Annotated in this window: 106 protein-coding genes, 1 tRNA gene and 8 pseudogenes (2 of these 115 cut by a window edge); 49 read left to right on the forward strand and 66 right to left on the reverse strand. The window is 41.5% G+C overall.

The genetic code is table 11. The features are described 5' to 3' along the window. The 3 genes in view from DXZ23_RS02465 to DXZ23_RS02475 are tightly spaced (at most 58 nt apart) and all read left to right on the forward strand, a layout consistent with a single transcriptional unit that may run on beyond the window. On the forward strand, positions 1 to 91 hold the 3' end of the coding sequence (locus DXZ23_RS02465; RefSeq protein ID WP_017806697.1) for a GntT/GntP/DsdX family permease. It extends 1,376 nt beyond the left edge of the window; the window shows 91 of its 1,467 coding nt (coding positions 1,377-1,467); the start codon falls outside the window, past its left edge; the stop codon is at positions 89 to 91. A gap of 58 nt (positions 92 to 149) precedes the next feature. Further along, positions 150 to 1,505 carry a carboxylesterase family protein gene (locus DXZ23_RS02470; protein WP_017806696.1) on the forward strand — a complete coding sequence of 452 codons (1,356 nt, stop codon included), beginning with the start codon at positions 150 to 152 and terminating at the stop codon, positions 1,503 to 1,505. Next, positions 1,502 to 3,301 carry an alpha/beta hydrolase gene (locus tag DXZ23_RS02475; RefSeq protein ID WP_017806695.1) on the forward strand — a complete coding sequence of 600 codons (1,800 nt, stop codon included), beginning with the start codon at positions 1,502 to 1,504 and terminating at the stop codon, positions 3,299 to 3,301. Before DXZ23_RS02470 ends, DXZ23_RS02475 begins: the two co-directional genes overlap by 4 nt. Positions 3,302 to 3,430: 129 nt before the next feature. Here DXZ23_RS02475 and lysA read toward each other — a convergent pair whose 3' ends face one another. Further along, positions 3,431 to 4,681: a diaminopimelate decarboxylase gene (lysA, locus tag DXZ23_RS02480; RefSeq protein ID WP_017806694.1), complete on the reverse strand. Its 1,251-nt coding sequence runs from the start codon at positions 4,679 to 4,681 to the stop codon at positions 3,431 to 3,433. Positions 4,682 to 4,691: 10 nt separating this feature from the next. Further along, a complete protein-coding gene (gene lptM, locus DXZ23_RS15785; protein ID WP_017806693.1) occupies positions 4,692 to 4,808 on the reverse strand; it encodes an LPS translocon maturation chaperone LptM in 117 nt (38 codons plus the stop codon). A 147-nt stretch (positions 4,809 to 4,955) separates the two neighbouring features. On the opposite strand from lptM, the gene cyaY reads away from it, so the two are divergent. The 3 genes and pseudogenes from cyaY (at position 4,956) to DXZ23_RS02500 (ending at position 8,176) form a co-directional block, all read left to right on the forward strand. After that, on the forward strand, positions 4,956 to 5,264 hold the full coding sequence (cyaY, locus tag DXZ23_RS02490; protein ID WP_017806692.1) for an iron donor protein CyaY: 309 nt from the start codon (positions 4,956 to 4,958) through the stop codon (positions 5,262 to 5,264). A gap of 61 nt (positions 5,265 to 5,325) precedes the next feature. Then, positions 5,326 to 7,170 carry a DNA helicase RecQ gene (gene recQ, locus DXZ23_RS02495; RefSeq protein WP_017806691.1) on the forward strand — a complete coding sequence of 615 codons (1,845 nt, stop codon included), beginning with the start codon at positions 5,326 to 5,328 and terminating at the stop codon, positions 7,168 to 7,170. A gap of 355 nt (positions 7,171 to 7,525) precedes the next feature. Then, positions 7,526 to 8,176, forward strand: a pseudogene (locus tag DXZ23_RS02500) (IS1595-like element ISHpa1 family transposase). Here DXZ23_RS02500 and DXZ23_RS02505 read toward each other — a convergent pair. Together DXZ23_RS02505 and DXZ23_RS02510 are read right to left on the reverse strand one after the other, a co-directional pair. After that, entirely contained in the window at positions 8,173 to 8,460 is a 288-nt protein-coding gene (locus DXZ23_RS02505; protein WP_035696005.1) for a hypothetical protein, read from the reverse strand. The pseudogene DXZ23_RS02500 and the gene DXZ23_RS02505 overlap by 4 nt on opposite strands. 47 nt (positions 8,461 to 8,507) lie before the next feature. Further along, complete coding sequence (locus DXZ23_RS02510) at positions 8,508 to 9,158, reverse strand: IS1595-like element ISHpa1 family transposase (protein WP_017806567.1); 651 nt, start codon at positions 9,156 to 9,158, stop codon at positions 8,508 to 8,510. 68 nt (positions 9,159 to 9,226) lie between these two features. Here DXZ23_RS02510 and DXZ23_RS02515 point away from each other — a divergent pair, with 68 nt between their 5' ends. The 3 genes and pseudogenes from DXZ23_RS02515 to DXZ23_RS02525 all read left to right on the forward strand — a co-directional run bounded on the left by DXZ23_RS02515 (position 9,227) and on the right by DXZ23_RS02525 (position 12,198). Further along, positions 9,227 to 9,958, forward strand: a complete 732-nt coding sequence (locus tag DXZ23_RS02515) for an ATP-binding cassette domain-containing protein (protein ID WP_017806690.1) — start codon at positions 9,227 to 9,229, stop codon at positions 9,956 to 9,958. A gap of 298 nt (positions 9,959 to 10,256) precedes the next feature. Next, entirely contained in the window at positions 10,257 to 11,435 is a 1,179-nt protein-coding gene (locus DXZ23_RS02520; protein ID WP_017806689.1) for an ATP-grasp domain-containing protein, read from the forward strand. An 8-nt stretch (positions 11,436 to 11,443) separates the two neighbouring features. Further along, positions 11,444 to 12,198, forward strand: a pseudogene (locus tag DXZ23_RS02525) (esterase family protein). Positions 12,199 to 12,249: 51 nt separating this feature from the next. On the opposite strand, the gene DXZ23_RS02530 reads toward DXZ23_RS02525, so the two are convergent. Continuing rightward, entirely contained in the window at positions 12,250 to 13,074 is an 825-nt protein-coding gene (locus tag DXZ23_RS02530; protein ID WP_017806688.1) for an alpha/beta hydrolase, read from the reverse strand. 48 nt (positions 13,075 to 13,122) lie between these two features. Then, a complete protein-coding gene (gpt, locus tag DXZ23_RS02535; RefSeq protein ID WP_017806687.1) occupies positions 13,123 to 13,587 on the reverse strand; it encodes a xanthine phosphoribosyltransferase in 465 nt (154 codons plus the stop codon). A gap of 124 nt (positions 13,588 to 13,711) precedes the next feature. Between gpt and DXZ23_RS02540 the strand changes: the two genes are divergently transcribed. Continuing rightward, entirely contained in the window at positions 13,712 to 15,166 is a 1,455-nt protein-coding gene (locus DXZ23_RS02540; RefSeq protein ID WP_017806686.1) for an aminoacyl-histidine dipeptidase, read from the forward strand. Between the two features lie 80 nt (positions 15,167 to 15,246). Here DXZ23_RS02540 and DXZ23_RS02545 read toward each other — a convergent pair whose 3' ends face one another. Both DXZ23_RS02545 and DXZ23_RS02550 read right to left on the reverse strand, forming a co-directional pair. Next, positions 15,247 to 17,871, reverse strand: coding sequence for a restriction endonuclease (locus tag DXZ23_RS02545; protein WP_017806685.1), 2,625 nt, complete (start codon positions 17,869 to 17,871; stop codon positions 15,247 to 15,249). Positions 17,872 to 17,881: 10 nt separating this feature from the next. After that, positions 17,882 to 19,678 (reverse strand): site-specific DNA-methyltransferase, encoded by a 1,797-nt coding sequence (locus tag DXZ23_RS02550; protein WP_017806684.1) that lies wholly within the window; start codon positions 19,676 to 19,678, stop codon positions 17,882 to 17,884. A 322-nt stretch (positions 19,679 to 20,000) separates the two neighbouring features. Here DXZ23_RS02550 and DXZ23_RS02560 point away from each other — a divergent pair, with 322 nt between their 5' ends. Next, on the forward strand, positions 20,001 to 20,516 hold the full coding sequence (locus DXZ23_RS02560) for a GNAT family N-acetyltransferase (protein ID WP_017806682.1): 516 nt from the start codon (positions 20,001 to 20,003) through the stop codon (positions 20,514 to 20,516). A gap of 20 nt (positions 20,517 to 20,536) precedes the next feature. Here DXZ23_RS02560 and DXZ23_RS02565 read toward each other — a convergent pair whose 3' ends face one another. The 4 genes and pseudogenes from DXZ23_RS02565 to DXZ23_RS02580 form a co-directional block, all read right to left on the reverse strand. Beyond that, positions 20,537 to 21,124, reverse strand: coding sequence for an NAD(P)H-dependent oxidoreductase (locus DXZ23_RS02565; protein ID WP_017806681.1), 588 nt, complete (start codon positions 21,122 to 21,124; stop codon positions 20,537 to 20,539). A gap of 166 nt (positions 21,125 to 21,290) precedes the next feature. Further along, positions 21,291 to 21,941, reverse strand: a complete 651-nt coding sequence (locus tag DXZ23_RS02570) for an IS1595-like element ISHpa1 family transposase (protein ID WP_017805439.1) — start codon at positions 21,939 to 21,941, stop codon at positions 21,291 to 21,293. 57 nt (positions 21,942 to 21,998) lie between these two features. Further along, positions 21,999 to 23,528 (reverse strand): annotated as a pseudogene (gene oadA / locus DXZ23_RS02575) (sodium-extruding oxaloacetate decarboxylase subunit alpha); the annotation flags it as partial. A 23-nt stretch (positions 23,529 to 23,551) separates the two neighbouring features. Then, entirely contained in the window at positions 23,552 to 23,800 is a 249-nt protein-coding gene (locus DXZ23_RS02580; protein ID WP_017806678.1) for an oxaloacetate decarboxylase subunit gamma, read from the reverse strand. A gap of 188 nt (positions 23,801 to 23,988) precedes the next feature. Here DXZ23_RS02580 and DXZ23_RS02585 point away from each other — a divergent pair, with 188 nt between their 5' ends. After that, positions 23,989 to 25,902, forward strand: coding sequence for an ABC transporter ATP-binding protein (locus DXZ23_RS02585; RefSeq protein WP_017806676.1), 1,914 nt, complete (start codon positions 23,989 to 23,991; stop codon positions 25,900 to 25,902). Positions 25,903 to 26,238: 336 nt separating this feature from the next. Here the strand turns inward: DXZ23_RS02585 and DXZ23_RS02590 are convergent. Next, positions 26,239 to 27,578, reverse strand: a protein-coding gene (locus tag DXZ23_RS02590; RefSeq protein WP_114995397.1) for an IS3 family transposase whose coding sequence is annotated in 2 segments (ribosomal slippage) — positions 26,239 to 27,128 and positions 27,128 to 27,578 — 1,341 coding nt in all. Because the reading frame shifts where the segments join, the coding sequence is not laid out codon by codon here. A gap of 57 nt (positions 27,579 to 27,635) precedes the next feature. Between DXZ23_RS02590 and DXZ23_RS02595 the strand changes: the two are divergent. Continuing rightward, positions 27,636 to 28,883, forward strand: a pseudogene (locus DXZ23_RS02595) (phosphate acyltransferase); the annotation flags it as partial. A 61-nt stretch (positions 28,884 to 28,944) separates the two neighbouring features. Here the strand turns inward: DXZ23_RS02595 and DXZ23_RS02600 are convergent. Continuing rightward, positions 28,945 to 29,595: an IS1595-like element ISHpa1 family transposase gene (locus tag DXZ23_RS02600; RefSeq protein WP_017805439.1), complete on the reverse strand. Its 651-nt coding sequence runs from the start codon at positions 29,593 to 29,595 to the stop codon at positions 28,945 to 28,947. 127 nt (positions 29,596 to 29,722) lie between these two features. Here DXZ23_RS02600 and DXZ23_RS02605 point away from each other — a divergent pair, with 127 nt between their 5' ends. Genes DXZ23_RS02605 through DXZ23_RS02620 form a run of 4 tightly spaced genes read left to right on the forward strand, consistent with a single transcriptional unit; the run spans position 29,723 to position 32,654 of the window. Continuing rightward, positions 29,723 to 30,385 carry an amino acid ABC transporter permease gene (locus DXZ23_RS02605; RefSeq protein ID WP_017806673.1) on the forward strand — a complete coding sequence of 221 codons (663 nt, stop codon included), beginning with the start codon at positions 29,723 to 29,725 and terminating at the stop codon, positions 30,383 to 30,385. Beyond that, positions 30,385 to 31,053, forward strand: a complete 669-nt coding sequence (locus DXZ23_RS02610; RefSeq protein ID WP_017806672.1) for an amino acid ABC transporter permease — start codon at positions 30,385 to 30,387, stop codon at positions 31,051 to 31,053. Before DXZ23_RS02605 ends, DXZ23_RS02610 begins: the two co-directional genes overlap by 1 nt. A 10-nt stretch (positions 31,054 to 31,063) precedes the next feature. Next, a complete protein-coding gene (locus DXZ23_RS02615; protein WP_017806671.1) occupies positions 31,064 to 31,828 on the forward strand; it encodes an amino acid ABC transporter ATP-binding protein in 765 nt (254 codons plus the stop codon). Further along, positions 31,812 to 32,654, forward strand: coding sequence for a cysteine ABC transporter substrate-binding protein (locus DXZ23_RS02620; protein WP_017806670.1), 843 nt, complete (start codon positions 31,812 to 31,814; stop codon positions 32,652 to 32,654). The genes DXZ23_RS02615 and DXZ23_RS02620 overlap by 17 nt, the downstream gene beginning before the upstream one ends. 140 nt (positions 32,655 to 32,794) lie before the next feature. Here DXZ23_RS02620 and DXZ23_RS02625 read toward each other — a convergent pair whose 3' ends face one another. From DXZ23_RS02625 to bamJ, 5 genes are all read right to left on the reverse strand, one after another. Beyond that, complete coding sequence (locus tag DXZ23_RS02625; RefSeq protein ID WP_017806669.1) at positions 32,795 to 33,121, reverse strand: DsrH/TusB family sulfur relay protein; 327 nt, start codon at positions 33,119 to 33,121, stop codon at positions 32,795 to 32,797. Positions 33,122 to 33,154: 33 nt separating this feature from the next. Next, on the reverse strand, positions 33,155 to 33,517 hold the full coding sequence (tusC, locus tag DXZ23_RS02630) for a sulfurtransferase complex subunit TusC (RefSeq protein WP_017806668.1): 363 nt from the start codon (positions 33,515 to 33,517) through the stop codon (positions 33,155 to 33,157). After that, on the reverse strand, positions 33,514 to 33,894 hold the full coding sequence (gene tusD, locus DXZ23_RS02635; protein WP_017806667.1) for a sulfurtransferase complex subunit TusD: 381 nt from the start codon (positions 33,892 to 33,894) through the stop codon (positions 33,514 to 33,516). Before tusD ends, tusC begins: the two co-directional genes overlap by 4 nt. Continuing rightward, positions 33,894 to 34,559, reverse strand: coding sequence for a helix-turn-helix transcriptional regulator (locus DXZ23_RS02640; protein ID WP_026138567.1), 666 nt, complete (start codon positions 34,557 to 34,559; stop codon positions 33,894 to 33,896). The genes tusD and DXZ23_RS02640 overlap by 1 nt, the downstream gene beginning before the upstream one ends. A gap of 74 nt (positions 34,560 to 34,633) precedes the next feature. Then, complete coding sequence (gene bamJ / locus DXZ23_RS02645) at positions 34,634 to 35,338, reverse strand: BamJ family beta-barrel-assembly machinery protein (RefSeq protein ID WP_017806665.1); 705 nt, start codon at positions 35,336 to 35,338, stop codon at positions 34,634 to 34,636. 86 nt (positions 35,339 to 35,424) lie between these two features. On the opposite strand from bamJ, the gene DXZ23_RS02650 reads away from it, so the two are divergent. Further along, positions 35,425 to 35,640, forward strand: a complete 216-nt coding sequence (locus DXZ23_RS02650) for a SlyX family protein (protein WP_017806664.1) — start codon at positions 35,425 to 35,427, stop codon at positions 35,638 to 35,640. Positions 35,641 to 35,715: 75 nt separating this feature from the next. Here DXZ23_RS02650 and DXZ23_RS02655 read toward each other — a convergent pair whose 3' ends face one another. After that, positions 35,716 to 36,447 (reverse strand): glutathione peroxidase, encoded by a 732-nt coding sequence (locus DXZ23_RS02655; protein WP_017806663.1) that lies wholly within the window; start codon positions 36,445 to 36,447, stop codon positions 35,716 to 35,718. A gap of 131 nt (positions 36,448 to 36,578) precedes the next feature. On the opposite strand from DXZ23_RS02655, the gene oxyR reads away from it, so the two are divergent. Genes oxyR through DXZ23_RS02670 form a run of 3 tightly spaced genes read left to right on the forward strand, consistent with a single transcriptional unit; the run spans position 36,579 to position 39,134 of the window. Next, positions 36,579 to 37,481, forward strand: a complete 903-nt coding sequence (gene oxyR / locus DXZ23_RS02660; RefSeq protein WP_017806662.1) for a DNA-binding transcriptional regulator OxyR — start codon at positions 36,579 to 36,581, stop codon at positions 37,479 to 37,481. A 16-nt stretch (positions 37,482 to 37,497) separates the two neighbouring features. Next, positions 37,498 to 38,112: an HTH-type transcriptional repressor FabR gene (fabR, locus tag DXZ23_RS02665; RefSeq protein WP_017806661.1), complete on the forward strand. Its 615-nt coding sequence runs from the start codon at positions 37,498 to 37,500 to the stop codon at positions 38,110 to 38,112. Between the two features lie 38 nt (positions 38,113 to 38,150). Then, a complete protein-coding gene (locus DXZ23_RS02670; RefSeq protein ID WP_017806660.1) occupies positions 38,151 to 39,134 on the forward strand; it encodes an alpha/beta fold hydrolase in 984 nt (327 codons plus the stop codon). Here the strand turns inward: DXZ23_RS02670 and crcB are convergent. Both crcB and DXZ23_RS02680 read right to left on the reverse strand, forming a co-directional pair. Further along, positions 39,094 to 39,477 (reverse strand): fluoride efflux transporter CrcB, encoded by a 384-nt coding sequence (crcB, locus tag DXZ23_RS02675; RefSeq protein ID WP_017806659.1) that lies wholly within the window; start codon positions 39,475 to 39,477, stop codon positions 39,094 to 39,096. The two genes, DXZ23_RS02670 and crcB, sit on opposite strands and share 41 nt — an antisense overlap. Before the next feature lie 10 nt (positions 39,478 to 39,487). After that, the gene (locus DXZ23_RS02680) at positions 39,488 to 40,306 is read right to left on the reverse strand and encodes a Cof-type HAD-IIB family hydrolase (RefSeq protein WP_017806658.1); all 819 of its coding nucleotides are present in this window, start codon (positions 40,304 to 40,306) and stop codon (positions 39,488 to 39,490) included. Positions 40,307 to 40,457: 151 nt separating this feature from the next. Here DXZ23_RS02680 and DXZ23_RS15320 point away from each other — a divergent pair, with 151 nt between their 5' ends. The 6 genes from DXZ23_RS15320 to ilvA all read left to right on the forward strand — a co-directional run bounded on the left by DXZ23_RS15320 (position 40,458) and on the right by ilvA (position 46,939). Next, the gene (locus tag DXZ23_RS15320) at positions 40,458 to 40,601 is read left to right on the forward strand and encodes a hypothetical protein (RefSeq protein ID WP_172457180.1); all 144 of its coding nucleotides are present in this window, start codon (positions 40,458 to 40,460) and stop codon (positions 40,599 to 40,601) included. A 210-nt stretch (positions 40,602 to 40,811) separates the two neighbouring features. Next, positions 40,812 to 42,458 carry an acetolactate synthase 2 catalytic subunit gene (gene ilvG / locus DXZ23_RS02685; RefSeq protein ID WP_017806656.1) on the forward strand — a complete coding sequence of 549 codons (1,647 nt, stop codon included), beginning with the start codon at positions 40,812 to 40,814 and terminating at the stop codon, positions 42,456 to 42,458. Between the two features lie 22 nt (positions 42,459 to 42,480). Then, positions 42,481 to 42,699 carry an acetolactate synthase 2 small subunit gene (gene ilvM, locus DXZ23_RS02690; RefSeq protein WP_017806655.1) on the forward strand — a complete coding sequence of 73 codons (219 nt, stop codon included), beginning with the start codon at positions 42,481 to 42,483 and terminating at the stop codon, positions 42,697 to 42,699. Between the two features lie 67 nt (positions 42,700 to 42,766). Continuing rightward, positions 42,767 to 44,608: a dihydroxy-acid dehydratase gene (ilvD, locus tag DXZ23_RS02695; protein WP_017806654.1), complete on the forward strand. Its 1,842-nt coding sequence runs from the start codon at positions 42,767 to 42,769 to the stop codon at positions 44,606 to 44,608. 95 nt (positions 44,609 to 44,703) lie between these two features. After that, complete coding sequence (locus DXZ23_RS02700; protein ID WP_017806653.1) at positions 44,704 to 45,381, forward strand: DUF1345 domain-containing protein; 678 nt, start codon at positions 44,704 to 44,706, stop codon at positions 45,379 to 45,381. Between the two features lie 10 nt (positions 45,382 to 45,391). After that, a complete protein-coding gene (gene ilvA, locus DXZ23_RS02705) occupies positions 45,392 to 46,939 on the forward strand; it encodes a threonine ammonia-lyase, biosynthetic (protein ID WP_017806652.1) in 1,548 nt (515 codons plus the stop codon). Between the two features lie 120 nt (positions 46,940 to 47,059). On the opposite strand, the gene DXZ23_RS02710 is transcribed toward ilvA, so the two are convergent. After that, positions 47,060 to 47,665, reverse strand: a complete 606-nt coding sequence (locus DXZ23_RS02710; RefSeq protein ID WP_081603144.1) for an outer membrane protein — start codon at positions 47,663 to 47,665, stop codon at positions 47,060 to 47,062. Between the two features lie 15 nt (positions 47,666 to 47,680). Next, the gene (locus tag DXZ23_RS02715) at positions 47,681 to 48,160 is read right to left on the reverse strand and encodes a hypothetical protein (protein WP_017806650.1); all 480 of its coding nucleotides are present in this window, start codon (positions 48,158 to 48,160) and stop codon (positions 47,681 to 47,683) included. 88 nt (positions 48,161 to 48,248) lie between these two features. On the opposite strand from DXZ23_RS02715, the gene DXZ23_RS02720 reads away from it, so the two are divergent. Next, positions 48,249 to 48,485 (forward strand): hypothetical protein, encoded by a 237-nt coding sequence (locus DXZ23_RS02720; protein WP_021724662.1) that lies wholly within the window; start codon positions 48,249 to 48,251, stop codon positions 48,483 to 48,485. A 91-nt stretch (positions 48,486 to 48,576) separates the two neighbouring features. Here DXZ23_RS02720 and asnA read toward each other — a convergent pair whose 3' ends face one another. After that, positions 48,577 to 49,569 (reverse strand): aspartate--ammonia ligase, encoded by a 993-nt coding sequence (asnA, locus tag DXZ23_RS02725; RefSeq protein ID WP_017806648.1) that lies wholly within the window; start codon positions 49,567 to 49,569, stop codon positions 48,577 to 48,579. A 156-nt stretch (positions 49,570 to 49,725) separates the two neighbouring features. Here asnA and asnC point away from each other — a divergent pair, with 156 nt between their 5' ends. After that, complete coding sequence (gene asnC, locus DXZ23_RS02730; protein WP_017806647.1) at positions 49,726 to 50,184, forward strand: transcriptional regulator AsnC; 459 nt, start codon at positions 49,726 to 49,728, stop codon at positions 50,182 to 50,184. A 112-nt stretch (positions 50,185 to 50,296) separates the two neighbouring features. Here the strand turns inward: asnC and DXZ23_RS02735 are convergent, their stop codons facing one another. The 5 genes from DXZ23_RS02735 to DXZ23_RS02755 all read right to left on the reverse strand — a co-directional run bounded on the left by DXZ23_RS02735 (position 50,297) and on the right by DXZ23_RS02755 (position 55,572). Further along, complete coding sequence (locus DXZ23_RS02735; RefSeq protein ID WP_017806646.1) at positions 50,297 to 50,866, reverse strand: RICIN domain-containing protein; 570 nt, start codon at positions 50,864 to 50,866, stop codon at positions 50,297 to 50,299. A gap of 10 nt (positions 50,867 to 50,876) precedes the next feature. Further along, positions 50,877 to 51,704, reverse strand: coding sequence for a cytolethal distending toxin subunit B family protein (locus tag DXZ23_RS02740; protein WP_021724663.1), 828 nt, complete (start codon positions 51,702 to 51,704; stop codon positions 50,877 to 50,879). 12 nt (positions 51,705 to 51,716) lie between these two features. Then, complete coding sequence (locus DXZ23_RS02745; RefSeq protein ID WP_021724664.1) at positions 51,717 to 52,361, reverse strand: RICIN domain-containing protein; 645 nt, start codon at positions 52,359 to 52,361, stop codon at positions 51,717 to 51,719. A gap of 241 nt (positions 52,362 to 52,602) precedes the next feature. Beyond that, complete coding sequence (gene lptD, locus DXZ23_RS02750; protein ID WP_017806643.1) at positions 52,603 to 54,945, reverse strand: LPS assembly protein LptD; 2,343 nt, start codon at positions 54,943 to 54,945, stop codon at positions 52,603 to 52,605. Positions 54,946 to 55,014: 69 nt separating this feature from the next. Continuing rightward, the gene (locus DXZ23_RS02755) at positions 55,015 to 55,572 is read right to left on the reverse strand and encodes a DNA-3-methyladenine glycosylase I (RefSeq protein ID WP_017806642.1); all 558 of its coding nucleotides are present in this window, start codon (positions 55,570 to 55,572) and stop codon (positions 55,015 to 55,017) included. A gap of 167 nt (positions 55,573 to 55,739) precedes the next feature. Between DXZ23_RS02755 and tal the strand changes: the two genes are divergently transcribed. Then, positions 55,740 to 56,693, forward strand: coding sequence for a transaldolase (tal, locus tag DXZ23_RS02760; RefSeq protein WP_017806641.1), 954 nt, complete (start codon positions 55,740 to 55,742; stop codon positions 56,691 to 56,693). 170 nt (positions 56,694 to 56,863) lie between these two features. After that, positions 56,864 to 57,469 carry a YagU family protein gene (locus tag DXZ23_RS02765; protein WP_017806640.1) on the forward strand — a complete coding sequence of 202 codons (606 nt, stop codon included), beginning with the start codon at positions 56,864 to 56,866 and terminating at the stop codon, positions 57,467 to 57,469. Between the two features lie 60 nt (positions 57,470 to 57,529). Here DXZ23_RS02765 and DXZ23_RS02770 read toward each other — a convergent pair whose 3' ends face one another. Continuing rightward, the gene (locus DXZ23_RS02770; protein ID WP_017806639.1) at positions 57,530 to 57,985 is read right to left on the reverse strand and encodes an NUDIX domain-containing protein; all 456 of its coding nucleotides are present in this window, start codon (positions 57,983 to 57,985) and stop codon (positions 57,530 to 57,532) included. Continuing rightward, positions 57,978 to 58,649 carry a pseudouridine synthase gene (locus DXZ23_RS02775; RefSeq protein WP_035660081.1) on the reverse strand — a complete coding sequence of 224 codons (672 nt, stop codon included), beginning with the start codon at positions 58,647 to 58,649 and terminating at the stop codon, positions 57,978 to 57,980. Before DXZ23_RS02775 ends, DXZ23_RS02770 begins: the two co-directional genes overlap by 8 nt. 151 nt (positions 58,650 to 58,800) lie before the next feature. Between DXZ23_RS02775 and icd the strand changes: the two genes are divergently transcribed. After that, positions 58,801 to 60,054, forward strand: a complete 1,254-nt coding sequence (icd, locus tag DXZ23_RS02780; RefSeq protein WP_017806637.1) for an NADP-dependent isocitrate dehydrogenase — start codon at positions 58,801 to 58,803, stop codon at positions 60,052 to 60,054. Between the two features lie 302 nt (positions 60,055 to 60,356). On the opposite strand, the gene fis is transcribed toward icd, so the two are convergent. Both fis and dusB read right to left on the reverse strand, forming a co-directional pair. After that, positions 60,357 to 60,656: a DNA-binding transcriptional regulator Fis gene (gene fis / locus DXZ23_RS02785; protein ID WP_017806636.1), complete on the reverse strand. Its 300-nt coding sequence runs from the start codon at positions 60,654 to 60,656 to the stop codon at positions 60,357 to 60,359. Beyond that, entirely contained in the window at positions 60,637 to 61,635 is a 999-nt protein-coding gene (gene dusB / locus DXZ23_RS02790) for a tRNA dihydrouridine synthase DusB (protein ID WP_017806635.1), read from the reverse strand. The genes fis and dusB overlap by 20 nt, the downstream gene beginning before the upstream one ends. A gap of 314 nt (positions 61,636 to 61,949) precedes the next feature. On the opposite strand from dusB, the gene DXZ23_RS02795 reads away from it, so the two are divergent. The 3 genes from DXZ23_RS02795 to DXZ23_RS02805 all read left to right on the forward strand — a co-directional run bounded on the left by DXZ23_RS02795 (position 61,950) and on the right by DXZ23_RS02805 (position 67,499). Next, complete coding sequence (locus DXZ23_RS02795; protein WP_021724668.1) at positions 61,950 to 65,012, forward strand: TonB-dependent receptor domain-containing protein; 3,063 nt, start codon at positions 61,950 to 61,952, stop codon at positions 65,010 to 65,012. A gap of 62 nt (positions 65,013 to 65,074) precedes the next feature. Continuing rightward, complete coding sequence (locus DXZ23_RS02800) at positions 65,075 to 65,938, forward strand: Slam-dependent surface lipoprotein (RefSeq protein ID WP_114995399.1); 864 nt, start codon at positions 65,075 to 65,077, stop codon at positions 65,936 to 65,938. Positions 65,939 to 65,990: 52 nt separating this feature from the next. After that, on the forward strand, positions 65,991 to 67,499 hold the full coding sequence (locus DXZ23_RS02805; protein ID WP_165782210.1) for a porin family protein: 1,509 nt from the start codon (positions 65,991 to 65,993) through the stop codon (positions 67,497 to 67,499). A 3-nt stretch (positions 67,500 to 67,502) separates the two neighbouring features. On the opposite strand, the gene prmA is transcribed toward DXZ23_RS02805, so the two are convergent. From prmA to clpB, 10 genes are all read right to left on the reverse strand, one after another. Next, entirely contained in the window at positions 67,503 to 68,384 is an 882-nt protein-coding gene (gene prmA / locus DXZ23_RS02810; protein ID WP_017806630.1) for a 50S ribosomal protein L11 methyltransferase, read from the reverse strand. A gap of 167 nt (positions 68,385 to 68,551) precedes the next feature. Beyond that, a complete protein-coding gene (gene panF / locus DXZ23_RS02815; RefSeq protein WP_017806629.1) occupies positions 68,552 to 69,988 on the reverse strand; it encodes a sodium/pantothenate symporter in 1,437 nt (478 codons plus the stop codon). Next, positions 69,985 to 70,236 carry a YhdT family protein gene (locus tag DXZ23_RS02820; protein WP_017806628.1) on the reverse strand — a complete coding sequence of 84 codons (252 nt, stop codon included), beginning with the start codon at positions 70,234 to 70,236 and terminating at the stop codon, positions 69,985 to 69,987. Before DXZ23_RS02820 ends, panF begins: the two co-directional genes overlap by 4 nt. 260 nt (positions 70,237 to 70,496) lie before the next feature. After that, positions 70,497 to 71,843 carry an acetyl-CoA carboxylase biotin carboxylase subunit gene (accC, locus tag DXZ23_RS02825; RefSeq protein ID WP_017806627.1) on the reverse strand — a complete coding sequence of 449 codons (1,347 nt, stop codon included), beginning with the start codon at positions 71,841 to 71,843 and terminating at the stop codon, positions 70,497 to 70,499. Positions 71,844 to 71,901: 58 nt separating this feature from the next. Next, entirely contained in the window at positions 71,902 to 72,363 is a 462-nt protein-coding gene (accB, locus tag DXZ23_RS02830) for an acetyl-CoA carboxylase biotin carboxyl carrier protein (protein WP_017806626.1), read from the reverse strand. Between the two features lie 152 nt (positions 72,364 to 72,515). Next, positions 72,516 to 72,968 carry a type II 3-dehydroquinate dehydratase gene (aroQ, locus tag DXZ23_RS02835; RefSeq protein WP_017806625.1) on the reverse strand — a complete coding sequence of 151 codons (453 nt, stop codon included), beginning with the start codon at positions 72,966 to 72,968 and terminating at the stop codon, positions 72,516 to 72,518. An 89-nt stretch (positions 72,969 to 73,057) separates the two neighbouring features. Continuing rightward, the gene (menC, locus tag DXZ23_RS02840) at positions 73,058 to 74,050 is read right to left on the reverse strand and encodes an o-succinylbenzoate synthase (RefSeq protein WP_017806624.1); all 993 of its coding nucleotides are present in this window, start codon (positions 74,048 to 74,050) and stop codon (positions 73,058 to 73,060) included. Further along, on the reverse strand, positions 74,050 to 74,472 hold the full coding sequence (locus DXZ23_RS02845) for a hypothetical protein (RefSeq protein ID WP_017806623.1): 423 nt from the start codon (positions 74,470 to 74,472) through the stop codon (positions 74,050 to 74,052). Before DXZ23_RS02845 ends, menC begins: the two co-directional genes overlap by 1 nt. 107 nt (positions 74,473 to 74,579) lie before the next feature. Beyond that, on the reverse strand, positions 74,580 to 75,437 hold the full coding sequence (gene menB, locus DXZ23_RS02850; RefSeq protein ID WP_021724672.1) for a 1,4-dihydroxy-2-naphthoyl-CoA synthase: 858 nt from the start codon (positions 75,435 to 75,437) through the stop codon (positions 74,580 to 74,582). A 155-nt stretch (positions 75,438 to 75,592) separates the two neighbouring features. Then, on the reverse strand, positions 75,593 to 78,166 hold the full coding sequence (clpB, locus tag DXZ23_RS02855; protein WP_017806622.1) for an ATP-dependent chaperone ClpB: 2,574 nt from the start codon (positions 78,164 to 78,166) through the stop codon (positions 75,593 to 75,595). A gap of 214 nt (positions 78,167 to 78,380) precedes the next feature. On the opposite strand from clpB, the gene dapF reads away from it, so the two are divergent. Further along, positions 78,381 to 79,205 carry a diaminopimelate epimerase gene (gene dapF, locus DXZ23_RS02860; protein ID WP_017806621.1) on the forward strand — a complete coding sequence of 275 codons (825 nt, stop codon included), beginning with the start codon at positions 78,381 to 78,383 and terminating at the stop codon, positions 79,203 to 79,205. 321 nt (positions 79,206 to 79,526) lie between these two features. Here dapF and DXZ23_RS02865 read toward each other — a convergent pair. The 3 genes and pseudogenes from DXZ23_RS02865 to rne form a co-directional block, all read right to left on the reverse strand. Continuing rightward, positions 79,527 to 79,616, reverse strand: a tRNA-Ser gene (locus tag DXZ23_RS02865). Positions 79,617 to 79,789: 173 nt separating this feature from the next. After that, positions 79,790 to 80,440 (reverse strand): annotated as a pseudogene (locus DXZ23_RS02870) (IS1595-like element ISHpa1 family transposase). 58 nt (positions 80,441 to 80,498) lie between these two features. Further along, positions 80,499 to 83,309: a ribonuclease E gene (gene rne / locus DXZ23_RS02875; RefSeq protein ID WP_021724673.1), complete on the reverse strand. Its 2,811-nt coding sequence runs from the start codon at positions 83,307 to 83,309 to the stop codon at positions 80,499 to 80,501. A 453-nt stretch (positions 83,310 to 83,762) separates the two neighbouring features. Here rne and rluC point away from each other — a divergent pair, with 453 nt between their 5' ends. Together rluC and DXZ23_RS02885 are read left to right on the forward strand one after the other, a co-directional pair. Next, a complete protein-coding gene (rluC, locus tag DXZ23_RS02880) occupies positions 83,763 to 84,731 on the forward strand; it encodes a 23S rRNA pseudouridine(955/2504/2580) synthase RluC (RefSeq protein WP_017805574.1) in 969 nt (322 codons plus the stop codon). 267 nt (positions 84,732 to 84,998) lie between these two features. Then, positions 84,999 to 86,338 (forward strand): IS3 family transposase gene (locus tag DXZ23_RS02885; RefSeq protein WP_114995401.1). Its coding sequence is split into 2 segments (ribosomal slippage): positions 84,999 to 85,449 and positions 85,449 to 86,338, totalling 1,341 coding nucleotides; the frame shifts between segments, so codons are not numbered across the junction. A 56-nt stretch (positions 86,339 to 86,394) separates the two neighbouring features. Here DXZ23_RS02885 and selB read toward each other — a convergent pair. Both selB and selA read right to left on the reverse strand, forming a co-directional pair. After that, on the reverse strand, positions 86,395 to 88,254 hold the full coding sequence (gene selB, locus DXZ23_RS02890) for a selenocysteine-specific translation elongation factor (protein WP_017805571.1): 1,860 nt from the start codon (positions 88,252 to 88,254) through the stop codon (positions 86,395 to 86,397). Next, positions 88,251 to 89,636, reverse strand: coding sequence for an L-seryl-tRNA(Sec) selenium transferase (selA, locus tag DXZ23_RS02895; protein ID WP_021724677.1), 1,386 nt, complete (start codon positions 89,634 to 89,636; stop codon positions 88,251 to 88,253). Before selA ends, selB begins: the two co-directional genes overlap by 4 nt. A gap of 159 nt (positions 89,637 to 89,795) precedes the next feature. Between selA and DXZ23_RS02900 the strand changes: the two genes are divergently transcribed. Next, a complete protein-coding gene (locus DXZ23_RS02900; RefSeq protein ID WP_017805306.1) occupies positions 89,796 to 90,446 on the forward strand; it encodes an IS1595-like element ISHpa1 family transposase in 651 nt (216 codons plus the stop codon). Positions 90,447 to 90,628: 182 nt separating this feature from the next. Here DXZ23_RS02900 and DXZ23_RS02905 read toward each other — a convergent pair whose 3' ends face one another. Both DXZ23_RS02905 and DXZ23_RS02910 read right to left on the reverse strand, forming a co-directional pair. Then, positions 90,629 to 91,279 (reverse strand): IS1595-like element ISHpa1 family transposase, encoded by a 651-nt coding sequence (locus tag DXZ23_RS02905; protein WP_017805306.1) that lies wholly within the window; start codon positions 91,277 to 91,279, stop codon positions 90,629 to 90,631. A 53-nt stretch (positions 91,280 to 91,332) separates the two neighbouring features. Then, positions 91,333 to 92,036, reverse strand: a pseudogene (locus DXZ23_RS02910) (transposase); the annotation flags it as partial. Between the two features lie 57 nt (positions 92,037 to 92,093). Between DXZ23_RS02910 and DXZ23_RS02915 the strand changes: the two are divergent. Next, positions 92,094 to 92,702, forward strand: a pseudogene (locus tag DXZ23_RS02915) (Na+/H+ antiporter NhaC family protein); the annotation flags it as partial. Between the two features lie 71 nt (positions 92,703 to 92,773). On the opposite strand, the gene purB reads toward DXZ23_RS02915, so the two are convergent. Both purB and hflD read right to left on the reverse strand, forming a co-directional pair. Next, entirely contained in the window at positions 92,774 to 94,141 is a 1,368-nt protein-coding gene (gene purB / locus DXZ23_RS02920; RefSeq protein ID WP_017805565.1) for an adenylosuccinate lyase, read from the reverse strand. A gap of 12 nt (positions 94,142 to 94,153) precedes the next feature. Beyond that, the gene (gene hflD / locus DXZ23_RS02925) at positions 94,154 to 94,765 is read right to left on the reverse strand and encodes a high frequency lysogenization protein HflD (protein WP_017805564.1); all 612 of its coding nucleotides are present in this window, start codon (positions 94,763 to 94,765) and stop codon (positions 94,154 to 94,156) included. A 143-nt stretch (positions 94,766 to 94,908) separates the two neighbouring features. Between hflD and DXZ23_RS02930 the strand changes: the two genes are divergently transcribed. Continuing rightward, entirely contained in the window at positions 94,909 to 95,322 is a 414-nt protein-coding gene (locus tag DXZ23_RS02930) for a copper chaperone PCu(A)C (protein WP_017805563.1), read from the forward strand. A 38-nt stretch (positions 95,323 to 95,360) separates the two neighbouring features. On the opposite strand, the gene srlR is transcribed toward DXZ23_RS02930, so the two are convergent. The 8 genes from srlR to DXZ23_RS02970 all read right to left on the reverse strand — a co-directional run bounded on the left by srlR (position 95,361) and on the right by DXZ23_RS02970 (position 103,135). Then, positions 95,361 to 96,134 (reverse strand): glucitol operon DNA-binding transcriptional repressor SrlR, encoded by a 774-nt coding sequence (srlR, locus tag DXZ23_RS02935; protein ID WP_017805562.1) that lies wholly within the window; start codon positions 96,132 to 96,134, stop codon positions 95,361 to 95,363. Positions 96,135 to 96,154: 20 nt separating this feature from the next. Then, the gene (gutM, locus tag DXZ23_RS02940; RefSeq protein ID WP_017805561.1) at positions 96,155 to 96,517 is read right to left on the reverse strand and encodes a transcriptional regulator GutM; all 363 of its coding nucleotides are present in this window, start codon (positions 96,515 to 96,517) and stop codon (positions 96,155 to 96,157) included. A 139-nt stretch (positions 96,518 to 96,656) separates the two neighbouring features. Next, complete coding sequence (gene srlD, locus DXZ23_RS02945) at positions 96,657 to 97,439, reverse strand: sorbitol-6-phosphate dehydrogenase (protein WP_017805560.1); 783 nt, start codon at positions 97,437 to 97,439, stop codon at positions 96,657 to 96,659. An 11-nt stretch (positions 97,440 to 97,450) separates the two neighbouring features. Next, positions 97,451 to 97,816, reverse strand: coding sequence for a PTS glucitol/sorbitol transporter subunit IIA (gene srlB / locus DXZ23_RS02950; protein WP_017805559.1), 366 nt, complete (start codon positions 97,814 to 97,816; stop codon positions 97,451 to 97,453). A gap of 126 nt (positions 97,817 to 97,942) precedes the next feature. Next, a complete protein-coding gene (srlE, locus tag DXZ23_RS02955) occupies positions 97,943 to 98,923 on the reverse strand; it encodes a PTS glucitol/sorbitol transporter subunit IIB (protein ID WP_017805558.1) in 981 nt (326 codons plus the stop codon). Between the two features lie 12 nt (positions 98,924 to 98,935). Continuing rightward, positions 98,936 to 99,481: a PTS glucitol/sorbitol transporter subunit IIC gene (gene srlA, locus DXZ23_RS02960; protein WP_017805557.1), complete on the reverse strand. Its 546-nt coding sequence runs from the start codon at positions 99,479 to 99,481 to the stop codon at positions 98,936 to 98,938. A gap of 299 nt (positions 99,482 to 99,780) precedes the next feature. Continuing rightward, positions 99,781 to 101,658, reverse strand: a complete 1,878-nt coding sequence (locus DXZ23_RS02965) for a monovalent cation:proton antiporter-2 (CPA2) family protein (protein ID WP_017805556.1) — start codon at positions 101,656 to 101,658, stop codon at positions 99,781 to 99,783. A 137-nt stretch (positions 101,659 to 101,795) separates the two neighbouring features. Beyond that, positions 101,796 to 103,135, reverse strand: a protein-coding gene (locus DXZ23_RS02970; protein ID WP_114995405.1) for an IS3 family transposase whose coding sequence is annotated in 2 segments (ribosomal slippage) — positions 101,796 to 102,685 and positions 102,685 to 103,135 — 1,341 coding nt in all. Because the reading frame shifts where the segments join, the coding sequence is not laid out codon by codon here. A gap of 256 nt (positions 103,136 to 103,391) precedes the next feature. Between DXZ23_RS02970 and rsmE the strand changes: the two genes are divergently transcribed. The 3 genes from rsmE to ruvX are packed head-to-tail and all read left to right on the forward strand — an operon-like array spanning position 103,392 to position 105,124. Next, a complete protein-coding gene (gene rsmE / locus DXZ23_RS02975) occupies positions 103,392 to 104,126 on the forward strand; it encodes a 16S rRNA (uracil(1498)-N(3))-methyltransferase (protein ID WP_026138470.1) in 735 nt (244 codons plus the stop codon). Positions 104,127 to 104,153: 27 nt separating this feature from the next. Next, positions 104,154 to 104,711, forward strand: a complete 558-nt coding sequence (locus DXZ23_RS02980; RefSeq protein ID WP_017805553.1) for a YqgE/AlgH family protein — start codon at positions 104,154 to 104,156, stop codon at positions 104,709 to 104,711. Next, positions 104,711 to 105,124, forward strand: a complete 414-nt coding sequence (ruvX, locus tag DXZ23_RS02985) for a Holliday junction resolvase RuvX (protein ID WP_017805552.1) — start codon at positions 104,711 to 104,713, stop codon at positions 105,122 to 105,124. Before DXZ23_RS02980 ends, ruvX begins: the two co-directional genes overlap by 1 nt. Positions 105,125 to 105,198: 74 nt before the next feature. Here the strand turns inward: ruvX and DXZ23_RS02990 are convergent, their stop codons facing one another. Then, positions 105,199 to 106,323 carry a sugar ABC transporter permease gene (locus DXZ23_RS02990; RefSeq protein ID WP_017805551.1) on the reverse strand — a complete coding sequence of 375 codons (1,125 nt, stop codon included), beginning with the start codon at positions 106,321 to 106,323 and terminating at the stop codon, positions 105,199 to 105,201. Positions 106,324 to 106,325: 2 nt separating this feature from the next. Next, positions 106,326 to 107,840, reverse strand: a complete 1,515-nt coding sequence (gene xylG, locus DXZ23_RS02995) for a D-xylose ABC transporter ATP-binding protein (RefSeq protein WP_017805550.1) — start codon at positions 107,838 to 107,840, stop codon at positions 106,326 to 106,328. Positions 107,841 to 107,928: 88 nt separating this feature from the next. On the opposite strand from xylG, the pseudogene DXZ23_RS03000 reads away from it, so the two are divergent. Next, positions 107,929 to 109,266, forward strand: a pseudogene (locus DXZ23_RS03000) (IS3 family transposase). 53 nt (positions 109,267 to 109,319) lie between these two features. Here the strand turns inward: DXZ23_RS03000 and gmhB are convergent. Beyond that, the gene (gene gmhB, locus DXZ23_RS03005) at positions 109,320 to 109,874 is read right to left on the reverse strand and encodes a D-glycero-beta-D-manno-heptose 1,7-bisphosphate 7-phosphatase (RefSeq protein ID WP_017805549.1); all 555 of its coding nucleotides are present in this window, start codon (positions 109,872 to 109,874) and stop codon (positions 109,320 to 109,322) included. Positions 109,875 to 110,044: 170 nt separating this feature from the next. On the opposite strand from gmhB, the gene metN reads away from it, so the two are divergent. The 4 genes from metN (at position 110,045) to DXZ23_RS03025 (ending at position 113,403) form a co-directional block, all read left to right on the forward strand. Continuing rightward, positions 110,045 to 111,085 (forward strand): methionine ABC transporter ATP-binding protein MetN, encoded by a 1,041-nt coding sequence (gene metN, locus DXZ23_RS03010; protein WP_017805548.1) that lies wholly within the window; start codon positions 110,045 to 110,047, stop codon positions 111,083 to 111,085. After that, positions 111,075 to 111,764, forward strand: coding sequence for a methionine ABC transporter permease (locus tag DXZ23_RS03015; protein ID WP_017805547.1), 690 nt, complete (start codon positions 111,075 to 111,077; stop codon positions 111,762 to 111,764). The genes metN and DXZ23_RS03015 overlap by 11 nt, the downstream gene beginning before the upstream one ends. 38 nt (positions 111,765 to 111,802) lie before the next feature. After that, positions 111,803 to 112,633: a MetQ/NlpA family lipoprotein gene (locus DXZ23_RS03020; protein ID WP_017805546.1), complete on the forward strand. Its 831-nt coding sequence runs from the start codon at positions 111,803 to 111,805 to the stop codon at positions 112,631 to 112,633. Between the two features lie 143 nt (positions 112,634 to 112,776). Further along, on the forward strand, positions 112,777 to 113,403 hold the full coding sequence (locus DXZ23_RS03025) for a YchE family NAAT transporter (RefSeq protein WP_017805545.1): 627 nt from the start codon (positions 112,777 to 112,779) through the stop codon (positions 113,401 to 113,403). Positions 113,404 to 113,515: 112 nt separating this feature from the next. Here DXZ23_RS03025 and trmL read toward each other — a convergent pair whose 3' ends face one another. Then, complete coding sequence (gene trmL, locus DXZ23_RS03030; protein ID WP_017805544.1) at positions 113,516 to 113,977, reverse strand: tRNA (uridine(34)/cytosine(34)/5-carboxymethylaminomethyluridine(34)-2'-O)-methyltransferase TrmL; 462 nt, start codon at positions 113,975 to 113,977, stop codon at positions 113,516 to 113,518. A 208-nt stretch (positions 113,978 to 114,185) separates the two neighbouring features. Then, a protein-coding gene (brnQ, locus tag DXZ23_RS03035; RefSeq protein ID WP_017805543.1) for a branched-chain amino acid transport system II carrier protein crosses the window boundary here: on the reverse strand, positions 114,186 to 115,343 show its 3' portion. It continues 144 nt past the right edge of the window; 1,158 of the gene's 1,302 nt are visible here — the last part of the coding sequence; its start codon lies off the right edge, out of view; the stop codon is at positions 114,186 to 114,188.

A 115,343-nucleotide genomic window follows, 5' to 3' on the forward strand; every position in this document is an offset into this window, starting at 1 on the left:
TAATGACGGTTCGTTATTTGACTTAATTTTACCTTTAGGTGTGCTTGGCGGAATCTTACTTTATGTAAACCGACAAAATAAACAAGGTTAACCTTAAATAAATTCCGTGTGTTGTTTTCAATACACGGAACTTTTCTAATGGAGGAAATATGAAAAAGTGCGGTCTTTTATTTTGTAGTTTTTTATGCTTGCTCAATATCGCCAATGCCAATGATCAGCCCCAAGCACCAAATAGCGCCATAAAGATGACGTTAATTGGCGAAATTACCGAGCAAGGACAAAAAATTAGTGGTATTGCTTTAGAGTATGAAGACAATATTTTATCGGGAGCAAACTTACGCCAACTGTATCAAGTGCAAACTCAATTAGATCAGCAAGCACCAATTTCTCGAACTGTTTTAAACGCCTATGTGAATCATCAAGCACAAAAATCTCACCAAGCAAACGCTGGGAAATTTGTCATTATTGAATTAGATACGCAAGATAAAAACGCCATTCCTTATAATTTGCGTGAAGAAAATACGCAACCAATGACATTTAAGGCAAAAGATAAAAATGGCGAGATTATTTCAGTAGAAAAAATTCAACGTGCAAAAGTGCCTGAATATTACAATGATCGATTAATTCATCAGGTTGAACAAATGGGCTTGCTTAAATTAACAAATGGCAAAACCTTAGCTAAAACAAGTATTAAACAATCAGCCACGCAAACAACGATTCATACCCCTTACCTAGATGAATTTATTGCCAAAACGGTAAAAGGAAATCCCACTGAAAACCAATTAGCTTATCGTTTTTATCGCCCACAACTTAACGTCAATCAAACTTATCCACTCACCCTATTCTTACACGGTTCAGGGCAAGTGGGCAGCGATAATCTCGCCCATTTGCTTTCCAGCAAGGGCTCGATAGCCACCCTCGCTTATGAAGCGGGCTTTGTCATCGCACCGCAATATTCATCGGTGTTTGATCCCTTTGATCCGCAAGGGGGCATTCATTGGCAAACGGATAATCGCCTTGATCTGGTGCTAGATCTTATCGATCACCAGTTGCAAAACGAGCCACAAATCGATCGCGATCGCATTTATCTTGTCGGGCTATCGCGTGGGGCGGAGGGGGCATTAAAACTGCTACAGAAACGACCGCACTTTTTTGCTGGGGCTTTATTAATGAGTGGACGAGAAGCGAACACATTAGAATGGATAGATGGCAATGCAAATATTGCCAATCTATCAATGCTCAAAAATGAAAATATTTGGTTTTTTCATAGCAAAGAAGACAAAGTTTCCCCCGTGCGTGGCTCAAGGATTAACTACGCCATTTTGCACGACCAGCTCAATGCGAAAAACGTCCACTACACCGAATTTACCATGCAACAAGCGGGCGATAACGGCATCGTAAACGCCAACCCACACAACACTTGGGACGCAGTGTTTAACAGCCCCGAAGTCATTCAATGGCTGCTACACCAACGCCGCACCACTAACGAGGAGAAAACAAAATGAACGCAAAAACCAGTTATATCATTGCTTTGATATTTCTTGCCATTACCCTATTGGCTTCTTATGTAGGCTTTCAAATTGAGCGTGATTTTGGGCGTATTGATGTACAAACAATCACAATTCCCACAGAAGAAAAACAACCGATGGTCGCCAAACTGTACCGCCCGATTTCCGCTACCGCACAAACGCCAAAACCGGCATTATTAGCCTTACACGGTTATCAGAGTGATAAGGAAGCCACCAATACCTTCGGGGCGTTAGAGTTAGCCAAACGTGGATTTGTTGTACTCGCCATCGATCATTTTGGACACGGCTATTCCACCAAATTACCCGCTTCCAATAAAACCATTAGCGGTGCAAACAATGGTTATCAATATTTAAAAACCTTACCCTTTGTTGATAAAGATCGACTGGGTATTTTTGGACATTCGACAGGTGCATTAAATGCGATTCGTGTGGCAAAATTAAATCCTGATCATAAAGCTGTAAACGGATTAAGTAGTAATGGCGGTGATCCAGCGTTACATAATTATTTGCTTACACAAGGTTTATATGAAGAAATTGGCGGTTACCGTGAGAAAACATTTCCTGTTAAGGATTTGGTAACCAACACCGCACGCCTCAAAGCCTTTTCCTTGCCAGAAAATTCTACTTTGCAATGGGATCATACCTATGGCTCATTCGATGAGGGAACGGCAAGACGTGCGGCGTTGGTTGATGGCACACATCTTGGCGTAATGATTGCCAGCCAAAGCAATAAAGAGGCGATTTTATGGTTTCATCAGGCGTTGCAAAATGGGGTGAAAGATCAAGATTGGCTTGACCCCGATCAGCAAACCTATTGGAACAAAGAGTTCTCAGGCTTGATCGCATTATTTAGTGCTATTCTTTCTGCGCTATTTTTAATAAATGGATTATTAAAACGTCCGTATTTTTCTGCTATCACTCAGCAAATTTCTGAGAAAACTACACTATCTACTAGAAAATGGTGGATCTTTGCTGGCATTAATATTGCACTCACAATGTTACTTTATCCTATTTTTACTCAATGGGGCGGTGCCAATGAACCTATTGCTGCAACACTTGAGTTTATGCCCCTTGAAATGGGAAATGGTATTATTAGCTGGCTTTTAGTCAGTGCGGTAATAAATTTGCTCTTTTTTGTATTATGGAAAAAAGCTAATCCAACCGTTTCATTACAAGAATTTGGCGTGCTTAATCACGCAAGTATCGGTTTGAAATCATTGGTGCTACGCTCGTTATTGTTAAGCACCATTGCCGTAGGTTACCTTTATATTTTAACTTGCCTTGTACACACTTGGTTAGGCGTAGAATTGCGTTTTCTATGGCCACTTTTAAAACCACTCACCCTTGAAAGAGCGGAACTATTTATCGTTTATTGGTTACCAATTTTGCTCTTTTTCTTTGCTTTCAATGGATTAATCATTGGCGTGCAAATGAAACAACCATTACAGAAAACATTTTCTGCCACATTAATGTGTTGGTGGATAAAAACCATTATTTTTGCCGTCAGCGGTCTATTTATTTTATGGTTATTCCACTTCATTCCTGATTTTATGCAAATTGGGCCAGGGTTTGACTTGGTTGGCTTACCGCAATTCGGTGGACGTTGGATGATGATGCTCGCCGTAATCATTCCACAATTTATTGTATTCATTATTATCAACCATTGGTGTTATCTCAAAACAGGGTACATTTATCTTGGCGTGTTCTTTACTTCAATGCTAATGGCGTGGATTTTAGTTGGCGGACAAGTTATTGGGCGGTTTTTGGCGTAAAGATCAAGAGTAAAATACAAGGGGCGTATGCGACACGCCCCTGAGGTTAGATTAATAATTCCGCCTTATCAAAAATCATCTATCCAAAACCTGTTTTAAAGAATAAAAGTGCTGTGTTTTCTAATCACACTATGGCAACATTGCCTCTAGTTGCCATAATTCAGGATAGCTTTCACGGCGTTTGATGAGATGTGCTTGATCGCCGTCCACCATCACTTCAATGGCTCTTGGGCGGGAATTATAGGTGGAAGCCATACTTGCACCATAAGCCCCCGCTGAACGTTGGGCGATGAGATCCCCTTGGGCGATCGCCAGCTCACGCTGTTTGCCTAAGAAATCAGAGGTTTCGCAAATTGGGCCGACCACATCATAAACTTTTGTTTCACGCGGTAGGCTGCGATCCACTTCGATAATCTTCATATAAGCTTGATACAACGCAGGGCGAATCATATCGTTCATTCCCGTGTCCACAATGGCGAAATTGCGGCTTTTATTGCTTTTTAGGTATTCCACTTTGGTGACTAAAATTCCTGCGTTCGCGGTAATCGCACGGCCCGGTTCAAGAATAATTTCCAAGTTTGGATAATCTTTTAATTTAGCTAATAACGCTTTTGCATATTCACTTGGGTGCGGTGCATTTTCATCTTTATAGGTTACGCCTAAGCCGCCGCCTAAATCTAAATGTTTTAGTTCGATGCCATCTTGAGCAAGCTGCTGCATTAGCACGATCAAACGATCGGTGGCATCAAGGAACGGCTGAACTTCCGTGAGTTGTGAGCCGATATGGCAATCCATTCCCGTAATTTTAATGTGTGGTAGCTGGCTTGCGATGCGATAGACTTCGCGGGCTTCATCGACACTCACGCCGAATTTATTTTCTTTCAAGCCTGTGGAAATGTAAGGGTGGGTGTGTGCATCCACATCGGGGTTTACACGCAAAGAAATGGGTGCGAGTTTGTTTAAACGCCCTGCCACCTCATTAATGCGATAAAGCTCCGCAAGGCTTTCTACGTTGAAACAACGAATGCCCACGTTTAACGCACGCTCAATTTCTTGTTCCGATTTTGCTACGCCAGAAAACACCACTTTGTTCGCTTCACCGCCCGCTGCAAGGACGCGTTCTAATTCTCCTTGCGACACAATATCAAAGCCCGATCCTAGCTTCGCCATAATGTTCAAAATGGCTAAATTTGGGTTGGATTTCACCGCAAAGCAAATAAGGTGGGGGTGATCGCCTAAAGCGTTATCAAAAGCGTGCCAGTGGCGTTCAAGGGTCGCACGGGAGTAAATATAAGCGGGTGTGCCGAATTGCTGGGCGATTTCAGCCACAGGCACTTGTTCTGCCATTAATTGATCGTCTTTATACTGAAAAAAATCCATTACCAATCCTTTATTGTTGTGTTTGTGCGTTGTCTTTTTCTGGGAAATACAGCGGGCCTTTCACGCCGCAGCCCGTGGCAGCGAGGGTGATCGCCCCTAAAGTTAAACATAAAATCAGTTTTTTCATTGGTGTTTCTCTTGGTTTTTGTGCTTAGATGATAAATCTTATGTATAGTAACGATATTTAGAGAAATTTCTATTCTTTTTTGCACTTTGTATAAATAGCAAAAACTCTCTATAATTCCGCCTTACCTATTTCGCTTATGGAAAAATTATGAACGTTACAGAATTTCATCAAAATATTGAGCAAATTTGGCTCAGCATTGAAGAACAATTAGAAGAGCAAGATTGCGATGTGGATTGCGATACGCAAGGTTCGGTGTTTACTATCACCTTCCCTGATCGCAGCCAAGTGGTGGTAAACAAGCAAGAGCCATTGCTTGAACTCTGGCTTGCCAGCAAAGCAGGCGGTTTCCATTTTGCGTTCAAAGACGGGCAATGGATCGCCAATGATGGCAAATTATTTTGGCAATGTTTGGAAGAAGCCTGTCGCGTACACGGCGAGCAAGTGCATTTCGCCTAATGGCTCATTTCATCAATAAACAAAGTGCGGTGTATTTTTAACCAATTTTTCGCAAAAAATAATGGAAAAAAACACCGCACTTAAGGTTTTGAACGAGGTTTTTGGTTACCAATCTTTTCGCAATGGGCAGGAAGAAGTGATCCAAGCTGCCCTTTCACACCAAGATAGCCTCGTGATTATGGCAACGGGAAACGGCAAATCCCTGTGCTATCAAATCCCTGCACTTTGTTTTTCGGGCTTAACCCTTGTTATTTCGCCACTGATTTCGTTAATGAAAGACCAAGTGGATCAGCTCTTGGCAAATGGCATCGCGGTGGATTATCTCAATTCTACGCAGACTTTTGAGCAACAGCAAATTGTGCAAAATAAGGCGATTTCAGGGCAGCTCAAATTGCTTTATATTTCGCCTGAAAAGGCGATGACAACCAGTTTTTTCCAATTTATTTCCCATTGCCAAGTGAGCTTCATCGCCATTGATGAAGCCCATTGTATTTCCCAATGGGGACACGATTTCCGCCCTGAATACACTCAACTTGGCGGGCTGAAACGCTGTTTTCCTAATGCCCCGATAATGGCACTCACCGCCACCGCAGACAGTGCCACAAGGCAAGATATTTTGCATCATTTGCAACTGGATAATCCGCACATTTATATCGGCAGTTTTGATCGCCCCAATATTCGTTATACCCTTGTGGAAAAATTCAAGCCAATGGAACAGCTCAGCCACTTTTTGCTAGGGCAAAAGGGCAAAAGCGGAATTGTATATTGCAACAGTCGTAATAAAGTTGAACGCATCGCGGAAAGTTTGCGTAAAAAAGGCGTGGCAGCACAGGCGTATCACGCGGGAATGGAAGCGAGCCAGCGGGAGCAAGTGCAACGTGCTTTTCAGCGGGATAATGTGCAAGTGGTGGTGGCGACTATCGCTTTTGGAATGGGGATTAACAAATCCAACGTGCGATTTGTCGCCCATTTTGATTTACCGCGTAGCATTGAAGCCTATTACCAAGAAACAGGACGAGCAGGACGTGATGACTTGCCTGCCGAAGCGGTGCTGTTTTACGAACCCGCCGATTATGCGTGGCTACAAAAAATGTTGCTGGAAAAGCCAGAAAACCCGCAACGACAAATCGAACAACACAAATTAGAAGCCATTGGCGAATTTGCCGAAAGCCAAACTTGTCGCCGTTTAGTGTTGCTCAATTATTTTGGCGAACATCGTCAAACCCCTTGCGGAAACTGCGATATTTGCCTTGATCCGCCGAAAAAATATGACGGCTTAATTGACGCTCAGAAAGTGATGTCCACCATTTATCGCGTAGGGCAGTGCTTCGGCGTACATTATGTGGTCGCCGTGCTACGGGGAATGCAAAACCAAAAAATTAAAGATAATCAACACGATAAACTCAGCGTGTACGGCATCGGCAAGGATAAAAGTAAAGAATATTGGCAATCGGTGATCCGCCAGCTTATTCATCTTGGGCTAGTGCAACAAGTGATGAATCAATTTCATTCGGTATTACAACTGACAGAAAACGCACGCCCCATTTTGCGAGGCGAACAGCCGTTGCAACTCGCCACGCCAAGGGTTTCTTCTATTATCACCGCACAAAGCGCACAAAAAAGTGCGGTGCAAAATTACGACAAAGATCTCTTTGCCCGCTTGCGTTTCTTACGCAAACAAATTGCCGACAAAGAAAATATCCCCCCTTATATTGTGTTCAACGATGCTACTTTGCAAGAAATGGCACAATATCAACCCACCAGCAAGCGCGAAATGCTACAAATCAACGGCGTGGGCGCAACCAAATTAGAGCGCTTCGGACAGGCATTCCTGCATATTATCCAAGAGCATAAATCGCTCAGCGCAAAAAACAGCCAGCTGTTTAAATTATCTAACGAAAAATAACCGCACTTTGTTTTTCCCCCTGTTTTCTTCCTTAGCTCCTCTCTTTTTTGTGAACCTGATCACAAAAACGAAACGTATGTAATCAAAATGTTAAAAAATAGTTGACGCAAAAGATAGAATCAATAATTATACATAATATTAATAACAATTCTCATTTGCAGTTCTATTACAATGAAAATACTCAAACATATAAAATCTTTCTTTTTCTATATAGGAGTATATATTTTTTCTAGAATATTATCTGACATATTTAATGTAAATGTTATTTTCTTTTATGTCAGTATCTTATTTTTACTTTATTTTTGGGGCTGTCCTAGATAACAACTAAAAAATCTATTTAGGTTAGAATGAACCAATGAGAAAAAGTCGTCTAAGTCAGCACAAACAAAATAAACTCATTGAGCTATTTGTTGCAGGTGTTACTGCAAGGACAGCAGCAGAGTTAGTCAATGTAAACAAAACGACTGCCGCATATTACTTTCATCGTTTACGCCAACTCATCTATCAAAACAGCCTTCACTTAGAGATGTTTGAAGGTGAAATTGAAGCCGATGAAAGTTATTTTGGCGGTGCTCGCAAAGGCAAACGTGGTCGTGGTGCGGCAGGGAAAATTGCGGTATTCGGGCTTCTCAAGCGCAATGGCAAGGTTTATACCGTTGCGGTTCCAAATACGCAATCTGCCACCTTGTTACCCATTATTCGGGAGCAGGTAAAGCCTGATAGTATTGTTTACACCGATAATTATCGTAGTTATGACGTGCTTGATGTGAGTGAATTTAGTCATTTTCGTATCAATCACAGCACACATTTTGCTGAAAATCATAACCACATTAACGGAATTGAGAATTTTTGAAGCCAAGCAAAACGCCATTTACGCAAATTTAATGGTATCCCAAAAGCGCATTTTGAGCTTTATTTAAAGGAATGTGAATGGCGTTTTAATTACAGCAACATAAAAAGTCAAATTTCTATTTTAAAACAATTGGTTAAAGGGAGTTTAGTCTAGTTATCTAGGACAGCCCCTAAATTTTTTGTTGGATAGCTAGACTCGGGAGTATATTCATATTCGCTAGAGTATCTTATTCTTCCTTCAGTCCAACTAGGAGAGGCAGTTCTAATTGGAACAGACAATGGATATTCTATGGGAGTATTAACTATATTATCTCGAATTTCATCATATATAGGATTAACTATTTCTTTTCCTGCTACATATACTCCTATATATTTTATGGCTTGTAATGGTGAAGCTCCAGAAACTAAAGATAATTCATTGATATTTATTTCTTTCATTTTTTTCTCCTGTTTTTGTTATAAAAATAAGGGGCTGTCCTAGATAACTAGACTAAACTCCCTTTAACCAATTGTTTTAAAATAGAAATTTGACTTTTTATGTTGCTGTAATTAAAACGCCATTCACATTCCTTTAAATAAAGCTCAAAATGCGCTTTTGGGATACCATTAAATTTGCGTAAATGGCGTTTTGCTTGGCTCCAAAAATTCTCAATTCCGTTAATGTGGTTATGATTTTCAGCAAAATGTGTGCTGTGATTGATACGAAAATGACTAAATTCACTCACATCAAGCACGTCATAACTACGATAATTATCGGTGTAAACAATACTATCAGGCTTTACCTGCTCCCGAATAATGGGTAACAAGGTGGCAGATTGCGTATTTGGAACCGCAACGGTATAAACCTTGCCATTGCGCTTGAGAAGCCCGAATACCGCAATTTTCCCTGCCGCACCACAACCACGTTTGCCTTTGCGAGCACCGCCAAAATAACTTTCATCGGCTTCAATTTCACCTTCAAACATCTCTAAGTGAAGGCTGTTTTGATAGATGAGTTGGCGTAAACGATGAAAGTAATATGCGGCAGTCGTTTTGTTTACATTGACTAACTCTGCTGCTGTCCTTGCAGTAACACCTGCAACAAATAGCTCAATGAGTTTATTTTGTTTGTGCTGACTTAGACGACTTTTTCTCATTGGTTCATTCTAACCTAAATAGATTTTTTAGTTGTTATCTAGGACAGCCCCTTTTCTTTAATTTTAAAATGCTTTCTTTACACAGAGAAAGGATTGCCGATATTGCTTTAACTGAAATTGAAAATAGCATACACTCCTCACCATTTTCTTTATCAGAAGAACAAAAAGGTTTATCTATTTTAGTGAAAAATCTTACCTTTCAATATGATCAATTTACACAACCTATTCTTGATAATTTAAATTTAGAAGTTAATGCTGGAGAAAGCATAGCGATCTCTGCGAAATCAGGCGCAGGTAAAACAACCTTACTAAAATTAATGTCAGGACTCTTGAGACCAACAAAAGGAGAAATTTATATCAATAATATTGATATTAAAAACTTAGATAGTTCACATTATCGCCAACATATTGCAACGGTGTTACAAGAAGATAAGTTTTTCTCTGGCTCAATTTTAGAAAATATTGTCTGCTTTGATAATCAGTATGATAAAGAATTTGCCATTCAATGTGCAAAACAAGCGCAAATTCATAATGAAATAATGAAGATGCCAATGAATTATGAAACGTTGCTTGGAGAACTAGGCAACAACCTTTCAGGAGGGCAAAGACAAAGATTATTTATTGCGCGAGCTCTCTATAAAAGGCCTAAAATTCTTTTTATGGACGAAGCAACAAGTCATCTTGATGAAGAAAATGAAAGAAAAATTAATGATGCAATAGCTAAACTAAAAATAACTAGAGTAATAGTTGCCCATCGTCAATCTACTATTGAAAGTGCTGATCGATGTATAAATCTATAAAGCTAACCTTGATATAATTATTGTAATATGAGTTTTATAAAATCCTTAATACTAATAATTTAACCTATGATTTAATCTATGAAATATTTATAAGAAGCCTAAAAATACGATAGAGAAAATCATTGTAAACGTATTACTTATCGCAGTGATATTTACATTTATTACTCTCTGTTTATGTCTAAAAAATAAAGAATAAATAATCCAATTTATTCAAATTTATATGTTGTTGCTTTTATAACTTGATGATTTTTTGTATAATGCAATCGTTTTCGTTATTTTTTAGATTGAGGGATAGTCTATGTCAAGACCACTAAACTTTGTGATGATTTCACCCCATTTCCCGACCAATTTTGAAACCTTTGCCGTGCGTTTGCGGGAAAATGGTTTCAACACCTTAGGCATTGCCGACACGCCTTACGAGCAGTTAAGTGAGAATTTACGCAACTCGCTAACGGAATATTATCGCGTGGATAATATGGAAGATTACGATCAGGTTTATCGTGCGCTGGGCTATTTTGCGCATAAATATGGGCGTATTGATCGCATTGAATCGCACAATGAATATTGGCTTGAGCTAGATGCGAAACTTCGCACGGATTTCAATGTATTTGGTTATAAAAATGAGGATATGAAATCCATTAAAACCAAATCGCAAATGAAAGAAATTTTCCGTCAAACAGGCTTGAAAGTGGCAAAAGGGCGGGTGTTTGAAAGCGATGAAGATGCCAGAAAGTTAGCGGACGAATTGCATTATCCCGTGATTATCAAGCCCAATTCTGGCGTGGGGGCGAGCGATACCTATAAAATCAAAAATACACAAGAATTGGAAAACTTCTTCAGCCAGAAAAATCCGAATGTGGAATACATTATGGAAGAATTTATTGACGGCGATATTGTTACCTTTGACGGTTTGACCGATCGCGAGGGCAATATTGTGTTTTATTCTAGCCTTGAATATTCCGAAGCGGTGCTGGATACGGTGGAAAAAGACGGTGATATGTTCTACTACGTTCCGCGTAAAATTTCGCCAAAATTAGTGGAATTGGGCAAGCAATGCGTCAAAGCCTTTAATGTTAAAGAGCGGTTCTTTCATTTCGAGTTTTTCCGCGTGAAGAAAACCAACGAATTATTACCATTAGAAGTGAATTGTCGCCCACCCGGTGGATTAACCATTGATATGTGGAATTATGCCAATGACTTTGATGTGTTTAATGAATATGCACATATCGTCAAAGACAATCAATTCACTTCACAAATCACGCACCCTTGGAATGTGGTTTATATTTCCCGCAAAGCCAATCAGCGTTACGCTCATTCCATCGCTCAAATCTGGGAAAAATTCCCGCACAATATTATTAGCGTGCAGAAAGTGCCAGGGGTATTTGCCAAAATAATGGGCGAGGAGGGCATTTTGGCTCGCACGCCAAACATCGAGCAAATGCGTGAAATCATTCAATTTGCACATCAAAAGCAGTAGGAGGCACAATGTTTTTTGAAGCTCGTCATCACTGGAGCGGTGAATTAGGCAGAGAAATGCCCTTCAATGTGTATGGACACAGTGGCAAACCCGTGATTGTTTTTCCATCTTCGGGTGGCAATCATAATGAATATGGCAATTTTGGAATGATCGACGCTTGCCGCTCTTTTATCGAGCGGGGCTTAATCAAAGTTTACACGCCAGATTCTTTTGATAATGAATCTTGGCTTGCCACCTACAAGTCTGGGCAAAATATGGCCCAAGCACATAACGCCTATGATCGCTATATCATTAACGAACTCGTGCCGTTAATCCGCCACGAATCCCAATGGCAAGGCACAATGATCGCCACAGGTTGTAGTATGGGGGATTCCACACGATTAATTTTGCCTTACGCCACCCTGATCTTTTTGATACTGCCATTGCACTCAGCGGGGTTTATGATGCCCGTTTTTTCACAGGTGAATATCAAGGCAATGCAGAGGTGTATTTTAACTCGCCGATTGATTATTTGTGGAATCAAAACGACCCGTGGTTTTTAGACCGCTACCGCCAAAACCATTACATAGTAGCTGTAGGGCAAGGTGCGTGGGAAGAACAACACATCGCCGACACCGCACGCTTACAACAAGCCTTCCAAGCCAAAGATATTCCAGCTTGGTTTGACTTTTGGGGAACAGATGTGGATCACGATTGGCCTTGGTGGCGAATACAAATGCCTTATTTCTTAGGGAAGTTGGAAGAGCAAGGGTTGTTAAAATAGGCAAAGGGCGGATTGATGTTCCGCCTTTTATTTCTCGTTATTTATTCACAACTACTTATTCAATAACGCAAAATGCAGGAACTCGACAAAATGATCTGCCCAGTGCATTTCGTGGTGGATTTCATTTGCCATAATGCGTAGGCGAATATGATCGAGGGGTTGCCCCGTGCGTAACAAGGCTTGGTAGTAGCGTAGGGTGCAATCAATGTAGGTTTGGTTCATATTGGAAATGAATTGGGAATCCATTTCATCGCCCTCATTGGTGCCGACTTGAATAAACACACGGCTTTGCGGCTGCAAGGGGTGGCGATGAATAAAATCCATAAACGCCCCCTCACTAAACCAAGAGGCAAGGGAGAACACGCCAAAATGCCCAAAAACCTGCGGATATGCCGCCCCCATATAAGCGGTAATAATGCCACCCATTGAACTTCCCGCCAGTAGGGTATGCTCTACGTTAGGTAAAGTGCGGTAGTTTTCATCAATGAATTTTTTCACCTCGTTCACCACCCAATCCGCATATTCCGCCCCGCGTCCGCCAACGTTTCTCACTTCAGGGGAATGTCCCACTTCCGTTTTCCAAGGGGCATATTCATTTAACCGCTCTTCCCCCGCGTTATCAATGCCGACAATAATTAATTTTGGCAACTGTTGATAATGCTTAATGGTAGGGATAATTTTCCACGAATGGCCTGAATAGGATTCTTTGCTATAAAACACATTTTGCCCATCGTGCATATAAAGGACAGGGTAATGCTGCCAAGGTTCGTTGTGATAATCTTTTGGCAACAACACGCGCACACGGCGGTGGTGATGGTAATAAGGCACATAAAGAAAATGCTCTTGCATTTCCAGATAATGATTAAACACGCTCATCTTTTAACTTCTATAAAAAACGCTGGCAAGCCCAGCGTTTATCACAAATTATTTTCTCGCCAATGGTGGCACAAAGGTAATGCCCATATCCCAAGGCTGTTCAATCCAAGTATTTTGAGGAATATCAATCACATAGTCATCAACTAAATCCGCTCCCGCAGGTTTTGCGAACACGGTAATGAAGCGGGCATTTGGATAAAGCTCACGAATGGCACGTGCGGTATTTCCCGTATCCACCAAATCATCAACCACGATAAAACCCTCACCGCCATTTGGCACTTGAGCGGCGTGAATAACATTCAGTTCCCCTTGTTGATTATGATCGTAACTGGCGATACACACGGTTTCCACGTGGCGAACACTTAATTCACGTGCTAGCACGGCGGCTGGAAATAACCCACCACGGCTCACCGCAATAATGCCTTTCCATTGCGAAGCGGGAAGCAAACGCTCCGCCAATTTGCGTGCGTGCATTTGGAACATATCCCAAGTTACCACATATTTTTCACTCATAATTCACCTTAACATTAACAAAGAGGGCATAAACCGCCCGATAAATAAAAATTTTGATAGGATAACGCGAAACCGCATTTTATGCTATTATTTTGCGAAATTTTTTTATTTAGGAGACAAAACAATGTCAGAAATTCAACAACTTCAGCCACAATTATTATGGAAATGGTTCGATCAAATTTGTGCCATTCCACACCCCTCTTATCACGAAGAAGCCCTCGCCAATTTCATCGTAAATTGGGCGAAAGAAAAACAGTTTTTTGTCGAACGTGATGAAGTCGGCAATATTTTAATCCGCAAACCTGCCACGAAGGGAATGGAAAACCGCCCGTCAGTGGTGCTACAAGCTCACCTTGATATGGTACCTCAGGCAAATGAAGACACGCCACACAATTTCCAAACCGACCCAATCCAACCCTATATTGAGGGCGAATGGGTAACTGCCAAAGGCACAACCTTAGGGGCGGATAACGGTGTCGGCTTGGCTTCTGCCCTTGCCGCATTAGAAGATGAAAATCTTGCTCACCCAGAGTTAGAAGTCTTGCTCACAATGACTGAAGAGCAAGGAATGGAGGGGGCGATTGGCTTGCGTCCAAACTGGTTGAAAAGCCAGCTAATGATCAACACCGACACCGAAGAAAACGGCGAAATTTATATTGGCTGTGCGGGCGGCATCAATGCCGATTTAACCATTCCTGTACAACAAATCGCCAACCCTTACGCGAACAGCTATCAGCTCGTGTTAAAAGGCTTGCGAGGCGGACATTCAGGCGTGGATATTCATACGGGACGCGTTAATGCAATCAAAACCCTTGTGCGTTTCCTTGCTCATCTCAATCAACATTATCCGCACATCGAATTTGCCATCAGCCAAATCAATGGTGGTTCTGTTCGCAATGCCATTCCCCGTGAAGCCTTTGTTACCCTATCTATTGACGGTGATGTTGCCCCATTACAAAGTGCGGTGGAAAATTTTGAAGTTTTATTAAAAACCGAATTAGCCATTGCCGAGCCTAACCTCAGCCTATTTTTGCAACCCGTTGAAAAAACTGCACAAATTTTTGACCGCACTTCACAAAACAACGTCATCAATCTGTTAAATGCGTTGCCAAACGGCGTCATTCGTCAAAGCGATGCGGTGAAAAATGTGGTGGAAACCTCGCTTAGTTTAGGTGTGATAAACACAGAGGCAGATCAAATCAATGCCACTATTTTGATCCGCTCCCTCATTGAAAGCGGAAAATATTCGGTGCAAGAAACCCTAACTTCATTGGTAGAACTCTGCGGAGCAAGCGTCATCTTCTCAGGGGATTACCCCGGCTGGGAACCTCAACCCGACAGCCCACTACTCGCCCTCACCCACAAAATCTACGCCGATATTTTAGGCTACGAGCCTGAAATCAAAGTGATTCACGCGGGCTTGGAATGTGGTTTGTTGAAAAAAATCTATCCAAACCTAGATGTGGTTTCTATTGGACCAACCATCATCAACGCCCATTCCCCTGATGAAAAAGTGCATATCCCCGCCGTGCAAACCTACTGGGAATTATTAACGAAAATATTGGCTAACATCAAATAAAGACCAATCAAAGTGCGGTGAAAAATAAACGAATTTTTTACCGCACTTTGCTCAATGAATACCTTCTAAAAATCGCTGCGTTATGGCTTTATTCTATTGCTTTTATACACTAGTTCCGCAACATTCTTAACGACCTGATAATCTAAATCAGGTGTATCAGAATTCAGACAATGGAAATTTTTACGCGCATAGGCAATTTTCATTTGCTCGCTTTCGCGTAATTTTTCTTCTGCTACACCGCGTTGAATGCCGTTGTCTGTGTTTTTGGTTTCTGCCACAAAATAGATTTTGCTTTCACCTTTAAACACCACTGCCCAATCTGGGTTGTAATGGCCTAATGGGGTAGGGATTTTAAATTTTTCAGGCAGCTTAAAATAAAATTCCACTTCTTCGCTGGTTTCACAATCTTTAGCAAATTGATATTCGGTTTGGGAATCTAGCGGAATATAGTTTTTATAAATGGTTTTTTGTTTTTCTGCCACTTCAAAAGTGTGATCATTTTTAAAAAATTCAAAATCCTGAAATAGCGTCATTGCATAGGTTTTACCGGTGATTTTTCGGTATTCCACGCCCTCTGCCATGATTTGTTGTAACGCAAGGTTGATTTTTTCGGCAACCAAATCAATAAACTGTTGTGGATTATGGAAAACTTCGGGCAGCCTTTGCGATTGTTGCAAAATCTGGCATAAGCTTATTCGCGTTAATCCTGTTTTGTTTTGCAAGGCATTGAGCAGGTCAGGAATATGGAATGAAGCACGCACATTGGTTGCCCCTGTTGAGCGATATTGTGTGCTTATGCCTTGTTCATTGATGGTTAAATGGGCTTTTTCGTGGCGGATTTGTATCGCTTCAATAGGCGGCATTTTGCGAATTTTTTCCACCGCACTTTTAATTAACTCTTGTTGTTCAAACTTCACCCGATAAGTGGTTTGATACTGAATACGTTCCCACAGTGCTTGAAAATTGGGGTGTAGGCTAAAATCTTTGCGATATTGAACCCGTTTTTTATCTTCACGTTTTTTGATATTGCTCTTGGCAAACTGCACGCCGCATTCTTCTTCAATTTCACGCTGAAGGCTGGTGGCAAATTGTTCATAGCTTTCATTGGCAATCACGGTAAGGATATTTTGGCGGCGATCATAAATCCGTTGCCCCTGCTGATTCACAGGCAGCCTTAATCCACGCCCGATTTCTTGGCGTTTTTTTATTTCGCTGGCGGTATCGTTTAAGGTGCAAATCTGAAACACATTCGGATTGTCCCAGCCCTCTTTTAATGCGGAATGAGAAAAAATAAACCGCAACGGATTGTTTACATCCAATAGCCGTTCTTTATCTTTCATAATCAGGCGATAAGTGTCGTTATCCGCTTGTGTGCTGCCGTTGGTGTCTTTGGCATTGCCTTTTTTGTCTTGAGAAAAATAGCCATTATGCACGCCTTGCGGATCGCTGCCTGAAAGCTCGCGGTAAATGGCATCAAACCATTGGGCGAATTTACCGCCATTGCGGTAATTATCTACTTTGTCGATAAAAAACAGAGAAAGCACTTTAATGCCTTGCTCACGCAATTTTTTCTCTTTTTGCAAATGCTCGGCAATGGTGCGGCGGATTTGCATTTGCTGAATTTCGTCTTTTAATTGGGAATAATCCGTTCCTTGATAAATTTCCACGCCATTAGCAAAGGAAACCATTTTTTGTTCGGTATCCATTCCGCTCAAAATAAAGCCATTGCGGTATTGTTCATTTTGATTGGAAAGCTCGAATAAATCTTGATTGGGCTTGACGGTGATGGCTTTTTTCTTCATCGCCTTTTTGTCGTTCACCAATAATTCAATTTTGGCTGACCAGCTTTTTTTGCCCGTTTTGATTTCTTTCAGCGATAAATACACCCCATTTAAATCATTGTTTGCCAGTACGCAGTCCACCTCAATTTGCTTCACCAAGCCCAATTCGTAGGCTTGCACGGGATTGAGGCTGTAAACAGGGTTGTAGGCATTTTTATGCGTGGCGGAATAACGCAAGGTAAACAATGGGTTTAAACTTTCAATCGCTTTACGGCGGGTTTCAGTTTCCATATTTTGCGGTTCATCAATAATCACAATGGGCGATGCCGTCTGAATATATTCAATCGGGGCAATGCCACTTTCTCGAACCGTATTCATTACATTGTTTTCTTTCGCGAAAGAATCAATATTGATCACCAAAATATCAATATAGTTGCTTTGGGAAAAGTTTTTTAACGCCGTTAGATTGGAACTTTTATATTCATTGTATTGAACGCTGGGCTTATCAAAAACAAGGGAAAAATGATCTTGCGTAGCTGCCAAGGTGTGCAACACGCCCTCGCGAATGGCAACGCTTGGCACAACAATCACAAATTTTTGCCAGCCATATTGTTGGTTTAATTCAAAAATGGTGCGTAAATACACATAGGTTTTGCCCGTTCCCGTTTCCATTTCAACGGTAAAGTTTTTACCCTGCTCGGCAATCAAAGTGCGGTCGGTTTTTGCTTTATTTTGTTGCTCGTGTAAATTGTTTTGCAAAACCGCTTCATTCAACTGCAAAGGGCGATTGCACCCAATGCGTTCATCATTTGGGCTGGTCAAGCCCCAAACTTCTTCTTGTGCCTTCCCTTGCCCTTTAAATAATTGAACCACCGCTTCCACGGCTTGCAATTGATAATCTAAGGTTTCAAATTGAAGTTGCATTTTCTTCTCCTTAAATCACCCATAAAGCAATATTCGCATCGCTCATTTGCAATTCGGTATTTTTCTTGAATGCGTCATCACCGTTAAATAAACGATCCAGCATCACCACTTTTTGCGGTTGGCGTGCCATCACGTCATTGATTAATGGCTCATTGATTTCATTTAATATCAATGCCACTCGCTGATGGTTTTCTTCCACCCAACACACTTGATTTTCCCACCGCACTTTTGCCGTGAGGCTAAAGCCTAAACGCAATAATAATTCATACATCATCGCCTGCGTATCAGTGTTCTCTGCCACAGGGTCGATAAACATTTGCAATTGTTTTTCTAAATCTTGTTCTGTGGGGGATTGCCATTGTTTGAAATGGCTGCCTGAAAGTTTAAAGGCTTTAAACCCCGTATCCATTGTTTTGTCGGGATATTGCTCGGCGATTTGCTTGCCCGCACGGCGAATGCGTTCTTTGGATATTTCGGCAATAGTTTGAAAACCTGCTTTAAAGGCTTCGGATTTTTCGTCCGTTTTTTCAGGCAGCTGCACGCAAATAAAATGGCGATTGCCGCCATCTTCGGCATTGAGTTGCATTACCGCGTGAGCGGTGGTGGCAGAGCCTGCGAAGAAGTCGAGGATTAGGGTGTTTTTATCTGTTTCTGCAAAAGGAATTAGATATTTGATCAAAGAGATAGGTTTGGGGTAAGACATAATATTTTTCCCAAATAGTTTTTCAATATCTTTGGAAGCGTCTTCATTGGTACCGACTTGACATTCAGTTTTGGAGATAATATCAGATGGACGCTTAATTCTTTCTCCCTCTCTTGCATAACGAATGGCAAATTTTTTTGTCTTGATTATAAAACTTGTACCATTATTAATTTCATTATTAACAGTTTCTTGAGTCCATTTAAATTTTCCCCGTATATTAACATCAATGTTAGCCTTACCATTAGTTATAAATAAATCTTCTAATAGTTCAATACGGTCATATATTCCAGATTTAAAATATCCATCAAAGTTAAAATGCACACTATCAGAAGGGAAAATAAGTGTTCTTTCACTATTGCTTTCATTGAGTAATGGCATATCACCTCCCTCTACTACTCCTCCATTATATGTAATACCATTAATTGATTTTTCATAGCATAGAATAAATTCATATTTTCCTCTTATTTTTTTGGATAACGCAGGTGGCGTCGCAGTTTTGTTCCATTTATATATGCCTACAAAATTCTCTTCCCCAAATACTTCATCACAAAGCAATTTCAATTGGGCTTGTTCATTATCATCAATGGAAATAAAAATCACGCCGTCATCACGCAATAAGTTTCTTGCCAAATGCAAGCGAGGCAACATCATATTGAGCCAATTGCTGTGATAATGCCCGTTTTCTTTGCTGTTTTTCACAAAGGCACGCTTAAGCTTGCCCGCTTCGTCTTTATCGCCTACTTTTTCCGCATAATCGGCTTGGCTATCGGCAAAGTTATCTTTATAGATAAAATCGTTCCCCGTGTTATAAGGCGGGTCGATATAAATCATTTTCACAGAATTAAAATAGGATTTTTGCAGAATTTTGAGGACTTCTAGGTTTTCGCCCTCAATGAACACATTTTGCGATTGGGCAAAATCCACACTCTCCGCCTCGCAAGGGGTAAGCGTTTGTTGCGTTGGGGTTTGTAAAACCTGATAGGCTTCGGATTTTCCTGCCCAGTTGAGGGCATAACGATCCGGATTGGTGGCGATTTCGTTGGCAAACAGTTGTCTAAATTTTTCAAAATCGATTTGCTGTTCAGAAAAAATTTCAGGCAGCAAGGATTTGAGTTGCGAGAGCTGTTGCTCCCTTAACGAAAGATGGTCAAGCTGCTGTGCTGTGCTGTGCTGTGCTGTGCTGTGCTGTGCTGTGCTGTGCTGTGCTGTCAGGCATTATGATGTGTCCTTTTTTATGTCAACTTTTTTATCAAAAAATTTTTATTATTCTACAAGCTAGAGCATAAATTAAGAAATAAAATCATCATTTTGTCAATTTTTTACGTTGTAAAATTCCAATGATAAAAATCACCGCACTTTTGTTTCTTGCCTTGAAATCTTTTCCGCCATACAATCCGTTTTTTATCAATAATTTAGGAGAAATAAAATGACACAATCCCATTTTATTTTGCGTCAATCTCGTATCGAGGATAATCAAGAAATCGAAAATGTGATTCAAGAAGCCTTCGCTAATATGCCATTTAGTGATGGAAAAGAAGCCTTACTTGTCCGCCGTTTATATGAAAACAACGAGGTTGTACTGAGTTTAGTTGCTGAAAATGAAGGGAAAATAATCGGACATATTTTATTTAGCCCCGCCACCATTGGACAACAACCCGTGTTAGCCTTAGCTCCCCTCTCGGTATTACCTCAGTGGCAAAAACAAGGCGTGGGAAAAGCACTGATTTTAGCAGCACATCAACAGCTTAAAAACAAGGAATATGCTGCTATCGTCGTATTAGGACACCCTGAGTATTATTCTCGCTTTGGCTATCAAACGGCTTCTCATTACGGAATTACCGCTCCCTTCCCCTTGCCAGAAGGGGTATTGCGTGTTCTTCCCTTTACAGAAACCCCTCCACAAGGAGAAATAATCTATGCGAAAGCCTTTAATTTAGGCTGATAAAAAAGATTAATGCCCATTTATTCAGCTTTGCCAAAAACCTCTGTCAAATGCTGACGGTAATTCGCTAAATATTCAGGCACATTCGGTGATTTAATCACATCATTACAAATAAAGGTTGGCAATGGGGTAAAGCCGAGAAATTCGTTGGCTTTGTGAAAGTGCAGATACACGCCATCAACGCCCACGCCGTTGAAAAAATCACCCTCGCGGGTAAAGGCTTCAATTGGTGCGTTCCAAGTGAGAGAAAGCATATGTTTCCGCCCTTGCAGCAAGCCACCTGTGCCGTAGCCTTCGGTGGGATTGACGCGGTGGCGGCCGTCGCTTTGATACAGTTTGCCGTGTCCGATGGTGAACACTTCGTCCATATATTTTTTCACGATCCAAGGCTCGCCCATCCACCAACCTGGCATTTGGTAGATAACCGCGTCAGCCCAGAGGTATTTTTCAATTTCGGTTTCAATGTCGTAGCCCGCGTCAATATGGGTTTCTTGAACCTGATGCCCCAATTCACTTAACAGGGTTTTGGCTTCGTTGTGTAAGATGGCATTGAGTTCACCGTGAGAATGGCCAAATGCTTTGCCACCGTTGAGTAATAAAATGTTCATTGTTTTTCCTTTTATTTTGCTGAAATAGAAGCCACGCGATGTGGCGATATGTGAGGGATTATATGCAAAAAAATGGAAGAAAAAAACCGAGAAACAGCAAATCACTTTTGCGATTTGCGCAAAAATAATTGTTATTTAATTTTTATTTTGGGGCTGTCCTAGATAACTAGACTAAACTCCCTTTAACCAATTGTTTTAAAATAGAAATTTGACTTTTTATGTTGCTGTAATTAAAACGCCATTCACATTCCTTTAAATAAAGCTCAAAATGCGCTTTTGGGATACCATTAAATTTGCGTAAATGGCGTTTTGCTTGGCTCCAAAAATTCTCAATTCCGTTAATGTGGTTATGATTTTCAGCAAAATGTGTGCTGTGATTGATACGAAAATGACTAAATTCACTCACATCAAGCACGTCATAACTACGATAATTATCGGTGTAAACAATACTATCAGGCTTTACCTGCTCCCGAATAATGGGTAACAAGGTGGCAGATTGCGTATTTGGAACCGCAACGGTATAAACCTTGCCATTGCGCTTGAGAAGCCCGAATACCGCAATTTTCCCTGCCGCACCACGACCACGTTTGCCTTTGCGAGCACCGCCAAAATAACTTTCATCGGCTTCAATTTCACCTTCAAACATCTCTAAGTGAAGGCTGTTTTGATAGATGAGTTGGCATAAACGATGAAAGTAATATGCGGCAGTCGTTTTGTTTACATTGACTAACTCTGCTGCTGTCCTTGCAGTAACACCTGCAACAAATAGCTCAATGAGTTTATTTTGTTTGTGCTGACTTAGACGACTTTTTCTCATTGGTTCATTCTAACCTAAATAGATTTTTTAGTTGTTATCTAGGACAGCCCCTTGATCAATATCGCCGCCTTCGCTCACTTTCACCACAAAGGCTTTGCCCTCTAATTCCACCGTATAAACTGCTGCACCAGTTTTGGCTTGAGAGGAAAGAGCGGTGCTTTTTTGCGATGTTTTTTCGCTCGCACTTTCTACACTTGGAGCAGGTTCAAAGGCATCAGGGTTACCACGATTTTCAAGGAATTTCAGCCCCACTTGTGGGAACAATGCCACAATAAGCACATCGTCAATTTCATTATCAGACAGTTTGATGCTTTTCTCTTTGGCTTGCTGTTTGATTTCGGCAGTGAGTTTTTCCATTTCAGGCTCAAGGTGATCCGCAGGGCGTGAGGTGATTGGCTCTGCACCCTCTAACACGCGTGCTTGCAATTCAGCATTCACAGGGGCAGGTGTACGGCCGTATTCACCTTTTAAAATCCCTGCGGTTTCTTTGGCGATGGTTTTATAACGCTCACCCATTAATACGTTGATCACCGCTTGTGTTCCAACAATTTGCGAGGTTGGCGTTACCAATGGAATATAGCCCAAATCTTCCCGCACTTTTGGAATTTCTTGCAACACTAAATCCAATTTGTCAGAGGCATTTTGCGGTTTTAATTGGCTTTCAAGGTTAGTGAGCATTCCGCCCGGCACTTGTGCCACTAAAATACGGCTATCCACGCCTTTTAATTGGCCTTCAAATTTATGGTATTTTTTACGCACATTACGGAAATAAGCGGCAATTTTCTCTAATTTTTGAATATCTAACCCCGTGTCATATGGCGTGCCTTTTAAGGTGGCAACAAGGGCTTCCGTGGCTGGGTGTCCGTATGTGCCACTCATTGAAGAAATGGCAGTATCTACGCCGTCCACACCCGCTTCAATGGCTTTCAATAAGGCCATTTCTGCCATTCCTGTGGTGGCGTGGCAATGAAGATGAAGTTGCACATCAAAGCGTTTTTTGATTTCACTGACTAAGTGATAGGCTTCATTTGGTGTGAGAATGCCCGACATATCTTTGATCACAAGGGAATCAATACCAATTTCTAACAGTTGTTCTGTGGTATCAAGCCAAGTTTGTAAAGTATGCACGGGGCTTGTGGTATAGCTTAGTGTGCCTTGTGCGTGGCCGCCATTTTTGCGTACCGCTTTCAGTGCTTGTTGCATATTACGCGGATCGTTCATTGCGTCAAACACACGGAACACGCTCATTCCGTTATGTACAGCACGTTCCACAAAGCGATCTACCACATCATCAGCATAATGACGATAGCCTAGCAAATTTTGCCCACGCAATAACATTTGTAATGGCGTTTTTGGCATTGCTTTTTTGAGTTCACGCAAACGCACCCAAGGATCTTCCCCTAAAAAACGAATACAAGCATCAAAAGTTGCACCGCCCCAAGCTTCAAGCGACCAATAGCCGATGTCATCAAGCTCAGCAGCAATAGGTAACATATCATCAAGGCGTAAACGGGTCGCAAAAAGGGATTGGTGTGCATCACGCAACACAACATCAGTTACGGCAATTTTTTTCTTTTCAACTGTCATTGTATTTTCTCCAAATTAATCATCTAAGTTCTTTGGCGATGATGAGCAATCGCCGTCACAATAATAGGGCGTAATCTTTCTAAATCATCTGGTTGAGTGGATTGTGCTTTTATCGGTGCAGGCGGGGTGAGAACAGGCTCGGGAAAAAAGCGGTTTACCAGTTTCGACATTAATCCAATGGCAAAAATTAGGATTAACAAGAAAACCAGCACGAACCCCATTCCCGAAAACATTAGGTTAATGCCCTCTTGCATAAGTTCAACGTTTGTCATTTTTATACCTCAAAGATGTAAAACAGCGTTTCGTATCATATCCTGTTTAGGTTATAAAAAAATTGAACTAGATCACATTGTTGAAAATGGTTTTTGAAAAATTTCCAATAAAAATTTGGAATGATTGGCAATTTTTATAAAAACGTGGAAAATAACCCTTTTGTTGATCAGAGATAAACCGAAATTTAATGATTTTATTTACCAATCTTTCGCTAAAACGTGGACAAACGACCTTACTAGAAAATGCCAATGCCGCCATTAATCCGAAGCAAAAAGTGGGCTTAGTGGGCAAAAATGGCTGCGGTAAATCTTCGCTACTTGCCTTATTAAAAAAAGAAATCAGCCCCGAAAGTGGCGAAGTGAGTTACCCCACAAACTGGCAACTGGCTTGGGTGAATCAAGAGACCCCATCTCTTGCCATTTCCGCCTTGGATTATGTGATTTTAGGTGATCGCCAATATGTGGCATTACAGCAACAGTTAGAACAAGCCAATCAAAACAATGATGGCAATGCCATTGCACGCATTCACGAACAGTTGGATACCATTGATGCGTGGACGATTCAATCCCGTGCAGCGTCATTATTAAACGGCTTAGGCTTTAGCCAAGCAGAATTAAGCCAGCCCGTGAGTGCCTTTTCTGGTGGCTGGCGAATGCGGTTAAATTTAGCCCAAGCCCTATTATGCCCTTCCGATTTGCTCTTGCTTGATGAGCCAACTAACCATTTAGATTTAGATGCGGTAATTTGGTTGGAACGCTGGTTGCAACAATATCAAGGCACATTGGTACTGATTTCACATGATCGCGATTTTCTCGATCCCGTTGTGGATAAAATTCTGCATATCGAAAATCAAAAAATTAACGAATACACGGGCGATTATTCTTCTTTTGAAAAACAACGGGCGGAAAAATTAGCCCAACAAACCGCGTTATACCGCCAACAACAGCAAAAAGTGGCTCATTTGCAAAAATACATCGACCGCTTTAAAGCCAAAGCCACTAAAGCGAAACAAGCCCAAAGCCGAATGAAAGCCCTAGCCCGAATGGAGCTTATTGCCCCTGCTTATGTGGATAACCCGTTTACCTTTGAGTTTCGTGAGCCTTTGGCATTGCCTAACCCGTTGCTTTCAATGGAGAAAGTCAGTGCGGGTTATGAAAATAATGGGCAAATCACGGAAATTCTGAAACAAATCAAATTAAATCTCGTCCCTGGTTTACGCATTGGTTTGCTGGGTAAAAATGGTGCAGGGAAATCCACGCTGATCAAATTATTAGCGGGAGAAATCACCGCACTTTCTGGCAATATTCAGCTCGCAAAAGGCGTACAACTTGGTTATTTCGCACAACATCAGTTAGATACTTTACGTGCGGAAGAAAGTGCCCTTTGGCATATGCAGCAACTCGCCCCACAACAAACAGAACAGCAATTACGCGATTATCTCGGCAGCTTCGCTTTCCACGGCGATAAAGTGAACGAACAGGTCGCCCATTTCTCGGGTGGCGAAAAAGCCCGCTTAGTGATAGCGTTAATTGTTTGGCAACGCCCGAATTTACTGTTGCTCGATGAGCCAACCAACCATCTAGATTTGGATATGCGACAAGCCCTCACCGAAGCCTTAGTGGATTATCAAGGCTCGCTGGTGATTGTTTCCCACGACCGCCATTTATTACGCAACACCGTTGATGAATTTTATTTGGTTCACGATGGGCAAGTGGAAGAATTTAAAGGGGATTTAGCGGATTATCAAAAATGGCTCAACGAACAAAATAGCCAAAGCCAACCCTCTGACAAAACAGAAAATAACAAAGAAAGTAGCAGCCAAAATCGTAAAGAGCAAAAACGTAAAGAAGCGGAACTCCGCCAACAACTCGCCCCACTGCGAAAATCCCTTGCACAATGGGAAAGTAAAATGGAAACCCTCTCGCAAAAACTGGCAGACATTGAGCAACAACTCGCCAACGGTGATCTGTACCAAGCAGAAATGAAAGAAAATCTCACCGCACTTTTAAAAGACCAAGCGGAATACAAAAAACAGCTTGAAGAAGTGGAGTTGGAATGGTTCAGTGTGCAGGAAAATATGGAGAAAATAATGGGGAATTAGACAATCCTATAAATTCTTTTAAAGTTAAATTTATCGGTAAATAGACATTATAGGAAAGGCGATATTGTTGCGTTACTTTTTCAATTTGTGAGCAAGATCACAGCTGTTTTATGATTTTTATCATACCTCCTATTTGATACTGTTCTTTAAACTACAGCAAACTGTTTAAATTAAGATTAAGAAATAAGAACATAATATTAAGGTTCATTGGTGAGTGGTAACAATGGAGAAAGTGATTAATTTCTTATTTCATTTCTAAATTATCACAGGGAGGAAAATATGCAGTTTAACTGGAGCGTAGATGGCAGTATTGTGATCTGCCCCCAAAAAGTTAGACTATATTCTAATTTCATTCAAGGACTGAGTTCTGTATTCCACAGGGCTTAGTCCTTTGAGCTTCACTTGAATACGCTCATTGTTGTAGTAATGAATGTACTCGTGAATCACTTTTTCAAGCTGTTCAAAGGTTTCAAACCGCTTGCCAAAGTAACATTCCGTCTTCAATCGCCCGAAAAAGCTTTCCATCGCACCATTATCAAGGCAATTGCCTTTTCTCGACATACTTTGCGTAATACCGTGTTTTTTCAATATCTCCCGATAACCCATCATTTGATACTGCCATCCTTGGTCGGAATGCAGTATCGGTTTTTCCCCCGCTAATCGGTTCACCGCCTGGGTCAGCATTCTGGTTATCTGCTCAAAACTCGGACTTCTCGCCACATCATAAGCAATAATTTCGTTATTAAACAAGTCTTTAATCGGCGATAAATACACTTTGCCTTCCGCACATTTGAACTCGGTGATATCCGTTACCCACTTCTCATTCGGCATCGTTGCCGTAAAATCCCGTTGCAACAGATTATCGGCAATGTGTCCCACTTTGCCTTGGTAAGAACGATATTTTTTCTGCTTACTTTTTCCTTTTAACCCCAAACGTTGCATTATCGCTTGCCCCCTTTTGTGGTTGATAATCAAGTATTTCCTTAATTCCAAGGTAATTCGACGATAACCATAATTTTCGTCATTTTTGCGATAAATTTCCTCTATTTTCTGTGAAATCGCTACATTTTTATCCGACTTTGGCTTGAGATGATAAAAGAACGAACTGCGTGCCAATCCGATTAGCCTGAGTAACAATTCCAACGGGAAACGCGAGCGTAAGGCATTTACGATGACGGCTTTTTCTGCATTTTTTGTTGGTTGAGTTCCTGCAACTTTTTTAGCATTGCATTCTCCGCTTCTAATTCCAAAATTCGGTAACGCAAGCGTTCTTCTTCTGTTTTGGGCGTTGGTGGCATTTTAGGTGAGTTGAGTTTCATACTTGGACGACCTTTAGGTTTGAGTAATAACCCATCTATACCTTGTTTTTCAAAGCGTTGCAACCATTGACTAATTATCCCTGAACTGGGGATATCAAAGCGAAAGCAGGCGGCTTCAGCGGAGCACTGGCCTTTTTTGATAGCTTGAATAACCTTTAATTTAAACTCAACAGAATAACATCGTTTTTTACCTAACACAGCTAATCCATTGATTCCATTATGATTAAATTTCGCAATCCAACGTGCTAACGTGCTTTGGGGAAGCTGAAAATACTGGCGAGTAAGCGAACGGTTTTTTCCATTTTGATGATAAAAGTCGAGCACTTGTTGTTTGAAACGTTGAGTATATTTAGTCATAAAAAATCTGCACCTTAATCAGTTGGTTGTTTAGTCCAACTTTTGGGGTGCAGATCAGAAATGAAATTAGCTGCGGTGTATGCCATTGCGGATCTTGCCTTGGCAGAGCAAAGCGAAGTGGTTACTTCCGCCTATGGTGGTGCAGAAGTGTCTTTTGGTCCAGATTATCTCATTCCAAAACCGTTTGATCCTCGTTTAATCGTAAAAATTGCCCCAGCGGTCGCGAAAGCTGCGATGGATAGCGGTGTGGCAACCCGCCCGATTGAAGATTTTGATGCCTATTTAGAGAAATTGACACAGTTCGTTTACAAAACCAATCTCTTTATGAAACCTGTATTCGCCCAAGCGAAACAAGATAAAAAACGCGTTTTACTCACTGACGGGGAAGAAACTCGCGTATTGCACGCGGTGCAAGAAATCGCCACTTTGGGCATTGCTCAGCCCGTGCTATTGGGACGCACGCATATCATCGCCGAGAAAATCAAAAAATTAGGCTTACACCTTGAAGCAGGGCGTGATTTTGACATCATTGATATTGAAAATAACCCACATTATGAACAATGCTGGCAAAGCTATTACAACAAGCTGAAACGTCAAGGAATGACACCCGCAGGGGCAAAACGAAAAATGTTGCATAATCCGACCGCACTTGGTTCTGTGCTATTGGAACTTGGCAAAGCTGATGCAATGCTATGTGGATTAGTTGGGCCTTATCCTTCCCACTTGAATGCGATTAAAGAATTTAACGGCGTGAAAGCGGGAGCGATTCCAGCCACTGTAAACGGTTTGGTGCTGCCAACGGGCAACTTGTTTATTGCGGATACCTTTGTTAATCCAAACCCAACAGCGGAAGAATTAGCGGAAATCACCTTGATGTCAGCGGAAGAAGTTCGCCGTTTCGGTATTGAACCACAAGTGGCACTGGTTTCGCATTCCAATTACGGCAGTGCCAATGATGAAAACGCAGTGAAAATGCGTCAAGTGCTAAAACTAGTGCAAGAAAAAGCCCCTGATTTAATCATTGATGGCGAAATGCACTGTGATATTGCGCTTTCCGAAAGTTTACGCAACGAAGTGATGCCAGATAGCCCGTTAAAAGGCGCAGCAAACTTGCTAATTATGCCAACAATGGAAGCGGCGCGTATCAGCCTTAACTTGCTACAAGGCACCGCAACGCCAATCACCATTGGACCAATCTTAATGGGGGTAAATAAAACTGCCCATATTTTAACCTCTGCCTCGTCCGTTCGCCGTATTATCAATATGGTCGCGGTCGCCGCAGTAAAAGCACAGCAAGAAGCTTAAAAAAGAAAAGAGAGTTAGGGCAGATTTTCTGCCCTATTTATTTTGGGGCTGTCCTAGATAACTAGACTAAACTCCCTTTAACCAATTGTTTTAAAATAGAAATTTGACTTTTTATGTTGCTGTAATTAAAACGCCATTCACATTCCTTTAAATAAAGCTCAAAATGCGCTTTTGGGATACCATTAAATTTGCGTAAATGGCGTTTTGCTTGGCTCCAAAAATTCTCAATTCCGTTAATGTGGTTATGATTTTCAGCAAAATGTGTGCTGTGATTGATACGAAAATGACTAAATTCACTCACATCAAGCACGTCATAACTACGATAATTATCGGTGTAAACAATACTATCAGGCTTTACCTGCTCCCGAATAATGGGTAACAAGGTGGCAGATTGCGTATTTGGAACCGCAACGGTATAAACCTTGCCATTGCGCTTGAGAAGCCCGAATACCGCAATTTTCCCTGCCGCACCACGACCACGTTTGCCTTTGCGAGCACCGCCAAAATAACTTTCATCGGCTTCAATTTCACCTTCAAACATCTCTAAGTGAAGGCTGTTTTGATAGATGAGTTGGCATAAACGATGAAAGTAATATGCGGCAGTCGTTTTGTTTACATTGACTAACTCTGCTGCTGTCCTTGCAGTAACACCTGCAACAAATAGCTCAATGAGTTTATTTTGTTTGTGCTGACTTAGACGACTTTTTCTCATTGGTTCATTCTAACCTAAATAGATTTTTTAGTTGTTATCTAGGACAGTCCCTAATTTTTTATTCTTTTTAAATCGCTTTTTCTCTTTTTAGAATGATTTCTACCCAACGTTTAAATGAGAAAATACGATGAATTGGCACTATGTGATCGACAATCTCCCCAAATTTATTGAGGCAAGCCTGCTCACTCTGCACCTTGCCTTTTTGGGCATTTTCTTTTCCCTCATCATTGGGTTGATCTGTGCCGTTCTCACCAGCTATCGTCTGAAAGGGCTGAGCCTGCTTGCCAACGCTTATATTGAGCTTTCTCGCAACACCCCACTTCTCATTCAACTTTTCTTTCTTTATTTCGGACTATCCAAAATTGGCATAAAAGTTGATGGCTTCCACTGTGGCGTAATTGGGCTAAGTTTTTTAGGTGGAAGCTATATGGCTGAAGCCTTCCGTGCGGGCATACAAAGCGTTTCCAAAGGGCAAATTGAATCCGCCCTCAGCCTTGGGCTTAGCCCGTTGCAAGCCTTTATTTATGTCATCTTTCCACAAGCCTTCAGCGTTGCCATTCCTGCCATCGGGGCGAATTGTTTATTTCTGATCAAAGAAACCTCTATCGCCAGTGCGATCGCGGTGGCAGAACTAATGTTTATGGCAAAAGAGCTGATCGGGCTTGATTACAAAACCAACGAAGCCTTATTTTTGCTGGTCGTCTTTTATCTGATCATTCTTCTGCCTTTTTCCTTGCTGCTCCGCTATGTGGAAAAACGCACGAACTACGCCAAACACGGGGGGAGCTAATGGGATTAACCATACTTTTTGAAGGAAATAACCTTGCTCGCCTACTCAACGGGCTAAAAATCACGGCAGAAATCGCTTTCATTTCCGTGCTGTTTTCCTGCGTGTTTGGTGTCTTATTCGGCATTGTGATGACAAGCAAACACACCGTGGTACGCTTTGTCAGCCGTGTTTATTTAGAAACCGTTCGCATTATTCCCCTGCTCGTGTGGCTTTTTATCGCCTATTTTGGTATGGCGAAATGGTTCGGTCTTCACCTCGACGGATTCAGCGTCTGCATACTGGTGTTCATTGTTTGGGGAACGGCTGAAATGGGCGATTTAGTGCGAGGGGCATTACATTCTATCGAAAAACACCAACGAGAATCCGCTTACGCCTTGGGGCTTAACCGCACGCAAACCTTAATTTACATTTTACTCCCCCAAAGCCTCAAACGGGTTACACCAAGTGCGATCAACCTGTTTACACGAATGATAAAAACCAGCTCGCTGGCAATGTTAATCGGTGTTTTAGACGTGGTGAAAGTGGGGCAACAAATTATTGAAACCTCATTATTTCGTGCTCCCTCCGCCGCATTTTGGATCTACGGCGTGATTTTTGGTTTGTATTTTCTCATCTGCTACCCGCTTTCGTTGTTTTCACGCTACATCGAAAATCATTGGGAAAAATAAGGAATCAACAATGGCATTATTACAACTCAACCAGCTCGCAAAACAGTATCAAAAACACACCGCACTTCACGGCATTGATCTCACCGTGAATCAAGGGGAAGTGGTGGTGATCCTCGGGCCATCGGGCTGTGGAAAAAGCACGCTACTACGCTGTATCAACGGCTTAGAACCGATACAGCAAGGGGAAATCCTGCTACAAAATCACGGCATCTTAGGCAAAGATCTCCCTTGGGTTACCACCCGTCAGCACATCGGAATGGTCTTTCAAAGCTACGAATTGTTTTCCCACCTTTCCGTGATCGACAACATTTTACTCGCTCCAATGAAAGTGCAAAAACGCTCGCGTGCTGAAGTAGAACAACAAGCGGACGAATTACTGCAACGGGTCGGCTTGCTGGATCGAAAAAATGCTTACCCGAGAGAGCTATCAGGCGGGCAAAAGCAACGCATCGCCATTGTACGCGCCCTCTGTATGAAGCCCGAAATTATGCTATTTGACGAAGTTACCGCCGCCCTTGATCCTGAAATGGTACGCGAAGTGTTAGAGGTCATTTTACAGCTCGCCAAAGAGGGAATGACAATGCTCATCGTAACCCACGAAATGGCATTTGCTCGCCAAGTGGCAGATCGCATCATTTTTATGGATAGCGGGAAAATCATTGAACAAAGCACACCCGCACAGTTTTTCACTAACCCTAGCTCAGATCGAGCGAAAAATTTTCTCAACATCTTAAACTACGAACCAAGAGGAATTGACTATGAACAAAACATTTAAAAAACTCACCGCACTTTTTGCCACCAGCTTATTTGCACTCGGGCTAACCGCTTGTAATGACAAAGAAAATGCCGAAAATCGGATCGAAGCCCTACAAAAAAACGGTACAGTTCGCATTGGCGTTTTCAGCGACAAACCGCCGTTCAGCTATGTGGATAATCAAGGCAAAAGCCAAGGCTTTGATGTGGAAATTGCCAAAGCTATCGGCAAAGATTTGCTCGGCGATGAAAACAAGGTGCAATATGTGCTAGTGGAAGCGGCGAACCGCGTGGAATATCTCCAATCAAATAAAGTGGATATTATCCTTGCCAACTTTACCGTAACCCCAGCCCGCCAAGAAGTAGTGGATTTTGCCAAGCCTTATATGCAAGTAGCATTGGGCGTGGTGTCCAAAGACGGAGCGGTGATCACCGACGTGAAACAGCTTGAGGGTAAAACATTGCTGGTAAACAAAGGCACAACCGCCGATGCCTATTTCAGCAGAAACTACCCGAATATTAAGCTATTAAAATTTGAACAAAACACCGAAACCTTTGAAGCCCTCCGCGACGGACGTGGCGACGCCCTCGCCCACGACAACACCCTATTATTCGCGTGGGCAAAAGAAAACCCAAGCTTCACCGTAGGCATTAAAAACCTCGGCGATCAAGATTTCATCGCCCCCGCAGTGAAAAAAGGCAACACCCAACTCTTAAACTGGCTCAATGACGAAATAGTCAAACTCGGCAAAAACGGCACACTCAAACAAGCCTACGACAAAACCCTACTGCCGATTTATGGTGATACTATTAAAGAAAGCGATGTTTTAGTGGATTATGCCAACTAAAATCCCCTAAAAGCAAAAAGTGCGGTGTAATTTCCACTATGTTTTTTCGCAATAAAAAACACAAAAAAAATCCCACCGCACTTTGTTTTGTTAGGGAAAACCTTAACCATTTCGCTAATTATTTTTCTTCCAGAGAAGCCTTACAACCCCACCTGCGGGAAATACTTTTCTGTTAAATCCACAAAATCGGTTAAAGAAATTGACCGCACTTTGCTTTGTTTCTTATCCGCCTCGTTATCTGTTTTATTATCCGTAAAGTGCGGTAGGATTTCGTGGAGGTTTCGGGCGGTGAGATCATTTTCCAACGCGTAGCAGGGTACGCTTAGTCGGGCGAAAAGGGCAGGGTGTTTGAGAGGGAGGAGTACGCCGTCTTGCCATAACACAAGACAATCCTGCGGGGTGAGATGAGCGAAGTGGCGGGTGAGGGTTTGGCTGTCATAATCAGCTTTGGCGAAGGTGTAAAGCATAATAATTTCCTGCAAAAAGAATGAAAAAGTGCGTCAAAAAGTCAGCACTTTTTCTGCCTGTTGTAGTTTTTCGATTAATGCGGAACGCGGTAAGATTTCACAATCAAGCAGCCAATCCGCCTGTTCAAGCTGAAAGGCTTGCACCGATTGATGGCACAGGTAACGCTGTTCGATGTCGTATAAATCCAGCAATTTGAAAGCTTGAGTGAAATTTTTTTGCAAAATTTGTTCGCTTTGCTGATTGGCAAGGATATTGAAAACCCCATCATCAAGGAAAAATACCGCAATTTCACTTTCATCACAAAAGGCGGTGGCGGCAAGCAGTGCGTCTAGCCCTTCGCGGCTCGTTGCTGTGCCATAGGGGGCTTGGGTAAATACAAATACCAATTTAATCATAGGGTTATCACTCGGTCAGCGGTTAATACGGCTTGGCTAAATTCCCCTAAGCCTGCGAGTACGAAGCCGTCAGCAAGATTACTTTGTTGTTTGTCTTTGCTACTTAACGCGTCCACCACGCCACGCCGTTGCGAGGCGGCAATGCACAAATGAAGCGGAATCTGGTGCTGTTGGCTGAGGGTTTGCCACGCCTGCTGGAGATTAAATTCATCGTTGGCTGGGTAAACAAAACCATTGCCGTTGCTTACGCCATTTTGGAAGAAAAACACTTGGCTGATTTGATGCCCCTTTTCGAGTAGGGCTTGTGCGAATTGGTAGGCTAAAAATGCCCCTTGCAAGCCATAAACGGGCTGTTTGATCGCCAATACATATCGCATTATTTTGCCTCGTCCTGCTTGATTTGACGGATATATAAATACACCGTATGGCGTGAAATATTGAGCCGTTCTGCCACAAGATTGATGGCGTCTTTGATGTCAAAAATGCCTTTTTCGTAAAGCGAAAGCACGATTTGGCGATTTTTATTATTGTTCGCCACAAGACGATCAGCGGTGATTTCTTCTACCGTTTGTTCAATGGTTTGGCTCACCAATTCTTCTACGGAGCTGGCAAAATTTACGTCAGAGGCTAAATGTTGTTCGGAATCGGGCATTAATGCCTGAATAAACTGCGAAACGGGTACATCAAGATTAATGTTAATGCACAGCAAACCGATAATGCGTTTTTCTCGATTGCGAATGGCGATGGTTACCGATTTCATCAGCCCCGTGCCTTTGGCTCGGGTGAAATAAGGTTTGGACACATTTTCCGTTTGCATTGTTTTGAGGGATTTTAGGGCAAAATCCGTGATGGGTGATCCCACTTTGCGGTGGGTATTATGCCCGTTGGCAATGCAAATGGCGGAATGTTCAAAATCTTCAAGAGAATGCAGCACGATTTCGCAATGGCCGCCAATTAAGGCACTCACGCCGTCCACCACCGCTACATAGGAATGTAAAATCGCACGATCTTCATCAGTAAAAGGGCGTCTATCCGTTAGCATTGGGTTCATCTCAAAAAAGTAGGACAAAAATGCACCGCACTTTCATTATGCTAAAAGTGCGGTGGTTTTGTGGGTTATTTTTTCGCTGGCGTTACGTCTAGCACTTCCACTTCAAAATAAAGGGTGGAGTTAGGCGGAATTGGACCCGCACCTTGCTCACCATAAGCTAAATTAGCGGGGATGAGCAATTCAATTTTGCCGCCTTTTTTGACTAATTGCAGCCCTTCTGTCCAGCCCTTAATCACTTGATTTAATTTAAATTCTGCTGGCTGACCGCGTTGCACTGAGCTGTCAAACACCGTGCCATCAGCCAGTTTTCCTGTGTAATGCACTTTCACCATATCTTCAGGTTTGATCGCTTCACCTGTCCCCGCTTTTTCGATGCGGTACATTAAGCCTGAAGCGGTTTTTTTCGCACCCTCTTTTTTCATAAAGTCCGCGGTGAATTTTTCGTTTTCAGCTTGTACTTTCGCTTGACGTGCTTCATACACTTTGTCGCCAATGGCTTTTAATTTTTCTTGGATTTGTTGATCCGTTAAATCCCCTTTGCCCTCTAAAGCATCGTTCACGCCTTGTAATACGCGGGCTTTGTCGTAATTGATCACATCTTTTTGATCGTTGATTAAGGTTTCAAGGAATTGTTTCCCAGTAGCATAACCCACAGCATAAGAGGCTTCATCATTGAATTTTTTGTCCGCTGCTTGATCAGCAAAAACGGTGCTAGAAACCACCGCACTTAATGCGAGCGTGATCAGTGAATATTTTTGAATTTTTAACATTTTTTGTAATCCTTTATAATGATCGAATGATTTCGATAGGTTAAATTGTATTGTGCAATTTAACAACCTTTATTTAAGGATTATTTATGCAAATTCAAGTTGAGCAAGCAAAACAAATTGCCGAATTAGAAACAAAAGTGGCATTTCAGGAACACGCCATTGAAGAATTAAACCAAGCCCTGATTGATCAACAATTCATCATTGAAAAAATGCAGTTGCGTCATCTCGCTGCCAAATTGAAAGATTTACAGCCCTCGAATATCGCAAGCCAAGCAGAAGAAACCCCGCCACCGCATTATTAAGGCAATAAAAAAGGCTAATCACAAGGATTAGCCAAAATTTATAAGAGGTTCTAATTTATGTTATAGTGCTAAATATTATTCTGCGAAGTATTTTTCTAAATCATCGCTACCACCGATGTACTCCCCACCGATGAATACTTGTGGCACACTGGTTTTACCAGTAATTGCACGCACAGAAATAGTGCTTGCATCACGACCTAACACGATTTCTTCAAAGGTGTAACCTTTCACTTTTAACAACCCTTTCGCTTTCGCACAGAATGGGCAGCCCGGTTTAGTGAAGATAGACACTGAAGGTTTTGCTTGCCAATCAGGTTTTAAGTATTTGATCATTGTATCTGCATCAGACACTTTGAACGGATCGCCTGGCTCATTTGGCTCGATGAACATTTTTTCCACCACGCCATTACGCACAAGCATTGAATAACGCCAAGAACGTTTACCAAAGCCAAGGTCATCTTTATCCACAAGCATACCCATACCTTCAGTAAATTCACCGTTACCATCAGGGATTACGGTGATGTTTTCTGCTTCTTGATCCGCTTTCCACGCGTTCATTACGAAAGTATCATTTACAGATAAACAGATAATATCGTCCACACCTAATGCTTTGAATTCACACGCTAATTCGTTATAACGTGGTAAGTGTGTTGATGAACAAGTTGGGGTAAATGCACCCGGTAATGAAAATAACACGACCGTTTTGTTATCAAATAAATCTGAAGTGGTTACATCAACCCATTGATCGCCTTGACGAATATGGAATGTCACTTGAGGAACTTTTTTTCCTTCCATTGTTGCTGTCATAATCTTTCTCCTATTATGATTAAAATAATGATTTCTTATTGACGGGGTGAATTATAGTGAAAATCGTGATATAGTTACAAACGATTAATACCTATCCTTTTAATTGATTCTTTCTATAATGAGAGGAAATAATGAATATCCGAGATTTAGAATATTTAGTCGCACTGGCTGAACACAAGCATTTCCGCCGTGCCGCCGATGCCTGCCACGTTAGCCAGCCTACCTTAAGTGGACAAATTCGCAAACTGGAAGACGAACTGGGCATTATTTTATTAGAACGCACCAGCCGTAAAGTGCTGTTTACCCAATCGGGCTTATTACTCGTGGATCAAGCTCGCACCGTATTGCGTGAAGTGAAATTACTTAAAGAAATGGCAAGCAATCAAGGTAAAGAAATGACAGGACCATTGCATATCGGAATGATCCCAACTTTAGGACCTTACTTGCTACCTTATATTATGCCACTCCTCAAACAAACCTTCCCTGATTTGGAATTATTTTTATATGAAGCACAAACACACCAACTATTGGAACAGCTCGAAAGTGGACGCTTAGATTGTGCTATTCTTGCCACCGTGCCAGAAACCGAAGCCTTTATTGAAGTGCCATTATTTAAAGAAAAAATGTTGCTTGCAATTTCACAAGAGCATCCTTGGGCAAAAGAGAACAGTATTCCAATGGACAAATTCAAAGGCTGCGAAATGCTAGTGCTTGATGATGGGCATTGCTTACGCGATCAAGCTCTTGGCTATTGCTTCACCGCAGGAGCAAAAGAAAATCCACATTTCCAAGCCACCAGCCTTGAAACCTTACGCAATATGGTTTCTGCCAATGCTGGAATCACTTTAATGCCTGAGCTTGCCGTATTAAACGAAGGGAGTAGAACAGGAGTAAAATATCTTCCTTGTGTTCCCGAACCTTCTCGCACTATTGCACTAATCTACCGACCAGGCTCACCATTAAAGCTTCGTTATGAAAGAGTTGCCAATACGATTAGTACACAAATAAAGCAAATCTTAGCCCTTGGAGAATAAATTAAGAAGGATAAAAATGGTTGGTATTCGAGCACTTCAAAAAGAAAAAACAAGACGGGCATTAATTGAAGCAGCGTTTAATCAGCTTAGTGCTGAAAAAAGTTTTTCTAATCTCAGCCTAAGAGAAGTAGCTAGAGAAGCGGGTATCGCCCCCACTTCTTTTTACCGTCACTTCCGAGATATGGATGAACTTGGCTTAGAAATGGTCGATGAAGCTGGGCTAATGCTACGTCAATTAATGCGACAAGCACGAAAACGCTTGGAAAATGGTGGCAGTGTTATTGCCATTTCCGTTAATACCTTCTTTGAATTTATTACCCATAATCCTAACTATTTCCGACTTCTACTGCGTGAAAGTTCAGGAACATCACAAGCATTTCGTACAGCTGCTGCTCGTGAAATTAAACATTTTATTGATGAACTCACCGAGTATATTACCCAAAAAAATGGTGATCCCTATTATCTTGCCTATGTTCAAGCTGAAGGCTTTGTTACATTGGTATTTACGGCTGGAGCAAATGCATTAGATATGCATAAACAAGAACGCTGTGAGCTACAAGAACGTGTTATTTTACAACTTAGAATGTTGGCTAAAGGTGCTACACTCTACCCTGAGCATAAAGAAGAGTAAAATACGATATCGATTATCACTGTAAATGGATAAAATCAATGCAAAATTGCCATCCTCATAGAGAACCCCATTTTTGTCGCTTTGCGTTACAACAGTTAATGCCCTTTGTGGATCAATTTCCCATCCAATATTTAACGGGTAAACAGGGTTGCCAAATTGCCTATCGGCATTTTGTGCATCAGCAAAGTGCAGTAAAAAAATTGCTAATTTTAGTCAATGGGCGTGCTGAGAATATGCTCAAATGGTCAGAATTAGCCTATGATTTTTATCAATGGGGTTATGATGTATTGCTTTTTGATCATCGCGGGCAAGGTTATTCCCAACGTTTATTAGCGGATAAAGAGAAAGGCTATATTGATGAATTCCGTTTTTATACTGAAGATATGAATGCCGTGATTAAGCAGGTTACTCGCCAATGTGATTATTCGCAACAATATCTGCTCGCTCATTCTTTAGGCTCGCTGATTTCGGCGTATTATTTAGCGAACTATGATCATCATATTCAAAGAGCGGTGCTTTCTTCGCCCTTTTTTGGCTTGCCAACCAAGCATTTATTGCGTGATGAGCTGATCATTAGTTTGATGATGCTGTTTGGACAAGGACAGCGTTATGTATTCGGCAAAGCCCCTTATAAGCCCGCCAACTTACAGCACAATGAGCTAAGTTTTTGCAAAACGCGAATGAAATGGATGAACCGTATCAATCGCTATTTTCCTGAATTAAGCCTTGGAGGTCCAACATTTCGCTGGGTGCATTTGTGTTTAACGGCGATTAAGGGGCTGGAAAAAATCCTGCCACGCATTGAAATTCCCGTGTTGGTGTTGCAAGCGGGCAAAGAAAAAATCGTAGCAAATGACCGACTTGAAAAATTAGTTAGCTGCTTACCGCAAGGGCAACTTATCACGCTAGAAAATGCGAAACACGAAATTTTATTTGAACGAGATCCGCTTCGCACTCAAGCCTTAGAAATGATTAACGCCTTTATTTCCCAGCCCGCCACAACAGCACGCCCAACAAGGTAAAGAACAGGCTTCCGCCTAAATGCAGGGCAATCACAATAACAGCGGTTGCCCATTTTTCTGTTAAAAAATCATTCACCACTTCAGCAGAAAAGGAAGAAAAGGTGGTGAGGCTGCCTAAAAATCCAGTGATTAAAAATAATCGCCATTCGTTGGAAATAGCGGGATATTGCCAGAACACCGCGAGCAGCACGCCGATCAAAAAGCTACCAAGATAATTAGAAAACAGCGTGCCGAGTGCAAAGGAAGCAAAAAGCGGATTAAGTAGCTCGCTTAGCCCCCAGCGGGTGCAAGCCCCAAGTGCTGCTCCACCACTGATTATCAGTAAGGATTGCCAAATTGCCATTTCGCTTTAATTAATACAGACCAAAGGTCGCACGCAAATAGCTGGCAACGGCTTCGTGGCGGTTTAAACCGATTTGTTCTAACTGCGGACAGGCTTGTTTTAAGCGAGGATCGGCGTTACCCATAATGCAGCCTTTACCCACTTCGCTGAGCATTTCCACATCGTTCATTCCATCACCAAAAGCGATGCAGGCAGTTAAGCCATATTCACGCGGGGCGATTACCTGTGCAAGTGCGGTGGCTTTTGACACATTTTTATTCATAATTTCTAAGCATTGTGGCGTGGAGTAGGTGAGGTAAATGGCATCGCCAAAGCGTTGTTTTAAATGCTGTTCGATAGGGGCGAGATCAGCAGCGGTGCGTCCAATAAAAAATACTTTCTCCGTGCCACGCCCGTGGTGGTGCTGGAAATCCACCACCTTATAGCTAAAGCCAGAATCTTGATGATATTTCGCCAACTCGGGCAAATCTAAACTAATAAACCAGCCCTCATCTTGATAGCTATTGACGAAAACATTTTTTTCATCGTACGGGGTTTGCATTATCTCAAGGGCAATGTCCTCAGGCAGACTGTTGCTTAATAATAACTCACCTTGCAGGTTATGCACCCTTGCACCGTTTGAGGTAATCATCACCGCGTTATCAAGCTTCACTTTGCCAAGAATGTGAGCGACATCTTGATGACTTCGCCCAGTGGCAAGGATAATATCAATCTTTTTTTGTGCCAGTTTTTCAAGGGTTTCAATGGTGAAATCACCGATAACGTGATTTCCGTTGAGTAACGTGCCGTCTAAATCAGAAACAACGGCACGGAATGGTTGATTTTGCATTGTTAAACTCCCTAAATAGAATGGCGTTATCATAACAAATTTATGGGGAAACTGCTTTTATTTTCATCGAATGAAATTATTCAGCTAATTGTAAGAGCAAGCCTATGTGCCAGCCGGCTAGCAGGAGCTTGACGATTTTTATTCTAGCAATTTGCACAAGTTTAAAAGTGCGGTAGGATTTTTTGATATTTTTTGCACCGCACTTTTCTTTTCCCATGTTTTAAAGAAAACGATTGCGAAATTGAAAAAATCCCTTGATTTCTATGCTAAATATGGTATCAATAACACCCAGTAATTTAATTTATGTAAATTCAACACAAACAATGACAAAAATTCACTCTCTTATTGGCATTATTATTAACCTCGTGGTGGTTCTCATCGCGGGGTTTTGGCTTGCTAATAACTAGAGTAAATTTATAACTTAACTTGTCAGATTAGAAAGCCCCTCGCAGAGACCCTCGAGAGGCTTTTTTTATAAGTGATTAATCAATGAAGTAGGTGAAAGATGAATGGTGCAAGATTAGTAACAGAATGTTTGAAAGCCCATAATGTTGATGTGGTGTTTGGCTACCCAGGTGGGGCGATAATGCCTGTTTATGATGCCATTTATGATTCAGGGCTTGAACATATTTTATGTCGTAACGAACAAGGAGCTGCGATGGCTGCGATTGGCTATGCCAGAGCAAGCGGGAAAACGGGGGTGTGCATTGCTACCTCAGGCCCAGGTGCAACTAATTTAATCACAGGATTAGGTGATGCGTTAATGGATTCCATTCCTGTGGTGGCAATAACGGGACAGGTGGCAACGTCATTAATTGGGACGGACGCATTCCAAGAGGCTGACGTGTTGGGATTATCGCTAGCTTGTACCAAGCATAGTTTTATCGTTCAAAGCATTGACGAACTTCCTGAAATTATCGCCAAAGCCTTTCAAATCGCACAAAGTGGTCGCCCTGGCCCCGTGTTAATTGATATTCCTAAAGACGTTCAATTTGCTGAAACGGATCTCAAACCCTTCACCATTCCTGTTGAAAAACCGACCGCACTTGATCATTCGCAAGTCGAACAAGCCCTTGAGTTATTGAAAAATGCAAAACGCCCGATTGTCTATGTGGGCGGCGGCGTGGGAATGGCGAACGCGGTGCCTGCCTTGCGTGAATTTTTGGCTGTGAGCGAAATCCCAAGCATTTCAACGCTAAAAGGCTTGGGGGCGATTTTGCCTGATACGCCTTATTATATGGGAATGGTTGGAATGCACGGCACCAAAGCCGCCAATTTAGCGACACAAGAATCGGATTTATTATTGGTGTTCGGGGCAAGATTTGATGATCGGGTAACAGGGAAATTAGACACCTTTGCCCCAAATGCCAAAGTGATTCATTGTGATATTGACGTGGCAGAATTAGGCAAACTACGCCGTCCTGACGTGGCATTGCGTGGTGATCTCAGCGAAATTTTCCACGCCCTCACGGTGAAGTTGGATCTTGCGGATTGGCATAAGGAAATTAATCAATTAAAACAACAATTTGATTTCCGTTATGCAGAAAATCACGGCAACCAACCAATTAATCCTTGGTGGTTAATCCACAGCGTTTCACAGCAAAAAGATAAAAACGCCATTGTTACCACGGACGTGGGGCAACATCAAATGTGGTCGGCTCAGCATATGCAACATTATGCCCCTGAAAATTTCATCACCTCCGCAGGCTTCGGCACAATGGGCTTTGGCTTGCCTGCAGCGATTGGGGCGAAAAAAGCCCGTCCACAAGATGAAGTGATTTTGGTAACGGGCGATGGTTCATTAATGATGAATGTGCAAGAACTCGGTACGATTAAGCGGGCAAAAACACCAATCAAAATAATTTTGCTGGATAACCAACGCTTAGGAATGGTGCGTCAGTGGCAAACCCTGTTCTTCCAAGCACGCCATAGTAATACGATTTTAGATGATAACCCTGATTTCGTTACCCTCGCCTTAGCCTTTGGCATTCAAGGGGAACGCATTGAACGGGGCGAGGAAGTGCAAGCGGCGTTAGACCGTTTGTTCGCGAGCGAAGGGGCGTATTTATTACATATTTGTATCCCTGCAGAAGAAAACGTATGGCCACTTGTGCCACCCAATGCGTGCAATGTGGATATGTTAGAACAATAATGGAATAAAAAGTGGGGAAATTATGCAACAATATCAATTAGTTATTACAGCGAATCGCCGCCCAGAAACCTTAGAGCGTTTATTGCGTGTGGTGCGTCATCGTGGCTTTGAAGTGATTTCATTACACAGCGAAACGCAAGAAAAAACGCTCCATTTACAGCTCAAGGTGCAAAGTGAAAGAGAGGTTGAATTGCTTATTAATCAATTAGTTAAATTGCCCGACGTGCTAGATTTACACTAAGTTTATTATTGGGCGGAATGTTCGCCCGCAAACACAAATTATAATATTAATAAAGTTTGGAGAGATTATGCCTAAATTACGTTCCGCGACCAGCACACAAGGTCGCAATATGGCTGGAGCAAGAGCCTTGTGGCGCGCCACAGGAATGAAAGAAAATGATTTTGGTAAGCCGATTATCGCCGTAGTCAATTCTTTCACCCAGTTTGTCCCTGGTCACGTTCACCTTAAAGACATCGGGCAGCTGGTGGCTCAGCAAATTGAGCAAGCAGGCGGGGTGGCGAAAGAGTTTAACACCATTGCGGTTGATGATGGGATCGCAATGGGACACGGCGGAATGCTGTATTCCTTGCCTTCCCGTGATTTAATCGCCGATAGCGTAGAATATATGGTGAATGCTCACTGTGCAGACGCAATGGTGTGTATTTCTAACTGCGATAAAATCACCCCAGGAATGTTAATGGCCGCATTGCGCTTGAATATTCCAACGATTTTCGTTTCTGGCGGCCCGATGGAAGCGGGAAAAACCAAACTTTCCGATCAGCTCATCAAATTGGATTTAGTGGACGCTATGGTGCAAAGTGCGGATAAAAATGTATCAGATTCTGATGTGGAAACCATTGAGCGTTCTGCCTGTCCAACTTGTGGTTCTTGTTCAGGAATGTTCACCGCAAATTCAATGAACTGTTTAACCGAAGCTTTAGGCTTAAGCCTACCTGGCAATGGATCTTGCCTTGCGACCCACGCTGATCGTAAACAGCTTTTCTTAGACGCAGGCAAACAAATTGTCGAACTGTGCAATAAATATTATCAGCAAGATGATGAATCCGTATTGCCACGTTCCATTGCCACTAAGCCTGCGTTTGAAAATGCAATGAGCTTAGATATTGCAATGGGCGGTTCAACCAACACCGTGTTACACCTACTCGCCGCAGCTCAAGAAGCGGAAGTGGATTTCACAATGGCAGATATTGATCGCCTTTCCCGCCGTGTGCCTTGCTTAAGCAAAGTCGCCCCGAATACGGCTAAATATCATATGGAAGATGTGCATCGTGCAGGCGGTATTATGGCGATCCTTGGTGAGTTAGATCGTGCAGGATTGCTTGATAACCAAACTCGCACCGTATTAGGTTTAAGCCTAGCTGAGCAAATTGCCAAATACGACATTATGCTCACGCAAGATGAACAAATTCGCCAATTCTATCGTGCAGGGCCTGCGGGTATTCGCACCACTCAAGCCTTTTCGCAAGATTGCCGTTGGGACAGCCTTGATGACGATCGCGAGAATGGCTGTATTCGCAGTAAAGCCTTTGCTTATAGCCAAGATGGCGGCTTAGCAATGCTTTCTGGTAATATCGCCTTAGACGGCTGTATCGTTAAAACCGCAGGGGTGGACGAATCCATTTTGAAATTCACCGGCAAAGCCATTGTCTTTGAAAGCCAAGAAGATGCGGTAAGCGGCATTCTCGGCGGCAAAGTGCAAGCGGGACACGTGGTGGTTATCCGCTACGAAGGGTCAAAAGGTGGACCGGGTATGCAAGAAATGCTGTATCCAACCAGCTATTTGAAATCAATGGGCTTAGGCAAAGCCTGTGCCTTATTAACGGACGGGCGTTTTTCGGGCGGCACATCGGGGCTTTCCATTGGGCATTGCTCGCCAGAAGCCGCAGCAGGCGGGACAATTGGCTTGGTGAAAGACGGCGATACCATTGAGATCGATATTCCAAACCGTTCAATCCAATTATTGGTTAGCGAGGAAGAATTGAGCGTACGCCGAGCAGAGCAAAATGCCAAAGGCTGGAAGCCTGTAAATCGTCAGCGTGAAGTGTCTTTCGCACTCAAAATGTACGGCTATTTCGCTACTTCAGCAGATAAAGGCGCGGTGCGAGATCGTTCCAAATTAAGCGACTAAATCAAAATGACCGCCTTGTGTAAATCAAAGTGCGGTCGTTTTTTCGCGAATTTTTTATAATTTCTGCCTAAATTTAGGCATACAAGGAAAGCAAAATGCAAAAAATGCTAAAACAGCATATTAAATTTTTCACCAGTTTGATCTTGGTGGTTCTCTCTTTTATGGCGTTTCGCCTACTTTCGCAAGGCGATATTAGTACCGATCTCATTTATTCTTGGGATATGGGAATGAGCCTGTATTTATTTTGGACATTTTGGACAATTCGCCAACAACATCGCCACCGTGAACAAATGACCGCGATACTTCAAGAACGTCAAACTGGCACAAAAGCAATGTTTTTAATTGTAAGCGTGATCATTATCGCATGTATCGTGGCATTGGTTCGCTTAGTGAGCATTGCACAAAATCTCCCGCCAATGGAAAAGGCGTGGCATATCACCTTAGCGATTATTTCCATTTTTCTTTCTTGGTTGGTGATCCATATTTTGTTTGCGATTCGCTACGCCCATTTATTCTATCACGCGAAAGTCAGCGGTGAGCCAATGCCACTGCAAATTCCACAAAGCAACGGGCAAAATGGCTATCAAACCGAGCCAAATTACTATGATTTTATCTACACCGCCTTGATTATCGGCACATCAGCACAAACGGCCGATGTGATGTTTTCCTCCCGAGCGGGGCGAGTGTTAGGCGGGATTCATAGCATTGTCGCCTTTATTTTCAACGTAACCGTGCTTTCCTTATTAATTAACATTATTTCTGGTTTTATTTAAGGATAATAAAATGACAACCCTTGCATTTAACAATCCAACTCCGAGCGGAGATGATTATTTAAAAACCATTTTGAAACTGGGTTCTGTGGTATATCAAGCGGCACAAAGCACGCCGTTACAGCCAATGGAAAAACTTTCCGCCCGCTTGGAAAATCAAATTTTGATTAAGCGTGAAGATCGCCAGCCTGTGCATAGCTTTAAATTACGTGGCGCTTATGCAATGATCGCCGCCTTAAATGATGAACAACGCCAAGCTGGCGTGATTGCAGCCTCTGCGGGCAACCACGCGCAGGGCGTGGCACTATCCGCCAAATTATTGGGCTTGAAAGCATTAATCGTGATGCCACAAAATACGCCAAGCATTAAAGTAGAGGCGGTGCGTCATTTTGGTGGCGAAGTGCTGCTTTACGGTGCAAACTTTGATGAAGCCAAAAGTAAGGCGATTGAACTTTCCAAAAGCAAAAATATGACCTTCATTCCCCCTTTCGATCACCCTTTAGTGATCGCAGGGCAAGGCACGTTGGCGTTGGAATTATTGCAACAATCTTCCAACATTGATCGCGTGTTTGTCCCCGTGGGCGGCGGTGGCTTAGCCGCTGGTGTTGCCGTGCTAATCAAACAATTAATGCCAGAAATTAAAGTGATCGGCGTGGAAAGCAAAGATTCAGCCTGCCTGTATCAAGCCTTAAAAGCAGGGCAACCAGTGGATCTCGAACGTGTCGGCTTATTTGCGGACGGCGTGGCAGTAAAACGCATTGGCGATGAAACTTTCCGTTTATGCCAGCAATATCTTGATGATGTGGTGCTGGTGGACGGCGATGAAATTTGTGCCGCAATGAAAGATATTTTTGAAAACGTACGCGCGATTGCAGAACCTTCAGGCGCGGTTTCGCTGGCAGGATTGAAAAAATACGTTAAAGAAAATCACATTCAAGGGGAAACCTTGGTGAATATTTTATCGGGCGCTAACCTAAATTTCCATACGCTACGTTATGTATCTGAGCGTTGCGAAATCGGTGAAAAACACGAGGCTATGCTTGCAGTAACCATTCCTGAAGAAAAAGGCAGCTTCTTGCGTTTCTGCCACTTGCTTGGCGATCGTGCCGTTACGGAATTTAACTACCGCTATGCGGATCAAGCGCAAGCCTGTATTTTTGTCGGAGTGAGAATTCGTGGTGAAGATGAAAAAAATGAAATCATCGCGCAGTTGCAACAGCACGGCTATTCCGTTATGGATCTCTCTGATGATGATGTGGCGAAAACTCATATTCGTTATATGATCGGCGGACGCTCATCAAGCAAGGCGAAAGAACGCTTATACAGCTTTGAGTTTCCAGAACAAAAAGGTGCGTTACTTAAATTCCTTGAAATGCTCGGCACACACTGGAACATCTCACTGTTCCACTACCGCGCCCACGGCACAGACTACGGCAATGTGCTTGCAGGCTTCCAACTTGATGAAAATGATGAAATCCGCTTCAACGGACACCTCGAAGAACTCGCCTACACCTATCAAGATGTAACAGATAGCCCAGCTTATCGATATTTTTTAGGGTAAAAAATAAGCCACCGAAAAGTGCGGTGGCTTTTTTGTGTGTTTTTTTGAAACCTAATCCGATTTCTACTGAGATTTCGCCATCTTCAATTTTCTGATTGCGGCTTTGGCTTTCTGCGTTAGTTAAAATAAATAGCTCACATTTAAACCAAGAGTATTGCTCTTAAACTCAATCTCATTTTTCGCTTTTAAGGTTACACGGCTATAATCTAAACCTGCGATAAGGTTATCTGCGAATTTAACTTTCACCCCTAAGCCATAGCTGAAACCGAATGCACCGCTGTTTTCAAAGGTTACCCTATCAAAATTGGAGTTGCTCTCATTCATATCAAAATTCCCTGCTTCAACCCCAACTTTAACATAAGGAAGAATGTTATCGATTTGATAGCCTTGCAAATAGTGAAGCCCTACACGGAAATTTTCTTTCGCGATTTCTTCTCCTGCATCGTCTTTTATTTTGTTATTTGGAATACTTAATTTTCCTTCAACCATTCCAATAAAATTGTTGCCATAATCAAAAGCATATCCACCGATCACGCTAATGCCTACGGAGCGAGAGCTTGAACCTGTATAATTCCCATTAGAAGAATAACCAATTTCTTCGGCTGGAATAGAAAAAGATTGTTTATTAAAACCGAGTTCACCACCTAGATACCCACCTTCAAAGTTTGTTGCCTGACTGAGAATCGGTGTCATCAAAAATATCGTTACGGATAATATTTTTCTCATAGCTAAAAGCCCCTCCTATAGATGAATTTGTTCTAATTTAGCTCGTTGTTCTGCTGTTAATGTGTTGATATCAATAATATTTAATGCTCTTTCTTTTTGGGTACTTAATGTGCCAGTAACTTCTGCCGGAAGTTTGTACATTGCTCCTGTGATAGGATCAACAATGAGTAATCCTACTAAGCCACCAAATAATAAATTACCAATATACCAGCCATCAACTTTTGGCGTAACATCAACGGTTGAAATAGATTTTCCTTTGCGGAAAGTAATTGTATATTGGGCTTTTTTGAAATAGCCATCGCCTGCTTTGAGTATTACCGTATGAGGTGTTGTTCCTCTAGAAATAATTTCTCCTTTTGCGTTTTTAATCGTAAATTCAGCACCTGAAGGCTCTGATTTAATGAGTACAGGATATTTGCTATCGCTAACAATTGTGGCACAACCTGTAAGTGCTAATGCACTAGAAAGAAATGCAACTTTAAGTAAAGTTTTCATAGATAAACCTCTGTAAATATGTAAAATAGAACGTGGAGAAACACGGCTGCATCTTGATAAATTAGAAAAAATTGCACAGATTTTTGATGTGGATATTATCGAATTATTACAACCAAATGAAAGAAGTGTCTATTTTATGATGAGTGAAAATGGCGATCATACATCAGCAACTTATTATGGTTCATCTGAACCAACATTATTTGAAAACGAAAAACTTAAATTATCCCTCAAATATAAAGATCAAATTATTGAACAAAAAGATAAAGAAATTCAGTCATTGCAAGAAATTATTCAATTATTAAAAGCACAATTAAAACAGGTATAAAAAGTGCGGTATATTTTTTCTTTAAAATTTAATACCGCACTTACTCTCTATTGTAATGATTAGATCTAGAAAAAATTAGTTTCCAAGGTGATTAAAGAATATTTTCAAAATTCTCCGTGACTTCTTTTGGCCACACGCTCGATTGCACTTCACCAATATGTTTCTTATGAAGAAGTAACATCGTAAGTCTAGACTGCCCTATTCCTCCACCAATCGAAAGTGGTAGATGTCCATTAACTAATTTTTGATGCCAATCAAATTGTAAACGTTCCTCATCATTTGTAAGAGAAAGCTGTTTACGCAATGCAGTTTCATCAACGCGTATCCCCATTGATGATACTTCAAAGGCTCGTTCTAGTATCGGGTTCCAAACGAGAATATCACCATTTAGTCCCTTATAGTCACCTTCTGAAGTTGTTGTCCAATCATCATAATCTGGTGCACGTAAATCGTGAGGTTTTCCATCAGAGAGTACTCCGCCAATACCTATTAAGAATACCGCACCATATTCTTTACAAATCGCATTTTCACGTTCTTTTGCATCTAAATCAGGGTAACGTTTTACTAAATCTTCACTATGCACAAAAGTAATTTCTTGTGGTAAAAAACGCTCTAGATTAAATTTTTCACTCACTGCAGCCTCTGTTTCCAAAATCGCTTGATAAATTGAGCGAACTGTTTCCTTGAGATAAGATAAATTACGGCGGCCTGCTGGGATAACTTTTTCCCAATCCCACTGGTCAACAAAAACAGAATGAGTTTGATCAAGGCTGTCTTCATCTGGACGTAATGCTTTCATATGCACAAATAAGCCTTCTCCCTCGGCAAAACCAAAACGAGCAAGGGTATGTCGTTTCCATTTTGCTAAAGAATGCACAACTTCAAACGTCACATCTGTGATCTGTTTCACATTTACTTGAACTGCTTTCTCTATACCTGAAAGATTATCTTGAATACCATCCCCTACTTGGCTTAGGATAGGACCTTGAACTTCAACAAGCCCTAAATGCTCGGAAAGTTTTTGTGTAAACGTATTTTTAGTAAAGCTGATTTCTTGTTGTTGTAGAATGAATGATTTTTTCATTGTATTTACCTTATTTATATGAGTTTGAAATTTTTATGTATTATTCAACAAAACAAGTATAGATTTCAATACTTATAAAAACAAATAAGATTTTAATTAGATTTAATTCAAATAAAATACATTGATTTTAAATAAAATTTAATTTGGGAGATTTTAATGCATCATCTTGATAATTTAGATAAACAGATTTTACGTGTATTAATTAACGATGCTCGAACACCTTATGCCGAAATGGCAAAAAATTTTGGAGTTAGTCCTGGTACTATTCACGTTCGAGTAGAAAAAATGCGTCAATCTGGAATTATTCAGGGTACTAAGATCCGTATTGATCAACGTAAACTTGGCTATGATGTATGCTGTTTCATCGGCATTATTTTAAAAAGTGCAAAAGACTACGAGAAAGTTATTGCTCAGCTAGAAAAATTTGAAGAAGTGGTAGAGGCTTATTACACAACTGGTAATTATTCAATCTTTATTAAAGTAATGACTCATACTATTGCGGAATTACACGCTGTGTTAGCAACAAAGATTCAGCTAATTGATGAAATACAATCAACAGAAACATTAATTTCAATGCAAAATCCTATTCTACGTGATATTACACCATCTTCTTAATATTGATTGGGCAAAAATTTCTGTTACATATTCCAGTGTCTATTTTTTAGATCAATACAATACCAAAATGATCATTTTGGTATTGTATGTAATTTAATATCTATTCTGACCTTTACTCTTTCTCTATGACAGCAATGGGAAACGCGGGTGATAATTTTGCTGGCATAGAAGCTGGAGAAAAAAACCAGAGTAATTTGGGGGAAACGGTAATCTTTTCATTTTCCTGACAGGGAGCCAATCTATAATCATTATACTTTCTGCCCGCACTTAAACAGGTATTTGTTCTCATTGATTTTATTTCAACGCCTCCTAAAACTGTTGGAATAATAACCCAAAGAGACCCCGCATCTTTCGGATCACAACTCTCAGAGATTAACCTATTTTGGATAGTATAAAGGCAGCGTTCTAAACCTGGTACTCTAAACTGAGTAAGTCCAGCTTTTTTAAAGGTTGTTTCAGACGCTGGCACTTCACTAATAATCCATTGAAAATTACGTTGATCTTTATATTGCCCATTAATAAGAGGAACTCCCGTTTCTAAACTACGCAGTGAAATCAATGGATTTACTTGTACCATATCATCAATTAACTCAGCATCTATATCTGCTGAACTAAACTGACTAAAGAAAGTGAATATTGAAAATAAACCAATTTTGAAAACAGTTTGGATGAAATTAGTCATAAAATTATCCTTAACGTGGAACAAAAAAACCAACTGGACGATGGTCAGATAATAGCTGACTACGAATCTGACCAAATAAAATAGAAGCGATAATAGCCGTACCAATAAAACTTCCAGAATTTCCAACGATACCGTAGTCTAGCGTTCCTCCGCTTTGTTGCGTCGGTGTTGTTGGAGCAATGATATCAATATGTCTTGCCACACCAGGTTCTGAAGTTTCTAAAGAGCGTTGTAAATTAGAAGGCACGCGATTGAAATCACCGACAATCATCCAATTGGTATTACGCTGTTCTGGACGAGTATTAAAATAATCAAAAACAGCACGGACGATTGCAGTGGAATCTGCTCCTCGGCTTGCTAAAGCATGAATAGAAAAAAATGCATCATTGCCGATACGAATACCTATAATTGGTCTAGAAATAACTGTGGGAGGTGGAATAACAATGACTTCATCCGCACGGATTCTACTCACAATTGCAAGATTAACTCGATTGGCTCCCACATCAACACGAGAATAGTAAATAAATACATTGTCAGGACGCGACGATGTGCCTAAATTCCAAGTATATTCATGAATAGGAATGCCAACGCCTACAGGCTGAACCATCCTTTCAGTAATCATCGCACTACTTGGCAAAACCCCAGCTTCTTGAACAGCTAAAATATCAGCAGCTCCTTCGCCTGTAATGAGTTGACGAACACTCACATTCCATTTATTTTCATTCGCTGCAGAAGAACCTTGTAAATTCCATGTAGCAACTTTAAAGTCTTCTAAGTTTGCGTTTGCTTGTATAACATATAACAAAAAGCCTAAACATAACATTATTCTTTTTAGCATAATTATATTTCCCTAATTATTCGGTATTGGATAGGAGTCAAGAATTGGAGGGGCAATAAACCATTGCTGATCAACAGTAAATTGATCTCCCGTAGGGCATTTTACGAACGTAATTGGCATATATACTGTCGAACGTCTTTCAGGTATACGCAAACATTTTTGATTACCTGCATTTTTTAGAGCTACAGCACCATTGGTTAATGATAATAAATCAAACTGCTGACTCAATTTATTACGATTGCACGCAGAATGAATAATTCCATTTTTATATGCCGCCATACAAGTCTTAGTTCTTACATTACGGAATGACACTGAACCATTCGCATTTTTTAAAACATACCAATTACGCAATTGTCCAAAAGATTTTGAATCAAATGGTGAATATCCCCATAACCAGTTATTTGGTGCAAGAGCCCATACTGTAATTACACCTGAAGAGTGATTCATAATGCTTACCATAGGTATTCCCTTAGAAGACGATTTATGAGAAATCAGAGGAGTAACAACGGCATTTGCATCCTCACCCACTATTTCTCCTACCTTGCCTGGGGGAGTAGGAGTATCAGTAAGTAAATTTGGGTTTAAGGAATCTGAATTAGCTTGAGTACTATAAAAACAAGCTATGAGCAAAAATCCATAGATAATATAATGTCGCATAATAAATCTCTAATTATAATTAGGTACAGGTGGGAGATTATAAAACAATATACTCATAAGCACTATTTTTTTTTTATCCGTGTTCTGAAAATATTATTTTTTATTACTCACTCATCATAAGATAAGCAAGTGTTAATGTTTAGATATCCTATTTGATCTAACAGGTTTTCAAAAGGTCTAGCTTTTATCTAGACCTTTACCAACATACTAAAAATAAGCATTACCTTTTGGTATGTTGAATTTAATATAAGCTAAAAGATTGAATATAGGGGAGTTTGCCACTCTTGAGCATTTTTTCGATGCCGCTGCGGTGGTCGTTTGTGCCTAGTCCGCGTAATTCAAAATTAACGCTAATGCCGTTGTCGTACAGCACTTGGTCGGCTTTTTGCCCTTCTTTGCTGGTTACATAACGTCGAACGCCGATACCTGCTGACCAGCAGCAGCTGTTGTATCTTATGCCAACATATTGTTCCACGGGCTTTTTGAGGGCGAGATCTTGGTAATAACGCCCCACTACAGCCCAGTTGTCGGCAATTTCCCACGCGGCAGTTACACCAAGTTGTTTAATGTCTTGGTTGTAGGCTTTTGCACCTGTGAGGTTTTGGTCGATATACTCTCTGCTGGCGTAGCGATAGCTTAATTGCACAAGATTATTACCACTCGGGTTAAATTCTAACACAGAATTTGCCAGTGAGGTTTGGTGTAAACTTGGATCATATTGATAGCTTACTCTCCAATTCCATTGTGGGCTAATTAGCCAGTTAGTTTCTAGCGACCACGAGGAGCTAGAGCGATGGCTAGTGTTATCGCTATTATTATCAATACGTGAGCTACTCATATAATAAATTTGCCCAACGGAGAGGTTAAAGCGTTCATTTCCGCTTTCATCATAAAAGCGGGTTGTACCACCAAAGGTGAATTGGTTAGCGGAGGCAATGCGGTCTAAGCCACTATATCGACGATCGCGGAAGAGGGAAAAATAATCCTGTTGTAATAAAGCGGAGTCGTAACCAAAGCCGAGATATTGGCTGTTTAATTTTGCTCCGATGTCGCTTTGATCTTTATATGGACGATAAAGATATTGAATATGCGGTTCAAGGGTTTGGGTGTAGCCTTGAATAAAACTTTCTTTATTCGCCAATAAGGTTTGGAAATCCACTTTCACTTGTGGCAGGACGCGATTGACCGAACGCTGCACCTCTGCATTCGCACTGCTGCCTTTGGTTTGGTTGTAGTGAGTGGCATACAGTTTGGTTTCAATATTTAAGCTGCCGTAGCGGTTGGAAAGCGGGAAGTTTAAACTTGGCTCTAAGTGGAAACGCCACGCTTTTGGCATTAAGGTGCTGTCATTTTCAAAGCGAGTAATTTGAGAGAAGAATTTGAAATCTAAACGCCCGTCAGCAAGGTCATTGCGGTAATAATTGAAATCAATTTGTGGTAGAACGCGATAAGGCCCGATCTCCGGTTCATCAAACACTTGGAATTGCTTACCTGAAATTGATAAATTGTAGTTGGGTTGATAATAGGCAATGCGGAAATTTTGATCGGCATAGCCGTCCGTGCTACTTCCGTAATTTGAATCAAAATCGTTGAAATAACGCTTGTCGCTCACTTTGGTATAATCTACGTTAAGCCGCCAATTTTCTAAAAAACTTGAACTGTGCTGCCAGTGGAATAAATGGCGGGAGCGGTTTTCCCCTTGATAATCATCATAACGATCATTGCCTAAATATTCGCCAGCGATAACTCCCTCGCCAATTTGCGTGAGGTAACGGGCTTCACCGTTAAACTGCCAACCACGTTTTGACATAAATTTTGGTGTGATGGTCATATCAAAATTCGGTGCGATATTCCAATAAATCGGCTGGTTATACCAATAACCATCACGGCTGGAATGCCCCGCGGTTGGCATTAATAAGCCTGAACGGCGGCGGTCGCCAATGGGGAGCTGCAAGTAAGGGGTATAGAAAATCGGCACGCCGTGTACTTTCAAGCGAGCGTGCCACATTTCTGCGTATTCTTCTTTGATGTGCTGACGCATTTCGCTGGCTTCGATCATCCAGCTATTATCATCAGGCAAGCACGAGGTGAACGTGGCATTTTTAAGCAAGCGGTAATCTTCGCGTAGCTCCACTTGTTCCGCACGCCCCCGCCCTTGTCGCCCGACAAACTGGTAATCGGCAGCGTTAATATCGGCATCTTTATTATTGAGGTTAATTTTTGCTGACTGACCCAATACATTAATGAGGTTATCTTTATAATCAAATCTCTCTTTGGCATAAGCGGTGCGTTGAATTGCCTCGCCCTCGCCCGTTTGCACCACTTCCACCACTTGGGTGGTTAAATGGCGGTTGCCCTGTTTGATCTCCACGTCCCCCTCATAGCGGGCATTCACGGGCTGATTAAGTTCTGCTCGATCCGCTTCAATATAAACGGGTAAATCGTTGTTTGAGGTTTGCACCACCTCCCCAGTAAAATGGGGAACGCCTGCCAAACAGCGTTGTTGCAAACTTGCCCAACTTGACGTGCCATAAAGTGCGGTCAAAATTGAGAAAGAAAGTAAAGTGTAATAATTTTTTTTCATTAATAACCCATTTGATTTTCAGGTGTAAAAATTAACCTGATTATAAAGAAAAACCGCTCAAAAAGCATTTTATTTATGTTTACAAAAACACGCGTTTAAGTGATCGTCCACCAAGCCCATTGATTGCATAAAAGCGTAGCAGGTGGTTTCGCCCACAAACACGAAGCCCTTTTTCTTCAAGGCTTTCAACAGTTGTTTTGAAGTTTCCGTTTTGGCAGGTACGACGGAGAAATCGGGTATATCATTGATTTGCGGTTTGTGATCTACAAACGCCCAAATAAAATCGCTAAAATTCTCACCGCACTTTTGCATTGCTAAATAGGCTTTGGCATTTTTTACGATGGCATCCAGCTTTGCCCGATGGCGAATCAACCCCGCATTTTGCATTAACGCGTCAATATCTTGCTCGGTCATTTGAGCGATTTTGACGGGATCAAAATGATGAAAGGCTTGACGATAATGCTCGCGTTTTTTCAATACCGTGATCCACGAAAGCCCTGCTTGTTGCCCCTCTAAGCACAGCTTTTCAAATAATTTCACACTGTCATATTCGGGCCTGCCCCATTCATTGTCGTGATAATCCTCATAAATGGCTAAGCCCTCCGCCCAGCCGCAACGCGTTTTCATTACTTCTTCCTCATATTTGTGATGACGATCACAGATTTTCTACTTTTAATCTCACGGATTTAATTTAAAATTTTACCTATTGATACCAAAGCTAAAATAGCTATCTCATCATCGGCAAGATGTGCTATTGTATTCCAACTTAACCAACAATCCAATTAGAGGTAAATATGACAACACAATTAGATGCACTACGCGAAATGACTGTGGTTGTGGCAGACACAGGTGATATTGAAGCCATCAAAACCTACCAGCCACAAGATGCAACCACCAACCCATCATTAATTTTAAGTGCCTCAGCCTTACCCCAATATGCCCCATTAATTGACGAAGCCATTGCTTATGCCAAAACAAAAAGCAATGATAAAGCTCAGCAACTCATTGATGCTGAAGATAAACTCGCGGTAAACATCGGTTTAGAAATTCTGAAAATTGTACCAGGACGCATTTCCACCGAAGTGGACGCACGCCTTTCTTACGACACGCAAGCCACGGTGGAAAAAGCACGCCAATTAATCGCACTTTATAATGAAGCGGGCGTATCAAACGATCGCATTCTAATTAAAATTGCCTCTACTTGGCAGGGTATCCGTGCAGCAGAAATCCTTGAAAAAGAAGGCATTAACTGTAACCTCACGCTATTATTCTCCGAAGCACAAGCACGTGCTTGTGCTGAAGCAGGCGTGTATTTAATCTCCCCATTTGTAGGACGTATCCTTGATTGGTACAAAGCTAACGGCGAGAAAAAAGACTACGCACCAGCGGAAGATCCAGGTGTAATTTCAGTAACCAACATTTACAACTACTACAAACAACACGGCTATCAAACCGTGGTAATGGGTGCGAGCTTCCGCAACGTGGGTGAAATCACCGAGCTTGCAGGCTGCGACCGTTTAACCATCGCCCCAGCCTTGTTAAAAGAATTGCAAGAAAATCACACCGCACTTGTGCGTAAATTGGAATACAAGGGCGAAGTGAAAGCCAAACCTCAGCCACTAACCGAAAGCGAATTCTACTGGCAACACAACAGTGATCCAATGGCAGTAGAAAAACTGGCAGAAGGTATCCGCAAATTCGCCATCGACCAAGAAAAACTAGAAGCGATGTTATTGGCGAAGTTTTAATTCAATCACCTATCTAACACCTAAGTTTCGGCTTAGGTGTTAGCCTATCAAAAACACCATATCACTAATTAATAATTTCTTGACTATTTTTCTATTGGGCATAGAATGCTTGCGAATTTATTTAAAGAAATTTAATAAATCATAATTATTTTTTAACTTTCGAGCATTATATGTTAGGTATTTTTACTCAAACTGATCCGGCACGTCGTCGCTATGGCGTAGCTGCCTTTGTCGGCATTATTGCTGGATTAATCTCAGCATTTGTAAAATGGGGAGCAGAACATCCATTTCCTCCGCGTAGTCCCATTGATTTATTTGTTGCGGCTTGTCAAGACCCATCACAAGCATTAGAGGTATGTTCTCGTGCATTTTTAAATCCGCCGCACGTTTTCTTACGTGATTACATCGGTATTGATCCTACCGCTGCGGTATTCACCTTTGCCGATCACGGTTTTGATTGGATAGGTGTTACTCACATCACATTCTCTTTAGTGTTTGCAATTGCCTACTGTGTAGTTGCGGAACGTTTCCCTAAAATCAAGTTTTGGCAAGGTATTGGTGCGGGCTTAATTGCTGATATTTGTGTACATTACATCACTTTCCCAGCATTAGGCTTAACACCACCTGTTGCAGACTGGCCATTATACGAACATATTTCTGAATTAGTTGGTCATATCTTCTGGTTCTGGACAATTGAAATTATCCGTCGTGATTTACGCAACAGAATCACGCATCAACCAGATCCTGAGGTTCCATTAGATCAACCTTATCGTTAATCAGTAAAGCCCGAATAATTCGGGCTTTATTTTTTAGGTGCGGTGTAAAATCGTGAATATTCATTCAAATACCTTCAACACATCTAAGCTCACTTCTTCGCCATTTAAATAATCTTGCAAAGCTTGGCTAACTAAAGGATTACGCTCTGCTTGTCCTTCTTGCTGAATATAATGCTGAAATTCTTCTGGAGTAAGCCATAAACCATCTTCGATGTCAGGATCAGTGGGTGAAATTGGAAAATGTGCTGTTAGCTCTACCGAAAAAACAAAACGCAAATAATCTTTTTGACTACGTGGTGCATACCATTGATAAATTTTAATCAGCTTATTTGGCTTAGCTCGAATACCAGTTTCTTCAAGCAATTCACGCATTGCCCCTTCAATAATGCTTTCGTTTCGCTCTAAATGACCAGCGGGTTGATTTAAGGTCATTTTTCCATATTCAAATTCTTTTACAAATAAAAATTTTCCTTGACAATGTACTACGCAAGCCATTGTGATATAAGGTTTATACATAAGATTTCCTTAATTTTAAAAATTCATAGAGCTGCTCCAGTTCTTGGAAATTAAGTTGATGATACTGCCCCAACGGCAAATTTTCTACACTAAAACACGCCATTCCAGCTCGAATTAAACGCAAAGTAGGAAACCCTATATATGCCGTCATTCGGCGAACTTGGCGATTTTTTCCTTCACTGATCCTAATCTCTAACCAGCTAGTAGGAATACTTTTTCGTTCCCGAATAGGGGGATCTCTTTCCCATAAGAAATTTGGTGCAGGAATTAACCGCACTTTAGCTGGTAAAGTTCTACCATCTTTCAAGTTTACTCCTTGACGTAGCAAATTAAGCTCTCTTTCCGTTGGTTCACCCTCCACCTGTACCCAATAAATCTTTTCAGTTTTATATTTAGGATCAGCCAAACGATGCTGAATTTCACCATTGTTAGTAAGAATTAATAGCCCTTCACTATCAAGATCCAAACGACCAGCCGGATAAATACTGGGAATAGGAATAAAATCTTTCAGCGTTTTCCGTCCGCTTTCATCCGTAAATTGAGTCAATACATTAAAAGGTTTATTAAATAACACGACGTTAGTTTCAAGAATACTAGGCCCCCTCACCTTTTTACGATAAGAATGCTGAACCGTTTCTTCGCGTAAATTTTGCCCTTTTTGAATATTACGTCTTGAAAGAAATTTTGCCTTCATATATGTTATGAAAATGTTGATTTGTTATACAGAAAAAGAAACATCTTTAACCGTAATTAATCTTCTTTTGTTAAACATTTCACTTACTATAGCACAACATCAACCATAAAGGAGAAATCCAATGACTCAATCCCCAATTATTATTCCTCAAGGTGAGAAAATTCATTTAGGCATACAAGGTGACATAATCGTACCAAATAATCCGATTATCCCTTTTATCGAAGGCGATGGTATTGGTGTAGATGTTACTCCAGCAATGCAAGCAGTCATCGATGCCGCGGTAGAAAAAGCCTATCGAGGTAAACGTAAAATTTCCTGGCTAGAAATTTATGCGGGACACAAAGCCAATAAAATCTATGGTGAAAATACTTGGTTACCAACCGAAACCCTTCAATTGATTAAAGAATATCACGTTGCAATTAAAGGACCGTTGATGACACCTGTAGGGGGTGGTATTCGTTCCCTCAATGTAACAATGCGTCAAGAACTTGATCTCTACAATTGTCTACGTCCAATTCGTTATTACAGTGGTACACCAAGTCCAGTAAAACATCCAGAAAAAGTGAATATGATCATTTTCCGTGAGAACTCAGAAGATATCTATGCTGGCGTAGAATGGAAAGCAGGTTCACCAGAAGCAAACAAAGTTATCCAATTTTTACAACAAGAAATGGGCGTAAATAAAATTCGCTTTCCACAAGATTGTGGAATTGGAATTAAACCCGTATCCAAACAAGGTACACAGCGTTTAGTGCGTGCAGCATTACAATATGTGATTGACAACGATAGAAGCTCTCTCACTTTAGTACATAAAGGCAATATTATGAAATTCACTGAAGGAGCATTCAAAGAATGGGGTTATGAAGTAGCAAAAGAATTTGGTGCAACCTTAATTAACGAAGGACCGTGGATGAAATTTAATAACCCTAAAACGGGACGTGAAATCATTATTAAAGATTCTATCGCCGATGCTTTTTTACAAGAAGTTTTACTGCATCCCTCTGATTATGATGTCATTGCCACGCTTAACCTGAACGGTGACTACATTTCAGATGCACTTGCTGCACAAGTAGGAGGAATTGGCATTTCTCCAGGAGCGAACATCGGTGCAGAAGCAGCCATTTTCGAAGCTACCCATGGTACAGCTCCAAAAATTGCGGGGCAAAATAAAGGGAATCCTGGCTCACTCATATTAAGTGGAGAAATGATGCTACGCTATTTAGGCTGGATAGAGGCAGCAGATTTAGTTATTAACGCAATGGAAAAAACCATTAAAAATAAAACCGTGACCTTTGATTTTGCTGAAATGTTAGAAGGTGCAAAATTACGCACTACATCAGAATTTGCTAATGATATTATAAAAAATATGCAATAACATAGAAACATTGCACGGTTTATTTCAATCATCAACTAAAATAAGCCGTGCAAGAGTTATATCGGTCTAATTATATAGCTACAAGATTCTGCGATTTTATGAAGCTAAACATAAAAACTTATTTTTAGTCTTCTAATCTTTCCATAATAACCGCATTAAAATAAGAGTGGTCACACCAACACCGCACTTCTCTATTCCAATGAAAACAAATCAATATTAATGACGAGTATTTTAATCACTGATTTAAGCAATCATTAGCTAATTTAAAGTGCGGTGAATTTTTACTTAGAAGAATTGTTTAATCAACCCATACCGTATTTTTTTAATTTTTTGCGTAATGTACCACGGTTAATGCCAAGCATTAATGCTGCACGGGTTTGGTTGCCGCGTGTGTATTGCATAATCATATCGAGCATAGGGTGTTCAACTTCCGCTAAAACTAATTCATAAAGATCATTCACATCTTGTCCGTCTAATTGTGCAAGATAGTTTCTTAATGCTTGTTTCACTGAATCACGAAGTGGTTTGTTTGTTACTTGAGATTGTGAATTTAATACTGAAACGGTTAGGGCTTCAGCTGGATTACGTTGTTGTTCTAACATTGTTGTCTTTATCCAATAAAATCAAATTAAAAAAATCCTCCAATGCGTTTAGTTGCTCGGTGGCATTGCTAATCACATTAAAAGTCTGCCTAAAATCGGAATTAGGTTGAATTCCCTGTAAATACCAAGCAACGTGTTTGCGTGCAATGCGATAGCCTTTTTCTTCACCGTAAAACTGATGAAGATCGCGAATATGCTGCAAAATCACACCGCACTTTTCCGCTAAACTTGGTTCAAAAGTGGTTGGGTTCGTTTCGCTTAATGTTGCCATTGATTGAAAAATCCAAGGCTTTCCTAATGCACCACGCCCAATCATTATTGCATCAGCACCAGTGTAATCAAGCACCTTTTGGGCTTTTTGCACCGATGTAATATCGCCATTTGCGATCACAGGAATGGAAATTTGTTGCTTCACCGCTTTGATATTGTCGTATTCTGCTTCGCCCTCAAATAAGCATTCACGGGTTCTTCCGTGAATGGTGAGGGCTTGAATGCCTGCTTGTTCGGCAATTTTGGCGATTTCCACACAATTTCGATGTTGTCGATCCCAGCCTGTTCTAATTTTTAATGTTACAGGCACATCAACAGCACGCACCACAGCTTCAAGAATTTGACGGACTAAATCAGGATATTGCAAAAGGGCAGAGCCTGCCAATTTGCGATTTACCTTTTTGGCGGGGCAGCCCATATTGATGTCAATAATTTCTGCACCGTAGTCCACATTCACTTGTGCCGCTTGTGCCATTTCTTGCGGATCAGATCCTGCAATTTGCACGGCATTAATGCCTACATCTTGATGATAAGCAAGACGTTGTTTCGATTTCTCTGTATGCCACACACGGGGATTACTCGCCATCATTTCTGAAAAGGTTAATCCCGCACCATAGTTCGCACAAAGGCGTCTAAAAGGTTGGTCGGTAATCCCTGCCATTGGCGCAAGCAAAATACGGTTTTTTAATTGATAATCACCAATTCGCACTGCGTTACCCCTAACAAGTTACCACCTTAACACACAATCCATCGCCAGCCCCAACGGGCAAGGCGTGCTATGATACGCACTTTTCACCCATTTGAAAAGCATATTTTTTATACAAAAAGGAATTTTTTTAATTGTTTTGACCTAGGTCTATTAATTGCGCAGAAAGGCAACAAATCGGGACGATAATTTGCAAATGTCAATAGTAAGTAACGAATTTATAACTATTTTTCAGTATTTATTTGTATTTTGGGAAATTATTATTTATTATTCAATACAAATAAGAACCATTATCATTTGCGTTGAGGGGGTTAATAATGAAATTTCAACAGTGTTATTTATCCTTAGCCTTATCTGCCTGCTTAACTAACGTTGCCAATGCAGCAGAATTGGATACGATTTTTGTCAAAAGCAATGCTGAAGTTCAAGCAGAGCAGAAAAAAGACGAGGTTTATCTTCATAATATCACCAATATGTATTCCGATAAGGAAGCGGTTGAACGCTATAAAGGAGCTGCACCCGCGGATCTGTTTCAAGCTTTTAATGGGGTGTACAGTGGTGATGCACGCAATAGTGGTGCCGTTGATCCAAATATTCGTGGCGTGCAAGGACAAGGGCGTATTCCTGTAACGATTGATGGCACAGAGCAGGCGATTACAACTTGGCGCGGTTACAACGGGGCAAATAATCGAAATTATCTTGATCCGAATTTAATTGGTGGCATTACCCTTGAAAAAGGGCCAGCGTTAGTGGCAGGAACGGCAAGTGGCATTGGTGGGACGGTTAAAATGCGTACTATTGATGTTGATGATATTGTGGCTCCCAATCAAAAAATCAGTGTTGAATTAAAACTTGAGACCAGCAATAACTCGGTAAAAGAACATCCCAATAACCTGCATTTAGGTGAAGACTCTCGTATGTATGATCCTTTTCCTGGGGATTTTCTTCCTACTACCTTGGTTAAGCCTAAAACCAAAGGAGAATGGGGCAAAGATAACGCAATGCGTTTAGCCGTTGGGTTACGTGAAGAAAAATTTGATCTATTAGTCGCTTATAGTTATCGCCGTAAGGGCAATTATCTATCTGGGAGAGGTGGTTCTCATCGTTACGAAGGGAGCGTTGATGAGAAATCGGGACGAGAGTTAAAGCAAATGGAGCCCAATTTACCTTTTGCGGCCTCGATTTATCGTCCTCATACGGAAATTCCGAATACCTCAAGTGTCATGGAATCTTATTTACTAAAAAATACTTGGCGGTTTACGGATAAACAAGAACTCAAACTGGGTTATCGCCATACTAAAATGACTTATGGCGAGATTATGCCTTCTCGTTTAGATTTTTCAAAATTTTATGACCGTGTGCCTCAATGGCCTTTAGCTACAGTGACACAGCACACCTTTAATGCTGATTATCATTACAACCCCGATAACCCATTGATTAATTTAAAAGCGGGGATATGGTACACACGCACCATTAGCGATACCAACACCTCTGGCGGTAATCCACGGGAGCCAAATGAGCTAGATAATGAATTTATGGGGATTGCGATGCAAAAATGCTATAGACCAATGAGTGAGGAGGATCTTGCTAACTCCACGCCAGATGAGTTTATGAATCAATTTGATTTAAATTGTATGAAAGCCGAACAGGCAGAATGGAGCAAAACGCACCCAAATATCAATGGCAAATATAATTTTGTGAATGCCGCACAATCTAATGCGTATAACACCAGAAGAGGATTTAACCTCAGCAATCAAATGCATTTAACAGATAAATTGGATTTAACCCTTTCTGGCTCATTTCAAAAAGAGCATCTCACCAGTGATCACCTAAAATCAAAACCTAACCCAAATAGCACTTATGAAAGCCCTGCAAGAATGGGGCGCCGTCAAGAGTGGGATATCGCCTTTAATTTTAACTATCGCCCAACTAATTGGTTAATGCTAACTGCGGGAGCTCGTTATAATGAATATTGGTCTTATGATGATTACTTAGATAAATTGGTTAAATCGGGTGTGCTTTATAAACCTTATGAAGATAATCCAGATTCCCCTGGAAAAATTTCCATTGGTAAAACATTATCTTTTGATGAAATTGTTTCACAAGATATTTGGAATCAATACCAACAATTAATGACAGAAAAAGATAACTTAAGAGAAGAGTATAGAAACAGATTAGGTAACAGATATAGAAGAGCTCCAGAGTTCAAAAGAAAAGACAGAGAAATCGTTGATAAGCTAGATGATCTTTTGGGGGAAGGTGGAAGTTGGACATCTTTAAAAGATGATGGCGTTATTAGAAAACATTCTGTAGAGATAGATTTCCATAGTGATGGTCGTTTACATAAAGAAGATAATCCTTTTTATAATGGTACGCTAAAAAATGAAAAAGTGATTAATCCAGCCACAGGAAAAGTGACCAATAAATATACTAACAGCTCTTTAGGAGAGCATTATGAAGCCTTAAAAGAAAGCGATAAATTAAAAAAAGTAGAAAAACGTCGTGCTCACGCTTTTGCTCCAGCATTTTCGGCAACGGCATTTTTAACGGATAATTCTCGGGTATATCTTCGCTATACGCAATATGCCCGTATGCCAAGTATTTTTGAAGATACCGTTGGTTTTTCCGCCAGTGCTGACACCAATACCCGTTTCAAAGATGCCCGCTTAAAACCTGAACGCACTAAAAATATTGAGGTGGGCTATGCCTATGATTTTAGCTCCTTATTTAATACGCCAACCAAAGCAGATGTAAAACTCAGCTATTATCACAATGTAACTAAAAATGTTATCGACCGTAATACTGATTTTCGTTTTGTTCAATTAGATAAACGGGTTATTGATGGCATAGAACTTCAAGCACGCTACGATAACGGCGATTATTTTGCCGATTTAGGGGTCGCTTATAACCTTAAAAATAAAGTCTGTGATGCGGATATGGCAGTGGAAATGGATCCTGTCGCAATGCGCGTACCACATTGTATGACTGGTGGTTTCCCTTGGGGTTATTTGCGTACCCAATTACAACCTAAATATTCCATTACTGCTAATCTCGGTGGACGTTTCTTTGATCGTAAATTAGAAATTGGTAGCCGTTGGCTTTATCACAGCAAAGCGGTCAATAAACAAGAAGCAAGATTATTTGAACTCAATGAAAGCCTTTCTACAAATGAAAAAATAGATTTAGGTTGGAACAGACCGATGTACTGGCAACCTGTGTTAGTAGTGGATGCTTATATTAAATATCAATTTTCACCGAATTTAACCGTCGAATTCACGGGCACCAATTTAACCAATCGTTATTATCTTGATCCAATGACACGTTCAATGATCCCCGCACCAGGGCGGACATTTAAATTGGGGTTAACGGCGAAATTTTAATTTCAGCTTTGGCTGGGATTAAAAAGGCGGTCATTTCCCCTTCGCTCTCACACAACAGGGAAATGACCAAAACGCATCGCAATGATGCCAATAAAACGGGGAGCATCCCCATTCTCAAAAAGGAAAAGAGTATGAAAAATATTTCTTTAAAAATGACCGCACTTAGTGTGACCTTGTTTGCTTGCCTCACTGCTCAAGGAGCCGTCACTTCAGGTATTTCTAACGGCAATGCTGATTTATCTGTAGCAAATCCATCCGCTGCACATAATGGCTGGTTCCATTCTGATGAAGGTGGTTTACCTGGTGTGGAAGTTAAAGGTGCTACCTCTAAAGTGACGAGCTTTAAATCCTTAACTAAAATTACCAAAAACACCCAATGGATGCGTGCTTTTGGTGGTGTTGATAATGATGGCGTAGTTGTACTTAAAATGAACAATATGCCAAGCTGGGTACCTAGATTCCATAATAAACTCGGCAACTTTGCGTTCAAAAAAGTAGGTGAGCAAGAGCTGTATTATGGCGAATGGGTGGCGCGTGATGCCGATGCGACAAAAGATCGCGTGGTGTATTATGCAGGAAATGATAAAACTGTCGCCCTACCAAAAGGCGGCAAAGCTACATATACCGTCACAGGGATCAATAATAACAATGATCTTAATAAAGGGGTGTTAAAAGGGCAATTTAATGCTGACTTTGAGAAAGGTACGCTAGAAGGAACTATGGTAAGAAGAGATCTTGAAATTGAAATTGATGCAAAAATTAATAAGCAAAATGCAAGTTTCAAGGGAGATGCCTTTGCAAATGGTGTAGTCGATGGTACGACCAGCGGACAATTCTTTGGTAAAGATGCCGCTGCATTAGCGGGTTACGCTAAATTTGCAGATAACAAATATGACACTGCTTTTGGTGGTACAAAAAATCAATAAATTCATAGGAGGGCCTTCCCCCCTTTCCTATTTTTATTAGATGTTAAAGCCTATGAAAAAATCTTTTTTAATTTTGTTGAGCGTAGCCTTTCTTACTGCTTTACCAAGCTATGCAGATGAAAATGCAGAACAATCTCTGCAACTGTGGCAAGACTCCCAACAAAAAATCAATCAACAACGAAAAGAAACGGCATTATTCACAGCCTCAAATCAGCAAGAAAATGAAATCACCTTAGATGGACAATCTTTTTCTGTGGCAAATACTGAAGCCGATGTAGGGCAAGCGCTTTATATTGCGGTAAATCAGCAACTTTGGCATTATGCAGAAAAGTTTTTACAGCAATATCGCCAATTTCCTCAACATAAAAAAGAACTTGTATGGTTTGCACAAGGAGCGCTCGCCCGTCAACGTGGAGAGTTGGCTAAGGCGGAAACTGAATATCAAAAATTATTACAATCTGAACCTGATTTTTTACGGGGACAATTAGATTTAGCACGCATTCTATTTGAAAATAAAAAGAATAAAGAAGCCAGCAAATTGTTTTCTCAGCTTGTTCAAATGCCATTACCCAATGAAGTGAGCACATTATTAAAGGAATATTTACAAGTTTTAAAAGAGCGGGAGCAATGGCACGGTGGATTACGTGTGGGTTACCGCTATCAAAAAAATATCAATCAATCCTCAGAACATTATCGCTGCCTATTATTTTCTGGCACAACTTGCATCGTTGAACGCGCTGCCCCTAAAGCGATTAACGCAAAAGGTTGGGGATATGAGCTTAGCCTAAATAAAAAATTTAATTTAACAGGGCATCACGGAATAAATATTTATTTCAATAGCGAAGGACAATATTATCCAACGGCTCGACAATATAATGATACCACATTTAAAACTTATATTGGATACGCTTTTCAAGATGCGAAAAAAGAGCTCGTTATCGCCCCACTTTTTAAATATGAATGGTATGCCAATAAGCGTTATTATCACGCTTTTGGGGTACATTTAGAATGGATGCATTCTCTTTTAAAAAAACATTTTCTCAATGTGCAATTTGAACAAAAACATTTGTTTTATAATGCTGGTTACAGTGCGATAGATAAAGCGGACATTTCTTCTTTATATGCCAGTTGGTATTACACTCCTACCAATAACACTACATTATTTACTGGGTTCGATGGGATATACCGCAAAGTTAAAGAGAAAACAAATAGCTATAAAATGCTGGGGGCGAGATTTGGGCTTTATCATCAATTTAATGAAAAATTAGATCTGACCTTGCTTGCTTCGATAAAAAGCACCCGTTACTTGCAGCACAATGCTATTTTAGAAACAAAAAGAAAAGATAATCACTTTATTTATCAAGCGATTTTGTCTTTTCCCAATGTGTTTTATAAAGGGATAACACCCAATGTAATCATCAAAAGAACACATAATCATAGCAATGTAGATTGGCTTTATTCTTATAAGCAAACTGAATTACAATTTAATGTAAGTTTTGTTTTTCAAGCCTTACTTTCTCGCATAGAAAAAGCAGCGCTAAAAAGGGATTTTAGTGCTTAAACCCTATTTATTTTTTCCCGTAATTCGACACCATTCTTCTCGCACTGCCACAGGATCGAGGGAAAACACTGCTTCATAAGCCTCACAAACGGATTGGGCTTGTGTTTCTAAGATGCCTGATAACCCGAGTTGCCCTTGCGGTTTGACTAATTGGCTAATGGTTGGGGAAAGCTCTTTTAATGGGCCCGCTAAGATATTGGCTACCACCACATCTGCTTGCAGATCTTGCGGTGCGTCTTTGGCTAAAAAGAGTTGTAGGTGGTCGCTCACGCCATTTTGTTCCGCGTTGTTGCGGCTGGCTAAAATAGCTTGCGGATCAATATCAATGCCGATGGCACTTTTCGCCCCTAATTTCAACGCAGCAATCGCTAAAATCCCTGAGCCACAGCCAAAATCGATGACCGTTTTGCCATTCAAATCTAGGCTATCGAGCCATTCTAAACATAATGCGGTGGTGGGGTGCGTGCCAGTTCCAAAAGCCAAACCAGGATCGAGCATTACATTCACCGCATTTTCATCAGGCACTTCACGCCAACTTGGGCAAATCCAAAGGCGTTTGCCAAATTGCATTGGGTGGAAATTGTCCATCCATTCCCGTTCCCAATCTTTATCTTCGATTTGTTCGATTTTATAAGCGGTATCTTCGCTCAAATATCCCGCACTTTTGAGCTGATGCACAATCTGTTGCATCTCTGTTTCGGCATCAAAGAGGGCGATCACATCGGTATTACCCCATAAACGGGTTTCCCCTAGGAGTGGTTCAAAAATTGGCGTGTCTTGGCTGTCCATAAAGGTAACGGACACCGAGCCGATTTCTTCCAAATAATCGCTAAGACTTTCCGCTTGCTGATTTGTGCTGTTTATGCGGATTTGCACCCAAGCCATAAAATTTCCTTCTAAAAAGAGTGTGATTTAATTGAAAAATAAGGCGGTGTGAATGCCCGCCTTGTTTTAAACGTTAATGCTGATCGCCGTTTGATTTCAAAATAATACGGCGTTGCTGTGCTGAGGAACAACGCCTCGCTTATTTTAAACGTAAATGGCGATAAATGTTAATGAATCTGTGTTTTTGCCTTTTCACCCCATTTGTTGCCGATCAAAAATGCGAGCAAGCCAAAGGTTAAAGATGGCACAATAGCGTGAAAATCAAACAGTTTAATACTGGCAGCGGTTAAGCCCACATAGCTGGCTAGCCCGACCACCATTGAGCTTATCGCCCCAACAGCGTTAGCTTTTTCCCAATACAGCCCCAGCACGATAACCCACAAAAACGCCGCTTCCAATCCGCCAAAGGCGAAAAGGTTTAACCAAATAATCATCTTAGGCGGGTTCAACGCCGCCAGAATTAAAAGTGCGGTCAAAATTAGGGTAATAATTGACGAAAACCAACTGATCTTTTTCTGATTTTGTGCCATTTCGGGCTTGGCGGATAAATATAAATCTTTCACAAAAATCGAAGAAGATTGAATAAGTTGGGCATCAATGGTGGACATAATGGCTGACATTGGTGCGGCTAAGAAAATCCCAGCTACAATCGGCGGTAGCACTTGCAACATCAAGGTTGGGATCACCTGATCTGGCACATCTAAAGCGGGTAAAATGGCTCTGCCTAACGCCCCTGAAAGGTGCATTCCCAGCATTACGAGGGACAGCACCACCGTGCCGATCAGCATACCATTATGCGAGGCTTTGCTATCTTTAAACGCCATACAACGCACTGCCGTATGAGGCAGCCCCACCACGCCAAAGCACACCAAAATCCAGAATGAAGCCATAAATTGAAAGCCGAGCATATCATTTGGACCATAAGGGCTAGTTAAGTGCGGATCAATTTCGTTGAGTTTTTGCACCGCACTTTCTGCTCCGCCCGCGGCATAAATGGTCGCACCGAGCAAAATGATCGTGCCGAGAATCATCACCGTGCCTTGAATGGTGTCAGTTAGCACCACTGCACGGAAACCGCCGATAAAGGTGTATAGCCCCACGGTAACGGCAAAAATCAATAAGGCATTGGTATAGCTGATCCCAATGGTGGTTTCTAACAATCTTGCTCCGCCGATAAATTGCACGGTCATTGCAGCAAAAAAGGCGATGAGTAAGGCGATACAAGAAATCCAAACCAAGTATTTATTTTTATAGCGATAAAGCAATAAATCATTGATGGTTAAGGCATTACTCTCACGAGAAAGCAGAGCGAATTTTTTCCCGAGCGCGCCTAATGCCAGCCATACCGCAGGCACTTGAATCATTGCAAGCAACACCCAGCCTAAGCCGAATTTATACGCCGCACCAGGGCCGCCCACAAAAGAGCTGGCACTGGCATAGGTGGACGCGGTGGTCATCGCCAACACAAAGCCTGTCATTGAGCGATTTCCCACATAATATTCCGTTAAAAAGTCCCCTTTGGAACGCCTGACATAGGCATAAATTGCCGCTCCAAAGACAAACGCCAAATAGATCACTAATGGAAAAATAATCCCCAAATTCATTGCTCAACGTCCTTATTTTCTAAATCCATATTTTGATAAATAATCTTCACCACCCAATACGCCACCACGATAAACAGCACGGGCAAATAAATACAAGCCAGCTCAAACCACAGCGGAAAGCCCAACGGTCCTGCTGTTCCTTTGGGTAAATAAGCACATAAACACCAACCTAGCACATAAAGCAACGTTAACCCAAACGCCCAACGGGCTTCTTTTGCAGCTTGGCGATAGCGAGAATTTTTCTGCATTAATGAAATCTCCCTAAATCAAAGGTTAAATAAAGTTACTAATATCATAGGATAATTATAGAACCTATGTGGTCTATCTACTTATAATGAGTGAGCAATCCACTTTTTCCAATGAAAACTCCCGTTAATTAAAGAAAACCAACATAAAAATAGACCGCTCTCTATCATTGCTTTGTAAGACTAATTAATTCGTAAAAACAATCTATTTATTCCAGCTAATATATAAAAAATAAAGAGGGGCTTTATTCCCCTCTTTATTCTTAATCGTGCATACCCAATTTCTTCTCTAAATAGTGGATATTTGTGCCACCTTTTTGGAAGTTTTCATCAGATAAAATTTGATCGTGTAATGGAATGTTGGTTTTTATGCCGTTGATGATAGTTTCGCCGAGAGCATTTTGCATACGGCGGATTGCCACTTCACGGGTGTCACCATAGGTGATCAATTTTGCGATCATTGAATCATAATGTGGCGGCACGGTGTAGCCTGTATAAATGTGTGAGTCCCAGCGTACGCCCAATCCACCCGGTGCGTGTAAGTGGGCGATTTTTCCCGGCGAAGGCAGAAAGGTTTTTGGATCTTCCGCGTTGATACGGCATTCAATGGCATGCCCACGCACTTTGATGTCTTCTTGTTTGGTGGAAAGCGGTAAGCCTGAGGCGATTAATAATTGCTCTTTCACCAAATCCACGCCCGTAATCATTTCCGTAACAGGGTGTTCTACTTGGATACGGGTATTCATTTCGATAAAGTAAAATTCGCCGTTTTCGTAGAGGAATTCAAATGTACCCGCACCACGATAGCCAATTTCCACACAGGCTTTAGCACAGCGAGAGCCAATATCACGACGCATTTCTTCGGTAATGCCTGGTGCTGGGGCTTCTTCCACCACTTTTTGGTGGCGACGTTGCATTGAACAATCACGCTCTGCGAGGTAAACCGCGTTACCGTGGGTGTCTGCTAGCACTTGGATTTCAATATGGCGTGGATTTTCGAGATATTTTTCCATATACACCATATCGTTATTAAACGCGGCTTTGGCTTCCGCTTTGGTCATTGCGATGGATTCTTCTAAAGACTGTTCATCACGCACCACACGCATTCCACGACCGCCGCCGCCGCCAGAGGCTTTGATGATCACAGGATACCCAATGCGTTGAGCGATTTCTTTATTTTTTTTCATATCGCTACCTACTGGGCCATCTGAACCCGGTACGCAAGGCACGCCCGCTTTTTTCATTGCATTAATCGCGGAAACTTTGTCGCCCATTAAGCGGATTACATCAGCCGTTGGCCCAATAAAGATAAAGCCTGAGCGTTCCACTTGTTCGGCAAAATCAGCGTTTTCAGACAAGAAGCCATAACCTGGGTGAATAGCATCAGCCCCTGTTACTTCTGCCGCCGCAATCAGTGCGGGGATATTTAAATAACTTTTAGTCGAAGGGGCTGGACCAATACACACGGTTTCATCAGCCAATAAAACGTGTTTTAATTCACGATCGGCGGTGGAATGCACTGCCACGGTTTTGATGCCAAGCTCTTTACAGGCACGCAAAATGCGTAAAGCAATTTCTCCACGATTCGCAATTACAACTTTTTCTAACATAGGAATGATCTCTTGGAATAGTAAGATAGGGCGTTCGCCCTACCTAGATAGAAATGAATTATTCGATAACGATTAACGGTTCGTCAAACTCAACAGGCTCGCCGTCATTAATTAAGATCGCTTTCACCACGCCCGCTTTGTCGGCTTCAATGCGGTTCATCATCTTCATTGCTTCCACAATACATAAGGCATCGCCCACTTTCACCGTTTGCCCCACTTCAACAAATGGTTTCGCCTCTGGGCTTGGGCTGCGGTAGAAGGTTCCCACCATTGGTGAACGCACTTGATGACCTGAAACTTCCGTCGCCGCTGGCACTTCCACCGCAGGTGTAGCAGGCTGTGCAGGGGCTGGACTTGCAGGTTGAGTAGCAGCCACGCTTGGTAAGGTGTATTGTACCGCGGTGGTCGCAGGTGAACCGCGATTAATGCGTACGGATTCTTCCCCCTCAGAAATTTCAAGCTCCATAATGCCCGATTCTTCAACTAATTCGATGAGTTTTTTAATTTTACGAATATCCATAATGTTTTCCTAAAATGTGAATATTTTTGACCGCACTTTATAGGGAACGCAAAGTGCGGTGGTTTTTAAACTTAAATTTCCGTGGCAAAGATTACCTGAAAACGATCCTTTTTGCGATAAAATTCTGTCAATTTCGCGAAATTTTCGGCAAATTATGCCTTATTTGCTAAATATTGCCGTGCGTAATGGAAAGCAAATTCATAACCTTGCGCACCTAATCCATAAATTACCCCCTCTGCCACATCGCTAAAGTAAGAATGATGGCGGAATGACTCACGTTTATGCACGTTGGACAAATGCACTTCCACAAAGGGAATCGCCACCGCCAGCAAGGCATCACGCAATGCCACGCTGGTGTGGGTGTATGCCGCAGGGTTAATAATAATGAAATCAACTTGTTGAAAACTTTGATGAATTTTCTCGATCAATTTTTCTTCACTGTTCGCTTGGAAGCAAGTGAGTTCAATCTGATGTTCATTTGCAAGCTGTTGCATTCGTTGCTCAATGGTACTCAAAGACAACGTGCCGTAATGCTTTGGCTCACGTTTACCGAGCATATTCAAATTCGGGCCATTAAGTAACAAAATTCGTGCAGATGCTGACATAATTAATCCTTTTCCCTTTAACTTTTTGCATTATAATGATTTTTATAAAAATTGCCGTTGCCTTATGGCTGGTCGAACCAATATACATTTTAATCCATATTCACTTTGACGATATTTTCTCTGTTCAATTCCAATAATGGTAAGGTTGAACCCGCCCACGGGCGAACAAGCTGATATTGCATTAGATCGAGCGTATCCAAGCCCGGCGTGGTATCTGGCGTGTAACGCTGTGCAATGCGTGCCAACTGAGTTAAAGCAAAACTGCTTTCTAATGAAGAACTGATCACAGCCATCAAGCCTTGCTGATGTGCTTGTTTGATAAGTTCGATGCAACGCTCAAGGCTGCCGATCAAAGTAGGCTTGATGATAATCGCCGCTAAGTGCGGTTCTTTTTTCACCTGAAAATTTGGCTCGCGTACACTTTCGTCCCACGCAATAGCAATGCCCGTTTCTTGGGCGAACTGGCGACTTTCTTCTTGCATTTTGCAAGGTTCTTCCAAAAATTGAATGCGTGAGCGATGCTCAGGTTTCACATATTTGGCGAATAATTGGGCTTTCGCGGGTGTCCACGCACGGTTCGCATCTAAACGAAGTTTCAAATCGGGAATGGCTTCTAAAAACATATCGGCGATTAAGCCATCGCGATTGGCTTCGTATAAGCCCACCTTGATTTTTGCAATTTTCTCGCCCTCAATTTGATTGAGTTCAGCGTACAACTCATCAGGATCGCCATAGCAGAGCGGTGCAGTGCGATAATTACCCTCAGCAGGTAATTCCCCTTTCATTTCTGCCAAGGCACAACTCAGCCCAAAGGCGACCGAGGGATAAAGCCCCTCAAGGGATAATTTTTGATTTTGACTGCGAGCCACGTCCCAATCTTTTAGCCACTGCTTGGCTTGGGCTTCTGCCTGTTCAAGGGTTTCTTGGCTAAATTCAGGCAGTGGAGCAATTTCCCCCCAACCCTCGTGTTCGCCACAACGAATTTGCACTAGCAACCCCTCACGCAGTTTCAAAAAGCGATTACGCAGCACCACTTGGGAATCCATCGGAATTTGGTAACGATAAAGTTGATAAGAACGCATTATGTTTCTCCTTGAGTATGGGGGTTACAGGCAAATTTTTTAATGACAATCAGCAGAACGCTGATGAGCAAAAGGATAAAAGAAAGCAACAAGCCCGTGATGAGTGTCGCAAATAAACTATGCCAAAAGGGGGGAATCAGCCCTTTGAAAAAACCTTCCAGTGCAGCTAAGGCAAGGAAGCCACAAAAAAATTCGATAGAAAAATGGAAAAATACCGTACCTTGCAACAGGGCTTTCAGCCAACTGCTTTGACGCAATGCCTTGTGCCATTGTAATTGATTGCGGCGGAGTAATTGATAATCGATAAAGGTGTAAAAAGCGATAAAGCACAACACCCCCGCTACCATTCCGAGTACAGACATCACATCACTCGCCACCAATAGCCCGAAGAAAAAGCACAACGCCGCATTCAGACCAACCACCCCCGTCCAAAATAACGCGAGTTTTTTTAAGTGAAATAGGTTGCATAGTCATAATTAAAACTAAAGTGCGGTCAAAAAATACTGTGATTTTTTGACCGCACTTTTGCTTATGGGTTACGCTTAAATTTACCGAAATCTGGGGCGCGTTTTTCGTTGAAGGCGTTACGACCCTCTTGCCCTTCTTCGGTCATATAGAACAGCATTGTGGCATTGCCAGCTAGTTCTTGTAAGCCTGCTTGTCCGTCGCAATCGGCGTTTAAGGCGGCTTTCAAGCAACGCAGGGCAATTGGGCTGTTACGCAACATTTCACGACACCAACGCACGGTTTCTTTTTCTAACTCCGCATAAGGTACAACGGTGTTCACTAAGCCCATCTCTAAGGCTTCTTGGGCGTTGTATTGACGGCATAAGAACCAAATTTCACGGGCTTTTTTCTGCCCTACAATGCGCGCCATATAGCTTGCACCCCAACCGCCGTCAAATGATCCTACTTTCGGGCCAGTTTGACCGAAAATGGCATTTTCCGCTGCAATGGTCAGATCGCAAAGCATATGTAAAACGTGGCCGCCACCGATAGCATAGCCTGCCACCATTGCCACCACGGGTTTCGGACAGCTACGAATATCACGCTGAAAATCCAACACGTTGAGGTGATGCACGCCCGCGTCGTCTTTATAACCGCCGTAATCGCCACGCACTTTTTGATCGCCGCCTGAGCAGAACGCTTTTTCCCCTTGTCCTGTTAGCACGATCACGCCAATTTTTTCGTCAAAACGAGCGTCAGAAAAGGCGTTGATCATTTCTTTCACCGTTTGCGGGCGAAAGGCGTTACGCACTTCTGGGCGGTGAATGGTGATTTTGGCAATGCCATCGGTGGATTTGTGATAAAGAATATCCGTGTAACCTTCGCTGTGATCAACCCACTCAACAGGGGCGTAAAGCACATCATCTTTTGGATTTTGCATAATAAATTCCTTTGTTAATAAAAACTTTCGGCATTATAGCTTAATCTGGGAATGATGAAAAGCAAGCAATAAGAGTACAAAGAAAGGTAAAAAGAAAGCCTCGCATTCGCGAGGCTTTGGCTTACCGCAAAAGTGCGGTGTTTTTTGGGGAAGAATTACGATTGACGCGTAATAATGTTTCCATCTACATAATCAATAGTAATTGGTTTACCTGGCAATAATTCCCCTGAGAGAATTTTTTGTGCCAATGGGTTTTCCACTTCTTGTTGGATTGCCCGTTTAAGTGGTCTTGCTCCATAAATTGGGTCATACCCGATTTCACCGATGAAATCTAACGCTGCGTCAGTAAATTCTAGGTGATAGCCGTGCGTTTCCATACGTTTTTCTAAACGTTGTAATTGGATTTTCGCAATGGTGCGAATGTTTTCTTTATCCAATGGGTGGAACACCACGGTTTCATCAATACGGTTGATGAACTCTGGGCGGAAATGCTGGCTCACTACCGACATCACCAATTCTTTCATCGCACTGTAATCTAAATCGCGGTTCGTTTGGATTAAATCTGAACCGAGATTTGAAGTCATAATCACTACGGTGTTACGGAAATCTACCGTGCGACCTTGCCCATCTGTTAAGCGTCCGTCATCAAGCACTTGTAATAAAATGTTGAAAACATCAGCGTGTGCTTTTTCCACTTCGTCCAATAACACCACAGAATATGGGCGGCGGCGAACGGCTTCGGTTAAGTAGCCCCCTTCTTCATAGCCTACATATCCCGGTGGGGCACCCACTAAGCGAGAAACGCTGTGTTTTTCCATAAATTCTGACATATCAATACGAACCATCGCGGTTTCGTCATCAAATAAGAACTTCGCCAAAGTTTTACACAATTCGGTTTTACCCACCCCAGTCGGCCCTAAGAAAAGGAATGAACCAATTGGGCGATTTGGATCGGATAATCCTGCACGGCTACGGCGAATGGCGTTCGCTACTGCTTCCACCGCTTCATTCTGTCCAACCACGCGTTTGTGCAATTCTTTTTCCATACGCAAGAGTTTCTCTTTTTCCCCCTCCATCATTTTGGATACAGGAATGCCTGTGGCACGGGAAAGCACTTCGGCGATTTCTTCATCAGTAACACGATAACGAAGCAAGTGCATTTCTTTGTTTTCCGCACTTTCTGCTTGTGCCAGTTGTTTTTCAAGCTCTGGAATGCGACCGTATTGTAGTTCGGACATTTTGTTTAAATCACCCACGCGGCGCGCTTGTTCCATTTGGGTTTTGGCATTTTCCAATTCCGCTTTAATGTGTTGCGTGCCAGAAAGGGCAGCTTTTTCGCTTTTCCATACTTCTTCTAATTCCGCGTATTCACGCTCTTTTTCTACCAACTCTTTTTCTAGCATTTCAAGGCGTTTACGGCTGGCATCATCGTCTTCTTTTTGTAACGCTTGTTGTTCCAATTTTAATTGGATAATACGGCGATCAAGGCGATCTAACGGCTCAGGTTTTGAGTCAATTTCCATACGAATACTTGATGCCGTTTCGTCAATTAAATCAATGGCTTTGTCTGGTAATTGACGATCGGAAATATAACGATGAGAAAGGGTTGCTGCCGCCACGATTGCTGGGTCGGTAATTTGAACGTGATGGTGAATTTCATAACGCTCTTTCAAGCCACGCAAGATAGCAATGGTATCCTCAACACTTGGCTCGTCCACAAACACTTTTTGGAAACGGCGTTCAAGTGCGGCATCTTTTTCAATATATTGACGGTATTCATCAAGGGTTGTTGCCCCCACGCAGTGTAGCTCACCACGCGCCAATGACGGTTTTAATAAGTTACCCGCGTCCATTGCACCGTCAGTTTTACCTGCTCCAACCATTGTGTGAATTTCATCAATGAACAGAATAATACGCCCTTCTTCCTTAGCAATTTCATTGAGAACCGCTTTTAAACGTTCTTCAAACTCACCACGATATTTTGCACCCGCAATTAATGCCCCCATATCAAGGGAAAGCACGCGTTTATTTTTTAATCCCTCTGGCACTTCACCATTTACAATACGTTGTGCCAAGCCCTCTACAATGGCGGTTTTACCAACACCTGGCTCACCAATTAATACTGGATTATTTTTACTCCGGCGTTGTAACACTTGAATAGTACGGCGAATTTCTTCATCACGTCCAATCACAGGATCTAACTTGCCACTTTCCGCCCGAGCGGTTAAATCAATGGTATATTTTTCTAATGCCTGACGGCTTTCTTCTGCATTTTGGTCGTTCACTGACTGACCTCCTCGAATTTGGTTGATTGCTTGTTGTAAATGCTCTTTTTTTGCACCGCACTTGCGTAATATTTCGCTTAGGTTGCCTTTTTCTTCTAACGCGGCTAATAAAAAGAGTTCTGATGAAATATATTTATCTTGCTTTTGCTGTGCGAGCTTGTCGCATAAATTTAATAAATTCACCAAGTTGCGTGAAATCTGCACATCGCCGCCATTGCCTGAAACTTGCGGTAAGCGGTTGAGTTCCGCATTTAATTCATTGCGGAATAATGCCACATTCACGCCACTGGCTGTTAAAATCGGGGCAATAGATCCACCTTCTTGATTTAAAAGTGCAGTCATTAAATGCACTGGTTCAATAAACTGGTTATCTTTGCCTAAAGCTAAAGATTGTGCCTCACTCAAGGCTTGTTGAAATCTAGTAGTAAATTTTTCTATATTCATAATCTATTCTTCCTCAATATTAAATTCTGTTGCCTAGCTTGTACGGCTTGGCTTACTCAAGTAAGTGAGGACTAATTTGGCAATTTCAAGAGTAAAATGAAAAAAAATCTATTAATCATTTTAGAACGATAGGTTGCACTAATGGAGAGTTTACTCAATCTCACTTCACCTTTATAATTGCGACGAATTAACGATTTTCAATAAGGACGGAAAAATGCAATTTTCCAAAATGCACGGATTAGGCAATGATTTTGTGGTGGTGGATGCGGTAACGCAGAATGTTTACTTTCCAACGGAAACCATTAAAAAATTGGCGAATCGCCACACAGGAATTGGCTTTGATCAACTTTTAGTGGTTGAGCCACCTTATGATCCTGATTTGGATTTTCACTATCGCATTTTCAACGCTGACGGCAGTGAAGTGGCACAATGTGGCAATGGTGCGAGATGTTTCGCTCGTTTTGTGACAATGAAAGGGCTAACCAACAAAAAAGACATCGCAGTCAGCACCGCCAAAGGCAAAATGATCCTAACAGTGCAAGATGACGGAATGATCCGCGTGAATATGGGCGAACCGATTTGGGAACCGGCGAAGATCCCATTTATCGCCAACAAATTCGAGAAAAACTACATTTTACGCACCGACATTCAAACCGTGCTATGTGGCGCGGTTTCTATGGGTAACCCACATTGCGTGGTGCAAGTGGAGGACATTACCACCGCTAATGTAGAGCAATTAGGCCCACTATTAGAAAGCCACGAACGTTTTCCAGAACGCGTAAATGCAGGCTTTATGCAAGTTATTAATCGTAACCACATTAAATTACGCGTTTACGAACGCGGAGCAGGCGAAACCCAAGCCTGTGGCAGTGGTGCTTGTGCCGCCGCCGCAGTGGGCATTATGCAAGGCCTTTTGGATAACAAAGTGCAAGTGGATCTCCCAGGTGGTAGTCTGACTATCGAATGGCAAGGCGAGGGCCACCCACTTTATATGACAGGCGATGCCACGCATATTTATGATGGAGTCGTAAAGTTTTAGCTCCATTAAAAAACAAATTTTGCCTTTAGATTTGTTTCTTAATCTAATATACGTTTGCACAACTGAAATATACTTCCAAACTTAAGTACCACTATATTTAAGAAAGGATAATTCCTGACTACCATATATTTCAAATAATCTATAATTAATTTCTAAAGAAATGTTTACAAAAACAATAAGCCCTATATTAAATAGGGCAAAAATCTCATTTTTAATAAGCTAAAAATAAAATCGAAGAATGATGAAATACAAAAAGAGGGGAAAAAATAAAAAAGCCGTAGTTATTGATTTATAAATCCTTAACATACGACATCTAAAAAATGGCGGAGGAAGTGAGATTCGAACTCACGGAGGGCGTAAACCCTCGCCGGTTTTCAAGACCGGTGCCTTCAACCACTCGACCATTCCTCCGTGATTTAAGCGAGGTGAATAATACGAATTTTGTTATACCAAGTCAAGTATGAAAATTAGATTTCAATTCAACTGCTTCTTTTTACAGCAACTTGTTCACCATTCAAACAAAAACTGAGTATTAGGAATTCCAATACTCAGTTTTAATTTACTTATGGGGCTGTCCTAGATAACTAGACTAAACTCCCTTTAACCAATTGTTTTAAAATAGAAATTTGACTTTTTATGTTGCTGTAATTAAAACGCCATTCACATTCCTTTAAATAAAGCTCAAAATGCGCTTTTGGGATACCATTAAATTTGCGTAAATGGCGTTTTGCTTGGCTTCAAAAATTCTCAATTCCGTTAATGTGGTTATGATTTTCAGCAAAATGTGTGCTGTGATTGATACGAAAATGACTAAATTCACTCACATCAAGCACGTCATAACTACGATAATTATCGGTGTAAACAATACTATCAGGCTTTACCTGCTCCCGAATAATGGGTAACAAGGTGGCAGATTGCGTATTTGGAACCGCAACGGTATAAACCTTGCCATTGCGCTTGAGAAGCCCGAATACCGCAATTTTCCCTGCCGCACCACAACCACGTTTGCCTTTGCGAGCACCGCCAAAATAACTTTCATCGGCTTCAATTTCACCTTCAAACATCTCTAAGTGAAGGCTGTTTTGATAGATGAGTTGGCGTAAACGATGAAAGTAATATGCGGCAGTCGTTTTGTTTACATTGACTAACTCTGCTGCTGTCCTTGCAGTAACACCTGCAACAAATAGCTCAATGAGTTTATTTTGTTTGTGCTGACTTAGACGACTTTTTCTCATTGGTTCATTCTAACCTAAATAGATTTTTTAGTTGTTATCTAGGACAGCCCCTTACTTATTATTCTACTGCTCTTCTTGGTTCAGAATAAACGTGGCTTATAGCACTATGATGACCAGCAGCCCCCCGCCCATAGAAGTAATAACGAGATTCTTTCCACTCTACGATAGGATAAGCTAAATTTTCACTAGGAACTATTTTTGCGGGAGTCATTTCAGCTTTAGTATGAACAACCGCCGATATTGTACCTAACCGACCACTAAATTCATAAGTGCGGTCAGTTTTTTCTTCAATTTTGATTACACTTTGAGATACGTTTTCTGGCGATTCCATATTAACAGACTGTAAACGCTGTAAAGATTCCTGTACCTTTTTCTCCACGGACTCATTTGCTGGCTGACTAACAAACCCAGTCAATGGTTTAGGTTCCTCGATATTATTTTGCACAAGCAGCCCCGTCACGGGTATCACTGATGTGATTTCTGATTTATCCTTATCCTGCTGTTCAAGCAATTCATCTACAGATAAGAATGTATTCATTCTACTATTAGCCAAAGCACCACTATTAATCCATACTTTCCCACTCGCTAATTCTGGAGAAGCTACTGCGGCAAATAATGGCATCGGCGACTTTTCACCACCTTGTGATTGACGACGATAGCGAGAATGATTGACACGTAAATGACGAGGCAAACGGCGTCGATTATCACGGCGTTTTTCATTTTCTACACTGTGTTCTCCTTCGCAAGTTGGAGCAAGAACTTCCTCTTCCTTGTTTATCTCAACAGATTCAACCACTTTTTGATGGGATACAGATTCGGTTTCCGCCATTGTTTCGACCATCTGAGCTGATAGCTCTTGCATATCAGGAACACGCACTTTTTTACGCAAATCACGGCGTGGGCGACGCGGCTGCACCACTTCCACAATGCTTTCTGTTTCTTTCGTTTCTAGCTTTTGATAGCTTTCGTCAGGCTGTGCTTTTCGCGGTTTCCGTGAAGAACGCACCTCTGGATCTGCCACTTTCTCTTGCCGTTTATCTTCCGTATTCTTCACCGTTTCATTACGAGGACGGCGAGAAGAACGACGCTCTTGGTTACGACGACGATTATTCTTGTTTGAACGATTTGGCGTTTTCTTCGCTTCTGGTTCATCGCTAAATAGAGCTTTAATCTTTGCCAATATACGGGAAAACAGTGAAGGTTTCGCTTCCTTCTTCGTCGTTGGCATTGGTGCTGGCGTTTCAATCGCTAACGAAACCGCCGCATTTTCTAACACGCTATCCACCGTTACTGCAGCAGTTTCAATATTACGTGTTACCAAAGATTCCTCTGTCGTAAAATGATCATCTTGAGCTTGATGTAATTTGGCTAAGTTATAACTTAACTCGTGAACATCTTCCCCCTCACGCACACGGAACACGCTAAAGTGCGGTGTTTCCATTGCTTCATTTGGGGCGACCACAATATCCACATTGTGGCGTTTTTCAATACTACTAATGGCTCGGCGTTTCTCATTTAATAGATAAGAAGCGATTTGCACTGGCACAATGGTGTGAACTTGCTTGGTGTTTTCTTTGATCGCCTCTTCTTCTAGCAACCGCAAAATGGATAAAGAAAGGGATTCATTATCACGAATTTTGCCTGTGCCTTGACAACGCGGGCAAACGTGGTGAGAAGATTCGCCCAACGACGGGCTTAAACGCTGACGCGACATTTCCAATAAACCAAAGCGAGAAATACGGCTAATTTGGATACGCGCTCGGTCTTGACGCACCGCATCACGCATACGATTTTCCACTTCACGCTGATGGCGAATTGGGGTCATATCAATGAAGTCAATCACGATCAAACCGCCCAAATCACGCAGGCGTAACTGGCGTGCAATTTCATCAGCCGCTTCAAGGTTAGTATTAAGTGCAGTTTCTTCAATATCACCGCCACGGGTTGAGCGTGCTGAGTTAATATCAATCGCCGTCAATGCTTCGGTAACGTCAATCACAATTGAACCGCCAGATGGTAAACGCACTTCACGTTGGAAGGCTGATTCAATTTGCGATTCAATTTGATAATGGCTGAATAGTGGCACTTCGCCTTGATAAAGTTTAACGCGATTGATGAAGTCAGGACGCACTAATTTAATATGGGCTTTGGCTTTTTCGTAAACTTTTTGATTATCAATCAAAATTTCACCAATGTCGCGGCGTAAGTAATCACGAATCGCACGCACGATCACATCACTTTCTTGATGAATTAAGAAAGGAGCAGGACGGCTTTCAGAGGCTTGTTTAATCGCTTCCCAATGATGTAACAAGACTTTTAAATCCCATTGCAATTCTTCTGGCGATTTGCCGACCCCAGCGGTACGCACGATTAACCCCACGCCCTCAGGCACATCAAGGGAACTCAAGGCTTCTTTTAATTCTAAACGTTCTTCCCCTTCAATACGGCGGGAAATGCCGCCCGCTCGCGGATTGTTTGGCATAATCACCAAATAGCTGCCCGCCAAGGAAACGAAAGTAGTGAGTGCCGCCCCTTTGTTACCACGTTCTTCTTTGTTTACTTGAACGATAACTTCTTGCCCCTCGTGCAAAATATCACGAATATTTGGGCGACCTTGATACACATAATCGGCGGGGAAATATTCACGGGCGATTTCTTTTAATGGAAGGAAACCGTGGCGTTCTGCCCCATAATCCACAAAAGCGGCTTCAAGACTAGGCTCAACACGGGTAATACGCCCTTTATAAATGTTGGCTTTTTTTTGTTCGTGACCAGGACTTTCAATATCCAAGTCAAATAATCGTTGCCCATCAACGAGGGCAACACGCAACTCCTCTTTTTGGGTTGCGTTGATTAACATTCTTTTCATTAAGTGTTCTCTTATATTTTCATTTTAAAAATTTATCATAAAAAACTACCGCACTTTTGGCTTCGCAATCGACCTCGTGTCTGTCGCAAAATGTCATTCTCTCGACTGTCAGTTGCTGGGTGCATTGATTGCGTTATCGAATCACAAATGGAGTAAACCACAACATTATTCGATACAAACAAAATGACTGAGCGTATTATTTTGCAAGCGTGGGTAATTTTCACACGGCGGATAAACCCCACATTTAAACTTAAACGTTTGCGTTTTATCCCTTTTCATTAATAAACAATGTCTTATGCCATATGCTGCATTATTGTTAATGACCTTTGATTTTCCCCTGAAGAGCAGGTAAAAATACGCTCTATTATCCCTTGAACCTCATTTTTTAGCAAGGTAATTCCGTGCATTTATGCTATAATCCGCTCAAATTAGTCCTCCATAAAATGAACCATAATGACAGAAAAAAGTGCAGAAAAAATCTTAAATCCCAGCGTAAAAATGCTCCAAATTAGTGAAGATGAAGCGGGGCAACGCATTGATAACTATCTTTTGACAAAACTTAAAGGCGTACCGAAAAGCTTAATCTATCGCATTTTACGCAAAGGTGAAGTGCGGGTAAATAAAGGGCGAATCAAGCCTGAATACAAGCTACAAAGTGGCAATATTGTGCGTGTGCCGCCCGTGCGAATTAGCGAAAAAGCACAGCCTCCAATCTCCAAAAAATTAAACAAAGTGGCACAATTAGAACAGCAAATTCTTTTTGAAGATGAAGTACTGCTCGTGTTAAACAAACCCTCTGGTATCGCAGTACACGGCGGTAGTGGGGTTGATTTTGGCGTGATCGAAGCCTTGCGTGCCTTACGCCCCGAAGCCCGTTTTTTAGAATTGGTGCATCGTTTAGACCGCGACACCTCTGGCATTTTATTAGTGGCGAAAAAACGCTCTGCCCTGCGTCATTTGCACGAACAGCTCCGCAATAAAACTATCCGCAAAGATTATCTCGCTTTAGTGCGTGGGCAATGGCAATCCCACTGTAAAGCCATTAAAGCACCTTTACTCAAAAATGAACTGGCAGGCGGCGAACGCATTGTGCGAGTGAGCGAGCAAGGCAAACCATCAGAAACCTTATTCAGTATTGAGGAACGTTATAAAAACGCCACGCTCATCAAAGCCTCTCCTGTTACTGGGAGAACTCACCAAATTCGTGTACATACCCAATATGCAGGTCACCCCATCGCCCTAGACAACAAATATGGCGATAAACAATTCGATAGTCAAATGGCGGAATTAGGGCTAGATCGCTTATTTTTACACGCCTATGCCATTCGTTTGGAACACCCAAAAACGCAAGAAAAATTAACTCTCATTGCCCCTCTTAAAAATGAGCTAAAAGAAATTTTAAACCGACTACGGAGAATGTAGTTTATAAATGAAAAATTAAACCATTCCAAACATTTAGTATAGGCTTAATTAAATTATAGTCGTTTGATTTCAAAATAATACTGCGTTACTTCGCCTTGCCGTACTATTTGTACTGTCTGCGGCTTGTTGCCTTGTCTTATTTTGAACTTAAACGACTATATCTTGATATTTGATTTTAAAATCAGAAAGTAACAAAGTGCGGTACGAAATTGATCTGCACCCCAAAAGTTGGACTAAATAACCAACTGATTAAGGTGCAGATTTTTTATGACTAAATATACTCAACGTTTCAAACAACAAGTGCTCGACTTTTATCATCAAAATGGAAAAAACCGTTCGCTTACTCGCCAGTATTTTCAGCTTCCCCAAAGCACGTTAGCACGTTGGATTGCAAAATTTAATCATAATGGAATCAATGGATTGGCTGTGTTAGGTAAAAAACGATGTTATTCTGTTGAGTTTAAATTAAAGGTTATTCAAGCTATCAAAAAAGGCCAGTGCTCCGCTGAAGCCGCCTGCTTTCGCTTTGATATCCCCAGTTCAGGGATAATTAGTCAATGGTTGCAACGCTTTGAAAAACAAGGTATAGATGGGTTATTACTCAAACCTAAAGGTCGTCCAAGTATGAAACTCAACTCACCTAAAATGCCACCAACGCCCAAAACAGAAGAAGAACGCTTGCGTTACCGAATTTTGGAATTAGAAGCGGAGAATGCAATGCTAAAAAAGTTGCAGGAACTCAACCAACAAAAAATGCAGAAAAAGCCGTCATCGTAAATGCCTTACGCTCGCGTTTCCCGTTGGAATTGTTACTCAGGCTAATCGGATTGGCACGCAGTTCGTTCTTTTATCATCTCAAGCCAAAGTCGGATAAAAATGTAGCGATTTCACAGAAAATAGAGGAAATTTATCGCAAAAATGACGAAAATTATGGTTATCGTCGAATTACCTTGGAATTAAGGAAATACTTGATTATCAACCACAAAAGGGGGCAAGCGATAATGCAACGTTTGGGGTTAAAAGGAAAAAGTAAGCAGAAAAAATATCGTTCTTACCAAGGCAAAGTGGGACACATTGCCGATAATCTGTTGCAACGGGATTTTACGGCAACGATGCCGAATGAGAAGTGGGTAACGGATATCACCGAGTTCAAATGTGCGGAAGGCAAAGTGTATTTATCGCCGATTAAAGACTTGTTTAATAACGAAATTATTGCTTATGATGTGGCGAGAAGTCCGAATTTTGAGCAGATAACCAGAATGTTGACCCAGGCGGTGAACCGATTAGCGGGGGAAAAACCGATACTGCATTCCGACCAAGGGTGGCAGTATCAAATGATGGGTTATCGGGAGATATTGAAAAAACACGGTATTAAGCAAAGTATATCGAGAAAAGGCAATTGCCTTGATAATGGTGCGATGGAAAGCTTTTTCGGGCGATTGAAGACGGAATGTTACTTTGGCAAGCGGTTTGAAACCTTTGAACAGCTTGAAAAAGTGATTCACGAGTACATTCATTACTACAACAATGAGCGTATTCAAGTGAAGCTCAAAGGACTAAGCCCTGTGGAATACAGAACTCAGTCCTTGAATGAAATTAGAATATAGTCTAACTTTTTGGGGGCAGATCAAATTTAGAGGTTTTTAACACCGCACTTTGTTATTTACAGTTCAAACAACTCACCATCTCGCAATAAATGCACATTGCCTTTGCGGCGTAAGAACCCGCAGCGGTCAAGATATTCCATTAATTGCACGGTCATTTTTCTGCCCCATTGTAATTGATCTCGCAGTTGGTTCACGGAAATCTGTCCATTTTGTTCAATGAATGCTTTGATCCAACGTGCATAGCCGTAGAGGGTTTCGGTGAGGATAAAACGATCCCGCACGATGGGGGTGAGATACCCCAATTTTCCCGCTTTATAGAGGAAGTTTCGCATTTCGCTCTCTTCCATTTCGAGCAAGTTAGCCAGATCACGCACCCACAAGGCTTGCCCTTGTTGTTGCTCAAAATGGCATAGAACATCTTGCCATAAGGCTTGCTCTTGCGGCGTGAAGCGGATTTTATGCTCAGGCAAATGCAGCCAGCCGCGTGTTTGCTGGATCTTGTCTTGAGCAAGTAGGGTATCAATGAAGTGATAAATCAAGGCTTCGGGCTGTTTAATGGCGGCAATGCGATATAAACGGGCTTTGCTTAGTCCAAGCTGATCGGCGTGCTGTTGATGATAATCCGCGAGGGTTTGCAAAAGATTTGCTTGCTGAGTTTGTGCATATTCCGCGTTAAATGCCCAATTTTGCCAAGAATGAGCGTGAATTTGCGTTAAAAGTGCGGTAAGTTGCGTTGCGGAGCATTGACTTAGCCAAGCCAGCTCAGCGAGGGGCAATGGGCGTTGTTGCAAATAGCAAGCCAAACGCTCCGCTGTGGTGTTCGCCTGTTGCAAATTGTGCAAAAAATCTAACCGCACTTCAGTGCGTTTATAGCGTTTTGGCGAGCGGATCTCAATCACCCTTGCTCCGCCCACAAGGGTTTTCGCATCGCCACTGCGTAAAATCAATTTGTCGCCGTCGGTCAAAAATAACGGCTGTTCAAGCACTAATTCTGCCAAGGCGTTTTGCTGTGGATAACATTGTTTATGTTGCAAAAGAGTGAGCTTGCCCGTTGTGCGAGTCGCCGCGTGGTAAATATGCACGGGCTGACTTTCTTGCAACAGGTTTTCGGCTTCCACGTCAATGGTCAGCCGATCCGTTGGCGGTAAAGGGGGCTGGGCAAAAAGCCAATCTCCCCGCTGAATGGCGTTTCGTTCCACTTCCGTTTGGATATTGAGGGCTAAACGTTGCCCTGCAAAACCTTCATTCGCTTGCTGATCTTGGCTGTGAATATTTTTAATCCGCACTTTTTGCCCTGTGGATAAGTAAAGCACGTCATCAACGGCAACTTGCCCGCTAAATGCCGTTCCAGTTACCACTGTTCCCACCCCTTTGAGGCTGAAAATGCGATCAATGGCATAGCGGAACGGACGATCACGCTCCGCCCGTTCGGGAAGATGGGCGAGATAATCCTGCAATTCTGCGATGCCTTGCCCCGTGCGGGCAGAGGTGATAAAAAATGGGCTGTCGGTTAAAAACGGATATTGTTGGGTAATTTGTTGTTTTAATTGGGAAATTTGTGCTTCTTCGGCATTATCCGATTTGCTGATCACCACAATAATTTGCTCAAAACGCAATAAACGCAAAATGGCTAAATGTTCCTGCGTTTGCGGTTGAATGCCCTCATCAGCGGCGATGATTAGCATTGCATAATGCACACCGCCTAGCCCCGCGAGCATATTGGAAAGAAATTTTTCGTGTCCTGGCACATCAATAAAGCCGAGGCTTTTGTCTTTCAGCGGAAGATAGGCGTAGCCTAAATCAATGGTCATTCCACGTTTTTTTTCTTCGGGTAACCGATCCGCATTTTTTCCTGTAAGTGATTGTAATAAGTCGGTTTTTCCGTGATCAACGTGGCCTGAGGTAACAATGATCATAGTTGCTCCAATGTGTTCAGTAAGCGGTCAAAATTCGCGAGGCTACGCAAATCAAGCCATAATTTGTTCTGTTCCACCCGACCAATGATTGGCTGTGGAAGCTGTTTCAAGCGTTGAATAAGTGCGGTCAGTTTTTCCGTTGTTTTTTCTTCTAAGGTGATCGCCATAGAGGGCAATCTTGCCAGTGGCTGAGCACCGCTGCCAATCTGGGCTTGGCTTTCCTCAATACGTACTTGGTAGGCAAAATTGAGCTTATTTTCTAACCGCACTTTGAGTCGCTCCGCCTGTTCGCGTAATTGGGCTTGTGGCTGTGTGAGTAAATGCAAGGTGGTGAGCTTTTCCGCCAGTTTTTCAGGCTGAAGATATAAACGCAAGGTGGCTTCTAACCCTGCGAGAATGACTTTATCACAACGCAAGGCACGTTTTAGCGGGTGAGCTTGAAGCTGGGCGATCAGCGATTTTTTCCCTACAATAATGCCGACCTGTGGGCCACCAAGTAATTTATCCCCAGAAAATGAGATTAAATCCACACCCTGCTGCCATTTTTCTTGCACCGTTGGTTCTGCGGGTAAGCCGTATTGGCTGAGATCAATTAACGCTCCACTGCCTAAATCCGTGACAATGGGGATATTCACCGACTTACCAAGCTCCACTAATTCGGCTTCACTTACGCTATGAGTAAAGCCACAAATTTGATAGTTACTGCTGTGAACTTTCATTAAAAGGGCAGTATTTTCGCTGATTGCACGCTGATAATCGGCTAAATGGGTGCGGTTGGTCGTTCCCACCTCCACCAAACGGCAGCCCGCTTGCTGCATAATATCGGGAATGCGGAACGAACCGCCGATTTCAATCAGCTCGCCACGGGAAATCACCACGTCCTTATCTTTCGCAAAGGTAGCCAGCATCAACAACACCGCCGCCGCATTATTATTCACCACACAAGCAGCTTCAGCCCCCGTGAGTTCACAGAGCAATTCGCTAATATAATGATCCCGATGGCTGCGTTTCCCAGCGTGTAAATCATATTCCAATGCCACATTTTCCTGCATCGCGAGCAACGCGGCGTGTTGTGCCGCTTCCGACCACAAAGCACGCCCTAAATTGGTGTGCAACACCGTTCCCGTTAAGTTATGCACAGGCTGGATTTTTACTTGCTGTTGAGCCTGTAGTGCCTTTTGAATTTGGGCGAAGAGGGCATTTTCATCAGTAAAAAAGTGCGGTAGTTTTTTGTGCTGTTTTATGTGCGAGCGTGCATCTTCAAGCAACGCACGGCAAATTTTCACCACTGCACAATGCCCAAATTCCTCAATGAGCAAGGCAACCTCAGGGCGTTTGAGCAATTTATCAATGGCGGGAAGCTGTTGAAATAGCGTGTTCATTTTGATTTCCTACAAATTTTTTGCTTAATCATACTGCTTTTTATTTTGAATTTACAATTTAACCATAATACATACAATAATCTATTCAGCTAGCCTAATAATATTCTCGGGGCTGTCCTAGATAACAACTAAAAAATCTATTTAGGTTAGAATGAACCAATGAGAAAAAGTCGTCTAAGTCAGCACAAACAAAATAAACTCATTGAGCTATTTGTTGCAGGTGTTACTGCAAGGACAGCAGCAGAGTTAGTCAATGTAAACAAAACGACTGCCGCATATTACTTTCATCGTTTACGCCAACTCATCTATCAAAACAGCCTTCACTTAGAGATGTTTGAAGGTGAAATTGAAGCCGATGAAAGTTATTTTGGCGGTGCTCGCAAAGGCAAACGTGGTCGTGGTGCGGCAGGGAAAATTGCGGTATTCGGGCTTCTCAAGCGCAATGGCAAGGTTTATACCGTTGCGGTTCCAAATACGCAATCTGCCACCTTGTTACCCATTATTCGGGAGCAGGTAAAGCCTGATAGTATTGTTTACACCGATAATTATCGTAGTTATGACGTGCTTGATGTGAGTGAATTTAGTCATTTTCGTATCAATCACAGCACACATTTTGCTGAAAATCATAACCACATTAACGGAATTGAGAATTTTTGGAGCCAAGCAAAACGCCATTTACGCAAATTTAATGGTATCCCAAAAGCGCATTTTGAGCTTTATTTAAAGGAATGTGAATGGCGTTTTAATTACAGCAACATAAAAAGTCAAATTTCTATTTTAAAACAATTGGTTAAAGGGAGTTTAGTCTAGTTATCTAGGACAGCCCCATAATTTTTAAAAAATCCCACATTAGTGGGATTTTTTCTTTTTTCAATGTCGTGTGGGGCGTATTTCACCCTAATTCGTAACATATTTGGCTCTTATTTTGTATTTGTCCGCGTGTCGTTCGAGATAAAGACTTCCATCAGAGAATATGGGGCTGTCCTAGATAACTAGACTAAACTCCCTTTAACCAATTGTTTTAAAATAGAAATTTGACTTTTTATGTTGCTGTAATTAAAACGCCATTCACATTCCTTTAAATAAAGCTCAAAATGCGCTTTTGGGATACCATTAAATTTGCGTAAATGGCGTTTTGCTTGGCTCCAAAAATTCTCAATTCCGTTAATGTGGTTATGATTTTCAGCAAAATGTGTGCTGTGATTGATACGAAAATGACTAAATTCACTCACATCAAGCACGTCATAACTACGATAATTATCGGTGTAAACAATACTATCAGGCTTTACCTGCTCCCGAATAATGGGTAACAAGGTGGCAGATTGCGTATTTGGAACCGCAACGGTATAAACCTTGCCATTGCGCTTGAGAAGCCCGAATACCGCAATTTTCCCTGCCGCACCACGACCACGTTTGCCTTTGCGAGCACCGCCAAAATAACTTTCATCGGCTTCAATTTCACCTTCAAACATCTCTAAGTGAAGGCTGTTTTGATAGATGAGTTGGCGTAAACGATGAAAGTAATATGCGGCAGTCGTTTTGTTTACATTGACTAACTCTGCTGCTGTCCTTGCAGTAACACCTGCAACAAATAGCTCAATGAGTTTATTTTGTTTGTGCTGACTTAGACGACTTTTTCTCATTGGTTCATTCTAACCTAAATAGATTTTTTAGTTGTTATCTAGGACAGCCCCATCAAGTATTTCCTTAATTCCAAGGTAATTCGACGATAACCATAATTTTCGTCATTTTTGCGATAAATTTCCTCTATTTTCTGTGAAATCGCTACATTTTTATCCGACTTTGGCTTGAGATGATAAAAGAACGAACTGCGTGCCAATCCGATTAGCCTGAGTAACAATTCCAACGGGAAACGCGAGCGTAAGGCATTTACGATGACGGCTTTTTCTGCATTTTTTGTTGGTTGAGTTCCTGCAACTTTTTTAGCATTGCATTCTCCGCTTCTAATTCCAAAATTCGGTAACGCAAGCGTTCTTCTTCTGTTTTGGGCGTTGGTGGCATTTTAGGTGAGTTGAGTTTCATACTTGGACGACCTTTAGGTTTGAGTAATAACCCATCTATACCTTGTTTTTCAAAGCGTTGCAACCATTGACTAATTATCCCTGAACTGGGGATATCAAAGTGAAAGCAGGCGGCTTCAGCGGAGCACTGGCCTTTTTTGATAGCTTGAATAACCTTTAATTTAAACTCAACAGAATAATATCGTTTTTTACCTAACACAGCTAATCCATTGATTCCATTATGATTAAATTTCGCAATCCAACGTGCTAACGTGCTTTGGGGAAGCTGAAAATACTGGCGAGTAAGCGAACGGTTTTTTCCATTTTGATGATAAAAGTCGAGCACTTGTTGTTTGAAACGTTGAGTATATTTAGTCATAAAAAATCTGCACCTTAATCAGTTGGTTATTTAGTCCAACTTTTGGGGTGCAGATCATCTGCATTTATTGCAATTTTGAACACATTATTTATTCAAAAGTTTGCCTTAGCAGATGTAATCAATAGTGCTGTGAATGGGTTTAATGTTTCAATGATTCCAAATGATATTCAGGTTAGTAGCGATTTAGCTCGCTTACTAAACCGTGGTGGAATGAATTCAATGATGGGAACATTATTAATCTGTTTCTGTGCGCTTTCTTTTGCAGGTATTTTATCGCTTAGTGGAGCATTGGAAGTGATCATAAACCACTTATTGAAATTAGTACGTTCCACCGCCTCACTAATTTTTACAACGATTCTTTGTGGATTGACAATGATCGGGGTAACTTGTAACGGACAAATTTCAATTCTTATCCCAAGTGAAATGTTACGAGATGCTTATATCGAACGTGGATTACATCCAAAAAATTTAAGCTGTACTGCAGAAGATTCGGCGACTATTATTGAACCAATTTTACCTTGGACAGCAGCAGGGGCTTATATGGCTGGCACATTAGGCGTTGCGACGCTGTCTTACTTACCTTGGGCAATTTTATGCTGGAGCGGAATAATATTTGCAATGTTGTGGGGAGTAACAGGATTTGGTATCGCCAAATTATCTAGATAAAAAATAAAAACGAAAACTAAGTGCGGTCAAAAAATGGCTGATTTTTCCACCGCACTTTAGTTTAGAGAAAATTAAAGTTTTTCCACTAACTCCACGGCTGCACCAATATAAGTGGCTGGAGTGAGTTGTTGTAAGCGTTGTTTTTCTTGTGCAGGAATGTCGAGCTTTTCGATAAACTCACGCATTGCTTGTTCATCAACCCGTTTGCCACGCGTAAGCTCTTTGAGTTTTTCGTAAGGTTTTTCAATACCATAGCGACGCATTACAGTTTGAATTGGCTCTGCCAGCACTTCCCAGTTTTGGTTAAGCTCATCACGCAAATGTTGTTCGTTCACTTCTAATTTGCTGATCCCTTTTCGTGTCGCAGCATAGGCGATTAAACAATAGCCCAAGCCCACGCCGAGATTGCGTAGCACGGTGGAATCCGTTAAATCACGTTGCCAGCGAGAGATCGGCAATTTCGCCCCGAGATGCCCCATTACCGCATTCGCAATGCCGAGATTTCCCTCTGAGTTTTCAAAGTCAATCGGGTTCACTTTGTGTGGCATTGTGGACGAGCCAATTTCGCCCGCGATGGTGCGTTGTTTGAAGTGATTTAATGCGATGTAGCCCCAAAGATCACGGTCAAAATCAATAATAATGGTGTTGAAACGAGCGATATTATCAAACAGCTCCGCGATATAATCGTGTGGCTCAATTTGTGTGGTGTAAGGATTCCATTTGATGCCTAAAGAGGTAACAAATTCTTCGCTGAATTTGTGCCAATCCACGTCAGGATAAGCGGATAAATGAGCGTTGTAGTTCCCCACCGCACCGTTAATTTTTCCAAGAATTTCAATGCGTTGAAGTTGTTCATATTGACGTTTTAGGCGATACACTACATTCGCCATTTCTTTCCCAACCGTGGAAGGGGAAGCGGGCTGACCGTGGGTGCGAGAAAGAAGCGGAATGGCTTTGTATTCTTGTGCAAGGCGTTCAATCTCATCAATTAATTTTTGCCATTCAGGCAAGATCACCTCTTCACGTGCGGTTTTCAACATTAAGGCGTGAGAAAGGTTATTAATGTCCTCCGAAGTGCAAGCGAAATGGATAAACTCGCTCACCGCCGCTAATTCTTCAAGTGCGGTGGTTTTTTCTTTCAAAAAATACTCTACGGCTTTCACATCGTGATTGGTGGTTTTTTCGATTTCTTTAATGCGTTGTGCATCTTCTAGGCTGAAATTTGCCACGATTTGGTTAAGGTAATCGTTTGCTTTTTGCGACAAACAAGGCACTTCCTGAATTTGTGCGGTCGCTGCCAATTTTTGTAGCCAGCGAACTTCGACAGTAACGCGGAATTTGAGCAAGCCAAATTCGCTAAAAATATGACGTAATGCCGTTGTTTTGTCCTGATAACGACCGTCAATAGGGGAAATTGCAGTTAATACGGTTAATTCCATAAGAAGATGCTCCTAAAGGGTTGAGTAAATTTGTTGTGCCGTTGTGGCGATTTTGCCACGGGAAAAAAGAAACTGGTATTTTTTACCGCCCACTTGTCGCCATAGCACTGCTGAGCGAATGCCTGCCAACAAACAAGCCCGAATACGATGTTGAATGCCTTGTCGCTGTAAATAATCAGGCGAGCCGATCACTTGAATACGGTTGCCAAGCGGGCTGACCACGTCCACATAAATGGCTGCTAAATTGCTGATCATCTGCTCATCAAGTAAAGCATAAAAATTCAGTTGCGATGGCAAATACGCAAGGCGTTGAGCGAGCTGGGTTTTTGCCTCAGGGGATTTATTGAGTTTGCCCTCTAAGGCAAGCAAGCTCACCCAATAACGAGTGAGTTCCGCATCGCTGCCGTTTAACTGCTCCATTAAGGTTTCCAGCCCTAATTTCAAATACTTCGCCTCACCGCCATAGACAGCAAGGGTATTTTCAGGGGCGGTTTGTAGCAACGTTTGCAAGCTGGTTTCAAAGGCTTGCGAATCCGCCTCGCCATTGTGCGCAAATTGTTTCACTAATTTCGCGGCTTGGCACACGCCCGCCAAGGCTAGGGTGATTTCGTAATAATCTGCCATCGTAATATCGATCGTGATGTTGAAGGTAAAATGTGATTAAAATGGCGAGCAATATAGCATTTTTCCCCCTTTTTTTAAAGCTGAACACACCAGTTAAATTCTTGCTATACTGAACGGGTTCAATCTCAACGGAAAAAGAAAAAATGAAAGCCAACAAAAAACAATGCCTAATTAGCACCGCACTTTTCGCAACCTTAGCAATCGCCGCACAGGCGGAAATTCTCGTCAGCCAAGCCAGTATCGCCGCAACCCAACAAGCGGGCGAACCCAGTGCGATTTTTATGCAACTTGAAAATAACGGCAATGAAAACGTTCAGCTCGCCTTTGTGGAAAGCGAAATCCCCGCCCGCTTCGCTTTACACGGAATGCAACAGGGCAGAATGACCGATCTCAACACCATTGAAATCCCCGCTCATCAACGCCTGAGCCTAAAACACGGTGGACAGCATATTATGGTGTTCGATCTCCCTAATTCCCTCAAACAAGGGGAAACTTTCCCGATCTCGTTGTTTTTTGATAATGGGGAAGTGGTGAGAACGAAAGCGGTTGTACGATAAATATCACATTTCAAGAAAAAAGGGCAATCCAGCCCTTTTTAATCCGCAATCACCACCGCAATCCCTTTATTTAACAAGGCTTGGTGTGTTTGTTCATCAAGTAAATTATCCGTAATCACAACATCAATTTTTTCTAATGGACAAACAATATTTGGGCTACGCCGTCCAAATTTTGAGGAATCTGCCAAAACGATAATTTGCCTTGCGGCATTCGTCATTGCTTTACTCACGCCGTGTACTTCGTTAAAGGTGGTTAAACCGAGTTCTAAATCAAAGCCATCAGTGCCAATAAACAGTTTATCAAATGAGAATTTTTCAAACGTTGCTTCCGCTAAAATGCCATGCAATGAAGCCGATTTTGTTCGATATGTGCCGCCGCACATCAAAAGTTCGTGTTCTTTTTCCAATGCAACGAGGCTATTCATAATATGTAGGCTGTTGGTCATAATGGTGAGATTATTTAATTCGGCAAGATAAGGGATCATCTGCAAAACCGTACTGCCAGAATCAATGATGATGGAATCGCCATCTTTGAGGAATTTCACGGCAGCTTGAGCGATTTTCTTTTTTTGCTCCAAATTGATGTGCGTTTTATTTGTCATCGGCAATTCGGTTTCCGTTGTTTTTTCTTGCTCTCGCAAGACAACGCTACCATAAGTGCGAAGCACTTTCTTTGCTTTTTCAAGTGCGGTGAGATCTTTACGAATTGTTGTGCCTGTGGTTGAAAAAAATTCGGCTAATTGATCAACTGCCGTTTTACCGTGAGTTTGTAAATAATTTAAGATCGCAAGTTGTCTTTCTTTGGGTTTCATAATAAATCCATTTTTAGGATTTATCGCAGTTGAAGTGCTTCCTTGAGAGCCTGCTGGCTCTGTTTATCTTTGGGGAAAATAAGCTCTGGAATAATTTCACTATGCAATAAACCTTTTAACGTTGTGATTGTTTTTGCTCGAGAAAATACGCTTAATCCTTTTAATATAATCGCATTGACAACACGATAATCCTGATCAAAAGCGATGGCAATGACCACTTTAGGTTTAAATCGACCTTGCGTGCGACCTACGCCTACATTCCCTTGTTTACATAATTTCTCAAATTCTTTATTAAATTGAGATAATTGCCTCCACCCCAAAATGATCTGTAACAACCAAGCAATTATCGCCACAATAATGAGTGAATTTGTTATATTTTGCATAAAAATTTCCTTATTTTAAACGTTTTTACCGCATTATTTAAAAGAATTAAAAGATTTTTTGCGATGAGAGTGATTTCCTATGCCCCAAAACTGAAATGATTGCCGTACAGCGGAGAGAATCTGTACGGCACAAGCAAAATTAAAACATCACCTGCCCCCCTGTGATATTAATCGACTGCCCCGTGCAATATTCGGCTTTTTCGCTGGCGTAAAACAGTAGCACATTCAGCACATCTTGATATTCGCACCCCCGTTTCAAAGGCACTTTGTCAATATATGCCTGCTCCACTTGATCCGCTGGAATGCCTAATTTTTCCGCATATTGTGGAATGAGCGATTGGAACATCGGCGATTTGAGCAAATTCCCCAACATTAAAGAATGCACGGTGATGCCGTATTCTGCTAGATCTAAGGCCAAAGATTGGGTCAGCCCCACGCCGCCGAATTTTGCCGCACTGTACCCCGTGTTGTGCTTGCTCCCCACCTTGCCCGATTTGGAGTTGATCTGAATAATCCGCCCCGCGATGCCATCTCGAATCATTAATTTAGCAAACTCTCTGGCACAGAGAAAGTACCCCACCAAGTTCACCTGTAATGAAGTGTCAAAATCTTTGGTTTTAAATTCCGTAATGGGGGCGGCTTTCGCCATTCCCGCACTGTAAACTAACAAATCCACCTGTCCAAAACGAGCATCAACCGCATTGGCAAGAGCTTGCACGCTTTGCTCATCGGTTGCGTCCACATAAAACCCTGCCGCACATTTTTGCCCAAGATGGTGATTGATCGCATTCGCGGTTTTTTCCGCATTCGCTTCATTCAAATCCGCCACCGCAACCGCATAGTCATTTTCCGCCAAGCCTGAAGCTAAAAACGCCCCTAAGGTTTGACCGCCACCAACGATGACTGCAACTTTCTTTCCCATAATATCAACTCCTAATTTTTTATAATGGTTAAAACATCATTGACCTTTATTTCAGCTGGCATATTCCCTTTCAAATGAATTGTGCCAGGATATTCTGCTGTAATAGCACCATCAAAACGAAAGGTAACGTGCCCTAATTCTTTTAAATTGAAATTTGCCACACTTCCCACCGCCGTGATTTCAAACGTGTTATCGTTAAACCTCACATAATCGCCCACACAGACTTCTGCTAAAAGATCGCCGTGGCAATGAATGAAACAGTAATCCTCAAGCTCTTCTGGCACATCTTGCTTAAAGGTGATGAGCATATTCTCCGCTAAGGCTTCAGGGGCGAAACGCCCGATTTTATTGAATATTGTTTGATAAATAATCTGCATTGTTTCTCCTTACTGTAACCGTTTGATTTTTTTAATAATCTCGCATTACGCATTGGGTTATTTCACTTTTCTATACTGGCTTCAGATAAAAGTGCGGTCATTTTTCACCGCACTTTTTTATCGCGTTTAGTAGATAAAGGCGGACACAAACCACGCTAGTAAAACTGTTGGTGCCCCCGTTAAGAAACGGCTCACCAGCACAGACGGCACGCCAACCCGAACGGTGTCTTGCTTCGCTTCAGCAAGGGATAAGCCAACGGGGATAAAATCGCAAGCGGCTTGGGCATTAATGGCGAACAACGCAGGCAAGGCGAGGTGCGGCGGAATGTTGCCTAAGCCGATTTGCACCCCAACTAAAACGCCGATGACTTGTGCAATCACCGCACCCGGCCCTAAAAATGGCGATAAGAATGGGAAAGAACAAATTAACGCCAGCGTAACTAAACCGATTGGACTGTTGGCGAGTGGGGTTAAGCCGTGGGCAATCCAATCGCCTAAGCCTGAAGCGATGATGATACCGATCAAGGCAGAAACAAACGCCATAAACGGCAAAATGGTTTTCAGCACCGTGTCGATGGTATCCCGCCCCGCTTGGAAAAAGACCGCCACGATAGCCCCCATTCCCATACCAATTTTTGCCAGCAAGCCATCGCTTTGCTCGGTGATTTTTTTGCTACTATCGTAATCTTTCACCTTGTGGCTAGCGGTGGTTGGGCTTTTTGAAACGGCTGAATTTTCCGATTCAATCAAAGAGATATTGGCTTCTTTTACCGCTGAAACATAAATGTCTTCCACGATATATTCAGCGAGTGGGCCTGATTTCCCCGTAGCGTGAATGTTGATGGTGGGGATACGGCGTTTCGGATAAAGCCCACAACGTAGCACGCCGCCGCAATCAATAATCGCAATGCCGATTTGATCGTTTTCAGGCTCGCCCTCTTTAAAGCCATCAACCGCCTCCCAACCCGTGAGGGCAACGAGGTGATCCACAATACTCGGGCGAGTGCCTGCGGTCATATAAAGAATTTTTTTGTTTGGCTCAACGGCAATGGTTAAAGGTCCGCCCCAGCCGCCGTTGCCTTTTTCAATATAAATTGCTTTTGTCATTTTCATTTCCCCCTATAAATGCACTTCGCGATCGAGTTTAATACCCATACGTTTTTCAAAGATCGCCGTTGTGAAATCCGTGATCCAACCGCGGAAAAAGTTCGTCACCATACCCACTAATAAATAGCTCACCGCCAGTGGAGCAAGAGGCAGCCCTAGTGTGGTTAAACCGTTGGCAATGCCTAAATAAACAAAGAGTTCGCCAGGGTTGATGTGGGGAAACAAGCCGTTCATTGAATGGCAACTATAAGATGCAGCCGCATAATAACTGGGTTTATAGCGTTCAGGTAAGAATTTACCTAAACTTAATGTCATTGGATTACAGAAAACAAATGTGCCAAAAACAGGCAGGATTAAATAACGAGAAATCGGGTTGCCCGCACTACGTTGTGCTAAATGCTCAATACGATCTTGACCAATAAATTTGATCAAGGCATTCATCACAACCAATAAAGAAATCAGCAACGGCAAAATTCCTGTGACCATACTCACAAAAACCTCCCCCCCTTTTTGGAATAGCCCTATAAACCATTCCGCACTATGTGTAATAAATTCCATCTCACACCTCTCAAAATGAAAGTTTTTGGGTTTAAATCTGATTAATTACTTAATCATTGAGATAAATAATATTTCATTTTGAAAGATAAATCTGTGATAGAGATCGCAAATTTAATTTTTTATTTTAAAATAAAAGAAAAATGTTTTATTTAACAAGTTTTTTAAAATGTTTTTTACTCTGATACGCCCACCTTTTATCAATGGGAGCTGTCATAATGAGGAGTCCGTGGACTGACAACGCCCCACCAAAAGGGCGTTGTGCTGTGGTTGAAAAAATGCGTGCAGAAATGACCGCACTTTTATGTGATGTCTTTTTGTCGATTTTCTTCGCCTGGTTCCCAATCTACGGGTTCGTCGCGTAATAGCTTTTCCACCATTTCTTTGGTTTCGGCATCAAGACGGCGACCCAGTGCCATTAGTTCGGGGTCGGAGAAGATTTTGCGTTCGGGATCGTAATGGCTTGCCATTTCTGCCACGCTGTGGCGATCGCGGTGGTAATAAAGCTCGGCGATGGCTCGGGCTTTGTCTTTGTCGATGCCGAGCTGCTCGAGGGCGAGCCGTCCGCTTCTGATGGCGGAATCAAAGGTTTCACGCACGATATTCCTCGCCCCTGCACGATATAATTCGTAAACGTGGAAGCGGTCGTAGGCACGGGCTAAAATAGCAACCTGTGGATAGTTTTTGTTCACAAAGTTGGCAATTTGAATAGCTTGTTCTTTGTTATCAATGGCGATGATTAATAGTTTGGCTTCGGCGATGCCAGCAGTTTCCAATAGATCTTCTCTTGAACCGTCGCCGAAATAGCTTTTTACGCCGTAGCGAGTAAAGCCCTCCACCAACGCCGCGTCGTAATCGATGAGGGTGGGTTTATAGCCGCAACTTAACAACATTCCGTTTACGACTTGCCCATAACGCCCGTGTCCGATGATGATAATGGCGTTTTTTTCATCAATGGGATCGCTTTCTTTTTGTTGCGATTGGGTGGCTCGCGGCACGATGACTTTATCGTAAAAAATAAACAGTAGCGGGCTGGCTAACATTGAGATAGCGACCACGAGCAAAAATTTATCCGCCAAAGTTTCGGGTAAAATGGCGTTTTGGGTGGTGAACGAAAGCAGCACAAAACCAAATTCCCCTACTGGGGCGAGGCTTAGGGCGAAGAGGTTGCGGTTGAGTTTATCCAGCCGAAAGCAGAAACCTAGCCCCCACAAAATGAATGCTTTGACGATCAGCACTAACAGTGTGATCCCCATAATGGTTGCAAAGTCATTGAATAATAAGGAAAAATCAATACCTCCTCCGACGGTGATAAAAAACAGCCCAAGCAAAAGCCCTTTGAAAGGTTCGAGATTGCTTTCTAATTCGTGGCGGTATTCGCTGTTTGCCAACACCACGCCCGCAAGGAATGTGCCTAAGGCGGGGGAAAGTCCGATCAATGACATCATCGCCGCGATGCCGATTACCAAAGCAAGGGCAAAGGCGGTGAAGATTTCTCGCATTCGGCTGGCGGCAATGTAGCGGAAAATTGGGCGAGAGAGAAAATGCCCGCCCAGCACGATAGAGGTGATAACCGCAAGGGTGATGACCGCTTTCGCCGTGCCAGTTAGCCCGCTGAGCAAGTTGGTGCTTTCCGCCGACACAGTTTGCCCTTGATTGAATAGCTCAGGTGAGGCGAGGACAGGTAGCAAGGCAAGAATGGGGATCACCGCAATATCTTGAAATAACAGCACAGAAAAACTGCTTTGCCCGCCTGGGCTTTTCAATAGCCCCTTTTCGCCTAAGGTTTGCAATACAATGGCAGTGGAAGAGGCGGCTAGCACGCAGCCAACGGCGATCCCCATTTGCCACGAATAACCTAGCAGCACAGCAATCCCCGTGATCGCCGCAATGGTCAGCCCCATTTGTAGCCCTCCCAGCCCGAGCAATTTATTGCGTAACGCCCACAGGGTTTTCGGCTCAAGCTCAAGCCCCACAAGGAAGAGCATCATTACCACGCCAAATTCCGCAACGTGTTGCACTTTTTCCGCTTCTTGTCCAACCAGCCCTAAAATCGGCCCAATGGCAACGCCCGCCAGCAAATAGCCCAGCACCGAGCCAAGCCCAAGGCGTTTAGAAATAGGAACGGCGACCGCCGCGGCGAAAAGGTAAATAAAGGCAGAAACTAGTAGTGATGTCATCGTTTTTTCTCAATATTACGTTTTTTCTCAATATTAATAGAAAGGTAAATCGCTTCAGCTATTTTACTGAATTTACGCAGAAATCCTAGTGAGTAAATAAAAGTGCGGTGGTTTTGATCTGCCCCCAAAAAGTTAGACTATATTCTAATTTCATTCAAGGACTGAGTTCTGTATTCCACAGGGCTTAGTTCTTTGAGCTTCACTTGAATACGCTCATTGTTGTAGTAATGAATGTACTCGTGAATCACTTTTTCAAGCTGTTCAAAGGTTTCAAACCGCTTGCCAAAGTAACATTCCGTCTTCAATCGCCCGAAAAAGCTTTCCATCGCACCATTATCAAGGCAATTGCCTTTTCTCGATATACTTTGCTTAATACCGTGTTTTTTCAATATCTCCCGATAACCCATCATTTGATACTGCCACCCTTGGTCGGAATGCAGTATCGGTTTTTCCCCCGCTAATCGGTTCACCGCCTGGGTCAACATTCTGGTTATCTGCTCAAAATTCGGACTTCTCGCCACATCATAAGCAATAATTTCGTTATTAAACAAGTCTTTAATCGGCGATAAATACACTTTGCCTTCCGCACATTTGAACTCGGTGATATCCGTTACCCACTTCTCATTCGGCATCGTTGCCGTAAAATCCCGTTGCAACAGATTATCGGCAATGTGTCCCACTTTGCCTTGGTAAGAACGATATTTTTTCTGCTTACTTTTTCCTTTTAACCCCAAACGTTGCATTATCGCTTGCCCCCTTTTGTGGTTGATAATCAAGTATTTCCTTAATTCCAAGGTAATTCGACGATAACCATAATTTTCGTCATTTTTGCGATAAATTTCCTCTATTTTCTGTGAAATCGCTACATTTTTATCCGACTTTGGCTTGAGATGATAAAAGAACGAACTGCGTGCCAATCCGATTAGCCTGAGTAACAATTCCAACGGGAAACGCGAGCGTAAGGCATTTACGATGACGGCTTTTTCTGCATTTTTTGTTGGTTGAGTTCCTGCAACTTTTTTAGCATTGCATTCTCCGCTTCTAATTCCAAAATTCGGTAACGCAAGCGTTCTTCTTCTGTTTTGGGCGTTGGTGGCATTTTAGGTGAGTTGAGTTTCATACTTGGACGACCTTTAGGTTTGAGTAATAACCCATCTATACCTTGTTTTTCAAAGCGTTGCAACCATTGACTAATTATCCCTGAACTGGGGATATCAAAGCGAAAGCAGGCGGCTTCAGCGGAGCACTGGCCTTTTTTGATAGCTTGAATAACCTTTAATTTAAACTCAACAGAATAACATCGTTTTTTACCTAACACAGCTAATCCATTGATTCCATTATGATTAAATTTCGCAATCCAACGTGCTAACGTGCTTTGGGGAAGCTGAAAATACTGGCGAGTAAGCGAACGGTTTTTTCCATTTTGATGATAAAAGTCGAGCACTTGTTGTTTGAAACGTTGAGTATATTTAGTCATAAAAAATCTGCACCTTAATCAGTTGGTTGTTTAGTCCAACTTTTGGGGTGCAGATCAGTTTTTGCGAGGCGATCGGAATTGAGGGGGGATAGTACGTTTTCTCAAAATTCTATGCTGTTTTTGCTAGGCAAATTGTAAAGAGGTGATTAACTATTATGTTATTCCGACGCATATTCTTTGAAAATAAAAAGGAGCAATGCTTTTTTCTAGCAAATTTCTGATATGATAATACGACCTTAATGACGAACTAGCACAAATGCGAATACCAAGAATTTATCACCCAATTTCGTTAATACACCAAAAGCAATGTGATTTAAGTGAGGATGCTACAAATCATGTGGCACGAGTTCTCCGTATGAAAGTCGGAGAACAACTTGAATTATTTGACGGCAGTAACCATATATATCCTTCTATTATCAGGCAGATAAATAAAAGATCAGTGAATGTTGAAATTTTAGATCGCCAATTTGATGATAAGGAAAGCTCACTTCATATTCATCTAGGGCAAGTGATTTCTCGAGGTGAGAAAATGGAGTTTACTATCCAAAAATCTGTTGAATTGGGAGTAAATATCATTACTCCATTATGGTCTGAACGTTGTGGTGTTAAGTTAGATACAGAGCGTATGGCAAAAAAAATTCAGCAATGGCAAAAAATAGCAATTTCAGCTTGTGAACAATGTGGGCGTAATGTAATTCCTGAAATTCGTCCAATGATGAAATTAGCTAACTGGTGTGCAGAACAAGATGGAACACTTAAACTCAATTTGCATCCCAAAGCACAATATTCAATCAGTACATTGCCATATATTCCAACGACAGGAATACGTTTGCTCATTGGCTCAGAAGGTGGATTATCTCCGCAAGAAATTGCTCAAACAAAAGATCAAGGATTTACAGAAATTTTACTTGGAAAACGTATTTTACGTACGGAAACAGCCGCATTAACAGCAATTACGGCATTACAAGTTTGTTTTGGTGATCTAGCTTAACTCCGATAGCTATAATTAGGAAAAAATATGCAACTACAAAACCATTTTTTAATTGCTATGCCACATTTGATAGATGAACATTTTATCCGTTCTGTCATTTATATTTGTGAGCATAATGAGCAAGGAGCAATGGGATTGGTCCTTACACAACCTACAGATCTCAGCATCGCTGAATTGTGTATAAAAATGAATTTTATGATGGCAGATAATCGTCAATATCCAAATGATTTGGTTCTTGCAGGTGGTCCAACAAATCTTGAACGTGGTTTTATTCTTCATACTTCATCTCAAACGCCGTTTTTGCATAGCCAAAAATTGGCTAGTAATTTATGGCTTACTACATCAGCAGATGTCATTGATTCTCTTGGTACACCCCAAGCTCCAGAAAAATGCCTAGTCGCTTTAGGTTGTGCGAGTTGGTCTCCAACTCAGCTTGAGAGAGAAATTGCGAATAATGATTGGTTAATCGTACCCGCAAATGAGCATATTTTATTTGATATGCCATATTCAGAACGTTGGCTTGCAGCTAATCAATTACTCGGAATACAGCAACATAATTTTGCTTATCAAGCAGGACATTGTTAATGGGAATTACTGCAATTGCTTTTGATTTTGGTACAAAAAGTATTGGTTGTGCTGTAGGGCAAAGTATTACTTGCTCGGCACAACCATTAAACGCTTTTAAAGCACAAGATGGTATACCAAACTGGCAAGCTATTGATAAATGTTTGCAAGAATGGAAACCTAATATTGTTGTTGTTGGATTGCCTTTAAATATGGATGGAACGGAACAGCCTTTTACTGCTAGAGCAAAAAAGTTTGCTAATCGTTTACATAGCCGTTTTGGTGTACAAATTGTTCTGCATGATGAACGTCTAACTACTACGGAAGCTCGTGCAGAAATATTTCAACGAGGTGGATTTAAAGCACTGGAAAAGGGAAAAGTGGATAGTATTGCAGCTTGTCTCATTTTAGAGAGCTGGTTTGAAAATCTATAGTGCGGTGTTATTTTTTATTGATTCAAAACAGCGTTGTGTCTTTTTTAACGCTGTTTTTTATCAACTTTAGGTAACTATACTTTCTTCTTACTCATCGTATCAACCCATACAGCAAGTAGTAAAATACTGCCTTTTACAATATATTGCCAGAATGTCGGTACATCTAACATACTCATTCCATTATCAAGTAAGGCGATAATAAATGCACCGATAACAACGCCGTAAACGCTACCAATTCCCCCTGCTAAGCTTGCACCACCAATAACGCAGGCAGCAATGGCATCAAGCTCTGCATTTTGTCCTGCTGAAGGCGCACCTGCGCCAAGTCGTGCGCTTAAAATTAAACCAGCAATCGCTACCATCAATCCATTCATTGAGAAAATGATTAATTTTACTTTTTCAACATTGATACCAGATAATCTTGCTTCAATATTGCCACCAATGGCATAAATATGGCGTCCGAAAGCGGTTTTTTTCGCGATAAACATTCCAATCACGGCAAGCAATGCGAGCAATAATACTGGGAATGGAATGCCACGATAATCATTTAATAAATAGATCGCGCCAAGTATGCCTAATGCAAATAAGCCATATTTTAAGGTTTCCTGTGAGCCGGAAGGCACGCTAAGATTTAAGTTTCGTCTGGCTTGCCGTTGGTAAATTCCCCAACTAATAAAACCAACAATCGCAATCATACCAATGAGCATTCCAATGAAATCAGAGAGGTATCCCTGACCAATCATTGTCATTTCAGTGCTAATGGGGGAAACTGTTGTTCCATTTGTTAAACCAATTAAGACACCACGGAAAGCTAACATTCCGGCAAGAGTCACGATGAAAGAAGGAACTTTCCGATAAGCAACCCACCAACCATTCCACGCACCAAGCAAGATCCCTAGCGCAAGAGTGACAACAATGGTTAATGAAAGTGGCCAATCCCACCATACATTCGTAATTGCTGCAAAACCACCTAATAGCCCCATTAATGAGCCAACAGAAAGATCGATTTCAGCAGAAATAATCACAAATACCATTCCTATCGCAAGAATCCCTGTTATGGATGTTTGACGTAATAAATTAGAAATATTTCTTGCACTTAAATAAGCCCCTTCTGTTGCAAACGAGAAAAATACCATAATGACAACAATGGCAATTAACATAATATAAACTTGTAAATTAATGGATTTTAACTTAGACATAATTACTCCTTAAGTGCTGCTTCCATCACTTGTTCTTGCGTTAAATTATCATTAATAAGATCGGCTTTAATTCTCCCTTGGTGCATCACTAATACGCGATCACTTATTCCCAAGACCTCTGGTAACTCAGAAGAAATCACGATAATTGCCACCCCTTGGCTTGCAAGTTGGCTAATCAATTTATAAATTTCATATTTCGCCCCAATATCAATCCCTCGAGTCGGTTCATCTAAAATAAGAATATTTGGGTTAAGTAAAAGACATTTTGCTAAAATGGCTTTTTGTTGATTACCACCACTTAAACGCCCAATCGCTAAATCGGGACTTGATGTTTTTACCGTCAATTTTTCGATAGATTGTTGAATAACTGTTTCTTCCAAAGGCTCATTAATCACATTGCCTACCACACAATATTTATTTAGTGAAGATAAAGTGATATTTTTGCCTACCGCCATAATAGGAATAATGCCTTGTTTTTTACGATCTTCTGGCACCATAACAATATGATGTGCAATCGCATCAGCACAATTTCTAATGTTAATAGGCTTACCTTGTAAAAGAATTTCACCTTGTTGCTTTCCTTGGTAAGAACCAAATAGGCATTGCGCCATTTCGGTTCGTCCAGAGCCGACTAAACCTGCAACACCTAAAATCTCTCCTTTGTGTAGGCGAAAGCTAACCTCATCAACACGTTTAATATGCCGATTAATTGGATGCCAAGCAGAAAGTTTTTCCACACGCAAAATTTCTTCATCAATGGGATGGGGTTCATAAGGATAAAGAGAGGTAATTTCTCGTCCTACCATCATCGTGATAATGTCGTCTTCGCTCATTTCAGCACAAGGGCGCGTGCCAATATTCTCTCCATCACGAATAATACAAATTTTGTCTGAAATCGCTTTTACTTCATTGAGTTTATGGGAAATATAAATACAAGCGATATTATGGGCTTTCAGATCGAGTACAAGATTAAGTAGAATTTCTGTTTCTTTTTCCGTTAAAGATGCGCTTGGCTCATCAAGTACTAATAAACGAACCTGCTTATTTAATGCCTTAGCAATTTCCACTAATTGCTGCTGACCTAATCCCAATTCTCCAACTTTCGTATTAGGATCAATATCTAACTGAACTTGTTGTAAAATGGTTTTACAGCGTAAGTACATTTGATTGTCATCTGTAATTCCGCTACGACACATTTCATTACCTAAAAACATATTTTCCAAGATGGTCATATTTTTAACTAATGTCAGTTCTTGATGAATAATTGAAATCCCTTTTTCTTCTGTATCTTTAATGTTCTTTGCGATAAGTGGCTCACCTGAAAAATAAATTTCTCCTGAATAATCCCCATAAGGATAAATTCCGCATAGCACCTTCATTAAAGTTGATTTTCCAGAGCCGTTTTCACCACAAAGTGATAGAATTTCCCCTTCATTTAATTCAATGGAAATATTATTTAATGCAGTAATATCACCAAACTTCTTAGTAATATTTTTCATTGATAATAATGTTGGCATAATAAAACCTCCCTATCAAAGTGCGGTATTTTGATCTGCACCCCAAAAGTTGGACTAAATAACCAACTGATTAAGGTGCAGATTTTTTATGACTAAATATACTCAACGTTTCAAACAACAAGTGCTCGACTTTTATCATCAAAATGGAAAAAACCGTTCGCTTACTCGCCAGTATTTTCAGCTTCCCCAAAGCACGTTAGCACGTTGGATTGCGAAATTTAATCATAATGGAATCAATGGATTAGCTGTGTTAGGTAAAAAACGATGTTATTCTGTTGAGTTTAAATTAAAGGTTATTCAAGCTATCAAAAAAGGCCAGTGCTCCGCTGAAGCCGCCTGCTTTCGCTTTGATATCCCCAGTTCAGGGATAATTAGTCAATGGTTGCAACGCTTTGAAAAACAAGGTATAGATGGGTTATTACTCAAACCTAAAGGTCGTCCAAGTATGAAACTCAACTCACCTAAAATGCCACCAACGCCCAAAACAGAAGAAGAACGCTTGCGTTACCGAATTTTGGAATTAGAAGCGGAGAATGCAATGCTAAAAAAGTTGCAGGAACTCAACCAACAAAAAATGCAGAAAAAGCCGTCATCGTAAATGCCTTACGCTCGCGTTTCCCGTTGGAATTGTTACTCAGGCTAATCGGATTGGCACGCAGTTCGTTCTTTTATCATCTCAAGCCAAAGTCGGATAAAAATGTAGCGATTTCACAGAAAATAGAGGAAATTTATCGCAAAAATGACGAAAATTATGGTTATCGTCGAATTACCTTGGAATTAAGGAAATACTTGATTATCAACCACAAAAGGGGGCAAGCGATAATGCAACGTTTGGGGTTAAAAGGAAAAAGTAAGCAGAAAAAATATCGTTCTTACCAAGGCAAAGTGGGACACATTGCCGATAATCTGTTGCAACGGGATTTTACGGCAACGATGCCGAATGAGAAGTGGGTAACGGATATCACCGAGTTCAAATGTGCGGAAGGCAAAGTGTATTTATCGCCGATTAAAGACTTGTTTAATAACGAAATTATTGCTTATGATGTGGCGAGAAGTCCGAATTTTGAGCAGATAACCAGAATGCTGACCCAGGCGGTGAACCGATTAGCGGGGGAAAAACCGATACTGCATTCCGACCAAGGGTGGCAGTATCAAATGATGGGTTATCGGGAGATATTGAAAAAACACGGTATTAAGCAAAGTATATCGAGAAAAGGCAATTGCCTTGATAATGGTGCGATGGAAATTTTTCGGGCGATTGAAGACGGAATGTTACTTTGGCAAGCGGTTTGAAACCTTTGAACAGCTTGAAAAAGTGATTCACGAGTACATTCATTACTACAACAATGAGCGTATTCAAGTGAAGCTCAAAGAACTAAGCCCTGTGGAATACAGAACTCAGTCCTTGAATGAAATTAGAATATAGTCTAACTTTTTGGGGGCAGATCAAAAATTAGCAACTTTTTTACCGCACTTCATTTATTTGTTAAGTTTCTTTATTAACGCTGGCAAATCTGCCACAGTATTTATCACAATGTCTGCAGATTTTTCACTTTCTTCGGTTACTGCTTTTCCTGTTCGCACCAAAACACAGGTTTTTACGCCAGCCCCTTTGCCAGCCTGCATATCTTCTTTTTTATCCCCCACCATAAAAGACTGTGCGGGATCGATATGTAATTCTTTAATCGCTTGCAATAGCATTCCTGACTTTGGTTTACGACAATCACAATCTTCTTTATATTCGCCTTTACCCTCAGGGTGATGAGGACAATAATAGATACCATCAAAATCCACACCGCGATCCGCCAGCGACCAATCCATCCATTCTGTGAGTTGTAGGAATTGTTGTTCAGAAAAATAGCCTCTTGCAATGCCTGATTGATTAGTAACCAGCACCAATAAATAGCCCATTGCTTTGAGTTGCTGTAAGGCTTCAATGCTACCCTCAATAAATTGAAAATCATCAATTTGATGTACATAGCCGTGATCAATGTTGATCGTGCCATCTCGATCGAGAAAAATTGCTTTATTCACGTTTTGATCCTTGTTTATCTTTATTCTTGCTATTTCGCTCAATTATGACTTAATTTTGTTCTAACTAATAGCTGAACATTCTAAAAATGTTGTGAATAAATATTGACATAGCAATCTAGACGTCTAAAATACGAAAAAACTTAAATTTAAGCATATTAAAAAGGGCTTATATGATTAAGCTAGAAAACCTTAGTAAAATTTTTGACATTGCGGATAAAAAAATCACCGCACTTGATAATGTCAATCTTCACGTTCCTAAAGGACAAATTTGTGGCGTGATTGGCGCATCTGGCGCAGGGAAAAGCACGCTTATCCGTTGTGTAAACTTGTTGGAACGCCCAACTTCGGGTTCGGTGGTGGTAAATGGTAAAGAATTAACCCATTTATCCGACAGCCAACTCATTCAAGAGCGCCGTAATATTGGAATGATTTTCCAGCATTTCAATTTGCTCAGTTCGCGCACTGTTTATGGCAACATCGCGTTGCCGTTGGAATTGGCAGGTGAAAGCAAAGCCCATATCAAACAAAAAAAAGTGGAACAGCTGCTTTCCTTAGTTGGATTAAGTGAAAAGCGCGATGTTTACCCAGCCAATCTTTCAGGTGGACAAAAGCAACGTGTTGCGATTGCGCGTGCGTTGGCAAGTGATCCAAAAGTGCTACTGTGCGATGAAGCAACCAGTGCATTAGATCCAGCTACCACGCAAGCAATTTTAAAATTATTAAAAGAAATCAACCGCACTTTAGGTATCACTATTTTGTTGATCACGCACGAAATGGACGTGGTAAAACGCATTTGCGATCAAGTAGCGGTGATTGATAAAGGGCGTTTAGTGGAACAAGGTTCGGTGAGTGAGATTTTCTCTAATCCTAAAACCGAGTTGGCGCAGCAATTTATTAGCTCAACATTCCACATTAATTTGCCTGAAGAATATTTGGAAAAATTATCGCCAACACCAAAACACTCAAACGCTTGGCCAATCATTAAATTTGAGTTTACTGGTCGCTCAGTGGACGCACCGTTGCTTTCACAGGCCTCCAAACGTTTTGGGGTGGATTTAAGTATTCTCACCTCGCAAATTGATTATGCAGGTGGCGTGAAATTTGGTTTTACCATCGCAGAAGTGGAAGGCAATGAAGATGCCATTACACAAGCTAAGATTTATTTAATGGAAAATAATGTTCGTGTGGAGGTATTAGGTTATGTGGACTGAATTTAGTGCGGAATTTTCCCGCCAGCTTACCCCACAAGTGTGGCAGCTTATCGCCAATAGCTCATTTGAAACCGTTTATATGAGCCTTGTGGCCACCTTTTTTGCCGTGCTATTTGGCTTGCCACTGGGCATTATCACCTTCTTAACCAAAGAAGGACAAATCCTAAATAACAAAAAATTGAACCGCACTTTAGAAGTGATTATTAACGTTGGCCGTTCTATTCCCTTCATTATTTTACTCTTCGATTTAATGCCCATAACGCGTTTCTTAGTCGGCACAACCTTAGGTACAACGGCGGCTATCATTCCGTTAAGTGTTGCCGCATTGCCATTTTATGCACGTTTAACGGTGAACGCCTTGGGCGATATTCCAACGGGTTTAACGGAAACCGCCAAAGCAATGGGAACAAACGTTTGGCAGCTGGTAACACGCTTTTATTTACCTGAAGCCTTGCCAATTCTGATTAAAGCAATGACACTCACCTTAGTCACGCTCATTGGTTATTCCGCAATGGCCGGCGCGGTAGGCGGCGGCGGTTTAGGTAACACCGCAATTTCATTCGGCTTACACCGTAATATGCCTTATGTGCTTTGGGTTTCCACCATTATCATCGTACTTATCGTGATGTTATGCGAAAAATACGGTAACAAATTAGCGGATCATTTCGATCATCGTTAATCTCAACATCAACTTAACTCAATAAAAAGGAAAGTAAAATGAACTTTAAAAAATTATTCACTGTTGCAGCACTTTCATCAGTTTTAGCGCTAACTGCTTGTAAAGATGACAAAAAAACCGAAACCGCCGCAGCACAACCTGCTGCACAAAAAATTAAAGTGGGCGTAATGTCTGGCCCTGAGCATCAAGTAGCTGAAATTGCGGCGAAAGTAGCAAAAGAAAAATATGGCTTAGATGTGGAATTCGTTGAGTTTAACGAATATTCATTACCAAACCCAGCGGTAAGCAACGGTGATTTAGATCTGAACGCAATGCAGCACAAACCTTATCTTGATAAAGATTCACAAGAACACGGTTACAAAAATCTTGTGATTGTGGGTAATACTTTCGTTTATCCATTAGCTGGCTATTCGAAAAAAATTAAAAATATAAACGAACTCCAAGATGGTGCCATCATTGCCGTACCGAATGATCCAAGTAACCTTGCACGTGCATTAATTTTATTAGAAAAACAAGGCTTAATTAAATTAAAAGACAACACTAACCTATTCGCAACCTCTTTAGACATCGTAGAAAATCCGAAAAATCTCCAAATTAAAGAGGTGGATACGTCAGTGGCAGCACGTGCATTAGATGATGTAGATTTAGCCGTGGTGAACAACACTTACGCGGGTCAAGTAGGCTTAAATACTGAAGAACACGGCGTGTTTGTGGAAGATAAAGATTCCCCTTATGTGAACATTATCGTTGCGCGTGAAGACAACAAAGACAGCGATGCCGTGAAAAACTTCGTGAAAGCTTACCAAACTGATGAAGTGTATCAAGAAGCGGTAAAACACTTCAAAGACGGCGTGGTTAAAGGCTGGTAATCAATTTTCCATTTTCATCTTTCATCAAAAAAACCTCTGGGTCTTCTCGGAGGTTTTATTTTCACTAAAAAACCGCTCTTGCTTGTTCATCAAAAATGAACACCTTATAATAGACCTCCCTTTATTACTTCTTTGAGAAATCTATGGATATTTCAATTTACGTGCAATTTTTTGTTAGTCTCATTGCCCTAGTGAACCCACTCGGAGTAATTCCTATTTTCTATTCGATGACGACGGATTTTGATAAAACGCAGCAAAATCGTACCGCACTTATTACCTGTTTTTCAGTGGCAGTCATTTTGCTTGTTAGCTTTTATTTTGGTCAGTTAATCCTTAACGCTTTTCACATTTCTATTGACGCATTCCGTATTGCAGGCGGAATTGTCGTTGCAATGATTGCTCTGACGATGATTAACGGGAAAATAGGGGATCATAAAATGAATAAAGAAGAAAAAGCAGAAAATTTCGATGATTATAACAATATTGCTGTTGTACCTCTTGCAATGCCAATTATGGCGGGACCTGGTTCAATCAGTGCGACTATCGTATTTGGTTCAAATCAAACAACTGTAATGGATTATACCTATACTTCAATTACTATCGCGTTATTTGGACTATGCTGCTATATTCTACTTCGCTATTCTGAGCCACTTATCAAAAAACTGGGCAAAACAGGTTCCAATGTTATTACCCGTATTATGGGATTAATTTTGATGTCTTTAGGTGTTGAAATTGTTGTGGAAGGATTAAAAAATCTTCATTTGTTCTAATAAATATAAGTGCGGTAATAAATTTATCCCAAAAAACACCGCACTTCCCTCGCAAGATTGCTATCAAACTTAGCTTAATTTCCAATATGCCGTTTAATTTTTTCAAATTAAACTACACACCGTAGTAATCTAGTTGCCTCCAAGCTTCATAAACCGCTACTGCAACGGAATTAGATAAATTCATACTACGGCTATTCTTCACCATTGGAATTCGAATTTTTTGTTCTGCTAGCATTTCATCTAAAATAGCCATTGGGATACCTCTTGTTTCTGGTCCAAACATTAAATAATCCCCTTGTTGAAAACGAACTTGGCTATGTGCTAAATGCCCTTTGGTTGTCATTGCAAACAAACGTTTGGGTTGCTCAGCTGCAAGAAAATCAACAAAGCTTTTGTGCTTTTTAATGTCTGCAAACTCGTGGTAATCTAGTCCTGAACGACGTAAACGCTTATCATCCCAAGCAAAGCCTAAAGGCTCAATTAAGTGTAAACGGAAACCCGTGTTGGCACAGAGACGAATAATATTTCCTGTATTTTGTGGAATTTCAGGCTCATATAACACTATATCTAACATAATTTTCTCTAACTTAGTTTAAGTAGGGGCATTCTACCGCTGAATCAGCCAAGAACAAAATAATAAAAAAACACCGCACTTAATAAATTAAACCCTCATTAGAGGGCTTAATTATAGTCGTTTGATCTTAAGTTATCTTTGCCTTGTCATCCTATTTCGGCTATCTGAGGAGCAAAGCCTTGTCCTATTTTAAGCTTAAACAACTATACTAAGAAGACAGTTTTTTGCGTTTACACAAAGTACATAGCATTACTACAAATAATGTTGGCAATAACCAAGTTAGTCCTTCTTGATGCAAAGGTACTTTTTCTAATAGGCTTTGAATAAAGCGCGGTAATAATTCCATATTTTTTAAACTATCGGTAACACTGAATAATGCTGTGATACCAATAATAAGATTATAACCTCTGCGGCTAATGCCCAATTTTTCGCGTAATAACTGCATTACCACGAGCATAATTGCGATAGGATAAATTAATAATAAGGCAGGAATTGTGACACGCAATAAGGTATTCAGTCCTGTTTCTGAAATAATAATCGTGCTGATTGTAAATAACACAACGAAGAAAGTGTAAGTTAAACGAGGATGGAATTTTGAAAAGTAATCCGCACAAGCACTAGTGACGCCTACAAGCGTAGTAAGGTTGGCTAAAAGAACAATGCCACTCATAATCCAAGAACCTTCACGCCCAAACAATACATTCACATACTGAGCAAAAAGTTGCCCTCCATTACTTGAGGTTTTCGCTACTTGCTCCCCTGTTGCACCTAAATAAAATAAACATAAATACAGTAAACTCAGCAGCACAACAGAAACTGTCCCAGCGACAAGGGTATAACGTACAATCGCTTTGCTATTTGATACACCTTTCACTGCCAAAGCACGTGAAACAATACCACCAAATGCCATTGCTGAAAGTACATCCATTGTTTGGTAACCACCAATCAACCCTGTTGCGATCGCTGAATGATCTTTATAAGCATTGCTTGGCTCGACAATCGGAGAAATCGGTGAATTAATCACTTTGAAAGCAACAATCGTCAATAATACAAGCAATGCAGGTGCCATAAATTTTCCAATGCTTGAAATCATTGTGCTACGACCAAGCATAAATCCCATACCAATCAAGTTAAACACGGTAACAAAAATGATGTGAGAATACTCTCCAGATAATAAATTCAATGGTTGCCACGCCATCTCATAAGCAACATTAGTAACCCTTGGCATTGCAAAGGTTGAACCGATCACCAAATATAAAATCGTCCAAAACATAACCTGTGCCCATTTCGGCAAATCACCAGACAATGCTTCTCCACGCCCTTTTAGCGTTACAACAATGAGGGTAATAAAAGGCATAAACACGCC

The sequence above is a fragment of the Avibacterium paragallinarum genome (assembly GCF_900450705.1).
GTDB classification, from domain to species: domain Bacteria; phylum Pseudomonadota; class Gammaproteobacteria; order Enterobacterales; family Pasteurellaceae; genus Avibacterium; species Avibacterium paragallinarum.

Coding starts and splice junctions, on each gene's coding strand:
- DXZ23_RS02470 (WP_017806696.1), top strand. CDS start 150: ATGAAAAAGTGCGGTCTTTTATTTTGTAGTTTTTTATGCTTGCTCAAT.
- DXZ23_RS02475 (WP_017806695.1), top strand. CDS start 1,502: ATGAACGCAAAAACCAGTTATATCATTGCTTTGATATTTCTTGCCATT.
- lysA (WP_017806694.1), bottom strand. CDS start 4,681: ATGGATTTTTTTCAGTATAAAGACGATCAATTAATGGCAGAACAAGTG.
- lptM (WP_017806693.1), bottom strand. CDS start 4,808: ATGAAAAAACTGATTTTATGTTTAACTTTAGGGGCGATCACCCTCGCT.
- cyaY (WP_017806692.1), top strand. CDS start 4,956: ATGAACGTTACAGAATTTCATCAAAATATTGAGCAAATTTGGCTCAGC.
- recQ (WP_017806691.1), top strand. CDS start 5,326: ATGGAAAAAAACACCGCACTTAAGGTTTTGAACGAGGTTTTTGGTTAC.
- DXZ23_RS02505 (WP_035696005.1), bottom strand. CDS start 8,460: ATGAAAGAAATAAATATCAATGAATTATCTTTAGTTTCTGGAGCTTCA.
- DXZ23_RS02510 (WP_017806567.1), bottom strand. CDS start 9,158: ATGAGAAAAAGTCGTCTAAGTCAGCACAAACAAAATAAACTCATTGAG.
- DXZ23_RS02515 (WP_017806690.1), top strand. CDS start 9,227: ATGCTTTCTTTACACAGAGAAAGGATTGCCGATATTGCTTTAACTGAA.
- DXZ23_RS02520 (WP_017806689.1), top strand. CDS start 10,257: ATGTCAAGACCACTAAACTTTGTGATGATTTCACCCCATTTCCCGACC.
- DXZ23_RS02530 (WP_017806688.1), bottom strand. CDS start 13,074: ATGAGCGTGTTTAATCATTATCTGGAAATGCAAGAGCATTTTCTTTAT.
- gpt (WP_017806687.1), bottom strand. CDS start 13,587: ATGAGTGAAAAATATGTGGTAACTTGGGATATGTTCCAAATGCACGCA.
- DXZ23_RS02540 (WP_017806686.1), top strand. CDS start 13,712: ATGTCAGAAATTCAACAACTTCAGCCACAATTATTATGGAAATGGTTC.
- DXZ23_RS02545 (WP_017806685.1), bottom strand. CDS start 17,871: ATGCAACTTCAATTTGAAACCTTAGATTATCAATTGCAAGCCGTGGAA.
- DXZ23_RS02560 (WP_017806682.1), top strand. CDS start 20,001: ATGACACAATCCCATTTTATTTTGCGTCAATCTCGTATCGAGGATAAT.
- DXZ23_RS02565 (WP_017806681.1), bottom strand. CDS start 21,124: ATGAACATTTTATTACTCAACGGTGGCAAAGCATTTGGCCATTCTCAC.
- DXZ23_RS02570 (WP_017805439.1), bottom strand. CDS start 21,941: ATGAGAAAAAGTCGTCTAAGTCAGCACAAACAAAATAAACTCATTGAG.
- DXZ23_RS02580 (WP_017806678.1), bottom strand. CDS start 23,800: ATGACAAACGTTGAACTTATGCAAGAGGGCATTAACCTAATGTTTTCG.
- DXZ23_RS02585 (WP_017806676.1), top strand. CDS start 23,989: ATGATTTTATTTACCAATCTTTCGCTAAAACGTGGACAAACGACCTTA.
- DXZ23_RS02600 (WP_017805439.1), bottom strand. CDS start 29,595: ATGAGAAAAAGTCGTCTAAGTCAGCACAAACAAAATAAACTCATTGAG.
- DXZ23_RS02605 (WP_017806673.1), top strand. CDS start 29,723: ATGAATTGGCACTATGTGATCGACAATCTCCCCAAATTTATTGAGGCA.
- DXZ23_RS02610 (WP_017806672.1), top strand. CDS start 30,385: ATGGGATTAACCATACTTTTTGAAGGAAATAACCTTGCTCGCCTACTC.
- DXZ23_RS02615 (WP_017806671.1), top strand. CDS start 31,064: ATGGCATTATTACAACTCAACCAGCTCGCAAAACAGTATCAAAAACAC.
- DXZ23_RS02620 (WP_017806670.1), top strand. CDS start 31,812: ATGAACAAAACATTTAAAAAACTCACCGCACTTTTTGCCACCAGCTTA.
- DXZ23_RS02625 (WP_017806669.1), bottom strand. CDS start 33,121: ATGCTTTACACCTTCGCCAAAGCTGATTATGACAGCCAAACCCTCACC.
- tusC (WP_017806668.1), bottom strand. CDS start 33,517: ATGATTAAATTGGTATTTGTATTTACCCAAGCCCCCTATGGCACAGCA.
- tusD (WP_017806667.1), bottom strand. CDS start 33,894: ATGCGATATGTATTGGCGATCAAACAGCCCGTTTATGGCTTGCAAGGG.
- DXZ23_RS02640 (WP_026138567.1), bottom strand. CDS start 34,559: ATGCTAACGGATAGACGCCCTTTTACTGATGAAGATCGTGCGATTTTA.
- bamJ (WP_017806665.1), bottom strand. CDS start 35,338: ATGTTAAAAATTCAAAAATATTCACTGATCACGCTCGCATTAAGTGCG.
- DXZ23_RS02650 (WP_017806664.1), top strand. CDS start 35,425: ATGCAAATTCAAGTTGAGCAAGCAAAACAAATTGCCGAATTAGAAACA.
- DXZ23_RS02655 (WP_017806663.1), bottom strand. CDS start 36,447: ATGACAGCAACAATGGAAGGAAAAAAAGTTCCTCAAGTGACATTCCAT.
- oxyR (WP_017806662.1), top strand. CDS start 36,579: ATGAATATCCGAGATTTAGAATATTTAGTCGCACTGGCTGAACACAAG.
- fabR (WP_017806661.1), top strand. CDS start 37,498: ATGGTTGGTATTCGAGCACTTCAAAAAGAAAAAACAAGACGGGCATTA.
- DXZ23_RS02670 (WP_017806660.1), top strand. CDS start 38,151: ATGCAAAATTGCCATCCTCATAGAGAACCCCATTTTTGTCGCTTTGCG.
- crcB (WP_017806659.1), bottom strand. CDS start 39,477: ATGGCAATTTGGCAATCCTTACTGATAATCAGTGGTGGAGCAGCACTT.
- DXZ23_RS02680 (WP_017806658.1), bottom strand. CDS start 40,306: ATGCAAAATCAACCATTCCGTGCCGTTGTTTCTGATTTAGACGGCACG.
- ilvG (WP_017806656.1), top strand. CDS start 40,812: ATGAATGGTGCAAGATTAGTAACAGAATGTTTGAAAGCCCATAATGTT.
- ilvM (WP_017806655.1), top strand. CDS start 42,481: ATGCAACAATATCAATTAGTTATTACAGCGAATCGCCGCCCAGAAACC.
- ilvD (WP_017806654.1), top strand. CDS start 42,767: ATGCCTAAATTACGTTCCGCGACCAGCACACAAGGTCGCAATATGGCT.
- DXZ23_RS02700 (WP_017806653.1), top strand. CDS start 44,704: ATGCAAAAAATGCTAAAACAGCATATTAAATTTTTCACCAGTTTGATC.
- ilvA (WP_017806652.1), top strand. CDS start 45,392: ATGACAACCCTTGCATTTAACAATCCAACTCCGAGCGGAGATGATTAT.
- DXZ23_RS02710 (WP_081603144.1), bottom strand. CDS start 47,665: ATGAGAAAAATATTATCCGTAACGATATTTTTGATGACACCGATTCTC.
- DXZ23_RS02715 (WP_017806650.1), bottom strand. CDS start 48,160: ATGAAAACTTTACTTAAAGTTGCATTTCTTTCTAGTGCATTAGCACTT.
- asnA (WP_017806648.1), bottom strand. CDS start 49,569: ATGAAAAAATCATTCATTCTACAACAACAAGAAATCAGCTTTACTAAA.
- asnC (WP_017806647.1), top strand. CDS start 49,726: ATGCATCATCTTGATAATTTAGATAAACAGATTTTACGTGTATTAATT.
- DXZ23_RS02735 (WP_017806646.1), bottom strand. CDS start 50,866: ATGACTAATTTCATCCAAACTGTTTTCAAAATTGGTTTATTTTCAATA.
- DXZ23_RS02740 (WP_021724663.1), bottom strand. CDS start 51,704: ATGCTAAAAAGAATAATGTTATGTTTAGGCTTTTTGTTATATGTTATA.
- DXZ23_RS02745 (WP_021724664.1), bottom strand. CDS start 52,361: ATGCGACATTATATTATCTATGGATTTTTGCTCATAGCTTGTTTTTAT.
- lptD (WP_017806643.1), bottom strand. CDS start 54,945: ATGAAAAAAAATTATTACACTTTACTTTCTTTCTCAATTTTGACCGCA.
- DXZ23_RS02755 (WP_017806642.1), bottom strand. CDS start 55,572: ATGAAAACGCGTTGCGGCTGGGCGGAGGGCTTAGCCATTTATGAGGAT.
- tal (WP_017806641.1), top strand. CDS start 55,740: ATGACAACACAATTAGATGCACTACGCGAAATGACTGTGGTTGTGGCA.
- DXZ23_RS02765 (WP_017806640.1), top strand. CDS start 56,864: ATGTTAGGTATTTTTACTCAAACTGATCCGGCACGTCGTCGCTATGGC.
- DXZ23_RS02770 (WP_017806639.1), bottom strand. CDS start 57,985: ATGTATAAACCTTATATCACAATGGCTTGCGTAGTACATTGTCAAGGA.
- icd (WP_017806637.1), top strand. CDS start 58,801: ATGACTCAATCCCCAATTATTATTCCTCAAGGTGAGAAAATTCATTTA.
- fis (WP_017806636.1), bottom strand. CDS start 60,656: ATGTTAGAACAACAACGTAATCCAGCTGAAGCCCTAACCGTTTCAGTA.
- DXZ23_RS02795 (WP_021724668.1), top strand. CDS start 61,950: ATGAAATTTCAACAGTGTTATTTATCCTTAGCCTTATCTGCCTGCTTA.
- DXZ23_RS02800 (WP_114995399.1), top strand. CDS start 65,075: ATGACCAAAACGCATCGCAATGATGCCAATAAAACGGGGAGCATCCCC.
- DXZ23_RS02805 (WP_165782210.1), top strand. CDS start 65,991: ATGAAAAAATCTTTTTTAATTTTGTTGAGCGTAGCCTTTCTTACTGCT.
- prmA (WP_017806630.1), bottom strand. CDS start 68,384: ATGGCTTGGGTGCAAATCCGCATAAACAGCACAAATCAGCAAGCGGAA.
- panF (WP_017806629.1), bottom strand. CDS start 69,988: ATGAATTTGGGGATTATTTTTCCATTAGTGATCTATTTGGCGTTTGTC.
- DXZ23_RS02820 (WP_017806628.1), bottom strand. CDS start 70,236: ATGCAGAAAAATTCTCGCTATCGCCAAGCTGCAAAAGAAGCCCGTTGG.
- accC (WP_017806627.1), bottom strand. CDS start 71,843: ATGTTAGAAAAAGTTGTAATTGCGAATCGTGGAGAAATTGCTTTACGC.
- accB (WP_017806626.1), bottom strand. CDS start 72,363: ATGGATATTCGTAAAATTAAAAAACTCATCGAATTAGTTGAAGAATCG.
- aroQ (WP_017806625.1), bottom strand. CDS start 72,968: ATGTCAGCATCTGCACGAATTTTGTTACTTAATGGCCCGAATTTGAAT.
- menC (WP_017806624.1), bottom strand. CDS start 74,050: ATGCGTTCTTATCAACTTTATCGTTACCAAATTCCGATGGATTCCCAA.
- menB (WP_021724672.1), bottom strand. CDS start 75,437: ATGCAAAATCCAAAAGATGATGTGCTTTACGCCCCTGTTGAGTGGGTT.
- clpB (WP_017806622.1), bottom strand. CDS start 78,166: ATGAATATAGAAAAATTTACTACTAGATTTCAACAAGCCTTGAGTGAG.
- dapF (WP_017806621.1), top strand. CDS start 78,381: ATGCAATTTTCCAAAATGCACGGATTAGGCAATGATTTTGTGGTGGTG.
- rne (WP_021724673.1), bottom strand. CDS start 83,309: ATGAAAAGAATGTTAATCAACGCAACCCAAAAAGAGGAGTTGCGTGTT.
- rluC (WP_017805574.1), top strand. CDS start 83,763: ATGACAGAAAAAAGTGCAGAAAAAATCTTAAATCCCAGCGTAAAAATG.
- selB (WP_017805571.1), bottom strand. CDS start 88,254: ATGATCATTGTTACCTCAGGCCACGTTGATCACGGAAAAACCGACTTA.
- selA (WP_021724677.1), bottom strand. CDS start 89,636: ATGAACACGCTATTTCAACAGCTTCCCGCCATTGATAAATTGCTCAAA.
- DXZ23_RS02900 (WP_017805306.1), top strand. CDS start 89,796: ATGAGAAAAAGTCGTCTAAGTCAGCACAAACAAAATAAACTCATTGAG.
- DXZ23_RS02905 (WP_017805306.1), bottom strand. CDS start 91,279: ATGAGAAAAAGTCGTCTAAGTCAGCACAAACAAAATAAACTCATTGAG.
- purB (WP_017805565.1), bottom strand. CDS start 94,141: ATGGAATTAACCGTATTAACTGCAATTTCCCCTATTGACGGTCGTTAT.
- hflD (WP_017805564.1), bottom strand. CDS start 94,765: ATGGCAGATTATTACGAAATCACCCTAGCCTTGGCGGGCGTGTGCCAA.
- DXZ23_RS02930 (WP_017805563.1), top strand. CDS start 94,909: ATGAAAGCCAACAAAAAACAATGCCTAATTAGCACCGCACTTTTCGCA.
- srlR (WP_017805562.1), bottom strand. CDS start 96,134: ATGAAACCCAAAGAAAGACAACTTGCGATCTTAAATTATTTACAAACT.
- gutM (WP_017805561.1), bottom strand. CDS start 96,517: ATGCAAAATATAACAAATTCACTCATTATTGTGGCGATAATTGCTTGG.
- srlD (WP_017805560.1), bottom strand. CDS start 97,439: ATGGGAAAGAAAGTTGCAGTCATCGTTGGTGGCGGTCAAACCTTAGGG.
- srlB (WP_017805559.1), bottom strand. CDS start 97,816: ATGCAGATTATTTATCAAACAATATTCAATAAAATCGGGCGTTTCGCC.
- srlE (WP_017805558.1), bottom strand. CDS start 98,923: ATGACAAAAGCAATTTATATTGAAAAAGGCAACGGCGGCTGGGGCGGA.
- srlA (WP_017805557.1), bottom strand. CDS start 99,481: ATGGAATTTATTACACATAGTGCGGAATGGTTTATAGGGCTATTCCAA.
- DXZ23_RS02965 (WP_017805556.1), bottom strand. CDS start 101,658: ATGACATCACTACTAGTTTCTGCCTTTATTTACCTTTTCGCCGCGGCG.
- rsmE (WP_026138470.1), top strand. CDS start 103,392: ATGCGAATACCAAGAATTTATCACCCAATTTCGTTAATACACCAAAAG.
- DXZ23_RS02980 (WP_017805553.1), top strand. CDS start 104,154: ATGCAACTACAAAACCATTTTTTAATTGCTATGCCACATTTGATAGAT.
- ruvX (WP_017805552.1), top strand. CDS start 104,711: ATGGGAATTACTGCAATTGCTTTTGATTTTGGTACAAAAAGTATTGGT.
- DXZ23_RS02990 (WP_017805551.1), bottom strand. CDS start 106,323: ATGTCTAAGTTAAAATCCATTAATTTACAAGTTTATATTATGTTAATT.
- xylG (WP_017805550.1), bottom strand. CDS start 107,840: ATGCCAACATTATTATCAATGAAAAATATTACTAAGAAGTTTGGTGAT.
- metN (WP_017805548.1), top strand. CDS start 110,045: ATGATTAAGCTAGAAAACCTTAGTAAAATTTTTGACATTGCGGATAAA.
- DXZ23_RS03015 (WP_017805547.1), top strand. CDS start 111,075: ATGTGGACTGAATTTAGTGCGGAATTTTCCCGCCAGCTTACCCCACAA.
- DXZ23_RS03020 (WP_017805546.1), top strand. CDS start 111,803: ATGAACTTTAAAAAATTATTCACTGTTGCAGCACTTTCATCAGTTTTA.
- DXZ23_RS03025 (WP_017805545.1), top strand. CDS start 112,777: ATGGATATTTCAATTTACGTGCAATTTTTTGTTAGTCTCATTGCCCTA.
- trmL (WP_017805544.1), bottom strand. CDS start 113,977: ATGTTAGATATAGTGTTATATGAGCCTGAAATTCCACAAAATACAGGA.